The following is a 112,221-nucleotide window of genomic DNA, read 5'->3' as shown; positions in this document are numbered from 1 at the left end:
TCGGCCTGGACGTCAGACGCCTGCTGGTTCTTGCCGCCGGCTGGGTGCTCGTGACCCCGGCGCTCGCTTTCCTGTTGCGGCCGTGGCTGCTCACCGCGATGCCTCGGCTGCAGCTGGGCCACAACCCGGAGTGGGGGGACCTGTCCACCCCCGCCGTGCTGTTGGGGGACCTTTTTTTCACCGGCTATTACCCGGTGCTGCAGTGGATCACCTACCTGCTGATCGGACTCGCGATCGGCCGCCTGGCGCTGACCACGGCGTTGGTCCCGGTCCTGCTGCTGGCAGCCGGAACCCTGGTGGCGGTCGCAGCCAAGTGGCTCGGCGTGGTGCTAATGGAGGACTGGGGCGGCCGGGCGGCGCTGCAGGCGTCCCTGCTGAATCCGTCCTATCCGCTGGAGAGCCTCCTGCAGGTCAACCTGGCCGGCGTGGACCAAACCGGCTCCGCCTGGTGGCTCGCCTCCAGCGCACCCCATTCGGGCAGCACCCTGGATCTGCTGCACACCTCGGGGGTGGCGGCCGCAGTCGTTGGAGTCTGCCTGTTGCTTGGCCGGCTGGTCGTGCGCACCGGGGTGGATCTGCTGCTTGCGTTGCGGGGTGCCGGTGCCATGACACTGAGTCTCTACACGGCCCACCTGTGCGTGATGGCCGCGTTGTACGGCCAGACCCTACCGGCGGGGTGGACGGTCGAGGGCGTGTACTGGGCGCAGGCCGGGGCAGCCCTGGTTGTTGGCGGAATCGTCGCGGCCCTGGCCTGGCGGGGTCCGCTGGAGTGGGTGGCTCATGCCGCCAACCAGCTCGGCCGCTTCCAGCCGGCCCGCCTCCGCTGACCGGGTTTCAGGCCCTGCCGTTGCCGTTGCCGTTGCCGTTGCCGTTGCCGTTGCCGTTGCCGCCACGATACAGCCGGAGTGCGTCGCGCATCGAGGAGCGCGCCCGTTTCCGGTCTCCCGCGGCGTCATAGGCGCAACTGAGCCGGAACCAGGAGCGCCAGTCTGCCGGCGCAGCCTCCGTTTCGGCGCGGTACTTTTCGAATTCACGGTCCGCCGCATCGCGGATGATCCGCCCCGCCGGGGTGCGCGGCAGGTTGTCTTCCGGCAGGCCGCCCTCGGCCTCGAGGATTTTCGCCAACCGTTCGGTCCGGGCGCCGAAGAGCAGCTCCCGGGCAAGGGCCCAGGCTCCGATAACCGGCAGGACCAGGTAGGCGGCCCCAATCGCCTTGGCCATCGGGTTGGCGTCCGTCATCAGCAACACCGAGCGCTGGAAGGACACCACCAGGTAGAAGACCAGCAGGAGCGTCACGGCACCCACCCAGATCTTGGTGCGGTTGGCTTTGACGAGCGTGAGGACATTGGCCATAGCGCTCAGAGCCCCAGGTCCAGGTAGCCGTCGAGGCCCACGGTGAGGCCCGGATTCGCGGCCACGCTGCGCACACCCAGCAGCACACCGGGCATAAAAGAGGACCGGTCGAAGGAATCGTGCCGGAAGGTCAGCTGCTCACCCGGCCCGCCAAGCAGGACTTCCTGATGTGCCACGAGGCCCCGGAGCCGGACACTGTGGACGCGGACTCCGTCGACGTCGCAGCCGCGCGCGCCGGACAGGCCGGTGGTGGTGGCGTCGGGGCTGGCGGGCAGGCCTGCGTCTGCACGCTCGGCGGAGATCAGCTGCGCGGTGCGCACGGCGGTTCCGGACGGGGCATCCACCTTGTCCGGGTGGTGCAGTTCGACGATTTCGACGGATTCGAAGTAGCGCGAGGCCTTGGCCGCAAACGCGGAGGCGAGGACCGAGCCGAGCGCGAAGTTCGGTGCGATCAGGACCCCGACACCGGACCGGCCGGCGAGGAGCTGCTCGAGCCGGGCCAGTCGCGCCGCGTCCCAGCCTGTTGTCCCCACCACAGCGTGGATGCCGTGTTCAACGGCGTAGGTGACGTTCGCTTCCGTGCTTGCGGGGACCGTCAGGTCCACCACGATCCGGGCTCCGGCGCCGCTGAGGGTCTCCAGGGGATCGTTCCGGCCCAGCGCGGCCACAAGCTTCAGGTCCGCGGCGGCCTCGATGGCCCGCACCGCCTCGGCGCCCATGCGCCCGTTCGCGCCCAGCACGGCGACTGCGAGTTGTTCGGTCATGCCATCAACCCTACCGCCGGGCAGCGGGCCTACTCCCCTGCGCCGACCCACTCGACCGTGCCGTCGGCAAAGAACTGTTCCTTCCAGATCGGGACCTGGGCCTTGATCCGGTCCACAAGTTCCGAGCAGACGGCGAAAGCCTGGCCGCGGTGCGCCGCAGCGACGGCACAGACCAGCGCGGGGTCGCCGATCTCCAACATCCCGATCCGGTGTGCCGCCCAGATCCGGACAGGATGGGCAGGCACGTCCGCGGAACTGCCGGGATGTCCGGCGGCTGACTGTTCGGCGACAAGTTGCGCGACGACGTCGGCCATCACCTGGTGCGCTGTCGGGTGGGCGCTGTAGCTCAGGCGCTGGACGGGTTTGCCGCCGTCGTGGTTCCTAACCACGCCGCTGAAGCTGACCACAGCACCTGCGGTGTCTGACTCGACGGCGGCGATGGCCTGGTCCACCGAGATGGCGTCGGCGCTAAGCACCGCGTTGATGACTTCGAAGCGTGGCTCAGTGCCCATGGCTGCCCTCCAGCTGGTCGCAAAGGTGTCCCAGGATCGGATCGAGCACGCTGAGGCCGTCCATCACGCCTTTGGGGGAACCGGGGAGATTAATAATGAAGGTCTGGCCGGCCGCGCCTGCGTGGCCCCGGCTGAGCATCGCCGTCGGGGTCTTGGCGGATCCGGCGCTGCGGATGCCTTCCATGATGCCCGGGATCTCCCGGTCCAACAGTGGCAGGGTCTGTTCCGGGGTAGCATCGGTGGGGCTCAGCCCGGTGCCGCCGCTGGTGATGATAACGGCCGGAGCCTGGCTCAGCAGCGCGCGCAGGGCACCGCCCACCGCGTCTCCGTCCGGGACCACGAGGGCCGGGTAGGGTTCAAAGCCGTGTTCGGTTAGCCAATCGATGATGACGGGCCCGGTCAGGTCCTTATAGACCCCGGCCGCGGCCCGGGTCGAAGCAATAACAACGCCGGCCTTACGCCCGCTCGCTTCACCGTGGCGGTGTGGTTCAGGCATGCTCACAGTCTCCAGTCCCCGCTCTTGCCGCCGCTTTTGGCCAGCACCTTGATCTCCGTCAACACCGCGTGTTTGTCCACTGCCTTGATCATGTCGTACACACTGAGGCCGGCCACCGCCGCCGCTGTCAGCGCTTCCATCTCGACGCCGGTGACCCCGCGGGTCTTAACCGTGGCAAACACCGTGACCGAGTCGGCGCCGAGTTCAAAGTCGACGGTGACCTTGGCGATCGGCAGCGGGTGGCAGAGCGGGATCAGCTCCGGGGTTTTCTTGGCGGCCAAGATGCCGGCTACCCGGGCGACGGCGAGGGCATCGCCTTTGGGCAGTTCGCCCGCGCCCAGAAGCGCCAGGACCTCGGCCGTGCTGCGGACGGTGGCGGTGGCAGTGGCCTCGCGGGTGGTCTCGGCCTTGTGCGAAACATCCACCATCTGTGCCGTCCCGTCCGGCCGGAGGTGGGTCAGGATTGGATTTTCAGTTACGGGCTCTTCTGCGTTCACAGCATCCATACTTCCACCTCGGCACCCTCGGCGAGCGCACCGGTTCCTTCCGGGACCTGGATCAGGGCGTTGGAGTGCGCCAGCGCACTGACCAGGTGCGAACCGGACCCGCCTTCAAGCCTGACGGTGCCGTCGGGAAGGACCGTGCCGCGCCGCACCTGGTGTTTGCCTGCCGGTGACGTGAGCGCCCCGGCCAGGCGGGCCTTGACTGCCGGCCGCGGGGCGGGCGAACCGAAGAGGTCCCCGAGCGCCGGCCGCAGGAACATTTCGAAGGACACGAGGCAGCTCACCGGGTTCCCCGGGAAGCCCAGCACTGGCACTCCTTCGAAGGTTCCGATTCCCTGCGGGCCGCCGGGCTGCATCGCGACGCCGAAGAAGTCGACGCGATGACCCTCCATCGCCTGCCGGACCACTTCATACGCGCCTTTGCTGACGCCGCCGGTAGTAACAATCAGGTCAATGTCCGCCAGGTGCAGGCCCAGCAGGGCGGCGAGCTCCTCCGGACGGTCGGTCGAAACCCCGGTCCGGGTGACGTCGAGGCCGGCCTGGCGCATGGATGCCTCGAGCAAGGTGGCGTTGGAGTCGTAGATCTTGCCGGCGCCCAGCGGCCGTCCCGGCTCCACAACCTCGTCCCCGGTGGTGACCAGGAGGACCCGCAGGGCTTGGTAGACGGCTACCTCGGTGTATCCCAGCGCGGCCAGCAGCCCCAGCTGACCGGGTCCGAGGCACGTTCCAGCGGTGAGAGCCAGCTCACCGGTGCGGATGTCGCTGCCGGCGTCGCGGACGAAGTTTCGTGCCGGGGCGGCGGGAAGGCGGACCGTGGCCGGCTCTCCCGGGAACGGGAAAGCCGCGGGGTCCGCCTGCTCGATCGGGACGACGGCGTCGGCGCCGGCTGGCAGCATGGCTCCGGTCATGATCGGCGCGGCAGTCCCGGCAGCCAGTTCAGGGGGCGCCGCGCCGGCCGCGACGGGGGCCACAACGGTCAGTTCGGTGCCGCCGTCGGGTACGTCAGCACTCCGGATGGCAAAGCCGTCCATCTGCGAATTCGCAAATGGCGGCAGGTCCAGCGGAGCCACGACGTCCGCAGCGAGTCCGCGGCCCAGTGCCGCCAGGAGCGGGAGCATCTCGATCCGGTCCGGGGTGCGGAGCGGGGCCAACAGCCGGCGGACCGATTCGCGGTGCGCTGCCACGGTGACGTGCCGTGCCTGGGTGCTGTGCATTCGTTCGTGACCCCTCGTCGTGGGCCATTGACCTGAGTCGCCGGCCCGGCTCCGTGGCCCTGGCGTGTTTGGCCCGGCCCGTTAGGACTTCACATCAACTCTAACCGTGTGAAAGCCGGTAGCACCGCTGGGCGCCACGGGCGCGCGCTCTTCCACCTGCGCGACGCCGTTGAGGTCCGTGGCGCGGACCTGGACCTCGTACTGGCCGGGGCTCAGCTGCAGTTCGAGTTTCCACTGGTACCACGTGTCGCGGGAGATCCCGGAGGCCAGCTGCGCCGGCTGCCAGGTGCCGCGGTTGACCCGGAGCTCGACCCGGCCAATCCCGGTGTGCTGGGCCCACGCGACGCCGCCGAAGGCCACCGTCCCGGCCTGGACCGACCGGGCCTGCCGCGGCACGTCGATCCGGGAGGAGGTTTTGACCGGCCCTCGCTCGCTCCAGCCGCGGGGCGTCCAGTATCCGGCGTCATCCGCGAAGCGCGTCACCTTAAGCTCTGTGACCCACTTGGTCGCCGAAACGTAGCCGTAAAGGCCCGGGACGATCATTCGGACCGGGAAGCCGTGCTCCAGCGGCAGCGGGTCGCCGTTCATACCAACCGCCAGGAGTGCGTCACGGTCATCCGTCAGCGCCTCCAGTGGGGTGCCGGCCGTCCAGCCGTCCGCGCTGCGGGACAGCACCATGTCCGCGCCGTCCTTCGGGCGGGCCAGGGCCAGTAGTTCCCTGACCGGCCAGCCGAGCCAGCGGGCGTTGCCAATCAGGTCCCCGCCCACCTCATTGGAGACACAGGCGATGGTGATATGCCGTTCGGTCAGTGGTTTAGCCAGCAGGGCGGCAAAGTCCAGGGAGATCTCCTGCTCCACCAGGCCGGTGACTTTGAGGGTCCACTGCTCCGGGTTCACCACCGGGACGCGCAACGCGGTGTCAATCCGGTAAAAGTCCTTGTTCGGCGTCACCAGCGGCACCGCGCCCTCCAGCCCGAGTTCGGCGCCGGCCGGGACCGGCGGGGCCGGTGCCGATGGTCCGGGAAGCACCAGCTTGCTGCGCAGTTCACTCACGGCTGCGGCTGCCCCGCGGATTGTTGAAGCCAGCACCCCCGCGATGAGGGCGGCAGCGGCCGTTCCGCCGAGCGCCTGGAAGAATCGACGCCGGGCCGGAGCAGGCGCCGGGGCGGGGGCGGCGGTGCCCGGAGCAGCCGCCGGGGCGGTGGTGCCCGGGGCGGAATCCGCGGGCGCCCGTAGGTCACGGCTGTGCCATTCGCCCAGCCGCCGGACCAGCCACCGCAGCGCAATCATCCCCACGATGGCGGCGAGCAACGGGACCGGGACCGCGTTCAACGTCAGTTCGGCCCGGCCAAGTACTGCCACCAGCCCCACTGCGCCGAAGACGGCAATCAGGGCAACCCCGGCGAAGCGCCGGCGCGCTTCGACGACTCCGGACAGGGCTGCCAGTCCGGCGATCAGCAGCGCCATGCCACCGAGCAGGGCTACCTTGTCCGCCGTCCCGAAGAGCGAAACAGCCCAGTCCTTGACTCCCGGCGGGACAGCATCGATCACGGCCCCGCCCACAGCTGTCACCGGGGAAAGGGAAGGACTCACGAATCCGGCAGTGAGCTCCCCCAGGGCAAGGCCCGTCCCGACGGCCGTGATTCCGGCCGCTGCAGCCCAGCCGCCCGTGTGCCGAGCCGGACTTCGCGGCCTGGGGACAGCCGGCACCTCGGTGCGCCCGCCGGGGCCCGGGGTGGGCGCAGGCGCCGCTGGTTGACGGTTAGGGGTCGTGTTCACCCCTCCATCATAGGTTTTGTGCCGCCCGACAGCGCCGGGTGGACGACGGTACGGACCACGGAACGGGCGGCGGAACGCCGGCAGCGGAATCCGGACCGGACCGGAGTGTTGCCGGCGTCGGGTTGGCGTAGCCTGATCCTATGAGTGTTCAGCTAGGCATGCCCCAGCCCCGCGCGGATGACGCATCCGGCGAGGGAATTTCTGCGACGCAGCCCACCGCACGCCCGGCCGGAATGCCCGCGGGCCTCCTCGACCGCTACGGCCGACGTGCCACCGATATGCGGCTCTCCCTGACGGACAAGTGCAATCTGCGCTGCACCTACTGCATGCCGGCCGAGGGCCTTCAGTGGCTCTCCAAGCAGGCAGTGATGTCCGCGGCGGAGATTGTCCGGATCGTCAGGATCGGCGTCGACATGCTGGGGGTGCGTGAACTGCGGCTCACCGGCGGCGAACCGCTGGTCCGGGCGGACCTGCTGGATATCATTTCAGCCCTCCGGCAGGCACACCCGGACCTTCCCATCTCGATGACCACAAACGCCGTCGGGCTGGACAAAAAAGCCGCCGGGTTGAAGGCGGCGGGGCTGTCCCGGATCAACGTCTCACTGGATTCGCTGCATGAGGAAACGTTTACCCAACTGACCCGGCGCCCCGTCCTGAACAAGGTCCTGGCCGGCGTGGACGCCGCCTGGGCCGCTGGCTTGGGTCCCGTAAAACTCAATGCAGTGCTGATGCGCGGCATCAACGACGCCGAGTCCCCCGCGCTGCTGGCATGGGCCCTCGACCGCGGCTACGAACTGCGTTTCATCGAGCAAATGCCGCTCGACGCGGACCACGGCTGGACCCGCAGGAACATGATCACGGCCGCGGAAATCCGCGATTTGCTCTCCGTTGATTACGTCCTGAGCGCCGATCCGCGGGACCGCGACGGCGCCCCCGCGGAACGCTTCGAAGTCCGGGCGCGGGTTCCCGGCACCGCCGAGGCGACCGGCCCCGTACTTGGAACCGTCGGGATCATCGCCTCCGTGACCGAGCCGTTTTGCGCGGACTGCCGCCGCACCCGCATCACAGCGGAGGGCAAGATTATGAGCTGCCTGTTTTCCCGTGAGGAAGTGGATCTGCTGGACCTGCTTCGCCAGGGCGCCAGCGACGAACAACTCGCCGAGCGCTGGCAGGATGCCATGTGGATCAAGCCCAAGGCCCACGGTATGGACCACGTCGGGCTGGACGCCCCGGACTTCGTCCAGCCGGACCGCAGCATGAGCGCCATCGGAGGCTGAACCACCTGTGAATGTACGTTACTTCGCTGCCGCGCGCGCTGCCGCCGGCGTCGACAGTGAACTCTTCGACCTGCCCGCGGACGCCACGCTCGCCGCGTTGCTGGATGCGATCCTCGCCGTCGAACGCCCGGAACCCCCGGCCGGGACCCCGCCGCTGGCGCGTTTACTGTCACGAAGCAGCTTCCTGCGCAACGAGGTGGCGGTGCGGAACCGTGCGGTGGTGCTGCAGCCGGACGACGTCGTTGATGTGTTGCCGCCCTTCGCCGGCGGCTAAGGAGCCGCCAGCGCCGAACGCACGGTGTCCGCGACGGCGGCTGCGCCGGCCCCGCCCATAATAATCGTGTAGTGGTTAACGTCGGGGACTTCGCGGACGGACAGGGAAGGCAGCTTGTCCGCCCAGGTATTCAGGTAGCCGGGCGCGTAAAGGCCGCCGGCTTCATTGAGCAACCCCCGCGGGGCCCGCAACGCAATGGTTTCGACCGCGAGCTCAGCCAGGGCCTTTAGCAGTGAAGCGCCCCGGTGCAGTTCGGCGGTGTCGTCCGCCATCGCCTGGTACCGGGTGGCCGGCCGGAGCTGCGGTGCCTCGCCGGTGAGGTCGTAATCGACGTATTCCTCCACGAGCGGGTTCCAGTCCGCACTGAAGGCCGGATGCTGCCGCCAAAAGCCGCGATAGGCCTCCTTGCTGGGGAAGGCTGCGTTCAAGCGCTCGGCCGCCGGACCCAGCACCGCAGCGACGATTTCTTCGTCGCTGAGCTGCGCCGGCACCTGGAGCGGCAGCCCGCCGTCGACCAGCACCAGGGACCGCACCAGCGCCGGAAACAGGTTCGCCATCACCACGGCGGCGAAACCTCCCATCGAATGGCCAACAACCACCACGGGCCCGGTGCTGAGTGCGGTCAGCACGGCCGCGAGGTCCCCTGCGTGGGACGGCATCCCGTAGGGAGCAGGCAGCCCGTTGCTCCGGCCCCGGCCCCGCAGGTCCGGGGCAATGATCCTGACGTCCGGCAGCGCCCGGGACAACGCCAGCCAGGCCTTGTGGGACGCCGTAACACCGTGCACCGCAAGGATGGTCGGGGCAGCAGCGTCCGCGGGTCCCCAGAGGGCGGTGTGCAGGGTTCCGCCACGGACCTCAACCTCGATGGTCCGGTAGCCGGGGTCAGCAGTGGCCTCGTTCATGGGACTGTCCTTTCCGGAGCCTGTATCGGTTTGGTGGCGGGGCCGGGAGTTGGACCCGGCGTCGGTGCGAGGGCACGTTCGATGAACTGCATCATTTGCTCAAAGACTTCCTCCGGGACATCAGGCCGGGCACCGTGCGCCGGCTCGGTGCCTTCCTCGTCCCACAGCACCCAGCGCATGCCGATAAGTTCGCCGATGCCCATGAGGGCCCACGCCGCGACCGTGGGGTCCATGTCCCGGACTTCGCCGCTGAGCTGCGCGGCTTTAAGCCCTTCGATGTAGCCATTGACGATCCGGGTGTAGTGCAGGCGCAGCGCCCCGGGCGAGACGAACTCGGCCTGCCGAATGATGCGGTACAGCGCGGGATGTTCTGCGGTGAATTTGAAGAAGGCCCGGAACCCGGCGCGTTCGGCTGCGAGACGGGTGCCGGCGGATCCGGCGGCCTCCGCCATGGCGTGCCGTACCCGCCGGTTCAGGTCCTCAACGACCTCATCGAAAATGGCTTGTTTGCCCTCGAAGTAGAGGTAGAACGTGCCGAGTCCGACGCCTGCCTCCTCGGTGATTTTTACAATAGAGGCCTCGTGGTAGCCCACCGAAGCGAAGACCGTTTCGGCAGCCTGCAGCAGTTTGGCCCGGGTGCGGGTACCCCTCGCGGTGCGCGGCGCGGCGCTCATCGTTGACTCCCGTCCGCGGGCAGGAAGGCGCCCCTGTTGTCCGGTTGTGCCGCCGGCCCGTCCCCGCCCAGCTGCTGCCGCAGCCGGCCGCGCAGCACCTTGTTCAAGGCAGTGCGGGGCAATACGGCAACAGTGACGATCCGTGCCGGAACTTTGAAGTGGGCCAGCCGGGCAGCGCAGTGCTCAAGGAGGTCCTGATCATCGGTGGCAAGGCCGGGGCGGATCACTACAAAAGCCACACCGGTTTCGCCCCAGCGCTCGTCGTCGACGCCAACGACGGCGGCCTGCGCCACTGCCGGATGGTCCAGCAGTACCGCCTCGACCTCAGCCGGGGCCACGTTTTCGCCCCCTGAAATGTAGATGTCCTTGAGCCGGTCCACGACTTTGATGTATCCCTCGGCGTCGCGCTCCACGAGGTCACCGGTGCGAAGCCAGCCGCCGGCCAGGACGGCCGCAGTAGCGGCCGGGTCGCGGAAGTAGCCGGCAAAGACCCCGGGGCCGCCCACCAGGAGTTCGCCGGTGGCGGCGCCGTCCAGGATGTCCCCCGTCACCGGGTCGGCCACGGCGACGGCGACATGCGGGTACGGTTTGCCCGATGACCCCACCATCCGGGCGGCGTCCTCGTTGGCAAGGCAAAGGACATTCGGTGACGCTTCCGTGAGTCCGTAGCCCTGGCTCAGGGCCACTCCCCTGCGGTGCCAGATCCGCAGCAGCGGTGCCGGCATGGGTGCCCCGCCCACCACGGCGTGCCGGAGGCTGGCCAACCCGGCGGACGCGAAGTCCGGATGCTCGGCGAGCATCAGGTACTGGGTAGGGACACCCATGAGCATGGTCACGCGCCGCTCCGTGATCAGCTGCAGGACCCTGCCAGGTTCGAAGCCGCGTTCGAGAACCACGGTTGCCCCCGTCCACCAGGCCAGCAGGGGCTGGATGTTCCAGCCCCCCACGTGGAACTGCGGCAGCACGGCCAGCACGACGTCGGTGCTGCCAAGATCCAGCGTTCGGGACAGGGACAGATTGGTCCAGAAGCAGTTGGCGTGGGTCAGCACGGCGGCCTTGCTGGCGCCCTCGGTTCCGGACGTGAAGACCATCAGGAGGGGATCGTCGTCGCGCACTTCCCGGTTGATCCCGGGCCCGCCGGCGCCCGGACCGGACACAATCAGCGGCCGGGACGGTGGTGGCACCGACTTTTCAATGCCGCCGGGGCCCAGCGCGGCGGTCCGCGGCCGGTGCGCCAACAAGGTGCAGGCCCCCGCGGCGAGGGAGTCCAGTTCGTCCGCGACAAGCAGCAGCTGCGGCTCGGCGAGCTCCAGCTGCGCGGCGAGCTCCCTGGCTGAGAGCCGCCAGGACAGCGGGACGAGGACCAGGCCCGCCTTGGCGCAGGCGAAAAACACCACAACGTGGTCTGAGCTATTGCCCGTCAGGGTCGCGGCCCGGTCCCCGGTGACGTAGCCGGCGACCTTCAAGGCAGCGGCGAGTCCGGCAGCCCGACGCTCCAGTTCGCCGTAGCTCAGCGTGCAGCCGCGGTCGTCAACGGCGATCCGCAGGGGGGTGGAAAGGCTGCGGTCAGTGGTCCAGCGGCCCAGGGTGTGCAGCCCGTCGACGGGTATCATTCGGATTCCTCCAGGATCTCGCGGGACGCCGCCCTCTGTTGGCGGCCCGTGCCGGGGGGCCCGGCACCTTCATTTCCCTTGCCGGGCCCCCTGCTTGGGTTGCGGCGGCCGGCCAGCCGCTGTGCGGTGCCCGTCAAGCCGCCTGGCAGGAACAGCACCACGAGGATAAACAAGGTGCCCAGGATGAACAGGGGTTCCGACAGCGGTACCCGAAGGATGTCCGGCAAGGCATTGATTGCATCGGAGTTTGCCAGCGTCGTGAGGCGCTGGTCCAGGATGGTGTAGAAGACTCCACCGATCACGGCACCCCAGCGTGAACCGACGCCGCCCAGGACCACCATCACCAACAACGTGATGGTCAGGTCCGCGGACATGGCCCGCGGCACGGCGCCGCTCTGGAGCAGCAGGAACACCATACCGATGATGCTGACCAGGACGGCGGAGACCACAAAGATGAGCAGCTTGACGAGGTACGGCTGCAGGCCCAGGACGCGGACGCGCAGCTCGTTCTCGCGCACTGCGGCGGCGACGTGCCCGGCGCGGGAGGACTGTACCCAGGTCACCACGACGAAGACAGCCACCAGCACCACCAGGGCCAGCCAGTAGAGGTTGCGTGTATTGACCACTCCGACAAGGAAGTCCGGCAGGTTGTCGGTGCGCAGCGTCAGGCCTTCATCTCCGCCGGTGGTGCCGTCCGGGTTGCGTCCTACTATGACCGAGCCGGCCTGGGCGAACGCGAGCGTGACCATGGCGAAGGGGATGCCGTTGACCCGCAAGCTGATGCTGCCCACCACATGGGCCAACACAATGACAATCAGCAGGGTCAGTCCCATTGCAGGCACCAGCGGGATGTCCAGGTTTTGCAGGATGATCGCCAGGCCGTAGACGCCGGCCCCGAAATACAACGCATGGCCAAAGGACAACAGTCCGGCGACACCGAGCAGCAAATGGTAGGTCAGGGCTGCGGCAGCCATCAACATACACATCGCGAGCAACTGCAGGGAACCGGGCGTGTACGTCGGCCCGGGCAACACTCCCGGCAGGGACAGATTGAGCAGCGGCAGCAGGAACAGGAACACGATCCCGGCGGCCCCGGCGGCCAGGCCGGCGATCCTTCGGCGGGTTGGGAGTCCCCGGCCGCCGCCGGGGGTTGCCCGGAGGGCGCCGCCAGCGTGCTCGCGGGTGCTGTTGCCAGTGCTCTGGATGTTTCCGGCGTTGGTGCCGGCGGCGTCAGTATCAGTGGTCATGAGGTTCTCCCGAGCAGGCCGGTGGGACGGAACAGCAGGACCAACGCCAAGGCGAGCACCACGACAAAGTCGCCGGTGCCGCCCAGGTAGAAGTTGGCGAACTGCTGCAGGACGGCAACGGCGACGGCGGCTATGGCCGCTCCGGTCAGCGAGCCCAGCCCGCCGATCACGGTGACGATGAAGGCGAAGATCAGCAGCGAGCCGCCCAACATCGGGGAGACGTAGCCAAAGTAGTGCGAAGCCAGGACCCCGCCCAGCCCAGCGGCGGCACCGCCGATGGTAAAGACGAGGGTAAAGGCCTTCCGGACGTCGATGCCGAGGGCCGTCACCATGGAGCGGTTTTCCACGCCGGCCCGGATGATCATGCCGTACCGGGTGTTCTTCAGGAAGAACACGAGGGCCAGCAGCACCAGCACCGCGGCGATGATACAGACGAACCGGTCGTTGGGGACGCGGGCGCCCAGGATCTCGGTGGTGTCCTTGAACCAGGCAGGTCCCTGAATGAACACCGGATCCGTGCCCCAGATGCCGTCAAAGAGGGCAACTGCGGCGAGGGAGAGGCCCACCGTGATGAGAACCTGCTCGATGTGCCGCTGGTAGAGCCTGCGGATCAGGACAAACTCGGTGAAAGCGGCGAAGGCGGCAGCGGCAGCCGCGCCGGCCAGGAGCGAAAGCAGGAATGTTCCCCAGCTATCGGAGCCGGTCCGCCGGGCGATTTCCCAGCCGGCGAAGGCTCCAAGGGTAAGGAAGGCCCCGTGCGCGAAGTTGAGCACTCCCATCAGCCCGTAAATCAGAGACAGTCCGGCGGCCACGAGGAAGTACAGGGCACCCAGGCCCAGGCCGGTGAAGAGCAAGAGGACAACGGTACTCACAGGGCGGTCCCCCTCACGGTATGGTCCCGCGCGGGGCCCTCAGCGGAGACCCCCAGGAGGCGCTGGGTTAGCTCGGCGTCGTCGAGGAATGCCAGGGCGCTGCCGGTGTGGACCACCCGGCCGCCGGAGAGGACCACTGCGCCGCCGGCGAGCTGGCGGACGACGTGCAGGTTCTGCTCGACCAGAAGGATGGGGACGGTCCGGGCGGCCTCAGCGAGGGTCTCGGCGACCTCGGCGACGATTTTTGGGGCCAGGCCCTTGGTGGGTTCATCGACCAGCAGGATCTTGTTGGTGTTGAGCAGCGCACGCGCCAGGGAGACCATCTGCTGCTGGCCGCCGGAGAGGGTTCCTGCCATTTGCGCGGACCGGGCCAACAGGTCCGGGAAGAGCTCCTCGACGAGCTGGCGCCGGGGTGCGGCGTCCCGCTCGGCAAGTCTGAGGTTTTCTGCCACGGTGAGTTTGGCGAAGACTTCGCGGTCCTCGGGAACGTAGCCCACCCCGCTGCGGACAATCTTGAACGTTGGTTCCTTCTCGATCCGTACACCGTCGAGCTCAACGGCCCCGGTTCTGTCGATCAGGCCAATGATGGCCTTGATGGTGCTGGTTTTCCCCACCCCGTTGCGCCCCAGCAGGGCGGTGATGCCGGTGGCCGGGACGATGAACGAGACGTCCTCCACGACCTGCTGCCCGGCGATGTGGGCGTTGAGCCCTGAAATTCTGAGGATCGGCCGGTTGTCCGCGGCGGTGCTCATACGGGTTCTCCAAGGTAGGCACTCTGTACTGTCGGGTCTGACATCACGGCCTCGGGGCTGTCCAGGGCGAGCAGGCTGCCGTGATGCATCACGGCCACCCGGTCCACGAGACCCAGAACCACGTCCATGTGGTGCTCCACCATCATCACGGTGCAGCCACGGTCCCGGTGCAGTCCCGCGATGATCGCGGTGAGGGACGGAACGTCCCCCGACGCCACCCCGGCCATCGGCTCATCCAGGAGCACGACGGCGGGGTCCGTCGCCAGCAGGACGGCGATCTCCACCTTGCGCTTTTCGCCGTGCGAGAGGTCCCCGGCCGCCGTCGTCAGCTGGCTGTTAAGCCCGACTTCCGCGATGGTGCCGCGGGCAATCCGGGTGGCGTCATCCGAGGCGGACGGGAAGCGCAGCAGGCTGAAACTGCCGCCAATTTTGGCCTGGGCGGCGAGCCGGACGTTTTCCAGCACGCTGAGCCGGGGAAAGAGGTTCGAGGTCTGGAAGGTCCGGCCCAGCCCTGCCTTGGCCCGGCGGTGGATGGGCGCGGCCGTGATCTCCCTGCCGTTCAGCGTGATGCTGCCCGCCGTGGGCCGCATGACACCGGAAATCAGGTTGAACAACGTGGTCTTGCCGGCACCGTTGGGGCCGATCACGCCGACCATTTCGCCGGCGCCGATGGCGAAGCCCACATCCTGGAGGATGCGCGCACCGCCGATCTGCAGACCGAGGCCGTCGACCGCCAAGGCGGGCAGGGCTGGGGAATTCATTCGGATCCTTCGTCTTTGGCCGGGCTACGGAAGCGGTGGGCGGGTTATTTCTTCTCCGGCGGGGCGACCGTCCCGCCCGGCACCACTTTGATGAGCTCCGGCGCCCACGTGCCGCCGGTCTGGACGAGCTTGGCCTGGTACATGTCCTGGACCAGGGCGTGGTCCGAGGCGCGGACTGTCTCTTTGCCCTTGGGCCCGTCGAAGCTGTAGCCCTCCAGGGCCTTGACCATCGCGTCGGCGTCCGAGCCGCCCTCCTTGATGGCCCGGGCAATCATCTGGCCGGCAACAAAGCCGTCGGGGGTGAAAAGGTCCGCCTTCCCGCCCGCCTTCTCGACGGCGGCGATCATCTTCTTCTCCACCTCGGTGCCGGCGGCTCCCGGGAAGTAATGGTTCAGGAAACTGATTTTGGCGGTGGCTTCGCCGTAGGCGCTGAAGGTGGCGGCATCGCCGAGACCGGTGACGATCGGCGCGGCGTCGAAGGCGCCCTGCTGGCTGAGGGTCTGCCACATGGTGCCGGATGTTGCCCCGGCCCAGGCGACGAAGACCATGTCCGGCTTCGCATCGATGAGTTGCCGGGCGAAGGGGGTGAGTTCCTGGCCGTCCGGGACCAGGACGGCCTCGACCGTGGCGCCCTTGGCTCCGAGCACGGCCTTGACGGCCGCCACGTTGCCCTGGCCGAACGCGTTGTCCTGTGCGAAGACGACGACCTTCTTGCCTTTGGTGTCGATGAAGGTACCGGCAGTTGCCACGTCCTGCAGGCTCTGGCGGCCCGAGCGGAAGGTGTACTTGTTGATGCCCTGGATGGCGTCGGTGGCGGCCGGCCCGGAGATGTAGAGCACCTTGTTTTGTGCCGCCTGCTCGGACAGCTTGAGCGCAATGCCTGAGACGACCGTGCCGCCAATGATCTTGTAGCCCTTGCCGATCAGGTCCTTGGCGGCTGTGACAGCCTTGTCCGGGTCGCCGCCGTCGTCGGCGTACGTGAGGTTGATCTTGGCGCCGTTGATTTCCCCGGTCCCGCCAGTCGCGTAGTCGATGCCGGCTTGGAGGCCCTCATAGTAGGTGGCGCCATAGGCTGCGAGGGGTCCGGTTTTGGAATAAATGATGCCGACGTTGACCGGCTCGGCAGCCTTGGTGCCGCCCGATTCCGCCGGCGCCGCACTGCCGGCGGTGGGCGCGCAGGCGCTGAGGGCCAGTCCGGTGGCCATGACGGCGGCCATCAGGAACTTCTTTGTATCCTTCACGGGATGCCTTTCGGTGAGAATCCACGAAATCCGACAGGAGATCTGAGTAGAACCTGAAAGGTGATTCAGATTACAGTCAATCTAGGGCGCACGTCGCCCCGTGTCAACGGTTTGAAGGGTCGCGTGCTGGCTCCTGGCCGATGGATCACGGTTGGTGCGCAAAAGCGCAGCAGCGCACCACGCAGGGCAGGAAAACTGCCGTCAAGGAGGTGGCCCGGGGCTGCGGTCAGGCAGGACCAGCCGCCGGGTTCGCGACCCGGCGGCACAGGGTGGTCATGAAAGGAATGAATCCGCTGGCATGGCCCAGCCGTAAACCTGCAGCGTGCGTGAACAGGCCGTCGGTTACGGTCAGGGTGTGGCGGGCGGTGCCGCGGTCGCTGCGCCGTTCAATGGTCAGGGTTCCGCCCTGCCAGCTTGCCCTGGCGGGCGCCTCCGGCGGCAGTCCCATGCTGTTGACGTGGTACCACAGGGTGTCGGGGCAGCCCGGGTCCATCGTAAAGACGCCGATACCGTCGGTCCGGGAGCCATCGGACTCGGTGTGGCGGTAGCTCATGGTCACAGCGAGGCCGGCGGCGGCGCGGGCAAACACGACCTCGGCCGCAGCGGTCCTGGCCGGCCCCCACGCCGTGGCTTCCCACTGGGTGGTTCCGCTCCACTGCCCGAGGAACGCCTCAAGCGCCTCGGGTGCGCTCCACTGCCCGAGGAACGCCTCAAGCGCCTCGGGTGCGCTGCCTGGCAGTTCCCGCTCCATGCGTCCTTCCGAGTGGCTCCCGTGCCCCTGCCCTAATCATTCCGCCGGGCCGGGCGGAATGTAAAGGCAGCGGGACGGCGGCGGGACGGACGGTTGGTAAACCGCTGGCGCCCGGCGGCAGCCGGTCAGAGCCCGAACGTCTCGGTTTCCTCGAAGGGGCCAACGACCGTGAGGGTCCGTGGCGCAGCCGCGAGTTCGCGGGCGAGCACCTGGACCTCGTCAGCGGTCACCGCCTTGATCTGGCGAAGGGTCTCGTCGATGTCCTGGTATTCGCCGGAGACCAGTTCGGCACGGCCGAGCCGGGACATCCGTGAGCCGGTGTCTTCCAGTGCCAGCACGATTCCGCCACAGAGCTGCCCCACGGCCTTGCGGAGTTCCTCCTCGGAGATCCCGCCTTCTGCGAGCTTGTCCAGTTCGGCGCCGAGCAGCTCAACGACCTGCCGGACCTTGGACGGGGTGCAGCCGGCGTACATTCCGAAGTACCCGGCGTCGGCGTAGGAGGAGGCGAAGGAGTAGGTCGAGTACACCAAGCCGCGTTTCTCCCGGATTTCCTGGAACAGCCTGGAGGACATCCCGCCGCCCAGGACGGCGTTGAGCACGCTCATCACAAAGCGGCGGTCGTCGGTGGCGACGATGCTGGGGCAGCCCATGATGATGTTGGCCTGTTCCACCGGACGCTTGACCACGTGCAGTCCGGCGGTGCCGGTGATCGCGGCCCGGTCGGTGGAGCGTCGCTGCACCGGCGCGGCGTCAGGCTCAAGGCTCCAGCCGGCGGAGTGCAGGGCATCCACAACGAGTCCGCAGACGACGTTGTGGTCCAGTCCCCCGGCGGCGGTGATAACAAGCTCATCCGGGCGGTAATAGCGGCGGTAGTGGTCCCAGACGGAATCCCGGGCGACGGCACGGATGGCGTCGGGGGTACCGCCGATTGGGCGGCCCAACGCGTGGGTACCCAGCACGGCCGCGACAAAGTGTTCGTGGGCGACGTCGGTCGGGTCGTCGCTGTCCATCGCGATTTCTTCGAGGATAACGTCGCGTTCCTGCTCCATCTCCTGCGGGTCCAGCACGGCACCGGTGATCATGTCCGCGATGACGTCGATCGCCATCGGCAGGTCGGTGTCCAGCACGCGGGCAAAATAGCAGGTGCTTTCCTTGGCCGTGGCTGCGTTGGACTCCCCGCCGACCTCATCGAAGGCCGAGGCGATCTCCAGGGCGGTGCGCCGCTGGGTGCCCTTGAAAAGGAGGTGTTCGAGGAAATGGGTGGAGCCGTGCTGCCCGGGCGCCTCGTCGCGGGATCCCACGCCAACCCAGAATCCGATGGTGGCAGAACGCTGTCCGGGCATCGCCTCGGTCAGCACACGGACACCGCCGGGAAGGACCGACCGCCGCACTTCGGATCCGCCGTCGGCTCCGTGGATCAGGCTGTCAGCATGCTGGTTCTGCTCAAGCGGCAGGGGTACGACAGTCATCAAAGCCTTTCAGTAAAAACATCCCAAATCTGCCTGCCATCGTACCAGCGGGAAATCGCCCGGACGGTACGGCGGCGACGGCGATGTTCTACGCCGCCGTTAACGGCAGCGGGGCCGGTGGATAATCCACCGGCCCCGCCACTTGGGTCTGGAAAGACTACTCTGCGGCCTCGAGGGAGACCTCAGCGTCGTCAGCGTTTCCGGCACCGGCCTCGTCAGCCACAACGGGCGAGAGCGAAAGCTTTCCACGGTCGTCGATCTTGGTGATTTCCACCTGGATCTTCTGGCCGACGGAGACGACGTCATCAACGTTGTCCACGCGCTTGCCGCCGGCGATCTTGCGCAGCTCGGAGATGTGCAGCAGACCGTCCTTGCCCGGGGTCAGGGAAACGAAAGCACCGAAGGTGGTGGTCTTGACGACCGTGCCCAGGTAGCGCTCGCCGATTTCCGGGATCTGCGGGTTGGCAATGGCATTGATCGCGGACCGTGCTGCGTCGGCAGACGGGCCGTTCGTGGCGCCAATGTAGACAGTTCCGTCGTCCTCGATCGAGATGTCGGCGCCGGTGTCTTCCTGGATCTGGTTGATCATCTTGCCCTTCGGGCCGATGACCTCGCCGATCTTGTCTACCGGGATCTTGACCGCGATGACGCGCGGCGCGAACTCGGAGAGCTCATCCGGGGTGTCGATTGCGGAGTTCAGCACGTCCAGGATGTGCAGGCGGGCTTCGCGGGCCTGCTTCAGGGCGGCGGCCAGCACCGAGGCCGGGATGCCGTCGAGCTTGGTGTCCAGCTGGATGGCCGTAACGAACTCGGAAGTACCGGCAACCTTGAAGTCCATGTCACCGAAGGCATCTTCGGCGCCGAGGATGTCGGTAAGGGCGGCGTAGCGGGTCTGGCCGTCAACCTGGTCGGAAACCAGGCCCATGGCGATACCGGCAACAGCAGCCTTCAGCGGCACGCCTGCGTTGAGCAGGGACAGCGTCGAGGCGCAGACGGAACCCATCGACGTCGAACCGTTGGAGCTGAGGGCTTCAGAGACCTGGCGGATGGCGTAGGGGAATTCCTCGCGGGACGGCAGCACCGGCATAATGGCGCGCTCTGCGAGGGCGCCGTGGCCGATTTCGCGGCGCTTCGGGGAACCGACCCGGCCGGTCTCGCCGGTGGAGTACGGCGGGAAGTTGTAGTTGTGCATGTAGCGCTTGCGCGTTACGGGCGAAAGCGAGTCGATCTGCTGTTCCATCTTGAGCATGTTCAGCGTGGTGACGCCCATGATCTGGGTTTCACCGCGCTCGAAGATGGCCGAGCCGTGGACGCGGGGAAGAACCTCAACCTCGGCGGTGAGCTGGCGGATGTCCGTCAGGCCACGGCCGTCGATGCGGATCTGGTCCGTGAGGATACGCTGGCGCACAACGTGCTTGGTGACGGAGCGGAAGGCTGCGGACAGCTCCTTTTCGCGGCCTTCGAACTGGCCGGCCAGGGATGAGGTGACCTCGTTCTTGAGCTCGTCGGAAGCGGTGTCGCGTTCCTGCTTGTCGGCGATCTGGAAAACAGCGGCCAGCTTCTCGGCGGCAGCTGACTCCACGGCGGCGTAGACGTCGTCCTGGTAGTCCAGGAAGACCGGGAACTCGACGGTCGGCTTGGCGGCGCGTGCTGCCAGGTCGGACTGGGCGTCGCAAAGGGCCTTGATGAACGGCTTGGCGGCCTCCAGGCCCTCCGAAACGACCTCTTCGGTCGGGGCGGCGGCGCCCTGTTCCTTGATGAGGTTCCAGGAGTTGTCCGTGGCTTCGGCTTCAACCATCATGATGGCGACGTCGTCGCCCTTGACGCGGCCGGCAACGACCATGTTGAAGACGGCGTTCTCGAGCTGGGAGTGCTTCGGGAAGGCGACCCACTGCGAACCGTGTTCGTCGGCGATCAGGGCAACGCGGACGCCGCCGATCGGGCCGGAGAACGGCAGGCCGGAGAGCTGGGTGGACATCGACGAAGCGTTGATCGCTACGACGTCGTAGAGCTCGTCCGGGTTGATGGACAGCACGGTGACCACGATCTGGACCTCGTTGCGCAGGCCCTTGACGAAGGCGGGACGCAGCGGGCGGTCCATCAGGCGGCAAGCGAGGATCGCTTCAGTGGACGGGCGGCCTTCGCGGCGGAAGAACGAGCCCGGGATGCGGCCGGCGGCGTACATACGCTCTTCGACGTCGACGGTCAGCGGGAAGAAGTCGAAACCTTCACGCGGGTGCTTGCCGGCAGTGGTGGCGGACAGCAGCGCGGTTTCTTCGTCGAGGTAGACCATCGCTGCGCCGGCTGCCTGCTTGGCAAGTCGGCCGGTTTCAAAGCGGATTACACGCTTGCCGAAGCGGCCATTGTCAATGACTGCTTCTGAGAACTGGATTTCGGGACCCTCCATAGAGAGTCACCTCCGTTTCATGGTTCACGGAGTCCAGCCGCATCAACCCAGCCCGGCATCTGCCGGCCTGCACTACACCCGGTCATCGATCGAGACCCACGGGCCGGGCTTCATATCCTGGAAGCCGTTCCCGGAGATCACTACCGAAGACCGCGAATGCGTGATGCGGTTGATCCTCCTGTTGAGTTGTGTGTGAAAAAGGCGGCCCATTCCGTCACGGAAGGGGCCGCCCCTTTAAAGCTGACTAGCGGCGCAGGCCGAGACGCCCAATGAGCGCACGGTAGCGGGTGATGTCAGTGTTTTTGAGGTAGGTGAGCATACGCTTGCGACGACCAACCATGGCCAGCAGACCGCGCTGGGTGTGGTAATCGTGCTTGTGCACCTTCATGTGCTCAGTGAGATCCTTGATCCGCTGAGTCAGGACTGCAACCTGGACCTCCGGCGAACCGGTGTCGCCCTCGGACGTTGCGAAATCCTTGATGATGGACTGCTTTACAGCGGCTTCAAGTGCCACAATAACTCCTAGATATGTGCCGTGAGGCCCGAATCAGTAACTCACCGCCGGGGGGTGCCGTGCCGGTTCTTCTGCTTTGATGCCAGCTGTCCCGTACACAACAGGACCCAGCCGCCACGGACTGCAGCCGGATCCAACGCTTAGTTTACCGGCACGCCGCTAATCTTGTCGAAACGACCCCTCCAGTGGCTGCCCGGAATGGCCCGCGTCCAGCCGTTCGCGGATCGCAGCCACCCCGCGGTGCACCTCGGTAAAGGACGTACTCAGCGGGGACAGCCCGATCCGCAGGCCCTGCGGTGCCCGGAAATCCGGGATGACGTCGGCCGCCCACAGTGCGGCGGTCATCTCCCGGAACGCCGGGTGGTCCACCGTGATGTGGCTGCCGCGCAGCTCCGGCTCCCGCGGCGTCGCGAGTTCCACGCCGGCCGGGGCGAGCCAGGCATCGTGGAGCTCGACGGCGAACGCGGTCAGCAGGCGTGATTTCTCCCGAACCGCGGCCATGCCGACCTCCTCGAGCAAGTCCAGGGTGCCACGCATGGCAAGCATCCCGAAGACCGCCGGGGTGCCGCTGAGGAACCCGCGGATGCCGTCTGCCGCTTCATACCCGGGCCCCATCTCGAATGCGTCTTTCCGGCCCATCCAGCCCCAGATCGGCTGCTGCAAACCCGGCAGGTGCCGGGCATTAACATAGGCGAACGCCGGCGAGCCGGGCCCCCCGTTGAGGTATTTGTAGGTGCAGCCGGCGGCGAAGTCGACCTCGGCGGCGTCCAGGGCAATCTCCACCGAACCGGCGGAATGGCAAAGGTCCCAGACCACCAGCGCACCCGCGGCGTGAACGGCAGCGGTGATCCCGGGCAGATCGGCAAGGAACCCGGAGCGGTAGGCAATCTGGCTCAGGACCACAACGGCGGTGGCCGGCCCCGTTGCCGCCCGCACCTGCTCGACAGTTACCCCGGCGGAAGGATCGGTGTGGATCCAGCGCAGCATCAGCCCTTCTTCGCGGGCGATGCCCTCGACAAGGTAGCGGTCAGTGGGGAAGTTCTCCGTATCCAGCACTATTTCGGTCCGGGCCGGGTCGGCGATCGCGGCCACTGCGGCCCGGATCAGCTTGTAGAGCACCACAGTGGTGGAATCGGCGATGATGGTCTGCCCGGCGGCCGCGCCGAGGACTGCCCGGCCGAGCTGGTCGCCGATGGCCTGCGGGAGCTCCAGCCAGTGCTCGTCCCAGCCGCGGATCAGACGCCCGCCCCAGCTGTCCTGGATGAAGCTGCTGATGTCCGTGACGGTGCGCTTGAGCGGCCGGCCCAGGGAGTTGCCGTCCAGGTAGGCAAGGTCCGTGTCGGCACCGATGAAGTGGTCGCGGCAGGCAGCCAGCGGATCGGCGGCGTCCAGTTCCCGGGCGCGCTGCAACAAGGCATCTCGGTTCTGCGCCGCTGCCGCCGCCGGAGTCAGTGCGCTCACTGGCCGATCTCCGTCCGGACGGCGAAGAGCTCGGGGAAGAACGTCAGTTCCAGCGCCTTCTGCAGGAAGGCAGCACCGCTGGAGCCGCCGGTGCCGGACTTCATGCCGATGGTGCGCTGGACCGTTCGCAGATGCCGGAAGCGCCACAGCTGGAAGTTGTCCTCAAGGTCCACGAGTTCCTCACAGGCCTCGTAGGCGCCCCAGTTGTCCGCGGCGTTCTCGTAGATGTACTTAAAGACGGGGACCAGCTCGGCACAGAACTCGTGCGCCTTGGTGACGTCCCGCTCCAGCAGCGCGGCGGGGACGTCGAAGCCCTGCCGCTTGAGGTAGGCGAGGAAATCGTCATAGATGCTCGGCGATTCGAGGATCTCCAGCAGCATCGCGTGGGCTTCGGGGTCGGATTCGAACACCGGGAGCATCTTGCGGTTCTTGTTGCCCAGCAGGAATTCGACGGCGCGGTACTGGCTGGACTGAAATCCCGAGGAGTTACCCAGGAAGCCGCGGAACTGCGAATACTCCGTGGGCGTGAGGGTGGCCAGCACGGACCACTGCTCGGTCAGGGTCTTCTGGATGTGCTTGACCCGGGCAATCGCCTTCAGCGCCGAGCCGAGGTCGTCGGAGCGGAGCCAGGCGGCGGCGCTGCGGAGCTCGTGCAGGACCAGCTTGAGCCACAGTTCTGTGGTCTGGTGCTGGATGATGAACAGCAACTCATCATGGTGCTCCGGTGTGCTGACCGGGTTCTGGGCGCTCAGCAGCGTCGGGAGCTGCAAGTAGGAGGCGTAGCTCATTCGGGAGCTGAAGTCGCGGACAATATCCTTGTCCAGTTCCCTGGTATTTTTCTCAATCGTCACGTTTTGTGCCTTCCTTGCCCACGGGCTCTTCTTCGTTTTCCCGTCCGGCGGCCCGGGGAAACCTGGCACAGGCCGAGCCGGGCATCCGGCCGACGGATTCACCTCTCCGGCGGCCCGGCGCAGCGGATGGTCGGGTTAGGGCACAAATAGAATATTGTGCGCTTGGACAACGTCCAGCCGCATCTGGTCCACCAGTGCTTCAGGGCCACGGTACGTCACCATGCCCCGCAGCCGGGCGACGAATTCCACAACTACTGTCTGGCCGTACAGATCGAAGTCTTCCACGGCCTCTTTCGGCCGGTCGATCACGTGCGCCTCAACCTGACGGCTGACGCCGTCGAAGGTGGGGTTGGACCCGACGGAGATGGCGGCAGGCCAGCGCGTGCCGGCCTGGTCCACAAGCCACCCGGCGTAGATGCCATCAGCCGGGACGTAGCCGCTCGCGTCAGCGGCCAGATTTGCGGTCGGGAAGCCGAGGTCACGGCCGCGAGCGGCGCCGTGGACCACCTCGCCGCGCATCCGGTGCGGCCGTCCGAGTACGGCGGCCGCAGTGGCGACGTCGCCCTCCCGCAGTGCCTCGCGCACCCAGGTGGAGGAGCAGCGGCGGTCGGTGCCGTCGTGGGCGGTGCGGTCTTGTCCCGCACCGGGTGCGTCGCCGTGGATCGGAAAGCCTTCCGAGCCGAACTCGCTGATAACCAGCACCTCGAAGCCGAGCTTCCGGCCGAGGTCCTGCATGGTCTCCAGGTCCCCGGAGTTGTTCCGGCCGAACCGTGCATCGTGGCCGATCACCACGTGGCTCGCCCTGAGGCTGCCGACCAGGACTGTGGCGACGAATTCTTCGGGGGTGAGGCTGGCCAGCTCGAGGGAGTACTTCATGACCAGAACGGCGTCGAGGCCCAGTTCGCTGAGGGCGGCAAGCTTGTCTTCCAGACCCATGATCAGTTCCGGGGCGGATTCGGGACGGTGGACCTGCGCCGGATGCGGGTCGAAGGTGATGGCGACGGCGCGTGCGTGGTTGAGACGGGCAACCCGGATGAGCTGTGAGAGCACTTGTTGGTGGCCGCGGTGTACCCCGTCGAAATTGCCGAACGTAACGACGGAAGGACCAAAGTCCGCCGGGACTTCGGACGGATCGTTCCAGATGTGGACCATCAACCTCGCCTTTTTGCTTCCTGCCATGTGCTCCTCCGGATAAACCTGCCGGCTCCGGAACTCTCCTAGATTACCTGCAAACGTCGGCTGCTTCCGACGGCACTGCGGGTCCGCGGCGACGCTCCGCCGCGTTCGGCACGCCAGCACCACGAGGCACAGGCAACAGTCCGGCGGGTGTCTGCGCGGGTGCGGTTTCCACCGAGGCCCGCACCCAGGTGTGGCTGAAGGAGACCCCGGGTCAGAGCTCCACGGTCTCCTGAGGCAGATCCCGGTAGTCCAGATTGCCGGCATGCTCGGCACGGACCGGCAGACGGTGGAGGCCGCGGTGCAGGCCACGGTGGAGGCCGCGGTGGAGGCCGCGGTGCCCATGCTGCTGGCCGGCATGCACAAGAACGCACAAGGCTACGAGGGCGCTGCCAGGCTCGAGCTTGCGATCAGCCGGGAGATCAACGACGCCGGGCAGCCCAGCAGGATTACGGATGTTCCCTACACCGTGGTTCCCGATCCGTCCTGGCCGGCGGACTCCGTGATCATCATTAACACTGCGGCCAACAAGGTGATCGAGCACTTCCGCGTCGACCTCAACGGCAACCCGCTGCGCTGGCGGCCTCGACTGCGCCGGCCACCGTGCGGGGACTGAGCCGCCCGGCTGAACTGCCCGGTTGAGCTACCCGGCTGAACTGCCCGGTTGAGCTACCGGCTGTCCGGCAGTTCCGCCAGTGCAGCAGCACGGCGGCGAGGATCAGTGGAACGTGGATGACCGGAAGGTTCCTCGCGAACCATTCCCGGCAGGTAGATGTCGGGTGACCGAGCCTGCCTCATCCCCCAGGTCCTTGGCCACTGCGGTAAGCGGGCAGTGGAAGCGGTTCGCGGAAAACCAGCGTCTCGGCAGCCAGAACTGCGGCGGCGAGGCCCGCCCGCCGGTCCGTGCGGCCGCGGACACCGGCGTACAGGACGGATACCATGCAGGCTTCGATCGTGAACCAGGCAAAGGTATGGAATGCCTTCACGGCCCTCAGGAGGGACTTACGTTCTGCCTTCCGCAACGCTTGTGGAGCCTTGAGTCCAGCCATGCCTCCAGCGTAGCCGCGGGTGTCTGTTCAGGGGCTTTCTGCCCGGTCAGAGGTCCCGGTCAGCTGCGCCAGCCAAGCGTCGAGTTCCCGGGGACGGCGGAACATGACTATAGCCGGCATCCGGGGGTCCGCTTCCAGCCCCCGCATCACCTGCCGCTTCCGAGTGAAGGACCGGAAATGCCACCGGAGGATCGAGCCCTGGGTGAAGAGCCGGGCAATAGTTTCCTCATTGCCGTTGCAGACAGGCTCCCGGGTCAACGCCCGCCGCAGCGTGCGGCGAATCAGCCGGGCCAGCGAAAGCCAGCGTGGATAGTCGAGGCAGACAATGAGCTCCGCGCGCGGCAGCACAACGTCCCGCCAGGCACCATAGGCGCTGTCCAGCACCCAGCGGTCCTGGGCTGCAAGCGAGGCTGCGATACCACGCTGCTCCTCGACGGTGCGCTGCTGCCAGCCGGGCAGCCAGCCGGTGTCGTCATCTGCCGAAAACCCGGGCAACCCCCTGGACTGGGCGTAGGCGCGGGCGGCGGTCGACTTCCCGCTGCCGGTCACTCCATAGAAGAGGACGCGGGAGGGCGCCGGCGGGGTTGGTCCACGGCCGGCGGGAGGCTCGATGGCCCAAGGCGGTCCGAGCTGTTTATGGTGGAGCGCAGCAGTTTCCGTGGCAACGCTCCGGTTGCCGTCAGGGTCGGTAAATTCATAGGAGCATGTTTCCGTGGCACCGGTGGGCCGGTAGCCAAGGCCTTTGTAGAGCTTCCGTCCCGCAGTGTTGCCAGGTTCGACGCCGAGGACGATCGCACTGTGTCCGGCCAGCCTGGCTTGCTCTTCCAGCCAGCGGCACAGCGCACTGCCGATCCCTGCTCCCCTGCTGCCGGGATACACAAAGAGATGCTTGAGTTCGGGGACTGGCCCGGCACGGAAATCCAGCACCGCCCCGCCGTGCGGGGTGCCCCCGGTCCACGCCGTGGCATAGAGGAGCTCCCCCGCCGTCTGGCGCACCAGGAAGCCCTCGGCGATTTTTGCACCCGGGGGCTCGTGCAGGCACAGGGCGGGAAGATCGTCCGCCGTGCACTTTCGGATGTTCACGGATATGTTCATGGTTTATCCCCTGGACGTGGCCAACGCAAGGGCCCGGGCGCCTGTTACGCATCGGCGCTACGCTAGCACCTCCCGCCCGTGGCCGGGGGACGGCTGCGTGCGGCACTGTTCCGATGCCAGCGTCCGCAGTCCTTGCCGGAAGCCCGTAACCCGACTCCGTGGTGCTGGCGCTGGCTCTGGCGCTGGTGCTGGTGGGACTGGCCAGCGCGGCCTCCGGCGCCGCGACCATCTGCTCCGTCCAGGACATCCTGGTGGATCCGGCGTTCCGGAAAGCGTGCTTTTTGTGAAGGCCTCGGCTTCACCGAGGGCCCGGATATTCGTCCCGAACCGGCACAGGTCTTTGCGCAGTTCAGATAATCCCTGATTTGCCCGCAGAGCGCGCACTGTCCCTTGGGTTTACTCAAGGCGAAAATAGCTGTTCCGTCGTGGCACCTGGCGTGGGTCCAGGTGCGCCGGGGGGATGAACCACGGGATGCCGGCGCGGACCTGAATGGTCCATTCTTCCTTGTGGATGACGTGGTGGTGGTGTGAGCAGAGCAAAGCGCCTTGCTCCGTTCCGGTCGTTCCGCCGCGGGACCAGTACTCGATGTGGTGGGCCTCGCACCACGGCGCGGGGATGGTGCACTGGGGGAACGCGCAGCCCTGGTCCCGTGCGGTGAGGGCTTTGCGGATGTGGGGCGGGAAGACCCGTGACGCCCGGCCGATGTCCAGGATGCGGCCGTTGCCGCCGAGCACGATTGGAGTGATGTCGCCATCGCAGGCGATCTTGCGCGCGGTCTCGGCCGTGACCGGGCCGGTGAACATCAGGGTTCCCGCGCCGGATCCCGGCCCGTGTGACTGCGGGTTGGCGCCGCCGAGCCGTTCGAGGAGGTCCCGGTAGTCGATGGTGACCATAACCTGCGGGCGCAGTCCACCGGAAGCGGGCAGTTCTCCGGCCGCGAGGGCCACCTTACAGGCGCCGACCAGGCCATCGAGCAGCCGTTGCGGACGGGTGCGCTGATCCAGCCGCCCGGCAGCGGCCGCCTCCCCAGCAGCCGGGTGGTCCACGGCACCGCGGGCGTCGGCATTGGCGCCGGCATTGGCGCCGGCGTCGGCCCGGGCGTCGGCCCGGGCGTCGGGACCGGCACTTTCGGCCGTGCCGGCGGTGGGGTCGGTGCGGTTGGTGGCAGAGCATGTCCGTGGGTTGGTGGCTGTGTTCATGACCGTGAGCAGGTGCTCGAATTGGTCGGCGGTGGCGAAGATTTCCAGGTGCTGCAGTCCACGGTGGGACCGGCGGATGAACGCGCCTTGGCGCTGGCGCAGTTCCTGCTCGCTGGGTTCGGCACCGTCCTGGTCCAGGGCGTCCGTCCAGCGCTTCGCGATCCGGGTCAGGAAATCCTGGTCGTTCTCCACAGCCGTGCGGGTCAGGGCATGCTCCATCCGGACAACGTCACCGGGCGCGGCCACGTGCCCGACCCGGTGGAGGGACAGGCTAACCAGGGTCGCCGCCCGCGAGGCGATGTCCCCGGCTGTGAGGACAGCCGCGAGTTCCTCCCACGCGGCGGGCAGGGGCTGCCCTGACAAGCCGGTACGCGGCAGAACATCCGATGCCAGGGCAAGCCGGCGCCGCGCCTCCGCCGCGGTGATCCGAAGCCTGGCCCGCAGGAACTCGGTGGTGTTCCGGTACCCGTCATCGACGCAGCCCTGTTCACGGCCCGCGCCAAGCTGCACGTTCCAACCGGAATCGGGCCCGGCGACCCTGGCCGCCGGCACCGTCACAGTCGTGGTCGTGGTCGTGGTCGTGGTCGTAGTCGCGTCGGCGTGCCAGCCGGTCAACCAGCTGGCAGGGGCACCGGAACCAAACTTCGCAGCCGCGTTGCTGGCTGCCGCCGCCTGGTTTCGGGTCCGGTCAACCGCCGCTGCGGCCACAAGTTGCAGATAGTCGACCATGCGGGATAATTCCTCGACCCGACCGGCAAAGTCCGAGGCTTCTGTCACTCCGAACATCGCTGCAACAGACAGTGCCGTCCCGTTTGAAGAACGCAGCAGTGCAAGCGCCCCATCCAGAGCACAGTCCACGTCATCGGCTGCGTGTGGTCCAGCCGGCAGCCGGGGAATTCCCAGGAGTATTCCGGAGCCAGGCCGTGTGGCCTGTAGCGGAATGAAATCTTCACTGGCTTTCATAGCCAAATTCTTCCTCGATGCTGTGACATTCTGGGCCGCGACTTTTTTGGATCTCCTAAAGAAAATTCGAGTGTGGAGAAGCTGTAGTCACCAGGTCCCAGTGAGCGATCCGCTGCTCCGGCCGCCCGGGGGCCTACCTCCAATGATTCCCGATTCCAGCTCTGGTGGCGCTCGTTGTTCCCCCTATGTGGATAACTGAAGTGTTGGGCCCCGGAGTTTCCGTCGGCGAACCCTCGTGGGAGGCAACAGGCCCGGCGTCTGGTTGCTTCAGAGGGTTGGGCGGCCCGTTCACTGGTGCCGTTTGGCCGTCAACGGCAAGCTGTCGCGACGAAGATTGGAAACCGACCGCTGCTGACCGATGGATCCCGCCGTACCCCGGCGTGCAGCCCGTCTGATCTGTCTTCCCGCCGTGCCCCGGCGTGCAGCCCGTCTGATCTGTCATCCCGCCGTGCCCCCCGGCGTGCAGCCTGCCTGATCTGTCTTCCCGCGGGGTCACACTTCGGCGGGTACGGGCACGGTCCGTGGGAAACTGAGGGCATGGACAGCCCTGTCGCCTCGACATCGAGCCCGGCCAGCCCCCAAACCGGGCGGCCCGGCGAAGCACACTCCACTGAGCTCCCCTTCGACCTGCGTCGGCCCCTCGGGCCCCGCGATCCGGGTGACGCGTGGGTTGAAGGCGACAGCGGACGGTTCTGGGGGCTATTTGGCTCGGCCGGGCTGCTGGTCCACGACCCCGGCAAGGGCGTCCTGCTCCAGCACCGCGCTTTGTGGAGCGACAAGGGCGGCACCTGGGGCCTCCCCGGCGGGGCCTTGCACCAGGGCGAAGAAGCAGTCCAAGGCGCACTGCGGGAGGCCCAAGAGGAAGCCGCCGTTCCGCCGCAAAACGTGCGGGTGCTGTTCACTTCGGTGTTCGACGTCGGCTATTGGAGCTACACGACAGTCGCCGTCGAAGTTGTGGAAGCGTTCGAACCGGTGATTAGTGATCCCGAAAGCCTGGAGCTGCAGTGGGTGCCGCTCGAGCGCGTCGGCGAGAAGGAATTGCATCCTGGCTTCGGCGCCGCGTGGCCGGCCCTGTGCAGCCGGCTGGTGGGCCAGGACCCCGGCCCCGGAATGCCCAGCTAGGACGCTCGGGCCGGCTTCGGCGCCGGACGGCGGCGGTACAGCCAGATCAGGCCAAGGATCGGCAACAACAACGGGATAAACGCATAGCCGCGGCCAAACAGCGACCAGACGGTCTCATGCGGGAAATTGACCGAGTCGAACACGCTGAGGGCCCCGACCACAATCACACCCAACAGTTCCACGAGCACCGCCGCCACGGAAACCTTGAACCAGGTGCGGCCGGCTTTTGCGAGTGACACGGTTGCTACGAGATAAACGACTGCGGCGAATGCGGACAGCAGGTAGGCCAGCGGAGCTTCGGAAAACTTGGTGAGGATCTGGTATCCCGCCCGGGCCGTCGCCGAAATGGCAAACACCGCGTAGACAGCGATCAGCAGCCGGCCGGGCCCGGTATTGCGGGTATCCCGTGCGCTGCCGGACGCCGAGGGGTCCGGCGTCGTTCCGATGTCCTGCTGCGATCGTTTCGCCGTCACGTTATTTGCCTCTTCCACGTCAGTACCAAATCTGATTCATACGGGCCGCCATCACCAGGGCCGTGACTCCGACGGCGGCCAGCACAAAGTTGCTCCAGCGGGTCCGTTCCAGGATGGCCCAGTAGACGGCGCCGACCGGCAGCAAGAGCGCTGTCAACAAATAGCCCCAAAATTCCCAGGGCTCCCCCGCGATCTGTTCCCCGCCCGCGACCCGGATTATCGACCCGACCAGATAGACCACCAAGGACAGTTCGACGGCGGCCACCGAGAGGATCGTCGTATCGTTCGGCGCCTTTTTGAGGATGCCGGCGATCAGGCAGATGACGCTGGAGACCAGCCCAACCACCAAAATGATGTAGAAAAACGCGTCCACTATTGCCCGTCCTGCTGGACCGGCGAAGGCTGCTTCGGCGGATGCTTTTCATTGTCCGGTGCAAAGACCAGCACCGGCTTGGCGTAGCTTCCCTTGTCCGCCAGCAGGGCCACGAGAGTGCCGTCCGGGCCGAACGCCGCGGCAGGGTTCTCCGGTGTGGCCGCCTCGGACGTGCCGGCCTTCACACCTGAGGCGATGCGGCGACCGAAGGATAGCTCGGTGGTTTCCTCGTCGCTGAGCTCTCGGTTGGGCATCAGGGCCCGCGCGGCCTGGGACATTTCGAGCACGTCCAACTGCTCGGCAAGCTGTTCGAGGGTGCGTGCCTGGTCCAGCGTGTAGGGGCCCACCTGGGTCCGGCGCAGCGCCGTCAGGTGCCCGCCGACCTTAAGAGCCTCCCCAAGGTCACGGGCCAGCGCCCGGATATAAGTGCCTGATGAGCATTCCACAGTCACGTCAACGTCCAGCGCCTCGCCGTCTGACTCCACCGCTGACTCCCCCGTGCGAACCCGACGGATCCCGTGGACCTCGAAGCGGTGGATGGTGACCGGCCGGGCGGCCAGGTTGACCTCTTCGCCGGAGCGGACCCGTGCATACGCACGCTCGCCGTTGACTTTGATGGCGCTGACGCTGCTGGGAACCTGATTGATCTCACCGGTTAATGCGGCGATGCCGGCCCGTACTGCTTCCTCGGTCACCGCGGCGGCACTGCGGGTGGCCGTCACTTCGCCCTCGGCGTCATCGGTGAGGGTGGATTCACCGAGGCGGATGGTCGCCGTATAGGTCTTCGACGTGCCCACGATGTACGTGAGCAGCCGGGTCGCCTTGTTGATGCCGACCACCAGGACACCCGTGGCCATGGGATCCAGGGTCCCGGCGTGGCCCACCTTTCGGGTACCGGCGAGCCGCCGCATCCGGCCAACCACATCGTGGCTGGTCCAGCCTTGCGGTTTGTCCACTATTACCAGTCCAGAAAGCACGCTTCCCAGTATATCTGCGCTGGCGCTGCCACCGGCGCAGGAAGCTGCGGCGGCTAGGATGGCAGACATGCCCGAGCTAGCCGCCCACGTCCGCGACGTCCCCATTAACCAGATCCGCGAAATCACCGAAGCCGCCTGGGCGACTCCCGGCGCCATTGTGCTGAGCATCGGCGAACCTGGTTTTGCCGTCCCCCGCCATATCCTTGAGGCCGGGATGGCCTGCCTGGACCGCGACGAAACCAACTACACGCCCAACGCCGGCATCCCGGCCCTGCGTGAGGCGTTCGCTGCCCGGTTCCGGGAGCACAACGCGACACCGCTCGGGCCGGACCGCGTTTACGTCGTCGACGGCGCCCAGCAAGGCCTGCACTTCGCGATGAGCCTGCTGCTCTCGCCGGGCGATGAAATCCTGATCCCCAATCCCGGCTACCCAACCTTCGCGATGACGGCCAGCCTGCTGCACGCCGTCCCGGTGCATTACCCGCTGTATCCCGGCCACGACTTCCAGCCCCGGATCGCGGACATCGAGGAGCTTATTACACCGCGGACCAAGGTGCTGATCCTCAATTCACCCTCCAACCCGCTGGGCGCCGTCCTGGGCGAAGAACTCACCCGGGACCTGGTGGCCTTGGCCGTCCGGCATGATCTCTGGATCATCTCCGACGAATGCTACGAAGCCTTCACGTATGACGTCCCGCATGTAAGCCCGGCCCGGTTCGACAGCGACGTCCCCGGGCAAGCCCGCGTGTTCACTTCGCTCACGCTCTCCAAGACCTATGGCCTGACCGGGCTCCGGATAGGAGCGTTGATCTGCCCGCCGGGCCTGGAACAGAAAATGAACAACGTGATGGAGGCGATTGTTTCCTGCGTGGCCGCTCCCTCGCAGTACGCCGCCCTGGCGGCGCTCACCGGCCCGCAGGAGTACGTAAGCCACGCCCGTGCGCACTACCGGGCCAACCGGGATGCTGCCGGCACGGTGTTGGAGTCCAAGGGCATTCCGTTCCTCACGGCGCAAGGCGCGTTCTACCTTTGGGCCGATGTGTCCCATGTCAGTGGTGGCGATGTCCGGGGCTGGGTCCGGAGCTTCCTGGCCGATTCCGGTGTGGCCTTCGCCCCCGGCACCGCGTTCGGTTCGATCGGCGAGGGTTGGATCCGGATTGCGCTTTGCAGCAGCCAGGCCGAGCTGGTGGAAGGCCTCAACCGGCTCCCGACCCGGGCCAGCTGACATTCGGTTGCCGGCACCGTAGGTTGTAGGGTCGCTGTGCCCTACCGCGGCTGTGCCGCAGCGCCTAGCCTGAACGCAACGCGGGCATTTCGCGCCGGTCCCGGGACGTGCGGTCCCGGATGACGGTTCGGTCAAGGAGTAAACATGTGGTGGCAGGACCTGCTATGGGGTATTTGGAACGGGGTCACGGCATGGGTAGTGCTGATCGTCCATGTCTTTGGGCAGTGGAGCGAATTCCCCTTCTACAACACGGCTCGCGCCGGTAACTGGTACGACGTCGGCTTCCTCCTGGGCATGGGCTCGCCCCTCCTGGGTGGCTTGGGAGCCCGCGGCCGGCGCCGTTGAAGGGGCGCCACCGAGCCGGCGCCACCGAACGGGCATCACTGAACGCACATCACTGAACGGGCACTGGCAGGTACCGCCTTCGGCTAGGGGTGACCCGCCGCCATCGCGTTGTCGAGCCATTGGCGCAGGGCTGCTGCGGGCGGCGCCCCGGTCTGGCGGGCCACTACTTTCCCGTCCCTGATCAGCAGCATGGTGGGGATCGACTGGATCTCGAAGCGCCGCGAGAGTGCCGGCGCCGAGTCGACGTCAACCTTAACGAGTTTGACCCCGCCGGCCCGTTCCTGGGCCAGCTTGTCCAGCACGGGGCTGACCATACGGCACGGTCCGCACCATGCTGCCCAGAAGTCGATGAGGGCCGGCGTCGAGGACTGCTCGGCGATGAGCGCGAAGTCCGCGTCCCCTGCGGCGACAATCCAGGGCAGGTCCTTGCGGCAATTTCCGCAGCGCGGGTGCCCGGCGGCCGATGCCGGAATCCTGTTGGTCTTCCCGCAGTGGGGACACGGGATCAGGCTGGAACCCACGGCCCACCTCTTTCTTCAGTCCCCGCAGTCATGGTTCCATCGGACGCCACCGCCGGCAGCGGGCCTAGAGTCCAAAGTCCTCCCGGCCATGGCAAAAGCTCAAAAGGATGGCCGGCCCCAACCGGGGCCGGCCATTCTTCTGCAGCGCTGCATTGTTGCTGAACTACTTACCGCTGTCCTCGTCGACGTCGCCTTCGGCGATGAGGTCAAGTTCCTCTTCGTCGAAGTCGTCCTCGTCGAGCTCGATATCCTGCGGAGTATCACTCTTGTACGGGTCGGCGTCGCCGGCGTGCTTCGCGCTGGCGGCGAGAGCCGCCACCTCGGCATCACGCTTTTTTGCCGCCCGCAGCAGTTCCTCCAGGTTGGAAGCATTGACCGGAATCTGGTCCGCCACGAATTCGAGCGTCGGGGTCAACCGGACAGTGACGTTCCGGCCGACTTCCTGCCGCAGCACGCCCTTGGCCTTCTCAAGGCCCTTGGCAGCCTCGGCCTGGACCAGCTCGTCGCCGAATACGGTGTAGTAGATCGTTGCATGCTGAAGATCGTTGGTCACCCGCGCATCGGTGACAGTGACGCCTTCCAGCCTGGGATCCTTCACCCTCCGGCCCAGTGCCTCGGCAACAACAACCTTAATCCGCTGCGCCAACTTGGCAGCCCGTGCGGGATCAGCCATTTCCACTCCTAAAAATTTGGATGTACGACGGCGCGTTAGCGGCTGAAGTACACAGGTTCGGTTTGTTGCCACGCGCCTAAGGCGAGTCTACGACGGACTCCCGTTGGATTCTTCCGGCGGCCTGGGTGGCATCCAAGGTGGCAGCCGGGGGACCCGATGCGAACTTGCGAGCATTGGGAAGGCTGACGCCGCTGCCGGAGCTGGGCGGCCGACGTCGTCAGACGTTGGCCGCCCAGCGCAGGGGCGGGGCCGCCGGAAGAATCCAACGGCCCCGCACCTTTACTGCACCTGTAACGCTAAGACATCTTAGACGCGCGGCTTTTCGCGCATCTCGAAGGTCTCGATGATGTCACCTTCGGTGATGTCGTTGAACGAGCCAAGACCGATACCACACTCGAAGTCCGTGCGGACCTCGGTGGCGTCGTCCTTGAAGCGCTTGAGCGTCTCAACGGCAAGGTTGTTGCCGATGATCTTTCCGTCGCGCGTGACCCGGGCCTTGGCGTTGCGTCGGATAACACCCGAGCGAACGATCGAGCCTGCAATGTTGCCGAACTTGGAGGAACGGAACACTTCGCGGACCTCGGCGGTACCAAGCTGGACCTCTTCGTACTCCGGCTTGAGCATGCCCTTGAGGGCTGCCTCAATGTCATCAATTGCTGCGTAGATGACGGAGTAGAAGCGCATGTCCACGCCTTCGCGGTCTGCCAGTTCGGCAACACGCTCGGCGGGCTTGACGTTGAAGCCGATGATAACGGCGCTGTCGACGGTAGCCAGGTTGACGTCGTTCTGCGTGATCGCACCGACACCGCGGTGGATAACGCGCAGCTGGACACCCTCGCCGACGTCGATCTTGAGCAGCGCGTCTTCGAGGGCTTCCACGGCACCTGACACATCACCCTTGAGGATGAGGTTGAGGGTGTCGATCTTGCCGTCGGCGACGGCCTGGTCGAAGTCTTCCAGGCTGATGCGCTTGCGGCGCTTGGCCAGGGCCGCGTTGCGGTCCGCAGCTTCACGCTTCTCGGCGATCTGGCGGGCGGTGCGCTCGTCAGCGGTCACAAAGAAGGTGTCACCGGCGCGCGGGACGTTGGACAGACCCAGCACCTGCACGGGGCGGGACGGGCCGGCCTCGGTCAGTGCACTGCCATCATCGTCGAACATCGCACGGACGCGGCCGTGGGCCGTGCCTGCCACGATGGTGTCGCCGATGTGCAGGGTACCGGACTGAACCAGGACGGTAGCAACCGCGCCGCGGCCCTTGTCCAGGTTGGCTTCAATCGCAATACCGCGGGCGTCCTTGTTCGGGTTGGCGCGCATGTCCAAGGCTGCGTCTGCGGTCAGCAGGACAGCCTCGAGCAGTTCGTCGATATTCAGGTTCTGACGCGCAGAGACCTCCACGAACATGGTGTCGCCACCGTACTCTTCCGGAACCAGCCCGTACTCGGTCAGCTGGCCGCGGACCTTTTCCGGGTTGGCGCCTTCCTTGTCGATCTTGTTCACGGCCACAACGATCGGCACGTTGGCCGCCTGGGCGTGGTTGAGGGCCTCAACGGTCTGCGGCATCACGCCGTCGTCCGCTGCTACAACCAGGATCGCGATGTCGGTCACCTTCGCACCACGGGCACGCATGGCGGTGAACGCCTCGTGGCCCGGAGTATCGATGAAGGTGATCTTGCGATCGGTACCCTCATGCTCGTGGGTGACCTGGTAGGCACCGATGTGCTGCGTGATACCGCCGTGCTCGCCCGCCATAACGTCGGACTTGCGGATGGCATCGAGCAGGCGGGTCTTACCGTGGTCAACGTGACCCATGACGGTGACAACCGGAGGACGTGCCTCGAGTTCCTCGTCGCCTTCGGCTTCCAGCTCGGCATCGAAGTCGATGTCGAAGCCGGAGAGCAGGTCGCGCTCCTCGTCCTCCGGGGACACAACCTGGAGCTTGTAGCCAAGCTCCTCGCCCAGCAGGGCGAAGGTCTCTTCATCCAGCGACTGCGTGGCCGTAGCCATTTCGCCGAGGTGGAAGAGGACGGTCACCAGCGCTGCGGGGTTCGCCTCGATCTTGTCGGCGAAGTCCGTGATGGACGAGCCACGGCGAAGCCGGACTACCGTGTTGCCGTCGCCGCGGGGCACACTAACGCCACCCAGCGACGGAGCACTCATCTGCTCGAGTTCCTGGCGCTTGGCACGCTTCGACTTGCGCTGCTTGCCACGGCCTGCACCGCCCTTACCGAAAGCACCCTGCGTACCGCCGCGACCGCGGCCACCCTTGCCGAAGCCACCGCCGGCCGGAGCGCCGCCACCGGCACCGGGAGCACCGGTGCCGGGAGCCCCGCCCGGACGGCCCGGGCCGCGGGCTCCGCCGCCAGGACGTCCTGCGCCAGCGGGTGCGGGACGTTCGGTGCGGTTAGGCATCATGCCCGGAGTGGGTCGGTTTCCGCCGGCCCCGCCCGGACGTCCGGCGCCTGCTGCGCCGGCCGGACGAGGAGCGCCCGGGCGTGCACCCGGGGCGCCGCCGGTGCGGGGAGCACCCGGACGGGGACCACCAGCGCCTGCTGCGGGACGGGGGCCGCCGGGGCGCTCGCCCTCGGTGCGGTTCCCGCCCGGACGCGGCATGCCCTGGGAAGGAGCGAACGGGTTGTTACCCGGACGCGAGGGACGTTCGTTGTCTCCGCCGCGGCCCCGGGGCATGCCCTGGGAGGTAGCAAAGGGGTTGTTGCCGGGACGGGGGCCGCCCGGGCGAGGTGCCGAGCCGCCCTGGCGTGCCGGAGCTGCCGGGGTTTCAGCCTTGGGTGCCGGACGCGCGCCGGGCTTGGCGCCCGTGCTGGGCGCAGCCGGCGCACTCGGAGCCTGAGCAGCCGGTGCCGCTGGAGCCGCCGGTGCAGCGGCCGGAGCCGCCTGGGGGGCACTGGGTGCCGGAGCAGCTGCGGCCGGAGCCGGAGCTTCAGTCTTTGTGGTGTCCGCAGCCTTCGGGGCAGCCGGGCCCGGCGCAGGCGCCGGAACGGTTGCGGCGGGGCTGGCGGGCGCCTTGGGTGTGGACGCGGGTGCTTCGGACTTGGCTGCCGATGCTGCGTCGGGGAACGCGTTGCGGAGTTTCCTCACAACGGGGGCCTCAATGGTGGAAGAGGCCGAGCGAACGAATTCGCCCAGTTCCTGCAGTTTGGTTACTGCATCTTTGGAAGTAATACCGAGCTCTTTAGCAAGCTCATGTACGCGGACCTTGGCCACATTTCTCCTGTCTCGGTCCGCACCGAGCCAGGCACGAACCGTCTACTTCTTACTGCGGACCTCCGCCGCGAGTGCAGCTGAAAGGTCCATTCCAGAGCGCAACAAAGATGTCATCGTTGCGCACTCATCGCTGGGAACTCATCGGGTTTCCATCAGTTTTCTGACCCGCTTTCAGGTTGGACGGTTGTTGCTGCGGCCACCGGGGTGTCCACGGCTTGCGTGCCTGCCATGATCCGGCGTTCAACGTCGGCTGTTCCGGCAGCACCGTTGAGGGCGCGTCCGAACGCTCGACGTTTGACCGCCAGTGCCAGGCACTTTTCGCTGGGGTGCAGCCATGCACCCCGGCCAGCCATCCGGCGGCGTTCATCGACTAGGACGGCGGATGAACCGCTGCCATCGATGACGAGCCGGAGAAGCTCTGACCGGGCGCCCGTCTTCCGGCATCCGATGCAGGTACGCTGCGGCTGATGCTCGAGGTGTTGCACTTGTGCCACTTACGAGAATCTTCCTGCCAGTACATATCTGCCGTCCAGGGACCGGGCCAGCATGGCCAAGGGCCCGTAAGGACACCTTCGCCGGAACCAAGCCCGGACGCGTCAAGGACACGCGGATACCGGCCGTAAGGCGCGGTCATGTCTATTCTAGCCCCTCCAGCGCCCGGGCCCCGAACTGAAGGGGCCACGAACGCCGGCGGGTGGGCCCGATCCGGGCCGAACTTCCAGCGCCGGCGGACGGTGACCGCGGGGTCAGCCCTATTTGTCGCGGTTGACCGCAGCATCGGAGACGATGTCGATCCGCCAGCCGGTGAGCTTGGCGGCGAGGCGGGCATTCTGGCCCTCCTTGCCGATGGCGAGGGAGAGCTGGTAGTCCGGCACCACTACGCGCGCCGAGCGGGTTGCCTCGTCAGTGATCGTGACGGAATTCACCCGGGACGGGGACAGTGCGCTGGCAATGAACGTGGCCGGGTCGTCACTGTAGTCAACAATGTCGATCTTTTCGTCGTTGAGTTCGTTCATGACCGCACGAACGCGCGAACCCATTTCACCGATGCAGGCACCCTTGGCATTGATCCCGGGCATGTTGGCTTTGACGGCCATTTTGGTCCGGTGCCCGGCTTCGCGGGCCAAGGCGACGATTTCCACCGAGTGGTCCGCGATTTCCGGAACTTCCATTTCGAAGAGCTTCCGAACGAGGCCCGGGTGCGAGCGGGACAGCGTGATCGACGGGCCCTTGGTACCGCGGTGCACGTCGATCACGAACGCGCGGAGCCGGTTGCCGTGGGTGTATTTCTCCCCCGGCACCTGCTCCGGCGGCGGCAGGAGTGCCTCCACAGTGCCCAGGTTGACCTGGATCATGTGCGGGTTGTTGCCCTGCTGGATGGTGCCGGCAACCAGCTCGCCCTCGCGGCCCTTGAACTGGCCCAGCACGTTGTCGTCTTCGGCGTCGCGCAGGCGCTGCAGGATGATTTGTCGTGCGGTACTGGCGGCAATGCGGCCAAAGCCCGCCGGGGTGTCCTCGAATTCACCGATCGGCGCGCCGTCGTCGTCAATCTCGGTGGCCCAGATGGTCACGTGTCCGCTTTTGCGGTCCAGCTCGGCGCGCGCCGTCTCAAAGGCACCCGCTGTTTTGTGGTATGCCACCAGCAGGGCCTGCTCGATTGTCGGAATCAGGAGATCCAGCGGGATTTCACGCTCACGCTCCAGGAGTCTCAGTGCGCTCATGTCAATATCCATTAGGCCTCCTCGGAAGGTCCATTGTGTGCGTTCTCCAGACCGGCCTCTTCGAGGTGGCTGAACTCTATCTCGACTTTTCCACTGCGGATCCTGTCGAAAGGAAGTTTCATGGGCTCGCCCTGCTTGGGCTTCATCCCTTTTTTGACCGTGATCTCCGGGACCAGCGTGACGCCTGCGTCATCGACTGACCGGACCCGGCCTGTGACGTTCTCACCCTGCAGGACATTAACCTTGACCATCCGGCCGCGGGCCCGGTGCCAGTGCCGCTCTTCGGTCAGGGGGCGTCCGACGCCGGGCGAGGAGACCTCAAGCTCGTACGGGCGTGCGTCGGTGCTGGGATCGTTGTCCAGGATGTCGGAGAGGGACTTGGAAATCTCGGCGATGACGTCCAGGCCGACGCCGCCGGTCTCGTCCTGTGGCAGGTCCACCACCACGTGGACCACCCGGTTGGCGCCGGCGACGTGAATCGAGACGTCCTCCAGGTACAGCCGGTTCGCCAGGACTTCGGGCTCCAGGAGGGCATGCAGCCGCTCGGCCTCGAAGTTGTGAGCGGGTGCGGCGTCAGCCTTACCCGTTCCGGTCCGGTCTGTCGAAGTCGTGGCTTCTGCATTTGTCATGATGCCGGCCGCCTCCCGCTAGATGATGTTGTGTGTACTAGCCTAGCGATTTTCCGGGCACCGTGGTGCACTTCAGGTCCCGGCCGGCATGCCAACCATGACAAAATGGTCTGTTGTGAAAGAGGACAGCAGGCAAAAGCGGTGGCGGGGGCTCGTTCCGCGCGTCGCACTTCTCGCCTGCCTCGCCCTCGTGGTCGCCAGCCTGGGGCTGGCCTGGCGCCCCGCACACCCCATGGACCCCGCAGAACCGCCGTTTTCCGAACAAGCGCGGTCCGCTGCGCTGGCCGAAACGCTGAGACTGCGCACCGCCGGAGCAGCACTGGAGCGGGCAGCCGCGGGCGCCCCCCAACCGGCTGTGGCGCGGACTGTGAGTTTGCTGACAAGCCAGTCCCGGGCCCTCCTGCTGCCCGGGGCGGAGGGTGCCGACACCGCTCCCCCGGCGGGCACTGCAGCCCAATCGGCTACCCCCACCGAAGCACCTCCTGCTGTTCCGCTGCCCGCGTCGGCCGCAGAATTAGCCGCCGCGCTGGTCGCCAGTGCCTCGCAACGGCTCGCCGACGCCAACGTGGCCGACGGCGGAATGGCCCGGCTGCTTGCCGCCGTCGGGACCGCCCAGCTGCTTCAGGCTTCCTCCCTTGCAGCGGCCGCCGGGGCGCCCGCCCCTGCGGTCGCCGACCCCGCAGCACCGCAGCTCTCCGGCGCGTGCCAGGGCGTTCCGGCATCGCCGTCGTCCGCTGCTGGGCCTTCGGCAGGCACTCCCGCCGCAACCTTGCCGGCGGCGCTGGCAGCAGCGGTGGCGAGCGAACGGGAAACCGTATACGGCTATCAGGTGGCCCTCACCCGGCTCGGGGGTTCAGCAGCCGGCCCGGCCTCAGCGCAGCTCGCCCGGCACGAGACCCTCGCCGCCGGCGCGGAGGCGCTGAGCCGGATGCACTGCGTTGCCGTTCCAGCGCGGGAAGCCGGCTACACAAGCGCACCTGCGTTCCTGGCCGCACCCGCCGCCGGGCTCGGCGCGCTGGAGGCATCGGCGCTTGCGGTGTACGGCGACCTGGTGGCTTTGAGCGAGGGGCAGACACGCCAATGGGCGGTGGCCGGCCTGGTCGGCGCCGCTCGCAGCGCCGCCCGCTGGGGAACCGACGCCGGAGCTCTTCCCGGCCTCACCGCAGATCAGGACGCGTTCCCCGAGCTGCCGGCTCCCGCTCTGGCCCCCGCGCCCTAGCCGGCGCGGCGGGGAAGCGGCGGCTTACTTAGGCTTGTAATACTGGTGGTTCGGTGGCGCCGGTGCTTTGCTGTAGGCATGGACAGTCAAGCGGCCCCCACCCAGCACAAGAACGAGCCCCACCACAGCGACATCGCGCACCGCCTGAACTGGCTTCGCGCCGGTGTGCTGGGCGCCAACGACGGTATCGTCTCCGTCGCTGCGATTGTGGTCGGCGTCGCCGGCGTCACCACGGACTCCGGTCCCATCCTCGTCGCCGGTGCCGCCGGCGTCGTCGGTGGCGCCATCTCCATGGCGCTTGGCGAATACGTCTCCGTGAGCAGCCAGAAGGACAGCCAGCAGGCGCTGATCGAAAAGGAACGCCGCGAGCTGGCCGAACAGCCCGAAGAGGAGCTCGAGGAACTCGCCGCCATCTATCAGGGCAAGGGCCTCAGCGCCGACACCGCCCGCACTGTGGCCAAGGAACTCACAGCGCACGACGCGCTTGGCGCGCACCTGTCTGCTGAACTCCACATCGACGAGACCGACATTGTCAGCCCGTGGCACGCTGCCTTCGCCTCCGCAGCTGCCTTCCTGATCGGTGCGATCCTGCCCATGCTCGCCATCCTGCTGCCGCCGGAGAACATCCGGGTCCCGCTGACCTTCGTGGCAGTGTTGGTGGCGCTGGCCTTGACCGGAGCCATCGGCGCCTGGATCGGCGGCGGTTCGAAGTCGAAGGCGGCCTTCCGTGTGGTGATCGGCGGTGCGGCGGCCCTCATCGCGACCTTCCTGATCGGCAGCTGGCTCGGCGCCAGCGGCATCACCGCCTGATACCCGCCACTACGCTGGACCGATGAGCCAGCCTGCAGACGTCCCGATTCCGACCGACCTCAGCCGCCGCTACGGCGGAAGCGCCGGCGGCCGCGACTGGCTGGCCTCGCTCCCCCGGCTGATCAGGGAATGCCTGGGCCGGTGGCAGCTCGAACTTGACCTTGCTCCCGGCGCCCTGCCCTGGAACGGCCACGGCGCCATTGTGGTCCCGGTGCGCGCTGAAGCCGGCACCGGACGGGCCGGCGCCGGGGAAGCTGCCGTCCTGAAGATCGCTTTTCCGCATGAGGATGCGCTGGCGGAACCGCATGCCCTCGCCCTCTGGAAGGGCGAGGGTGCGGTCCGGCTGCTGGCCAATGATGCCGGTGCGGGGGCGCTGCTGCTGGAGCGCCTGGACGCCGTCCGGTCCCTCCAGGACCAGCCCATGGACGTGGCGGTCCCGGTGTGGGGTGCCCTGGTTCGCCGGCTGAGCCTGGTGCCCGGCGTCGGGCCGCAATGGCGGGAGTTCAGCCATGTGGCAGCACGGGCCGAACAGTGGAGTGACGAGCTGCCGCAGAACTGGGAACGGCTGGGCCGGCCGTTCCCGCGCTGGCTGCTGGAAGCGGCGCTGGAGGTTTGCCAGACCCGCGGGGCCGTCGGCCGCCGCGCGGGGCGGGATGTGCTGGTCCACACCGATCTGCACTACCTCAACGTCCTGGCCCGGCCACACGGGGAAGCCGCCGGGGAAGCCGGCCAGGAGGAGGCCCGCAGCTGGGCCGCAATCGATCCCCAGCCCATGCTCGGCGAGGCGGAATTCGCGGTGGCACCCCTGCTGTGGAACCGGATCCGTGAGTTGCCGCGGGCGCATCCGGAAGAGGGCCTGCGGCAGCGGTGCCGGGACCTCAGCCTTGCCGCCGACCTCGACGCCGACGTCGCCCGGCAATGGAGCGTGGCCCGCGAGGTTGACAACGCCCTCTGTTACGCCTCCAAACGCCGCCACAAAGGGGACCTCGCACGTTCGCTCTGGGTGGCCAGCACCCTGGCCGGCAAGCCGCTGCCGGAGCTCCCCGCGGCACACGACCTGCCGGCGCCGGGCGAAGCAGGCAGCTAGCGGTTCGGCCCGCGGACCTCGGCCAGGGCGTCCCTGACGACGTCGACGGCGACTGCCACGTCGGCGTCGTCCGTGCTCCAGTTGCTGACGGAGATGCGCAGGATGTCGCGGTCGCGCCAGCGCGAACCGGACATCCAGACCCGGCCGTCGGCGATGATCCTGGCGGTCACCGCGCGGGTAGTGGCGTCGTCGCCGAAGGCCAGCGAGACCTGGGTGTAGTTGACGTCGTTGAGCACTTCGATCCCGTCGAGCGCGGCGAGCCGCTCCGCCAATTCCTTGGCGTGCAGCACCAGCCCCCGGACCTGGCCGGCGACGCCGTCCCGCCCGAGCGACTTCAGCGCCGCCCAGACCGGCACCCCGCGGGCCCGGCGGGACAGCTCCGGGACCGTTTCGAAGGGGTCGGCCGCGCCGTCGGCGTCCTGCATCAGGTAGCTGGTGTGCACGCCCATGGCCGAGCGAAGCGCCTGCGCATCCCGGACCACGGCTATCCCGCAGTCGTAGGGCACGTTGAGGGTCTTGTGCGCATCGGTGCCCCAGGAATCGGCACCCCGCAGTCCGGCGGTCAGGGCGGACAGTTCCGGCACCGCGGCGGCCCAGAGTCCGAAGGCCCCGTCCACATGGACCCAGGCGCCGTGCGCTTTTGCCACCGCGATTGCCTCCGCAAAAGGATCAAAGGCGCCGGAGTGCAGGTTTCCCGCCTGCAGGCAGACCAGCAGCGGGGCGCGGGCTGACCCGGAGGCAGCGTCGCTGGCGCGGTCCAGCGCGCGGTCCAGTTCGGCCGGGTCAATGCGGCCCTGCCGGTCCGCAGGTATGGCAGTGGGCCTGCCCAGCCCGAGATACCGGAGGCCCAGGTCGATGGTGTCGTGCCGTTCCTGGCCCACGAAGCACTGTATCCGGGGGGCGCCGGAGAGCCCGTCGACGTCGAGGTCCCAGCCGGCGTCCGCCAGCAGGCGCCACCGGGCCGCTGCCAGGCCGGTGAAGTTCGCCATCGTGGCGCCGGTGGCAAAGCCGACGTCGGACTCGCCGGGAAGGTCCAGCAATTCGAGCAGCCATTTGCCGGCGGCTTCCTCGATGGCCGCCGTCGCTGGAGTGGCTAAGCGCAGCCCGGCGTTTTGGTCCCACGCACTGACCAGCCAATCCGCGGCGAGTGCGGCCGGCAAGGTGCCGCCGATGACCCAGCCGAAGAAGCGTCCGGACGGCATCGCCATCAGCCCGGGTTCGGCTTTGGCTGCCAGGTAGTCGATTACCTCCACCGCCGGGGTTCCCCTCAGCGGCAGCGGGCCGCCGAAATCTGCGGCCAGGTCCGCCGCGGTCATCCGCGGGCCAACATGCCGGGTGTCCTGGCTTTGCAGCCATTGGCGGGTGTGCCGGGCCGCAGCTTCGAGGGCACCGCTGTAGCGTTCTTCAGGTGCTGACATAGCTGCATGCTACGCCGGCGGGCACGCCAGCGGGAGTCCCCGGCGAGGCTTGGGGCGACGCTTGGGGCGGACGCGCAGGCTACCTGACGCTGTCCTGCCAGATGTCCGTTCCGAGCTTAATGATGAGCGCTCCGACGACCGCCAGGAACACGATGCGGATGAATTTGCTCCCCTGTTTAACGGCCGTCCGGGCTCCGAGGTAGCCGCCGGCCATGTTCGCCAGGCCCAGGACCAGTCCGAGTCCCCAGAGCACCGCCCCGTGCGGGACAAAAAACAGCAGGGCGCCGGCGTTGGTGGCCATGTTCACGATTTTGGCCTTGGCACTTGCTTCGAGGAAGGCGTACCCCATCGCCGAAACAAGCGCGATGATCAGGAACGAGCCGGTGCCGGGCCCGATCAGGCCGTCGTAGAAGCCGATCACACCGCCGATCAGGCACGCCAGCACATAGTGCCGGTGACCGCTGTGCCGCAGCTGGGTCAGTTCCCCGACGTTGGGCCGCAGCGCAGTAAAAAGTGCGACGGCGACAAGCGCGGCCACGATGATGGGTTTGAAGACGCTCGCAGGGAGGTTCGCGGCGAGCACCGCCCCGCCGAAGCTGCCGGCCATCGCGATCACCGCCATCGGCACGGCGGTGCGAAGATCCGGCCGGACCCGGCGGTAATACGTGACGGCACTGGTGCCGGTGCCGAAAATCGACCCCATCTTGTTTGTCGCCAGGGCCTGCACCGGACTGATGCCCGGGACCAGCAGCATGGCCGGCAGCTGGATCAATCCCCCGCCGCCGACCACGGCATCGACCCAGCCCGCGCCGAAGCCGGCGACCACAATCAGGATCAGCGTGCTGAGCTCTACCGATTCAAGCCCGGACACCACGCCTGCCGCTGCCGCGCGTTAGCTGTTACGGACGGCGTCGACACAATAGTCGACTGCCTTCGCAACGGGGACGTTTTCGGCATGGCCGCTGCGGCGGTCCTTGATCTCGACGACTCCGTCCACCAGTCCACGCCCCACGGCGAGGATTGTCGGCACACCGACGAGCTCGGCGTCGCCGAACTTCACACCCGGGGACACCTTGGGGCGGTCATCGTAAATCACCTCGAGGCCCGCGGCTTCCAGCTCAAGGGCCAGCTTCTCCGCGGCCGCGAAGATCTCCTCGCCGCGGCCAACGGCCACCACGTGGACATCTGCCGGTGCGACGGCGCGCGGCCAGATCAGGCCCTTGTCGTCGTGGTTGGATTCGGCCAGCGCCGCGACGGCGCGGGTGACGCCGACGCCATACGAACCCATCGTAACAACCACCTGCTTGCCGTTCTGGTCAAGGACTTTCAGTTCGAGCGCTTCGGCGTACTTGCGCCCGAGCTGGAAGATGTGGCCCATTTCAATGCCCCGGGCGGTTTCCAGCGGTCCGGAGCCATCGGGGGCCTCATCGCCGGCCCGTACCTCGGTGCATTCGATGACGCCGTCCCAGCCGAAGTCGCGGCCTGCTACCAGCCCAAAGACGTGCTTGCCAGCCTGGTTGGCGCCGGTAACCCAGGCGGAGCCGCGCACAATCCGGGGATCCACGAGGTAGAGCAGCTTGGCGGAGCCCTCGGCGCCCAGCAGGGCCGCATCAAGGGTCAAGCCCGGGCCAATGTAGCCCTTGACGATAAGGGGTTGCTTCTGGAGGTCCTCTTCGTTGGCGGCCTCAAGCATGATTTCGCCGCCGATGGGCAGGAAGGAACCGATGTTCGCTTCCACCCGCTTGAGGTCGACTCCGCGGTCGCCCGGCACGCCGATCACTACGATTTGGCGTTCGCCGGTCGGCAGGGTGACGGCAAGGACAACATTCTTCAGCGTGTCAGCTGCGGTCCAGGCGCCGCCGTCGGCCGGAGCGCGGGGCACCAGGGTGTTCGCGGCGTCGACGAGCGTATCAATGGTGGGGGTGCCCGGAGTGTCCCGCACCTGCGCGGCGGGGGCGTTGCTGAAGTCGATATCCGGCGGGACGACTGTGGTGACGGCCTCGACGTTGGCCGCGTAGCCGCCGGCGGAACGGACGAAGGTGTCCTCGCCGATCTCCGTGGGGTGCAGGAATTCCTCGCTCTTGGACCCGCCCATGGCCCCCGCCGTGGCTGCGACCGGGACCACTTCGAGGCCGAGGCGCTCGAAGATCTTCAGGTACGCGCTGCGGTGTGCGGCGTAGCTGGCGTCCAGGCCGGCGTCGTCAACGTCGAAGGAGTAGGAGTCCTTCATGATGAACTCGCGGCCGCGCAGCAGGCCGGCCCGGGGCCGCGCCTCATCGCGGTACTTGTTCTGGATCTGGTAGATGCTCAGCGGAAGGTCCTTGTACGAGGAGTACAGGTCCTTGACCAGCAGGGTGAACATTTCCTCGTGTGTGGGCGCCAGCAGGTAGTCGTTACCCTTGCGGTCCTGGAGCCGGAAGATCCCCTCGCCGTACTCGGTCCAGCGGTTGGTCACTTCGTAGGGTTCCTTGGGCAGCAGTGCCGGGAAGTGCACTTCCTGAGCGCCGATCGCGGACATTTCCTCGCGGATGACGGCCTCCACCTTGCGCAGTACGCTCAACCCCAGCGGAAGCCAGGTGTAGATGCCCGGGGCGGCCCGGCGGATGTACCCGGCGCGGACCAGGAGCCGGTGGCTGGCCACTTCGGCATCGGCGGGATCTTCACGCAGGGTGCGCAGGAACAGCTTGGAGAGTCGAAGGACCACGAGGTATCTATCCGTTTCTGGGAAGGTGCAGGGCAAAGCAGCAATGCTGTGAATCAGCAGTACCGGCACAGCCGGCACAAGAGTCTACGTACTAATCTACCGTCAGCCCGGATGCAGGAGAGCCACGCCATAACTGACGGAAGCCCCTGGCCGTTTCCGGCTGGTCATCCTGTCATGGCGTGGCCCTGCGGACCCCCGATTCCGCCAAACCTTCGGCTGCGGGTTCCCGGTGTTGCCCTCTGGGCATCTGCATCCCGGCACTTGCACCCGCGGAAACGCGTGCCGATGCGGCACGGTAGTCCGAAGATATGTGACCCGGGGCACAAAAACAAGAGCCCGCACTCAGAAAAGCACTGTGGCGAACGTGCCTGCCTGCCGGAAGCCCACCCTCTCGTAGCTGGCGCGGGCCCGGGTGTTGAAGTTGTTGACGTAAAGGCTGGTCACCGGGGCAAGGGACTGGGCCAGCACCACAGCTGCCGCCATGTAGCCTGCGCTGAGGCGCTGGCCGCGAAACTCCGGGTTCATCCAGACTCCCTGGACCTGCGTCACCTCCGAAGTGACCGCGCCGAGCTCGGCTTTAAAAACCACCTCGCGCGCCTGGTTCAGGTGAACCATGGAATGACCCTCACGGATCAGGCCCTTGACCCTCCGGCCGTAATACTCGCGGCCGCCGAGATAGGGTGAATAGCCCACTTCCTCCTCGAACATGGCCGCGCAGGCGGGCAGGATCCGGTCGAAGTCGGCGAGCTGGCTAAAACCAAGCTGCGGGTTCGGGGTCACGGCGGGCGGGCCGGCAATTGTCATCAGCGGCTGGTTCGCGCGGATCTCGTGGGCCGTCTGGCCGAAGACTTCCAGCCCGGCGTACAGGGCAAGCACCGTGTCGGCAGGACCGAAAATCGAGGCGTACCGGCGCCCCGAGCTGTGGGCGGCGGCTGCCACCGCGCCCGCAAAATCGGGGTCCAGCTGCACCGGCACCAGGTTGGCCCCGGCCCAACAGGCTCCGAGCAGGGTGCCGCCGTCGAACACGCCAAAGATGCTGGCGCCTCCCGTGGTGGGAGCAGCCGAACCGGCGGTTGCCAGGTGCGAGAGGATAAAAACGTTGGCGACGACGTCCTGCCGGGCCAGGGCCAGGAGCTGGGAAGTATCCGAACCCCCCAGGCTCCGGACCGTGACGCCGGCCGCGGCGCCGTCCTTACGAGACGCTAACCACGGGGCTACCCTTGACAGCATCTTCGCCATCGGCCTCCCCCATCTCTTCGGCGATGCGCATGGCTTCCTCGATCAGTGTCTCAACGATCTGGTCCTCCGGGACAGTCTTGATAACCTCTCCGCGCACGAAAATCTGGCCCTTGCCGTTGCCGGATGCTACCCCAAGGTCCGCTTCGCGGGCTTCACCGGGGCCGTTGACCACGCAGCCCATAACGGCCACGCGCAGCGGAATTTCCATCCCCTCCAGTCCTGCCGTGACCTGCTCAGCCAGCGTGTACACGTCCACCTGGGCGCGGCCACAGGAAGGGCAGGAGACGATCTCGAGCTTGCGCGGACGCAGGTTGAGCGACTGCAGAATCTGGTTGCCCACCTTGATTTCCTCCACCGGAGGGGCCGAAAGGGAGACCCGGATGGTGTCACCGATGCCACGGGAGAGGAGGGCTCCAAAGGCCGTGGCAGATTTGATGGTGCCCTGGAATGCGGGGCCGGCCTCGGTAACGCCGAGGTGCAGCGGCCAGTCGCCCTGTTCGGCGAGCATCTCGTAGGCGGCGACCATAATCACCGGGTCATTGTGCTTGACCGAGATTTTGAAGTCGTTGAAGCCGTGCTCCTCGAACAGCGAGGCCTCCCAGACGGCGGATTCCACGAGGGCTTCCGGGGTGGCCTTGCCGTACTTCTTCAGGATTCCGGGCTCCAGCGATCCGGCGTTGATGCCGATCCGGATCGAGGTGCCGTGGTCCTTGGCGGCCCGGGCGATCTCCTTGACCTGGTCATCGAACTTGCGGATGTTCCCGGGGTTCACCCGCACCGCCGCACACCCCGCCTCGATCGCGGCAAAAACGTACTTCGGCTGGAAGTGGATGTCCGCGATTACGGGGATCTGGGACTTCCTGGCGATGATCGGCAGGGCCGCAGCGTCGTCCGCGGACGGGCAGGCGACGCGCACAATGTCACAGCCGGAGGCCGTGAGCTCGGCGATCTGCTGCAGTGTGGCGTTGATGTCCGTGGTGGGCGTTGTGGTCATAGACTGCACGCTGATGGGCGAATCGGAGCCGACGCCGACCGAACCCACCTTGATCTGGCGGGTCTTGCGCCGCGGCGCAAGGACGGGGGGCGGTGCTGACGGCATTCCCAAGCTGACCGAGGTCACATGGACTCCTTGTATCGAAGTAGGTCTGGCGGGGGCTAGGCGGCGTGGGCGGCCAGGAGTCCGGAGACGGGCGCCCAGGCCGTGGTGCGGGTGCCGGAGATGGCCCCGGCTGCGGCGAAGGGATCCTGCCTGAGGATCTCGTTGAGCGCATGCTCGTCGGCGGCCTTTAAGATCAGCAAGGCTCCGGCGCCGTCACCGTAGGGGCCGCTGGCGAGCAGGGTCCCTTCCTGGGCCAGCCCGGCGGTCCAGTCCCGGTGTGCCGGGCGGGTAGCGTCACGGACTTCGGTGGATTCGGCGTCGTATACGTACTCAACAGCAAAAACAGTCATACGGATAGACTATCGCCCCGCCGGCCAGGTACCGATCCGGGACAGCGTTAACCGAGGAGGAGAACCTTGGCCAGGGCCGCCACACCGGCCGCCCAGAGCAGGGACGTCAGGGTGCCGATGATAAACCGCTCGGCAGCAACCGGTGTCTCCTTGAGCTCGGCAAAGCGGCCCAGGCCCTTGATCGCTACCACGTACGCGATGGCGACCGGCTCACCGGCGAGGATTGCAAGGCAGACCGCCAGGCGTTCCAGCACTCCGATGATCGCACCACCGCGCAGGATCCGTACGCTGCTCACCGGGGCGGCTGCGGTGCCGGCGGGTGCCGCGATGCCGGCGGGTGCTGTTGGTACGAGCGGGACTGAGGGTGCAACGGTGACGTCCGCGGCGGGGTCGTTCGCCGGATCGCCCGCTCCGCCGCCTGTTTCCTGCCGGTCATCGATGGTCCGGGCGAGCCGGAAGACCAACGCCGTGACGGGCCAGCCGGCGAACCCTGCGATGAGCAGCGCGAGGGTGATCCAGAGGGCGTTCACCGGTCTCCTTCCAAACGGTCGGCGGTCCGGTAAGCCGCGGCACGGACCGGCTCGCTGGCGCCGGTAGTGGACTCCATGGTGGCCTCGTTGGTGCCTGCGATCACTCCTTGCGCGAAGGCCAGCAGCATTTCGGCCGCGGGCCTCGCCGCCCATTCTTCCTGCCAGCCGGAGCGCAGCAGCGCACGGCTGACCGATTGCTCGGTGATTCCCAGTTGCCGGGCAGCGATCTTTTGCGTTCCATGCGTTCCCGCATGGCCGTCCTGCACGGTGCGCAGCACATCCACGACTTTCCATTGTGCCGCCGTCCGGTCCTGGACCAGCCGCCCGATCAGGCGCAGCACCGCCTCGGCGTTGGCGCAGGAACTGGCGCCGGCGGATCCCGCCGGCGAGGGTGCTGCCTCGCCCCGGCGCAATCCTCCCGAGGCGACGGCGAGGGGCACATGGGCGGAACCGGATTTGGCCTTCTCCACGGCCACCCGAGCCGCTACGAACGCCGGACCGGAACCTTCCCGCGGGCTTGCCGGCAGCGGCAGATCCACCGCCCCCACCCCGATTCCCACGTACCAGCGGCCGCTGCGCAGGGCGTGCAGTGCGATCTCCACTACTTCGCCCGGCCGCTCCAGGACCCCCTGGACTTCGTCGCCCACGGAACGCTCGAAGTGTCCGGCCGTGGAGAGCCCGGCCAGTTCCGCCAGCAGGGCCGGGACACGGTCGACGTCGGCAGTGCTTCCGCGCTGGTCGATTGTCATTACGTACATGGCCCTACCCTAAAGGGGTGATGTTCTAGAATCAATCAATTTCAACTGATTACCAAAAATAAGCCGAAATGAGCTGATAAAGAAAAAACAGCGTCATCCGGTTAGCCTGCCTGAGCCACGCTCCCCGAGTCCCGCGAGCAGACAGCCCGGCTGTAGGTGGGTCCGCTCCTGCTCGGCGCCTGGGCGGTCTTTGGCAGCTACCTTGGATCTCTCGCGCCGGGTGGAATGGCGCTCGCCGCCCAGGCTGGGACTGTTAATCCCCTAAGTGGCCTAGTATTTCCGGGCACAGATGATCCTGTGGTGGCCGCTTTGGGACCTCCAGCGCGTCGCCTGGTCCGTCTTCCTGGTCCTCTTTTGTGTCAACACGGCCCCTAACCTCACGGGAGATTTCCGCCGGCCGGAAGGCGGCGGGGTCAGCCGAAGAGATTGACGGGCTTAACGATGTCCGCGTAGATCAGCAAGGCGCCCATCCCCATCAGCAGCACCGCGACAACATAGGTCACCGGGAGAAGTTTGGCGATGTCGAACGCATCCGGAACCGGGCGGCCGAAGAGCTTGGCGATCCTGCGGCGCGCGCCCTCGTACAGCGCGCCGGCCACGTGGCCGCCGTCCAGCGGCAGCAGCGGAATGAGGTTGAAGACGGCCAGGGCGAAGTTGAGACCGGCCAGCAGGCCCACCAGGGCGGCCACCCTGGACTGCATCGGCACCTGCTCCATCGCGGCCACCTCGCCGGCCACCCGGCCCACCCCGACCACGCTGATGGGTCCGTTGGGGTCGCGGGGCTCATCGCTGAAGGCTGCCTTTGCGACGCCGGCCACACGCGCCGGGAGGTTCACAACAACGCCGGCGATCTGCTTGATGTTTTCTCCGGCCATGGGCAGGACCGCCGATGCCGGCTGCCGGACAAGGGCAGTCTGGGCGCCGACACCCAGGAAGCCGACGTCCTGGTACTGGAGCGTGCCGTCGGCACCCTTGGCCTGCCGGCCGTCGACCCCAACGACCGGGCGGGCAGAGAGCACGGGGGTGACAGTGGTGCTGACCGGAACGCTGTCGCGCTCCACGGTGATGGCAACCTTTTTGTCCGCGGACGCGCGGATCCAGCCGGTGAGCTCGTCCCAGCTGGAGACGGACTTGCCGTCGAAGGAGGTGATGACGTCATTGGGCAACAGGCCTGCGGCGGCTGCTGGCGTGAGCTTGCAGTCAGCGGAGTTCGGGTCCACGGTCTCGCCGGCCTTGACCTGGCACTTGGAGACATCAGCAATCGTGGTGGTCTGGGTGGCGATGCCAAAACCCATCAGCAGCACGGCCGTCAGCGCGAGCCCGATCAGCATGTTCATGGCCGGGCCGCCAAGCATAATGATGATCTTCTTCCAGGCCGGCAGCTTGTAGAAGACGCGGTTGCCGTCGTCGGGTCCGACTTCCTCATGCGCGAGCGACCGGGCGTCCGAAGCCAGGGACTGGAACATACCGGTGCTGGAGGGACGTACCGTGCCATCCTCCTTGTTCGGCGGGTACATCCCGATCATGGAGACAAACCCGCCCAGCGGGAGTGCCTTGAAGCCGTACTCGGTCTCGCCCTTCTTCCTGGACCAAACCGTGGGGCCGAAGCCGATCATGTACTTCGTGACGCGGACCTTAAACAGCTTGGCAGGCAGCAGGTGCCCCACTTCGTGCAGGGCAATGGACACGGCAATGCCGATCGCCACAAAGACGACACCGAGGATAAAAAGAAGGACGGGGCTCATGGGCGTAATTTGCTGCTTCCTAGACGCTGCTGATGGCTAAACGTTCGTGGGTGCGGGCTCGTGCCCATCGTTCAGCATCCAACACGGACTCCAAGGTCAGCTTGGAGGATCCTGTGTGTTCGCTGAGGACTGCTTCGATCGTATCGACGATATCGGTGAACCGGATCCGGCCTGCGTGGAAGGCCATCACGGCTTCCTCGTTCGCTGCGTTGAAGACAGCCGGGAAGGTGCTCCCCTGTTTTGCGGCATGCTTCGCCAGCCCGACGGCGGGAAACGCCGCGGTGTCCAGCGGTTCGAAGGTCCAGCTGGTGGCCTTGCTCCAATCACAGGCCTGCGCGGCCTTCGGCACCCGGTCCGGCCAGCCGATGCCCAGGGCGATCGGAAGGCGCATGTCCGGCGGGGAAGCCTGGGCGATGGTGGAGCCATCGATGAACTGGACCATGGAGTGGACGACGGACTGCGGGTGGACCACCACGTCGATCTTCTCCAGCGGGATGTCAAAGAGCAGGTGCGCCTCGATCACTTCCAGGCCCTTATTCACCAGGCTGGCGGAGTTGGTGGTGACCATCAGGCCCATATCCCAAGTGGGGTGGGCGAGGGCGTCCTGCGGGGACACAGTGCGCAGCTCGTGCCGGCTCATACCGCGGAAGGGGCCGCCGGAAGCGGTGAGGACCAGCCGATCCACCTCGGCCGCGGTCCCGGCGCGCAGGCACTGGGCGATAGCCGAGTGCTCGGAATCAACAGGGACGATTTGGCCCTCTCGGGCGGCGGCCTTGACCAGGGCGCCGCCGACAATCAAGGACTCCTTGTTCGCCAGCGCCAGGGTCGCGCCCGATTTGAGCGCCGCCAGGGTGGGCGCCAGGCCGATGGAACCGGTAATGCCGTTAAGCACCACGTCGGCTTTGATCCCGGCAATCCGGGTGGCGGCGTCCGGCCCGGTGATGATCTCGGGACGGTAGCCTTTCACCCCTTGGGCGCGGGCGGCGTCGTCGATCAGCGTCTGGAGGGCCGTCGCGTCGCCGGACGCGGTGCCGACGGCTTGGGCCCGGGTGTGGACGGCTTGCCGGGCGAGGAGTTCGAGGTTGCCACCGCCCGCGCTCAGCGCAATGACCTCAAAAAGGTGCGGGGCGCCGTCGACGACCTCAATCGCCTGCGTGCCAATGGAACCTGTGGACCCGAGGAGGACGATCTTGCGCGGCTGCATGTCTTAAGTATCCCGCACGGGGTTGAGTGCTTGTGGTGCCTGCCGGGCTGGCATTTCGCAACTAGGGTGAGCACGAACCGCCGGGGCGCGGGACAGCGTTCACGGTCGCCCTGGGCACCTTGTTTCCCATGGGGGTCCGTTTTTCCTGGTGAAGGGCCGACGTTGGGAATCTTCGGTGGCCCGGCGCAGGAGCCGCAAGCCCGGAAACTAGTGCCCGGCGCGGCGGAGCGTTGACTCGGCGTGCTTAAGGATGGGGCCGTCGACCATCTTGCCGTTGAACTGGAACACCCCGGAGCCAGCCGAGGCAGCCGCTTCGAGGAGTTCCCTGGCCGCCGCGACCTCGGATTCGGAGGGCGCATAGGCGTCGCGGACCACCGCGACCTGGTGCGGATGGATGCAGGCCTTGGACCCAAAGCCCGAGGCGACGCCGTCACGGGATTCGGCGGCGAGCCCTTCAAGATCGGGAATGTTGACGTACACCGAGTCAACCGCTTCCTTGCCGAACGCCCGGGCGGCCAGCAGCACCGTGGAGCGGGCGTGCAGCGCCACCGCGCGGTAGGCGCCGTCGTCGGTCCGGCTGGAGGTGCCGCCAAGCGAGGCGAGCAGGTCCTCTGCACCCCACATCAGGCCCACCACATTGGGTTCCGCGGCGATGGCGGCGGCGTTGACGATCCCCAGTGCCGTCTCACAGAGCGCAATGACACTGTACCCCTCGAGTTCCTTGAGCTGCCCGGCGCTTTCAGCCTTGGCGAGCATCACGTGCCGGTACGGAGTGTGCTTGAGGCAGTGCAGGTCTTTTTCGAACTCTGCGGTGCCGGCCGGGTTGATCCGGATGATCGTCCGGCTCGGATCGAGCTCGGGGACGTCCCCGGTGGCCCCGAGCTGGGCAAGGATGGCGCCGCGGGCACGCTGTTTATCCGCCGGGGCCACCGCGTCCTCCAGGTCCACGATGACGGCGTCGGAGCGCTCGGCAGCCTTCTGGTAGCGCTCGGGGCGGTCGGCAGGGCAAAACAGCAGGGCAGGACCCATCAGGAAGCTCATGTGTCTATTCTCCGCTCTTGCGCGCATTCTGCGCCTCTGCATGTGCTTCGCGCACCCACATCAGGCAGCTGCGGGTGGCGAGCGCAACAACGTCGCCGTCCTGGTTCCGGCCGGTGTGCTTCAGGGTCACAATCCCTTGCCCCGGGCGGGAGGAGGATAACCGTTTCCCCGTCACCACAGTCTCGGTGTAGAGGGTATCGCCGTGGTACATCGGGTGCGGGAAGGACACGTCAGTCATCCCCAGCTGGGCGATGATCGTGCCCTGGGTCAGCTGCGGCACTGACTGCCCCACGACGGTGGCCAGGGTGAACATCGAGTTCATCAGGCGCTGGCCAAACGGCTGGTCCGCGCTCCAGGCGGCATCGAGGTGCAGCGCCTGGGTGTTCATGGTCATGGTGGTGAAGAGGACGTTGTCCGTCTCGGTGACGGTCCGGCCGGGCCGGTGCGCGTAGACCACGTCCTCCTCGAGCTCGTCGAAATAGAGGCCGCGCTGTTCGACGATCCGGGGCTCACGCGCCCGCAATGGTTCAGTCCTCATACCGTCAGTTCCTGGTCTTCCTCGAAGAGTTCGGCGCCGGTGGCCGCGGCCACGTCTTCCACGGACACATTGGGGGCAAGTTCGCGGAGCACCAGCCGGGACTTCCCGCCCTCGGTCACGACGTCGATCACGGCGAGGTCGGTGATGATGCGGTCCACGCAGCCCTTTCCGGTCAGGGGCAGTGTGCAGTGTTCCACGATTTTGGGCCTGCCGTTGCGGTCCACGTGCTCCATCATCACGATCACCTTCTTGGCGCCGAAGACGAGGTCCATGGCGCCGCCCATGCCCTTGACCATTTTGCCGGGGATCATCCAGTTGGCCAGGTCCCCGTTCTGGGCGACCTCCATGGCGCCGAGCACGGCCACATCCACGTGCCCGCCCCGGATCATGCCGAAGGAGGCGGCTGAATCGAAGAAGGCGGCGCCCTTGTTGACCGTGACGGTTTCCTTGCCGGCGTTGATCAGGTCCGGATCGACCTGGCCCTCCCCCGGGTAGGGCCCGACGCCGAGGATTCCGTTCTCCGAGTGCAGCACCACCTCAACGCCGGCCGGAATGTAGTTGGGGATCAGCGTGGGCATCCCGATGCCGAGGTTGACGTACTGGCCGTTGTGCAGCTCCTGCGCCACCCGGGCGGCGAGTTCGTGGCGGGTCCAACCCTTCGTGTCAGGGCTCACACCGGCGGGATGTACGACGGCGGATCGCCGGTATTCGTGCCGGACCGCCTCCGGACGCGGCGGCTCCCCCTGCGCATTGTTCGTCTTCACAGTCATGCTCCTGCCTGGTCGGTGCTGCCGGACACGGGGCCGGAGGCCGGCACCGCGACGGTCCGCTTCTCGATCCGCTTCTCGACGCCGGGCGCCAGCACCACGCGCTGGACAAAGATGCCCGGGACGTGGACGTGTTCCGGATCCAGCTCCCCTGGCTCCACCAGTTCCTCGACCTCGGCGATGGTGATTTTCGCTGCCATGGCACACAGCGGGTTGAAGTTCATCGCCGTGGCGTGGAACACGAGGTTTCCGTGCCGGTCGCCCTTCCAGGCGTGCACGAGGCCGAAGTCGGGGGTCAGCGACTCCTCCAGCACGAAGTCGGCGCCGTTGAAGTTGCGCACCTCCTTTGCCGCGGAGGCGATCGCGACGTTCCCGTCGGCGTCGTACTTTTGCGGCAGGCCGCCCTCGGAGACCTGGGTGCCGACGCCGGCCGGGGTGTAGAACGCGGGAATACCGGCACCGCCGGCACGCAGCTTCTCGGCGAGTGTGCCTTGTGGGGTGAGGACCACCTCGAGTTCACCGGCAAGGTACTGCCGGGCGAATTCCTTGTTCTCCCCCACGTAGGAGCTGATGGTGCGGCGGATCCGGCCTTCCTTGAGCAGGATCCCGAGTCCCCAGTCGTCGACCCCGCAGTTGTTGCTGACGGTCTCCAGATTCGTGGCGCCGCCCCGGTGCAGGGCCTCGATCAGGGCCACCGGGATCCCGCACAGCCCGAATCCGCCGACGGCGAGCGAGGCTCCGTTAGGGATGTCCGCGACGGCCTCGGCCGCGCTGGCAACAACTTTATTGATCATCGGTGACCCTTCCCTCGACAGTTGCGGCCGGCGGCCGGTCAGAGCCCCAGTTCGCGGGCGATCAGCATCAACTGGACTTCGGTGGTGCCCTCACCGACTTCAAGGATCTTGGAGTCGCGGTAGTGGCGTGCCACGGTGAATTCGTTGATGAAGCCGTAGCCGCCGAACACCTGGGTGGCGTCCCGCGCGTTGTCCATGGCTGCCTCGCCTGCGACCATCTTAGCGATGGCCGCCTGCGTCTTGAACGGCTTGCCGGCGAGCATCCTGGCGGCCGCGTCGTAGTAGGCCAGGCGTGCGGTGTGTGCCCGGGCTTCCATCCGGGCGATCTTGAACGCGATGGCCTGGTACTTGCCGATGTTCTGCCCGAAAGCGCTGCGTTCCTTGGCGTATTTCACCGACTGGTCCACGCAGCCCTGGGCCGCGCCGACGGCCAGCGCCGCGATCGCGATCCTGCCCTCGTCCAGGATGGAGAGGAAGTTCGCGTAGCCCCGGCCCCGGGTGCCGAGCAGGTTTTCTTCCGGCACATGGACGTTGTCCAGGGTCAGCGGGTGTGTGTCCGAGGCGTTCCAGCCGACCTTGTTGTAGGCCTTCTCCGCCGTGAAGCCGGGGGTGTTGGCGGGCACCAGAATGGTGGAGATTTCCTTTTTGATACTCCCGTCCGGGCGCTCCGCCTGGCCGGTGACAGCGGTGACGGTGACAAGGCGGGTGATGTCGGTACCGGAGTTGGTGATGAACTCCTTGTTGCCGTTGATGACCCAATTTTTTGCGTCTCCGACGCCCTCGAGCCGGGCGGTGGTCTTGGTGCCGCCGGCGTCGGAGCCGGCTTCCGGTTCGGTCAGGCCGAAGCCGGCGAGGGCCTTGCCGGAGGCCAGCAGCGGCAGCCATTCCTGCTTCTGCGCCTCGTTGCCAAAGCGGTGGATTGGCATGGCGCCGAGCGAGACGCCCGCTTCCAGGGTGATGGCAACGGACTGGTCCACCCGGCCGAGCTGTTCAAGGGCCAGGGCGAGGGCGAAGTAGTCCCCGCCCATACCGCCGAACTCCTCCGGGAAGGGCAGGCCGAACAGGCCCATGTCCGCCATCTGGTCGACGACTTCGTAGGGGAAGCTGTGTTCCTCGTCGTGCTTGGCGGAGACCGGGGCCACCACCTGGTCGGCGAATTCGCGGACGGTGTCGCTGAGGTCCTGGTATTCCTCGCTGAGTTCAAAATCTGGCATGGTGACTCCTTCGTCGGGTCTGTGGGGCTGTTTGCTGGGGAATGGTGCTGGAGGTGTGCGGCGCTAGTCTGCGGCGCCCATGGGAATGACGGCTTCCTCGACCGTGTCCTCGGCGGCGTCCTCCGGCGGAACCGGGGCGTGCGGGTGGATGGTCGCGAGGACCTGGTCTGCCTTGACGAGGTCGCCCGAGGTAGCGCTGATGTGCACGGTGCCAGCCAAGGGCGCGACGAGCTGGTGTTCCATCTTCATGGCCTCCACCGCGAGCAGCACCTGGCCGGCTGTCACGGCGTCGCCGTTTTCGACCGAGACGGACACCACTGTGCCGGGCATCGGCGAGCGCACCGCGGGGTCGGCGGCGCCTTCCTCGCGGTCGACGGCGGCGAGCACCCGGGCCAGCCGGGCCTCGCGGCTGAGCACCTCGAGGCGGCAGGACCAGCCGTCGTTGCCGAGGAATATCTCCGTGGGCGCCGGGCTGTCCGGCCCCGGGCGGTAGGGACCCGTGGACGCCTGTGCGAGTGAGAACCGCCGGGATTCGCCACCGAGGGTGGCCTCCGCCTGGTTGCGCCGGCCGAAACCCAACGACGCCGTACGCTGCGGGCCGCCATTGACACTCACCGTCCCCGTCCCCTGCCCTACCGAGCCGAACACCTCCACCGTGGCGATACCGCCGTCGGGTGTGCCCAGGCTGATCCGGCGGGGGGCGCGGGCGCCGAGCCTCCACCCGCCGGCGCGATCCCACGGGCCCTTCCCCGCGTCTTGCGCATCGTGCTCCCGCATCGCCGCGGCGAAGACGGCGGCAGCGGCCAGCTCGAAGTCGCCCGCATGCCGGAAGCTGAACTCGGGCATCTTCCGTTCGATCAGGCCGGTGTCGAGCCGGCCGGCGCGGACGTCGGCGTCGTTGATCAGCAGGCGCAGGTACTCGACGTTGGTGTCGATGCCCAGGGCGGTGTACCCGGCGAGCGCCTCATCCAGGGTGTCCAGGGCCAAGGTGCGGTCCTCCCCCCACGCAATGACCTTGGAGATCATCGGGTCATAGCTCGAGGAGATCTCCAGGCCTCCCAGCAAAGCGGAGTCAACGCGGACGCGGCCCGCCGCGGCGTCCGGCAGTTCGTCCAGCAGCACGACCCGGCCGGTGGACGGCAGGAAGTTCTTCTCCGGCACCTCGGCGTACACCCGGGCCTCCACCGAGTGCCCGGTGAGGACGACGTCGTCCTGCCGGATGGTGAGTTCCTCGCCGGCGGCGATCCGGACCTGCCATTCGACCAAGTCGATTCCGGTGACCATCTCGGTGACCGGGTGCTCGACCTGCAGGCGGGTGTTCATCTCCATAAAAAAGAATTCGTCCGGGGCGCTGTCCGAGACGAGGAATTCCACGGTGCCGGCGCCGGAGTAGTTGACGCTCCGCGCGGCCTGGCAGGCGGCCTCGCCGATCCGGGCCCGGATTTCCGCGCCGTTGAGCAGGGACTCCAGCAGCGGGGACGGTGCCTCCTCAATGACTTTCTGGTGCCGGCGCTGCAGCGAGCACTCGCGCTCGCCCAGGTGGATGACGTTGCCGTGGTTGTCCGCCAGAACCTGCACCTCGATGTGCCGCGGGGTGGTGACGAGCCGTTCCAGGAAGAGGGTGTCGTCGCCGAAGGCGCTCGCCGCGACCCGGCGGGCCGTGGCCAGGGTGGCTTCCAGTTCCCCGGGCCCTTCAACGATGTGCATGCCCTTGCCCCCGCCGCCGGCGGAAGGCTTGATCAGCAGCGGGTAGCCGACGCCGTCGGCTGCCTCGATGAGCCGGGCGTCGCTCATCCCGGGTTCGGCGATGCCCGGGACCACGGGGACGCCGTAGCCGGTGACGTGGTTCTTGGAGCGGATCTTGTCACCCATGACGTTGAGGGATTCGACGCCGGGGCCAATGAACGTGATCCCGGCTGTTTCCAGGGCGCGGGCGAAGTCGACGTTCTCGCTCAGGAAACCGTAGCCGGGGTGCACGGCCTCGGCGCCGGTGTCGCGGCAGGCCTGGACGATGGCGCCGATCTTCAGGTAGCTCTCGGCGGCGGCCGCCGGGCCGATCCGGACGGCGACGTCGGCTTCCCGCACGTGCCGTGCACCGGCGTCGGCGTCGGAATAGACCGCCACCGAACGGATGCCCAGGGCGCGCAGGGTCCGGATCACACGGCAGGCGATCTCGCCGCGGTTGGCGACCAGCACGGTGCCAAAGAGCGGCTTAGCGGGTGTTGCAGGAGTCGTAGTCACTGTTGGCTCACATCCGGAACAGGCCGAAGGAGGTCTCCGGCAGCGGGGTGCGGGAGACGACGTCGAGCGCCAGTCCCAGGACGGTGCGGGTGTCCGCGGGGTCGATCACGCCGTCGTCCCAAAGGCGGGCGGTGGAATAATACGGGCTGCCCTGGTCCTCGTACTGGGCCTTAATCGGCGCTTTGAACGCTTCCTCGTCCGCGGCCGACCACTCTTCGCCGCGGGCCTCGAATTGGTCCCGCTTGACCGTGGCGAGCACACCGGAGGCCTGGTTGCCGCCCATCACGGAGATCCGGGACGCCGGCCACATCCACAGGAAGCGCGGCGAGTAGGCCCGGCCGCACATCGAATAGTTTCCGGCGCCGAAGGACCCGCCGATCACCACGGTCAGTTTGGGCACCCGGGCGGTGGCGACGGCGGTGACCATCTTGGCACCGTTCTTGGCGATGCCGCCCTGCTCGTAGTCCTTGCCGACCATAAAACCGGAGAGATTCTGCAGGAAGACCAACGGGATGCCGCGCTGGTCGCAGAGTTCGATGAAGTGCGCGCCTTTAAGTGATGACTCACTGAACAGCACACCATTATTCGCCACGATCCCCACCGGATGGCCGTGCAGCCTCGCGAAACCGGTCACCAAGGTGGTGCCATAGTTCTTTTTGAATTCGTGGAAGCGGCTGGCGTCCACCAGCCGCGCAATGACTTCGCGGACGTCGTACTGGGCATTCACATCCGTGGGGACGGCGCCATACAACTCCGCCGGGTCCGCTACCGGCTCGACGGCGGTATCCACGTCCCAGACGGGCTCCGCCGGCTTCGGCAGGGTGGAGACGATGTCCCGGACGATCTGCAGCGCATGCTCATCGTTTTCGGCCAGGTGGTCCGTCACACCGGAGATCTTCGAATGCACCTCCCCGCCGCCGAGTTCCTCGGCCGTGACGATCTCGCCGATCGCGGCCTTCACCAAGGGCGGGCCGCCCAGGAAAATGGTTCCCTGGTTACGGACAATCACTGTCTCATCACTCATCGCGGGAACATACGCCCCGCCCGCTGTGCACGAGCCCATCACCGAGGCGATCTGCGGGATCCTGGCCGCAGACATCCTGGCCTGGTTGAAAAAGATGCGGCCAAAGTGCTCCTTGTCCGGGAAAACCTCGTCCTGCTTGGGCAGGAACGCCCCGCCCGAATCCACAAGGTATATACACGGCAGCCGGTTCTCCATGGCGATTTCCTGCGCCCGGAGGTGCTTTTTCACCGTCAACGGGTAGTACGTCCCACCCTTGACCGTGGCGTCGTTGGAAATCACCAGGACCTGGCGGCCATGGACCAGCCCGATCCCGGCAATCACGCCGGCGCCGGGAGAATCGCCGTTGTACATGCCCTCGGCAGCCAGCGGTGCGATCTCCAGGAACGGGCTCCCATCATCGAGCAGCCGATCGATCCGTTCGCGCGGGAGCAGCTTGCCGCGCGCCACGTGCCGCTCCCGCGACTTTTCCGGCCCGCCCAGCGCGGCGGCAGCGAGGCGTTCCTTCAGCTCCCGGGCCAGCACCAGCTGGGCCTCGCGGTTCGCGGCGAAGGCAGCACCCGCGGCGTCCACCTGACTGGCGATTGTCTCCATTGACTGCTTCCGTTCCTGGCCCGCGTGCTGGGGGCGGCCGATGATCGCCGGCGAATTCCGGCCATACGGTTAGTGACGTATAACTGAGATTTAGGTTAGTCTCTATTAACTGTGATGTCCAACACAGGCATCAGTGAAAATGAGGGGATGTGCCGGTGACCGGCCCCAGCCAGACCAGCCAGCGCAGCCAGGCGAAGCAATTCCGGCGCCAGGCCCTACTGACCGCAGCCGCTGCGCTGTTCGCTGCAGAGGGCTACCACCGTGTGTCGCTCGAGGATCTCGGGGCTGCGGCGGGCGTCAGTGGTCCGGCAGTCTACCGGCACTTCGCCGGCAAGCAGGCCGTCCTCGGCGCGCTTTTGTTGAGCGTCAGCCAGGACCTGCTGTCCGGCGGCCGCAGCGTCGTGGCATCATCCGCGGACGCCGCAACCGCGCTGGAGCGACTGGTGGCTTTCCACGTTGACTTCGCCCTGAGCCGCCCCGACGTCATCCGGGTCCAGGACCAGGATTTCAGCAACCTGGCCACCGCGGACCAGTCGGAGGTCCGTATGCTCCAGCGCAGCTACGTGGAACTGTGGGTGGAAGTTCTCGCCGCGCTGCATGCCGGCACGGAATCGGCAGAATTGCGCCTGCGCGCCCACGCCACCTTCGGACTGATCAACTCCACCCCCCACTCGGTCCGGGGCCACGGACTCCCGATGGCCGCAAAGCGGGCCCGTCCGTTGCTGGAAAGCATGGCGCTCGCGGCGCTCCTGGCGCCGGCGGTCGGGGCGGTTACGGATCAGGGTTAGCGCGGCACCGTCGCCCGCGCCCAGGTACGTGCGGATCCGGCGCCCAGGGTGGGCCTTCCGCACAGCGATTGCATGTGATTCACAATGCGTTTTAACGGTTCAGAGTGCAGTGATTTCAGGTTCATTCCGAAAGTGATTTGTGGTGCCTAACCCTTTGACTTAGCAAGTGATTATTGCTGTTTAACAAGTAGTGGTTCTCCGATTTATACGTACCGGATGCGCACCATCCGTGCACTCGACGGCAGGAATCGGGTAGCGGCCACTCGGGCCGGAGCGGCTCCCCGGGCGTAAATTTCCAAGCATCGGAAGCTCAGCCCACCAACAGGAGTCGCTGAATAATGGGTGCAGTCCAGAATTCGAAGCCGCTGGAAAGCCTGGTAATTCACCTGTGCAGCCAGCCACGAACGCGCCGCAGCCCGGCGGACAACAGCGTCCGTGGCGGGCGGCGATGACCACGCCGGGGACACCCGACGGCGCGCAGAAAGCCTACCGGGAAGCGGTAAGCATGGAGGTTCCTGCGCTGGTGCAGGCGCTCTCTGACTTGATTGGGTTGCGCCTTGTGGCCCAGATCGGCGCAGTCAAGGAAACCCGCGCCGTGCGTCAGTGGATAGCCCACGAGCGGTCCCCCTCGGCACCCACTGTGAAACGGCTGCGGGACACGTACCAGATTGCCCGTTCCCTGACTGAGTCGTGCAGCCCGGAGGTAATTCAGGCCTGGTTCGACGCGATGAACCCGCTATTGGGCGATTCGTCGCCCGCACGGCTGCTGCGCGACAGCGAACGCGACGACACCGCCGTGCGGGTGCTCACCGCCGCCCGCAGTTTCGCTTCCGGTTCCGGGTAGTGACCGGATCCGGGCCTGCTCCCCGCCAACACTGCCTGCCCGGCCCGCCCCCCGACTACCTGAAAGGCTGATCCTTATGGAACCTGGTGAGCGCTTCACGGCCGGGCACCTGCACCGGATGTCCCCCGGGGACGCGGAACAGTCGGCAGCCGGCGTGCCCGGGCGGATACCGCCGGCTGCTCCGCTGCGGCATGCCGACGGTGCTGCCAACGAATTGTCGGCCGCACTGTGGGAAGAACGCCGGCATCTGGCTGCTGTGCTCGCTGCCCTGCACCAGGCGGATTCCCTGCCGCCGGGTGGAACACCGGAGCGCAGCGCGCTGTTGCTGGAACTCAGAACGGCCGGGCTGGCCCGGGACATTGCCGCCCGGGTATTGGCCAGCGCGTGGGGCATGCCGGACGACACCCCGCTCCCCGAACTGATCCTGGGCGCTCCGGACGGTCCATGGCCATTTATCTTCGGCTCCCATCTGGACGCTATCCGGGACCTGGTCAGCCGGATCGACGGCGTTCAGCAGCACCTGTCAACCGATCCGCAAGGCCCCGACGGCGCGCGGCCGCTTTCCCGCGAAAATTCGGCCCCGGTTCCGCGCCAGCTGCTGCGTTTCCTGGGCGGCCCCTGCGACCCGGCTCCGTCCCCGGACCAGCGCTAGACCATCGCCAGTACCATCGCCGGATCCGTGAGTATAGTCCCGAGATCCTGCAGGAAACGCGAACCCTGCTCGCCGTCGACCAGCCGGTGGTCGAAAGAGAGACTCAGTGTCATCACTTGGCGCAGCGCGACGTCGTCCCGGTACTCCCAGGGCATCTTCCGCACCGCACCCAGCGCGAGAATTGCTGCCTCTCCCGGGTTCAGGATGGGAGTACCTGAGTCGATGCCAAAGACACCAATATTCGTGATGGACATCGTCCCCCCGGACAGGTTGGCCGGACTCGTTTTGCCGGACCGCGCCGTGTCCGTCAGCTCCGTCAACGCGGCGGAAAGCTCCAGCAGGGACATTCGGTCGGCATCCTTGATGTTCGGCACTGTCAGTCCGCGCGGGGTAGCTGCCGCGATGCCCAGGTTCACGTAGTTGTACTGGACGATCTCCTGGTTCGCTTCGTCCCAGCGGGTGTTGAGCGTCGGGTGGTTCTTCAGTGCGATGAGCACGGCCTTGGACACCAGGGTCAGCGGAGTGAGCTTGTAGCCGGCAAACGCCCGGCTGGCCTTGAGCTTCGCCAGCAGTTCCATGGTCGGGGTGACGTCGATGGTCAGGAACTCCGTGACGTGCGGCGCGGTGAACGCGCTGGAGACCATCGCGGCGGCAGTGAACTTGCGCACGCCCTTGATCGGCGTCCGGGTTTCCCGCTCACCCCGGCCCGGGACCACGTCCTGCTCGGACGCCCCGGCCAGGCCACGGCCCGCCACCGGCAAGTCCCCGCCGCCGGCGAAGTTGCGGACGTCATCGCGGGTGATCAGCCCAAACTCCCCGGTGCCGGTGACCGCAGCGAGATCAACGCCGAGATCCCTGGCCAGCTTGCGCACCGGCGGTGTGGACCGTGGGCGTTCGGCGGAGTCCGAAGCGGCAGGCCGCGTCTCGACGGGTTGGTCCACCGGCAGCACCGGCGCGGCCGGGACCGGTTCGAGGACCGGGGCGGACCGGGCGTGCTGGACGGCGGCTGAGGCAGCCGGGGCGGCGAAGTTGCGGGCGCGGCGCGCCGGCCGGCCCGAGGCTTCCAGGACGGCGCCGTAACCGACGAGATTCGGTTCGCGCGCGGCAGGTGCGGCCGCCCCGTCGGCGGCTGCCTCGCCGGCGTCGGCCTCCACTTCGAAGGAAACGATCGCTTTGCCCACCTCGACGACGGTGCCGGGCTGTTCGTGCAGCACGGTGATAACGCCGGCGAACGGCGAGGGGAGCTCGACGACGGCCTTGGCAGTTTCCACTTCCGCGATGATCTGGTTGAGCGCGACGGTATCCCCCACCGCGACTCTCCACGCGACGATTTCCGATTCGGTCAGACCTTCACCGAGGTCCGGGAGCCTGAATTCCTTGATCATGGTGGCGCTCATCCTTCCAGTCCGCTCAGGGAGTTGTGGCGGCCCAGGGCACGGTCGACGCCGTCCAGGATGCGGTCCAGTCCCGGGAGATGGTGCATTTCAAGCTTTGAGGACGGGTAGGGGACGTCGAAGCCTGTTACCCGGACCGGGGCGGCCTCGAGATGGTAGAAACAGCGTTCGGTGATGCCCGCGGCGACTTCGGCGCCGATTCCGCCGGTCTGGGACGCTTCGTGGGTGATAACGAGCCGGCCGGTCTTCCGGACCGAGGCCTCCAGGGTTGCGAAGTCCAGCGGGGCCAGTGAGCGCAGGTCGATGACCTCGATCGAAATACCCTCGTCCGCCGCGGCGAGGGCGGCGTCTTTGGCAGTCTTGACCAGCGGGCCGTAGGCCACGAGGGTAACGTCCGTGCCCACGGTGACCACCCGGGCCTTCTCCATCGGCAACGCGGCAGCGGGCTCCAGGTTTTCGTCCACCTCGCCCTTGTCGTGGTAACGCCGCTTGGGCTCGAAGTACAACACCGGATCATCCGAGGCGATGGCCTGCTGGATCATCGTGTAGGCATCCTGCGGGTTGGAAACGGAGATCACACGCAGGCCCGAGGTGTGCGTGAAATAGGCCTCGGGTGATTCGGAATGGTGTTCCGGGGACCCGATGCCGCCGCCGAAGGGCACCCGGATGGTAATGGGCATCTTCACCGCCCCCTGGGTGCGGTAGTGCATCTTGGCGACCTGGCTGACGATCTGGTCGAACGCCGGGTAGATAAAACCGTCGAACTGGATTTCCACCACCGGGCGGTACCCGCGGTAGGCCAGGCCTACGGCTGTGCCCATAATGCCGGACTCGGCCAGCGGGGTGTCCACAACGCGGTGCGTGCCGAAATCCTTCTGCAGCCCGTCGGTGACGCGGAAGACACCGCCTAGGGCGCCGATGTCCTCGCCCATGAGGATCACCTTCGGATCATTCTCGAGGGACTTGCGCAGGCCCGAATTGATGGCTCGGGCAAAGGTCATCTGCGTCATCAGCGTGCACCTTCTTCAGAAGCGGCCTCTGCGGGATCGCCGAAGGAAGCCAGGTAACGGGAATAGTGGTCCTGCTGGCGGTCCAGCGGGGAATGCGGGGTGCTGTAGACGTGTTTGAAAATATCCATCGGCGCCGGCTCCGGCATGTTGATGGTGCCGGACCGCAGCGCTTTGGCCACCGCATCCGCCTTGGCGGCGACGGCGGTTTCACGTTCCGCGGTGAGCAGTCCCTTGCGGTCAAGCAGTGACTTCAACCGGGCGATCGGGTCCTTCGCGGCCCAGTCCTCGAGTTCGTTGGCGTCCCGGTACTTGGTGGGGTCATCGGCCGTGGTGTGCGGACCCATCCGGTAGGTGACGGCCTCGATGAAGGTGGGACCGCCGCCGCGGCGCGCCCGGTCGGTGGCGATCCGGGTTGCCGCCATCACGGCCAGGACGTCGTTGCCGTCTACCCGCATGCTGGGGATGCCGAACCCTGCAGCACGGTCCGCGATCTGGATGTGGGACTGCAGCCGGACGGGCTCGGAAATGGCCCAGTGGTTGTTCTGGCAGAAGAAGACCACCGGGGACTGGAAGCTGGCGGCAAACACCAGGGCCTCGTTGACGTCACCCTCGCTCGTGGCACCGTCACCGAAGTACGCCACGGCGACTGAATCGGCGCCGTCGTTCTGGATTCCCATCGCGTAGCCGGTGGCGTGCAGGGTCTGGGCGCCGATGATGATCTGCTGGGTTGCGACGTTGACTGTGTAGGGGTCCCAGCCCGCTAGCGCGTTGCCCCGCCAGGCCTTGACAATGTCCTCCGGGTTGACGCCCCGGCAATAGGCGACGCCGTTGTCGCGATAGCTGGGGAAGACGAAGTCGTCGTCGCGGAGGGCACGGGCAGAGCCGATCTGGGACGCTTCCTGGCCCAGTAGCGGGGGCCACAGGGCCAGCTCGCCCTGGCGCTGCAGGGCGGTTGCCTCGGTGTCGATCCGGCGGATAACCACCATGTCCTCGTAGAGCGACCCGAGCTGGTCGTCACTGACGTCCTGGACCCAGGGGTCGAACTCCGGATGGCTGACGCGTTCACCCCCGGGGGTGATGAGCTGGAGGAGGTCCCCGCCCGAGCGCCTGTTTGATTCTGCACTGTTTCCGGGGCCACCGGCGGAAATGCCGCCCTTGCCCGCGTCGTCGGTAAACACAGTTTTCCGCACCTTCTGACGTCGTCTGACCGGGACTTTCGGGACTCGTGATCCCGGTCTGTGCCAGCCGCCCGGGCGCCGTTGCCCCGGATAGTTGTGACCCTACTCACAACTCTCATTGGGTACAACCGGCTGCACGTTAATTGAGCATTCTGCACTGCCGGACCGCAGCGGACCGTGCTAATCTTGCGCACTATGCACCCCCTGGATGGCACCGACACCCGCCTGCTTTCTGCTCTGGCGCGGGACCCCCGCAGGACCGTGGTTGCGCTGGCACAGAAGCTGGGTCTCTCACGGAATACCGTGCAGGCCCGGATGGCCCAGCTGGAGAAAAAACACGTATTCCTCTCCTTTGAGCGCCGCATCAATCCGGCCTCGCTGGGCTACCCCCTGATGGCTTTCATTTCGGTGCACGTACAGCAGCAGAAGCTCGGCCAGCTGGCGGTGGAATTGGCTGACATCCCGGAGATCCTGGAGGGTTTCGGCCTCACCGGATCGGCCGACCTGCTGCTGCGCGTCGTGGCCCTCGATGCCGAGGATCTGTTCCGGATCAACGGAAAGATCCTGGCTTGCGGCGGTGTGGACCGGACGGACACCGCGCTGGCCATGAGCGAGATGATCCCGTTCCGGATCCAGCCGCTGCTGGATCGCGGCTCAGCCGACGGCTGACGTTTCCGACGCCGGGTTCCCGCCCGGAACGCCGCCGGCTTGGCACGATCACACAGGAAGAGCCCCCGTGCTGATGGCACGGGGGCTCTTGGCCTTGCCGGCCGGCGACGTTCCGCCGGCTGTTGATGACTAGTGGTCGGTGGCCTTTTCGGCGCCCACCCCGGTGAGGGAGCGGACTTCCATTTCGGCCTGCTTGGTGCTGTCTTCCAGATTCTTGTCCAGCACCGAACCGAGCCAGCCCAGGATAAACGCGAGCGGGATGGAGATGATGCCTGGGTTGCTGAGCGGGAAGATCGCGAAGTTGGCGCCCGGGATCATGGACGTCTTGGCACCCGAGACCACCGGGGACAGCGCGATCAGGATGATCGCCGAGCCCAGGCCGCCGTACATGCTCCAGATGGCGCCTTGGGTGGTGAACTTGCGCCAGAACAGCGAGTACACGATGGTGGGCAAGTTGGCCGAGGCAGCCACCGCGAAGGCGAGGGCCACAAGGAATGCGACATTCTGGCCGTTGGCGAAAATGCCGCCGGCGATGGCCAGCAGGCCGATGACCACCACGGTGCGGCGGGCGACCTTGACTTCGGTGTCGGCGTCGGCTTTGCCCTTGGCAATGACGCTGGCGTAGATATCGTGCGCGAACGATGCCGCCGCGGTGATTGTCAGCCCGGCGACGACGGCCAGGATGGTGGCGAAGGCCACCGCGGAGATAAAGCCGAGCAGCAGCGGTCCACCCAGGTGGAATGCCAGCAGCGGTGCTGCCGAGTTGACGCCGCCGGGGGCGGACTTGATCGTTTCGGCGCCCACGAGCGCAGCGGCGCCGTAGCCCAGGACGAGGGTGAACAGGTAGAACACGCCGATCAGCCCGATGGACCAGACCACTGACTTGCGGGCTTCCTTGGCGGTGGGAACCGTGTAGAAGCGCATCAGCACGTGGGGCAGGGCCGCGGTACCAAGTACCAGGGCCAGGCCCAAGGACATAAAGTCGAGTTTGGAGGTCTCGGACTTGCCGTACTGCAGGCCCGGGTTGAGCATGTTCGGGTTGCCCGAGGTTTCCACTGCTCCACCGAGCAGGTCGGAGAGGTTGAAACCGTAGATGGCGAGGACCCAGAAGGTCATCACGGCGGCTCCCGCGATCAGGAGCATGGCCTTGATGATCTGGACCCAGGTGGTGCCCTTCATACCGCCGATCAGTACGTACATGATCATCAGGGCGCCGACGACGATGATCACCAGGGCCTGTCCGCCCCAGTCGCTGATGCCCAGCAGCAGGGAAATCAGGCTGCCCGCTCCGGCCATTTGTGCGAGCAGGTAGAAGAAGCAGACGGCGAGTGTGGAGATGGCTGCCGCAATCCGCACCGGGCGCTGCTTGAGCCGGAAGGAGAGCACATCGGCCATGGTGAACTTGCCGGTGTTGCGCAGCAGCTCAGCGACGAGCAGCAGTGCGACGAGCCACGCGACGAGGAAACCGATGGAGTACATAAAACCGTCATAGCCGTTGATGGCAATGGCCCCGGTGATGCCCAGGAAGGAAGCCGCCGAGAGGTAGTCGCCGGCGATGGCGGTGCCGTTCTGCGGGCCGGTGAAGGACCGGCCGGCCGCGTAGTAGTCTGCGGCCGTTTTGTTGTTGCGGCTGGCCTTGATCACGATCACCATGGTGATCGCCACAAACACCGCGAAGATGCCCATGTTGAGCAGGGTGGTGTCCTTGAGATCCGCAACGTTGACTGCGGGAACCATAAGCGTCATTTTGTTACCCCGGTGATCTGGTTGCCGTTTTTATCGAATTCGTGGCCTTCGATTTCGTGGCGGATTTCTGCGGCGATCGGGTCGAGCCGGCGGTTTGAGTAACTGACGTACCAGCCGGTGATAGCGAAGGTGGTCACGAACTGCGCCAGCCCCATGACCAGGCCAACGTTGATGTTGCCCCACAGCTTGATGGACATAAACCCTGCCGCGTAGTCGGCCAGCAGGACGTAGGCGAAGTACCAGAGCAGGAAAGCAATGGCCATCGGAAAGACAAAGCTGCGGTGACGTTTGCGCAGTTCCTGGAACCGCTCGGTCGACTGGACTTCCTTGAAGTCCACGGCCGCCGCGGCGTCCGTATTTTGGGCTTCGTGACCCATCGTTCCTCCTCATTGAGAGATTTGAGTCCACACCGGCTGCCCTGGCCTGCTCCGAACAGCCCGCCGGCCAATGTGACTGCAATCACTGTCTCCCGTGACGTGCCTAACATGCCAGAACCGCAGTACCGTGCGTCGCTCAACGGTCGGGATGCTGCGCTCAGCGGTGCCGGCAGGACCGTCGGGAGCCTCACCTGCCCCTGCCCGTCCTGCGCCGCGATACGCTGGGCGCATGCCCGACTCTCCGCTGTTCATCACCGCCGCCATCGCAGTGATCGCGGCGGCGATCGCCGTCGTCGTCGCCGTCGGTTTAAAGGTGCTCCGCTCCTTCCGGGAGCTTGGCACCGACGCGGAGCGGGCCACCTACAAGACGCTGCATACGGCGTCGCGCGCCGGCCAGCACCTTCGCACGGGGCTTAACCCTGCCGGTGCCGCGAAGGCGAGCCGGCAGCTGCGCAACCTGCTGGGCTGTGACGCGCTGGCGATCACCGACGCTGCCGGCGTGCTCGCGTGGGACGGTGCCGGCGAGGAGCTTGAGCCGCTGCTGATGGAGCTGGCGTCCGGGGTGCTCGCCGGCGGCCACACCGCGGTGATCCCGGCGGGTGAACTGCAGGAACTGGCACAAAACAAGGGCTCCGTGAGCACCCGGCCGGAGGTGGAACGCGCCGCGGTGATTGCCCCGATCAAGGCCGGGGCCCGGGTAGTGGGCGTCGTGGCCGCTTTTGCCCCGGCGGCCGGCGCAGGGCTGGTACGGGCCACCAGCGAAGTAGCCGACTGGGTGGCCGCGCAGGTGGAGCTGGCCGAACTCGACGCGTCCCGCACGCTCCTGATGGAGGCAGAGGTGCGGGCACTCCGGGCCCAGATCAGCCCGCACTTCATCTACAACTCGCTGAACGCGATCGCATCGTTCATCAATACCGACCCGGTCCGGGCCCGTGAACTGGTGGTGGAGTTTGCAGATTTCACCCGCTACTCCTTCCGCCGGCATGGTGACTTCACCACCCTCGCCGAGGAACTGCGCTGCATCGACCGTTACCTGCTGCTGGAGCGGGCCCGGTTCGGCGACCGCGTCCAGGTGAGCCTCCGGATCGCCCCCGAAGTGCTCAGCACCGTCATCCCCTTCCTGAGCCTGCAGCCGCTGGTGGAAAACGCCGTCCGGCACGGTCTCGAAGCCAAGGAGGGCCCCGGCCACATCGCCATCACGGCGCACGACTCCGGCGCCTTCGCCGAGGTGACCATCGAGGACGACGGCGTGGGCATGGATCCGGACCAGCTGCGGACGATGCTCGCCGGGCACGGCGAGGGAGACCATGTTGGGCTGCGCAACGTTGACGCCCGGCTGCGGCAGGTCTACGGCGACGACTACGGGCTGGTCATCGACACGGCGCCCGGGGAAGGCACCCTGATCACGATGCGCGTGCCCAAATCCCAGCCTCGCCACGACGCCTGACCGGGACCCAAATGCCGTCGGCAGTAGTCTTGAGCCATGATTAACGTCCTCGTCGCCGACGACGAGTTGCCCGCCGTTGAGGAACTTGCCTTCCTGCTGGGCCGGGATGACCGAATCGGCGCTATCTTCCGGGCTTCCTCCGGCGCCCAGGCTCTGCGCGCCCTCGAGGCCGAGGAGGTCGACGCCGTCTTCCTCGACATCCACATGCCCGCGGTCTCCGGCCTGGATATCGCCCGCGTCATCGCCCGCAGCAGCAAGCCTCCCGCGATCGTTTTTGTCACGGCCGACGAGGACTGCGCGCTGGAAGCGTTCGAGTTGGCCGCCGTCGACTATCTGCTCAAACCCGTCCGGGCCGAGCGGCTGGCGAAGTCGATAGGCAGGATCAGCGAGTTGCTCAAGGACGGCGCGCCGCGACCGGAAATGATCACCGTTGACCTCGGCGGCACCACCAAGATGATCCGCCGCGAGGACGTCACCTATGTCCAGGCCCAGGGAGACTACGCCAGGCTGCATACCACCGACGCAAGTTACCTCATCCGGGTACCGCTGGCCGACCTGGAACAGCAATGGGCCGAAGCCGGGTACCTGCGCATCCACCGTTCCTACCTCATCGCACTCAAGCATGTCAGCCAGATGAAGCTCGCGGCCGCCCGGCCGAGTGTCACCGTAGCGGGGGCCGAACTGCCCATCAGCAGGCGGCATCTGCCCGCGGTGCGGGAAAAACTCGAGGCGACCCGAATCCGTCCCCAGTCATGACCCGGGTCCGAGTCACAGCGCCCCGCAACACCACACCCGGCGCCGGCTTACCGCCGGCTGCACTGCCGGGCGCCGATTCGCGCGACGCCGCGGAGGAATCCGATGCCGGGCAGGTTTTTGTCCGTTCGCTGATCCGCTCGCAGTTGCGGCTTGCGGTGGTGGTGGCCGCAGGCTTCCTGCTGATCCTGGTTGCATTCCCGCTGATGCTGGGTCTGGTCCCCGGCCTCGCTGACTCAACGATCCTGGGACTGCCCTTCGACTGGGTGCTGCTCGGCGCCGGGATTTATCCGGTCATCGGACTCAGCGCCTGGCTCTATGTCCGGACGGCGGCCAGGAACGAGGCCCGCTACCGGGATCTCGTTGGAGACAAGTGAGGCGCCCGTGAACCCCGTCGTCGGCATAGCGGCCTTTGCCGCCGTCTCGCTGGCCACTGCCGCCATCGGCTTCTATGGGCTGCGGATCTCTCGCACCACCGGGGATTTTTATGTTGCCTCCCGTACTGTCCGGCCCTGGTGGAACGCCTCGGCGATCGGCGGTGAATATCTTTCGGCGGCGAGCTTCCTCGGCGTCGCCGGACTCATCCTGCTCTCCGGCACTGACGCGCTGTGGTTCCCGGTGGGGTACACGGCCGGCTACCTGATGCTGCTCCTTTTTGTCGCCGGCCCGCTTCGCCGCTCCGGTGCGTACACCATTCCCGATTTCACCGAAGCGCGGCTCGACTCCCGGGTGGTCCGCAGCGTCACGAGCGTCGTCGTTGTGGTGGTCGGCTGGCTGTACATCGTTCCGCAACTCCACGGCGCGGCGCTGGCCATCCGAATCACCACCGGGCTGCCCTCTTGGGTAGGGATGGTGGCGGTGGTCGCCGTCGTCTGCGTCACAGTGGTGTCCGGTGGAATGCGATCCATTACCTTTGTCCAGGCGTTCCAGTACTGGCTGAAACTTACGGCACTTGCAGTGCCCATCCTCTTTGTCGTTTTTGTGCTGGCGGACTCCGGGACACCGGCTGTGGCCCCGGCACCCGCGAACCCGACGGGCGCGGCGCCGGCGGGGGTATACCAGAACGTCTCGCTGCTGGTCGCGCTGCTGTTCGGGACCCTCGGGCTGCCCCACGTGCTGGTGCGCTTTTACACCAACCCCGACGGGCAGTCCGCCCGCCGCACTACCCTGATAGTTCTGGGTTTACTCTCGGTCTTCTATCTCTTCCCGACGGCGTACGGGCTGATCGGCCGGATGTTCGCGCCGGAGTTGGCGCAGAGCGGCCAGGCCGATGCCCTGGTGCTGCTGCTTCCCCGGGAGCTTGTGGGCGGCATGGCCGGTGATCTGTTGTCCGCCTTAGTGGTCTCCGGGGCCTTTGCCGCGTTCCTGTCCACGACGTCCGGACTGGTGGTTTCGCTCGCAGGCGTGATCAGCCAGGACCTCTTCGGCGGCAGTGTCAAAGGCTTCCGGCGGGCGGCAGTGCTGTCGGCAGTGGTCCCGCTGGGAATCGCATCGATGACGGGTTCCCTTGCCCTGGCCGGCAGCGTAGGGCTGGTTTTTGCCTTTACCGCATCCACACTGTGCCCGGTGCTTCTGCTGGGCATTTGGTGGCGCGGGCTGACCGACGCGGGGGCAATCGCCGGTATGGCCGCAGGGTCGGTGTTGTGCGGCGGGGCGATGGTGGCGGGGTCCATGCTGGGCGCCCGGGGTACCCCCGATTGGCTGGCGCAGCCGGCGGCCTGGACGGTGCCGGCCGCGTTTGCCGTGATAATCCTGGTTTCCCGGGCCACCCGGAACCGAGTGCCGCGGACCGTCACCCGGCTTATGACGCGCCTGCACACCCCTGAGCGGCCGCTGGTCACGGAGCGCTGACAACGCTCAGTCGATTGCGGCCATCAGCTCTACGACCCGGTCCAGGAAAGCGTCCACCTGGTTTTCCTCGTAGCCATCCTTGCCAACGGCGGGGCGGAAGACAGCGCGGCGGACATTGTCCACACTCAGCGGCTTGTCTTTTTCCAGGTAGCCGATCAGCGAGTGGCACAGGTCATCCACGTCGCTGGTGTTGTAGCTGCGGGCTTTGACCTTCGCGGGGCGCCGGAAGCGCTGGCCGTCGGGGCGGTGCAGCCGGCCACGGAGCATTCCGGCGAGCCGGCCGATCTCGCGGAGCCAGGCGTCCTCGCCGCGTTCGAGGACAAGCTCGTCGCGTTCCCGCACGGCGAGGGCGTCCTCAAGCCGGTCCAGGGCCGCGTCCACGGCTGCTGCAGCATAGCCGGCCTTAACGGGGTCGAAGGAGACGGCACGGACATCGGCGCTCTTGACCGGCCGCCCGGCGGACCGGGGGGATTCGAAGGAAACCCGGGCGCGCTGCATAAACTGGTCCACTTGCTTGGCATTGTAGCCGTACTGGTTCCGCTCCACGCGGTCAAAAGACGCAGGAATCTGACGTTGAATGTCCACTGTAACTGTTGTTCCTTCAATGCCGTTCGGCTGGTTTGCCCGGCCCCATTCTAGGGGCCGGAGGGTGGAAGATTGACAGCCTCACGCGCCGGCAAAGAGTGAGTAAAGGATAAACGCCGCCGGGGAAGCGAAGACGATCGAGTCCAGCCGGTCCATAACCCCGCCGTGCCCGGGCAGGATACTGCTCATGTCCTTGATCCCCAGTTCGCGTTTGACCATGGACTCGGAGAGGTCCCCGGCTGTTGCTGCGGCCACCATGCCCGCAGCCAGCGCCGCACCGAACCACCAGGGCTTGTCCAGTACGTAGACGGCGGCGAGCACCCCCACAAGCGTGGCACCGGCGATGGACCCGGCGAAGCCCTCCCAGCTTTTTTTGGGACTGATTTTCGGTGCCATCGGGTGCTTGCCGATCGAAGCGCCGACGAGGTATCCGAAGGTGTCATTCGCGACCACCAGCAACAGCAGGGTGGCAATCTGCCAGGCGCCGGGGGGAATGAGGCCGTCCGGCCAGAGCCCCACCGGCGTTTCGCCCGCCACGGTATGCAGCGGCAACACGGCGAAGCTGATCATAAACGGGATCCAGGCCAGGGTGAAGACTCCGGCGAAGATGCTGCGCGCGGAACCGGCGGCACCGTCCAGCGACCGCCACAACAGCGCCGCTACGCTGCTGAGCATCATGGCGAACAGTAGGCTCTCGACGCCGCCAAAGTAGGAGGATACGGGCATCGCCGCGGTGCCGATCATCACCGGGATGATCGGCACCCTGGTACCCGAGGCTTCCAGCGCCCGAAAGACTTCCCAGACGCCGAAAACGCCAAAGGCCGTGACGATCAGGACAAAACCCAGCGGCAGGAACAGCAGCCCGCCCAGGACAAAAAAGAGCATCCCAAGACCCACCACTATCGCGGCGGGTAGATTCCTGCCGGCTTTCGGCGTCGGGTTTGTCCGCTGCTTCCGCCGAACCCGGATGTCAGCTCCGGGTTCCCCCTGTTCCTGCGTCATTAGACCTCGAGCAGCTCGGCTTCCTTGCGCTTGAGCAGATCATCGATACCGTCGACGTGGGCCTTGGTCATGGCGTCGAGTTCTTTTTCGCCGCGGTTGCCCTCGTCCTCGCCGGCTTCGCCGTCCTTGACCAGCTTGTCCAGCGTTTCCTTGGCTTTGCGGCGGATGTTGCGGATGGACACCTTGGCATCCTCGCCCTTGGTCTTGACGATCTTGACGTATTCCTTGCGGCGTTCCTGGGTGAGATCGGGGATGGTGATCCGGATGACGCTGCCGTCATTGGAGGGATTGGCGCCCACCTCGGAGTCGCTGAGGGCACGCTCGATCTCGCGCAGTGCGCTCTTGTCGAACGGCGTGATCAGGATGGTGCGGGCATCCGGGATGGCAAAGGACGCCAGCTGCTGCAACGGCGTAGGCGAACCGTAGTAGTCCACCAGGACTTTGTTGTAGAGGCCCGGGTTGGCGCGGCCAGTGCGGATCGAGGCGAAGTCTTCCTTGGCTACCTCAATCGCCTTGTCCATCTTTTCCCCGGCTTCGAGCAAGGTTTCTTCGATCACGATCTCTCCTCAGAAATTGGTACACCCGCCACTGGCGGGGTGCTGTTGTGTTCCGGCTGCTTTCCCGCACTGCGGGGGCAGAACTGTCCTCGAAACATCCTAGCCGCTGCTAGGGACTGACTACGGTGCCCAGGTCCTCGCCCAGAATGGCGCGGGTGACGTTGCCATCACCTTCCATCCCGAACACCACCATGGTGAGGTTGTTATCCTTGCACATGGTCATGGCCGTCTGGTCCATCACACGGATGTCCCGGCGGAGGGCTTCGTCGTAGCTGAGGTGGTGCAGCTTCTCGGCCGTGGGGTCTTTCTTCGGGTCCGCCGTGTAGACGCCGTCGACGCCGCTTTTGGCCATCAGGACGACGTCGGCGTGAACCTCCAGGGCGCGCTGGGCGGCCACTGTGTCGGTGGAGAAGTACGGCAGGCCCGCACCGGCGCCGAAGATGACAACACGGCCCTTTTCCATGTGGCGGATGGCACGGCGCGGAATGTACGCCTCAGCGACCTGGCCCATGGTGATGGCGCTTTGGACCCGGGTCTCGACGCCGGCCTGCTCCAGGAAGTCCTGGAGGGCCAGGCAGTTCATCACCGTGCCAAGCATGCCCATATAGTCGGCCCGGGACCTGTCCATGCCGCTCTGCGAGAGTTCGGCTCCGCGGAAAAAGTTTCCGCCGCCGACGACGATGGCAACCTCGACGTCCGGCACTGCAGCTGCGATCTGCTTGGCCACGCCGCGGACGGTATCCGGGTCAACGCCGAGCTTGCCGCCCCCGAAGACCTCGCCGGAGAGCTTCAACAGGACGCGGCGCCTGCTCTTCTTTGGCTGGGCTGAAGTGGTGACGGTTTCCATGGTGCCTTCCCGTTGGTGAGCTCTGAGCTAGGTTATCGTGCCCGGGGCCAAAGGCGTGACTCGCCCCGGGCCAGGATGCGCCCGGGGTCACCCGGGCGCGTGCAGGGTGCATAACACTGGGCCTGCATACAAAAAGGGCGGCCACCGCAGTGGCCACCCCTTTTGCGTGTCTGACGAGGGTCAGACGGGTGTCTGGCTAGGAACCGACGCGGAAGCGCGTGAACGCGGTGCCCTTGACGCCGGCCTCGGTGAGGACCTGCGCAACAGACTTCTTGGCGTCCTTGGCGAACGACTGGTCAAGGAGGACCTCGCCCTTGTAGAAACCGGTAACCCGGCCTTCCACAATCTTGGTCATTGCTGCCTCGGGCTTGCCTTCAGCCTTAGCCGTCTCTTCGGCGATGCGCCGCTCCGACTCAACGAGCTCGGCCGGCACATCCTCGCGGGAGAGGTAGTTCGGGGACATCGCGGCGATGTGAACGGCGACGTCGTGGGCTGCGGTGTCTGCCGTCTCGCCTTCGCCGTCAACTGCGAACAGGACGCCGACCTGGGCCGGGAGATCCTTGGAGGTCTTGTGCAGGTAAGCGTCGACTGTGGCACCCTCAACGCGGGAAATCCGGCGGACAACAACCTTCTCGCCCAGCACGGCGCCCTCTTCGATAACAACCTCGGAGAGCGGCTTGCCGTCAACTTCGGTGGCCAGCAGGGTCTCGAGGTCGGCGGCGCCGGACTCGACTGCAACGGCCAGAACCTTATCGGCCAGCTGGATGAACTTGTCAGCCTTCGCGACGAAGTCGGTCTCGCAGTTGACTTCAATCATTACGCCGACGCCGCCGTCGACCTTGGCAGCAACCAAGCCCTCAGCGGTGGAACGGCCTTCGCGCTTGGTAGCGCCCTTGAGGCCCTTGATGCGGATGATTTCGATTGCCTTCTCGGCATCGCCGTTGGCCTCGTCAAGAGCCTTCTTGACATCCATCATGCCGGCGCCAGTGCGCTCGCGCAGAGCCTTGATATCAGCGGCAGTGTAGTTCGCCATGTGAACCCCTCTGTCTAGAAATTATGGGTGGTGTACGGACCGACAGGACGGCAGCTCACCAGGTGAGCCACCATCCTGTCAGTTCCCCTGCGCTGCGGAGAGCGGGCGGGGAGATCCGAATTTATTTGTCTGACTACTTGGCTTCGTCGGCCGCAGCAGCTTCGGCAACCGGTGCCTCTTCAGCAGCAGCAGCTTCGGCAACCGGTGCCTCTTCAGCAGCAGCAGCAGCTTCGGCCTTGTTGCCTTCGAGGAGCTCGCGCTCCCACTCGGCGAGCGGCTCTTCCGGAGCTTCCGTGGTGCCGGTGGCGCGCTGGTTGCGGGCGATGAGGCCTTCAGCAACGGCGTCGGCAACAACGCGGGTCAGCAGGTTCACGGAGCGGATGGCGTCGTCGTTACCCGGGATCGGGAAGTCGACTTCGTCGGGATCGCAGTTGGTGTCCAGGATCGCAACAACCGGGATGTTCAGCTTCTTGGCCTCGTCGACAGCAAGGTGTTCCTTCTTAGTGTCAACGATCCACAGCGCGGAGGGCGCCTTGGTCAGGTTGCGGATACCACCGAGGTTGGTGTTCAGCTTGGTGAGTTCGCGGCGAAGGAGCAGCAGTTCCTTCTTGGTGTAAGCGGAACCGGCGACGTCGTCGAAGTCGATCTCTTCCAGTTCCTTCATGCGCTGGATGCGCTTGGAGACGGTCTGGAAGTTGGTCAGCATACCGCCAAGCCAACGCTGGTTCACGTACGGCTGGCCCACGCGGGTGGCCTGCTCGGCGATGGATTCCTGCGCCTGCTTCTTGGTGCCGACGAAGAGAACGGTGCCGCCGTGTGCAACGGTGGCCTTCACGAACTCAAAGGCACGGTCGATGTAGGACAGCGACTGCTGCAGGTCAATGATGTAGATGCCGTTGCGCTCCGTGAAGATGAAACGCTTCATCTTCGGGTTCCAACGGCGGGTCTGGTGTCCAAAGTGGACGCCGCTGTCAAGCAGCTGGCGCATAGTTACGACGGGCATGCCGGCGCTCCTTCCGGCAGGTCATTCATGAGAGAGCCCATGGGATCTCTTACCCTGCCACTAGTTGACGGTTGATTAGCAACACCCAGGCGGGCAGTGCTCCTGGCATCCACTGCGCTTCTTCTCCGAACCACTGGCCCGGACCGAAAGAGGCGCAGTCCAGCTCATCTGAAGGGTTTAAGCTTCCAATAAGCCGGGCTGGATACGCGTAGTCAGCGCTGCTTCCCCGCACCCCTGAATGAGGCGTGCCGGCTTGGACAAGTACCTTGTTCAAGCGTGAGGGCACAGCAAACTGCTCCACCAAGTGTACTACAGGGACGGTGTAGAACCGGACGGCTTCCCCGCACCTGAAGGGGCTGCGTGCGAGCCCGAAACCTACCGCCCGGGCCCTACGCCTGGTGGCCGGCGGCTTGCGGATTTGAGGTCGCCGCGGCCGTGGAGCCGCCGTACGGGAGCCCCGGCTGCGCTATCCACATAACACCCGGCAGCGCTTCCTTCGGTCCGGGTGCGGTTGCAGGCTTGGAACATGAAACGTCGGATGCATCGTGCGGCCCTGTTCGCCGTTGTGTTGGCCATCTCCCCCGCGGCGGCCGCCGCCGTCCCGGGTCCCGCCGGCGGTCCTGCCGGTGGCAGTCCTGCCGGCGGCGGCCCAAGCGGCGGCGGCCCCGGGGTGGCCGCCGGGTGGAGCTGGCCGCTGCACCCCGCCCCTGCCGTCCTGCGCGGCTTTGATCCGCCGGCGAAGCCGTGGCTGGGCGGCCACCGCGGGGTGGATCTCCAGGCTACGGACGCGGGCGCCCCGGTCACCTCGCCAGCCGCCGGCCGGGTGAGCTTTGTCGGCATCGTTGTGGATCGTCCGGTGATCACCGTGGATCACGGCAACGGGATCAGAAGCAGCTTCGAGGCGGTGCGCAGCGATTTGAAGGATGGTGCCGCCGTCGCGGAGGGGGCTGTCCTGGGCTGGATCCAGCCAGGCCACTGCACACCGGGACCGTGCATTCATTGGGGAGTCCGACGCGCCGATAGCTATCTTAATCCACTGGCCTTCGTGACCGACCTGCGGCCTTCAGTCCTACTCCCCCCGTTGGACCCCACCCCCGGATAAGGGTCAAGCCTGCAACCGCCGGACCAGGGCCCCGCCGGACGGGATGCGGCCGCCGGACGGGATGCGGCCGCCGGAAGGGGATGCGGCCGCCGGGGCAGCACGCCTGCATCGACGAGCTTGGCGCAGGTGGCTTCGCGCGCTGGCTAGACGATCGCGGAGATGCCCGTGATCGCTCGGCCGGTGACGAGGGTGTTGATCTCGTGGGTGCCCTCGTAGGAATAGATGGCCTCGGCATCGGAGAAGACCTTGGCCATCTCATAGTCGGTCACAATCCCGTTGCCGCCGAGAATGCCTCGGCCCAACGCCACACTCTCACGCATGCGTGCGGTGGTGAATGCCTTGGCCAGGGCAGACTGCTCGTCCTTGGCCTGGCCCAGGTCCTCCAGCTGGGAGAGGCGGACCATCATACCCATCGAGCTGACGGCGTTGCCGAGAATCTGCACAAGCTGGTGCTGCACCAGCTGGAAGGAAGCGATCGGACGCCCGAACTGGCTGCGTTCCACAGCGTAACGGCGCGCCACGTCGAAGGCCGCAAGCTGCTGGCCCACTGCCTGCCAGGCAACGGCAAGGCGGGTGACCTTGAGGACCTTGTTCGTGTCGCGGAAGCTGTTGGCGTTCGCGAGCTTGAAGAATTCCGGCACCACTACGTTCTCAAGTGTGATGTCGGCGTTCTGGACAGTGCGCAGCGAGATCTTGTTCTCGATCTTGGTGGCGCGGTAGCCCTCAGTTTTAGTGTCCACCAGGAAACCTTTCACCTGGTTGTCGGCAAGGTCCCGGGCGTAGATGACCACCCAGTCCGAGAACGTGGCGTTGCCGATCCAACGCTTTGCTCCGTTTAGTATCCAGCTGTCTCCCTCCCGGCGTGCAGTCGTTCTTGTGCCGCCGGCAACATCGGATCCGCCGAGGGGCTCGGTGAGGCCAAAAGCGCCGATCTTTTTGAGCGAGTAGATGTCCGGTAGCCACGCGTCCTGCTGCTCCTGTGAGGCCAGCGCCTCAATGGAGCCGGTAAAGAGTCCGTCATGGACGCCCATAAACGTGGCAATGGAGGTGTCAGCGCGGGTTGCCTCGGCGTGCATAATTCCCGCGAAGAGGTTGGAGTACCCCTGCCGCCGGACCGGGCTGACCAGATCAATCTCGGCAAGCTTGGGAATCAGGTCCATCGGGAATTCCCCGCGGTTCCAGCAGTCAACGGCGATCGGTTTGACTTCGCGGGCCAGGAACTCCCGGACCTCCGCGAGCCGGTCCCGCTCCTTGCCGCTGAGCAGCTGCTCGAACGCAAAGAAGTCGCCGTCGGCGTAGGGGAGGTTGTTGATGTCGATGTCAGCTTTGGACATGGTGTTCCTTCACGTGGGATCAGCAGCGGCCAGGATGACGCGGGCGTTGCGCGGCAGGATGTTACTCACGAGTAACTTACCGCACCACTCGGGAGCACCGCAAGTGACGCAGGCCATAGCCCAGTGCAGGAAAGGCCATATTTTCATCCCGTAACAAGCTGCCGGCGACGGCGCCAGGCAAAAAGAAGCCGCGCGGAAGCGGGCAATCCCCGGGGGCCGGCCAAAAAACAGTAGCCGGGCAAAAACGGGAGCCGTGGCTGGCGCTGTCACGCCGGCCACGGCTTCCGTGGATGCGGGCCCGGCAGGGTCCCGCTTAAAGGTAGGGCTACTCGGACTTGAACCGAGGACCTTAGGATTATGAGTCCCGCGCTCTAACCAGCTGAGCTATAGCCCCGTGGGCCAGGAAAACGTTTCCGGCCTGAGGGCCGTTCGCTTTCCGGGCAAAATCACTCTAGCAATAGTAGTGTCCCGGGTCAGACAACGAGGTCGTCGTAGCTCGCGCCGCGGTAAAGGTCCTCGAAGCACCGGAGGGTGCGTTCGAGGCTGTGGCTTTCCACCATTCCCCGGCTCGCCTTGCCCATCGCCGCCAGCTCGTCCGCGGGCAGCGACAATACCCGGACCATCTTGGCTGCCAGGTCGTCACTGTCATTGGGTGTAAACAGGTAGCCGTTCTCGCCGTCGTGCACCAGGTGCGGCAACGCCATGGCGTCGGCCAGCAGGACCGGGGTGGAGGCCGACATCGCTTCCAGCGTCACGAGGGACTGCAGTTCGGCGGTGCCGGGCATACAGAACAGATCGGCGGCCTGGTAGGCCTTGCGGAGATCGGCGTCACTGGCCAGCCCGAGGAACTTCACCCGGTCCTGCAGGCCCAACCGCGCAACCTGTGCCTCGAGGGCCGGGCGCACTTCGCCGCCGCCGACAATCTCGAGGTGAACGTCAAGCTCCTTGGGTGTCTTCGCAACAGCATCGATGAGGACGTCTATGTGCTTTTCCTCGGCCAGCCGGCCCACGAACAGTGCTGTGGGGCTGGCGTGGCGCACCAGCTCCTCGCCGGGTTTGAGTTCGTAGGCGGCGGAGTCGATGCCGTTGGAAAGCGGCAGCACCTTGCGCAGGAAGGCGTGCTCGTGCATTGCCTGGGCGGCCAACGGGGTCGGGGTGGTGACGACGTCGGCCTGGCCCATGACCTTCCCCATGTCCTTCCAGGAAATGCGCCCCACAATGTTCTTGAACCACTGCGGGAACGGCAGGAACGGGTTCAGGTTCTCGGGCATAAAGTGGTTGGTCGCCACAACCCGGATGCCGCGCTTGAGTGCCTCGTAGAGCACATGTTCGCCGATCATGTAGTGGCTTTGGATGTGCACCACATCCGGCTTGATCCGGTCGAACAACAGGCTGATTTCCTTTTTGATTTCCCAGGGGAACGTGATCCGGAAGTATTCGTGCGTGGGCACTGAGTGCGAGCGGATCCGGTGGACCGTACCCTCCTCGCAGAATTCGGTGTAACTCCCGCCTGTGTCCGGGCGGCAGGCGAGGACGTGAACGTCGTGACCGCGCGCCTTCATGCCCTTGGCCAGGCGGTAGCCGAACATGGCAGCGCCATTGACGTGGGGCGGATAGGTGTCCGCGGCAATCAGGATGGTCAGCGGGTGCTGGTTGTCAGGCATGGTCACGTGGAGAGCTCCTGGTGGTCACGGTGAGGGCAGCTGGGTTGGTGGTGGCCGGCTGGCCAACGGCAGAGGCGTACCTGGCCTGCTGCTGAGTTCTGGTTGATGTCCTAGGACACGCGCCCTTCGGCCTTCCGCGCTTCCCTCTTGCGCTTGGTGACTTCGGGATGGTGCCTGGACAAGGCGATCACTCCCACGATAGCAAGCGAACCGGCCACGCCCATCGCCATCGCAGTCACGGCATGCACGTCGGCGCGCAGCTCACCCAGAATCGTGATCCCGATCGCGATGCCAACGATCGGGTCTATCACAGTCAGCCCGGCAATCACGAGGTCCGGCGGACCGCCGGAGTACGCGTTCTGGACGAACCAGGAGCCCAGTCCGCCGGCGGCCGCGATGGCGACCACCGAGTACCACGGCACGTTCAGCAGAACGAGCCCGTTCGGGTCCAGGAGGTGCCTGCCGATGATGCGGGTCAAGACGGCAACAAAGCCAAACAGGATACCGGCGCCGAGGATGTAGACGAAGGCGCTCATCCGGTGTTTAAACATCACGGTCAGTGTCCCGAACACACCAACCCCCAAGGCGAGCAGGAGCACAATGGTTAGCTCATCGGAGGAACTGACCTGGTGGTTCTCCTGGGTCACGTTGACGGCCAGGAGCACAAACATTGCCGAGCCCGTGACGCAGGCGGAGATGGCCACCACAGTGGCCCGGTTGATGCTCAACCCCTGGTCCTTGGCGTTGACGATGGTGGTGATGACCAGGGCAATCGCCCCGATCGGCTGGACCACGGTCAGCGGCGCCATGACCAGTGCGACGGCGTTCATCGCCATGCCCACGGTCAGCAGCAGCAGGCCAAACACCCAGCGCCGGCTGCGGAGCAGCCTGAGCAGGCCATGACTGCTCAGGGCCAGTCCCCCGGTGTCCGCCTTGACGGCGCTGCCCTGGCGCTGGGCGCCGATGGCGAGGCAAAACGCACCGAGAACGGCCAGCAGGACAGCGAACCACACCATTAGGGGGTGCCGCCGTCGACGTCGGGTGTGTGGTCCTTGACTGCGGTCCCCTTGCGGATGATGGCCCAGAAATAGTTGTAGGCGGCGATCCAGTGACCCACGAGGCCCAGCCCGAGGCAGATCCAGGCTGCGACGAGGTAGATGCCGGCGCCCGGAACAGGGAGCTTCGCGAGCACAAGCAGCGGTGTTCCAAGCAGCAGCAGGGCAGTCCGGACCTTGCCGATCCGGCTGACGGGCAGGTCAGGGTGGCTGTGGAAGTAGTACAGCGACAAGGTCAGCAGGACGCCGTCCGGGATAAGGAGGGCCGCGAGGTACCACCATTGCACAACGCCGGCGATCACGAGCGTCACGGCAACGGCAATCAGCGCCAGCCGGTCCGCGATGGGATCCATAACCCGCCCCAGATGGGACATCTGGTCGTAGCGGCGGGCAACGTAGCCGTCCACCCAGTCGGTGCTGCCCATGACCGCCAGGACGAGGGCAGCAAAGCCATACTCCTGCGCCCCGAGGACGAGCCAGATGAACAGCGGGACGCCAAGGAACCGTACCACTGTCAACACGTTGGGGATGGTGAAGACCCTGTCGTGGTGAGTCTGGGGCTGACCAGGCCGGGCTCCAGCGCCGATGAACCTCATCGGATCCCCCTTTCCCTGGCCGGCAACGTGCGGACGTTGCAGTTCAGCGTTCTGCCTAACCTTTGAGTAGTTTGCGCAGCAGGAATACCATCGCAGCGGCCGAGGCGGCCAACGCGACGAGCGGTTTCCACCGCTGTCCCAAGTCGGCTGCCATACCCGCCGCTCCGGTCGGGCTGCCATCCGGCACCGCACTGCGTGCCGGAATGTGCCCGACGGCGGAGCGGAACCCTGCGACCTTGCCGCCGAGCTGTTCCTTGCCGTTCTGCAGCTTCGCCTGCGCTGCGGTCAGCAGGGCCTGCGCCTGGGGCTTGACGTCGAGTTCAGCATTGAGTTCATCACGGACCCCGGTGAGATGGGCCCGGCGCTGGTCCAGCCGGCGTCGCAGTTCCGATTCCGTGGGCGGCGGACCGAAGTCGGGCTCGGCGGCTTTCTTCGCTTCCTTCTCAGCTTTGGCCTTGGCTGCGGCCTCAGCCTTCGCGGCCTTCGCGGCCTTGAACTGAGCGGACGAAGGATCCAGCAGGGCAGCATCGAAAGCGGAGCCCTCCTTGGCGATGCCAAGGTCGTACTTGAGGCCGCGGATGGTGTCGGCCGGGACCAGCGGCATGGCCTTTTTGAATTTGTTGACACCTACCAGGCCGGCTATCGCGGCAATCAGCAGGAAGACGGCGCAAACCAGCAGGGCGGCGAGCCAGGCCGGCATAATCGTGGCGAGACCCATGATGGCGGCGACAATAAGGCCAATGACGAGGAAGGCGACGAATATAAGGGCGACGGCGAGAACGGCGGCGGCAACGCCGACTTGGATGCCTTTGCGCTTGATCTCGACTTTAGCCAGGGCAATCTCGTCGTTGAGCTGCCGCGGAGCCAGCTTGAAGATTAGTTTCAAGGTCTTGGGCAGCGCTGAAATGCGCGGCGCCCCGGTTGTCCCGCCGCTGTGACGTCCGCTCATCGGTCCTGCCTCACTCGTTACGTCTGTGATTCCGCTTCCGCGGGCTTGTCGGGTCTGCGCAACCTGACGCAGACCCCGGTGTCAAAACTACCATTCAGTCTTCCCGGCGCGGCGCCGGCGCGGGCTGTGGCGCGCCCGTTCAAGGCACCTTGCGGTGAGAGCGAGCCCTAGGATTGGTCTCTGTGACTACACCCACGAATCCCGGTGATTCCCTGAGCCGCCGTCGGAAGCTCCTCTACATTCTGATGCTCGGCGCGCTGACCGCGTTGGGGCCGTTCACTGTGGACCTTTATCTTCCGGCGTTCCCGGCCCTGGAAGAGAGCCTGAAGGTCTCGGAGGCGGCTGTCCAGCTGACGCTGACCGGCACCACCATCGGCTTTGCGTTGGGCCAGTTGGTGGTCGGTCCGCTCAGCGACAAGTTCGGCCGGCGGCTACCGCTGATCCTCGCGACCGGAGTGCACATCACGGCCTCCCTGGGGGCGGCACTGTCAACTGATATCTCCACGCTGGGCTTCTTCCGGGTGCTGATGGGGATCGGTGCCGCGGGCGGGGGCGTGGTGGCCATGGCCATGGTCCGGGACCTGTTCAGTGGCTACGCCATGGTGCGCATGTTCTCCCGGATGGCCCTGGTAAATGGCCTGGCGCCCATCCTTGCTCCGGTAATCGGCTCGCAACTGCTGCTTTTTATGCCGTGGCCCGGGATCTTTTTGTTCTTGGCCGGCTACGGGGCCTGCGTCCTGACCGCAGCGGTGTTCGTCGTCCGCGAGACGCTGCCCCGGGAAATGCGCGGAAAAACCGGCATGACTGCCCGCCAGCGCTACGCCGTGCTGTTCGCCGACCGGATTTTTGTGGGGCTGCTGCTGGTCGGGGGTATGAACTTTGCCGGGCTGTTCACCTACCTTTCCGCGTCACCTTTCCTGTTCCAGAATGTGTACTCCTTCAGCCCGCAGCAATACGGGCTGCTCTTCGGCGTGAATTCGCTGGGTATTGTCGCCGGTGTGCAGACCAGCTCGCGGCTTATCCGCAGGGTCCCGCCGCAGTGGATTCTGGCCTGCTCCACGGCGTGGATGTTCCTGATGGCAGTGTTGATCGTAGTTTTCGACCAGCTGGGCCTTGGGCTGTGGGGCGTGATGGTGCCGCTGTGGTTCTACATCCTCGGCGCGGGATTCACGTTTCCCTGCGTCCAGGTGCTGGCTTTGGCCAAGCACGGAGCGCAGGCCGGGACCGCTGCTTCCCTGCTGGGTGCCGCCACCTTTCTGCTGGCGGGCCTCATCTCGCCGGTGGTCGGCTGGCTCGGAGTCACCTCAGCCACGCCGATGGGCGCCGTCCAGGCCGCGTGCATCTTCCTGTCCGCCGCGTCTTTGTGGCTGATAGTCCGGCCCCGCACGGTACCGGCGATCCAGTAGCAAGCCACCCGCGGGACATGCCCACCCTCCGCGGGACAAGCCCCCCTCCGCGGGACATGCCCACCCTTGGCACCCAGGACCGGGCACATAGCCACTATGTCCGCCGGGGAACCCGAACACAGAGCATGTCCACCTGGTGCGGGCGTGGTCCCGCCGTCCGGCCCTGTTGCGGCCCCACACCGGGCGATAAAGTGGAAGACGTGCCCCACTGGCAGGATCCTCCGCCCTTACCGGCCACGTGGCAGCGGTCCGACACCGGAATCCTGCCTCTGTGGTGGGATCGCCTGTGCACCCAAATGAGCCAACAGTCGGCCGCGCTCTTCGCCGCAGGGCTGTTCGCCGAGGACCGCCGGCGCCCGATCGCGCAGTGGTACAACCCGGCCCACAATTCCGCGCTCCTGGTCGCCCCGGAGACCTCCCCGGAGTGGCCCGTGCAACGCTTCGCCATCTTCTACGCTCCGCCAGGTGGCGGCTTCACCCAGGTCCACTCGGCGCCGCACGAATGGCACCCGCGAGAACCACGCACGTCCCCCACCGAACGCGAAGCCTTCCAGGCCGCCGTGGCCGAGGCTGAACGCTTCCTGCAGGTGGAGATGTACTTCGTCTGAGCACGCGGGAGGGTGCCCGGCACAAGCACAAAAAAGGTCCCGCAGCCGGATACTCACCGACTGCGGGACCTGTCCGCTCCTCCTGCTGGACTTGAACCAGCAACCCTTCGATTAACAGTCGAATGCTCTGCCAATTGAGCTAAGGAGGAATGAAGCAGGTATGACATTAGCAAAGGTTTTGCCGCTTAGGAAATCGGCCTGCTGCAACTCCCGGCTACCCCCCTCGATACCCCCGCCGGGTATAAAAAGTCCCCGCCCCGGTTGCCCGGGACGGGGACTGCGCGCTCCTCCTGCTGGACTTGAACCAGCAACCCTTCGATTAACAGTCGAATGCTCTGCCAATTGAGCTAAGGAGGAATGAAGCGGATACAAGCCTAGCAAACACCGGGCCGGGAAGCGAAATTGAATCCCCCTGCCGGCCTGTCAGGCCTCCGAGCGCAGCGACCGCCTCTGCATTTCCAACTCCATCAGCTCGCGGTTCAGCCGTTGGAAGTCCTCCGGGTCGGCGGAGGCGTCCAGGCGCTGAAGCTGTCCCATCTTCTCGGCCTTGACCCTAGTGATCTGCAGTTCGAACAGCCGAGCCAAGATATCCCGGCAGTAGCGCAGCACGCCGTCGGACGTGCTGGCGGGCAGCGGCACCACGGCCAGCTCGGACACAAGCGGGCGCAGCGGTTCGGGCACCTCCTGCAGCAACTGCTCCACCCACCGTGCCGGATCGCCAGCGAACGCCAGGCCGGTGGCCCGGATGGCCTCGTGGATGGCCAGGTACGCCGGTGTGGAAAACCTCGCCTCGGAGAAACGCAGCCAGGTCTCACCTTCCAGCATCGCGGACTGCTGCAGGGCAACCTCCAGCGCCTGCCGTTCCATCGCCGCCACGGGGTCGCGCGGGTCGGGCCGGTTAAAGGCCGGCAACCCGGCCGCCGCCGGCACGGGTGCCACCCCGGGCGCGGAGCGGCCACCGGCGACTGGCGAGGGACCTTGACCCTGCCCCCGGCTCTGGCCTTGGTAGTGGCCGCCGCCCGACGGCGGCTGGGCGGAACGCTTGGCGGCTGCGAGCACGGCACGGCTGACTTCCTCTACCGGCATGCCCAGCCAGCCGGATAATTCCCGGGCATAGGCGGGACGGATGCCGGCGTCGCGGATCTGCGCGACGACCGGTGCCGATTCCCGCAAGGCTGCGATCCGGCCCTCGACGGTGTCCAGATTGTGCCTCTTCAGGCTGGCCCGGATCGCGAATTCAAACAGCGGGCGGCGGGTGCCGATAAGGTCACGGACGGCAGCGTCACCCTTGGTCTGTCGCAGCTCGCACGGGTCGGCCCCGCCTGGCTCGACGGCCACGTACGTCTGGGCGACGAACCGCTGGTCCTCTTCGAAGGCGCGCAGCGCCGCCTTCTGTCCGGCAGCGTCGCCGTCGAAGGTAAAAATGACTTCGCCGCCGCTGCCGTCGTCGGACAGCAGGCGGCGGGCAATCTTGATGTGCTCGGTACCGAACGCCGTACCGCAGGTGGCCACGGCGGTCGTGATCCCGGCGAGGTGGCAGGCCATCACGTCGGTGTAGCCTTCCACCACAACGATCTGGCGGTCCTTGGCGATGTTGCGCTTGGCGAGGTCGATCCCGTAGAGGACCTGCGATTTCTTATAGAGCGCTGTTTCGGGTGTGTTGAGATATTTCGGGCCCTGGTCGTCTTCGTAAAGCTTGCGGGCTCCGAAGCCGATTGTGTCCCCCGCGATGTCGCGGATAGGCCAGATCAGCCGCCCCCGGAACCGGTCGTATATCCCCCGGCCGCCTTCGGAGAACAAACCGGTGAGTTTGAGTTCGGGATCGGTGTAGCCCCGGCCGCGAAGGTGCTTAAGCAGGGAATCCCAGCCCTGCGGGGCGTAGCCGACGCCGAACAGTTCGGCGGCGGCACGATCGAAACCTCGGCCGTGCAGGAAGTTGCGGCCCTCCGTAGCCCCGGCGGTCAGCAACTGGGCGCGGAAGAACTCATCCGCGACCTTGTGGGCGTCGAGCAGGCGCTGCCGCCGGCCGACGTCTTCGCGGTTCGGGCCGGAGCCGCCGTCCTCGTACCGGAGTTCGAAGCCGATCCGGGCCGCGAGTTTTTCCACGGCTTCCTGGAACGAGGTGTGGTCCAGTTTCTGCACAAAGGAGATGACGTCGCCGTCTTCGCCGCAGCCGAAGCAGTGGTACCGGCCGACCTGGGGCCGGACGGTGAACGAGGGCGACCGCTCGTCATGGAACGGGCACAGGCCTTTGTAGGAGCCCAGCCCGGCGCCCTTGAGGGTCACATAGCCGTCGACGACTTCCTTGATGTCCGTGCGCTGGCGTACTTCATCGATATCTTCACGTTTGATCAGGCCAGCCACAGTGCCATCCTAGTACCGCGGACCTCGGGCGGCCGCCCACTGGCAGGACACTGCGGGCAAGTCACCGGAGACGTCACCACAGCGATGGCAGGCTGCCCACGAGCCGCTCATACATCGCCAGCGCAGACCCATCGGTCAACGACGCAACCTGGTCGATCACCACACGCAGCCGAGCACCGTCGTCGGCGGCGTCGCGCCAGTCCGCTGCGAACATGGGCTCCAGGTGTCGGTCCCCGGTCGCACTCAAAGCGGTCACCAGGGCGTGCAGGACCTCGCGCTGGCGTTCGTAAATGGGCTGCCTGTGTTCGGTGGTCATCACGAAGGTGGTGGCCAGGCCTTTCATCACGGCGATTTCCATCACGGTCTCGTCCGGGACAATCAGCTCCGCGTTGTACCGGGTCAGATTCTCCGGTCCGTAGACCGCCCGGGTGGACGCCAGCGCACTCTGGCAGAACCGGCCAATGAGCTGGCTTGTCATGTCCTTGAGCGCTGCCATGGACTTGCGGCTCCCATCGGCCTCGCGCACCCAGACGCTGGTGGCCTCCAGCCGGGCGAGGGCGGCATCTATCTCGGCGGCGTCGTAATGCGGGAGGTACCACTGCTTCGCGTAGCCGACCACCCGGGCCCGGTGGTCGGGATTGTCCATCCAGCGGAGCTGGAAGTGCCCGGCGACGATCGCATCCTCGACGTCGTGCACTGAGTAGGAGATGTCATCGGCGAGGTCCATAACCTGCGCTTCGAGGCAGGAGCGGCGTTCGGGCGCATCCTCGCGGATCCAGTCGAAGATCGGCAGGTCGTCCTCGTAGGCGCCGAACTTGCTGGTCCGTTCGCCGCGGATGACGGGTGCATTCGCGGCTGACCACGGGTACTTCGCCGCGGCGTCGAGGCTCGCCCGAGTGAGGTTCAGCCCGGCAGGCCGGCCGTCCGGCGCCAGGACCTTGGGCTCCAGCCGGGTCAGCAGCCGCAGCGTCTGGGCGTTTCCTTCGAAGCCGCCGATCGCGTGGGCTACCTCGTTCAGGGCAGATTCACCGTTGTGGCCGAAGGGCGGATGGCCAAGGTCGTGGCTGAGGCAGGCGGTGTCCACAACATCGGGGTCGCAGCCCAGGGCGCGGCCCAGTTCCCGGCCCACCTGCGCCACTTCGAGGCTGTGGGTGAGGCGGGTGCGGACGAAGTCGTCAGTATCCGGGGCCACTACCTGGGTTTTTGCCCCGAGCCGGCGCAGGGCGGAGGAGTGCAGGACCCTGGCGCGGTCCCGTTCGAAGTCAGAGCGGTAGGTGGACTTGGCCGGTTCCTCCACCCAGCGGGCACAGTCGCGGCCCAGGTAGCCGTCCAGCACGGGCGCGGTTGTCCTGGTTTCAGCCACCGGAAACGTCCAGTTCCGCGTGGCTGATCTCACGCGACTGCTCGGCGTCCATGTTGCGGTCCAGCAGCCAGTCCTTGGGCAGGGCGGGCTTCTTGGGCGAGCCGGCGCGTCCGCGGGGGCCCTCGGCGTCACTGCCGGGGTACGGCGAATCAAGGTCCAACTGGTCCAGCGTTTCGCGCAGGACCTCAAGACTAGTCACCATGGCGAGTTTGGTCCGCAGTTCACTGCCGACCACGTAGCCCTTGAAGTACCAGGCCATGTGCTTGCGGATTTCACGCAGCGCCTTGCCTTCATCGTTGCCAAAGGTTTCGACCATCAGCTCGGCGTGCCGGTAGACACCCTCGGCCACTTGCCGCAGGTCCGGCTTGTGCCGCTCGTCGCTGCCTTCGAAGGCAGCCATAAGATCACCGAACAGCCACGGGCGGCCTTGGCAGCCGCGGCCCACGACGACACCGTCCACGCCGGTCTCCCGGACCATCCGGATGGCATCCTCGGCCGACCAAATGTCACCGTTGCCGAGCACAGGGATGTCCGGAAGGGCTTCGCGCAGCCGGGCAATCGCGGACCAATCGGCCTGGCCCGAATAGAACTGCGCGGCGGTGCGGCCGTGGAGCGCCACGGCGGCAACGCCGGAATCGCGGGCAATCCGTCCGGCGTCAAGGTAGGTGAGGTGGTCCTCGTCGATGCCTTTGCGCATTTTGATGGTCAGCGGGATGTTGCCCTTGGACGCTTCCTTCACGGCGGTCCGGACAATCGAGGTGAACAGATCGATCTTCCAGGGCAGGGCGGAGCCGCCGCCCCGCCGGGTTACCTTGGGTACCGGGCAGCCGAAGTTGAGGTCGATGTGGTCCGCCCGGTCCTCCTCCACGAGCATCCGGACTGCCTGGCCGACCGTGACCGGGTCCACGCCGTAGAGCTGCACGGACCTGACCTTCTCGTCCTCGTCATGCGAAATGATGCGCAGCGATTCCGGCGTGCGTTCGACGAGGGCACGGGAGGTGACCATCTCCGCGACGTACAGGCCGCCTCCGTATTCTCGGCAGAGCCTGCGGAAGGCTGAGTTGGTAATGCCGGCCATGGGAGCAAGGATCACGGGAGTATCCACCGTAAGCGGGCCCAGCTTCAGGGGCGGGAGTTCCAGCTTGGGGGCGGGAGGGGTAGCTACAACAGTCACTTGTCCATTGTCTCAAATCCGGGCAAATCGGTCGGAACCCCCGCCCGCTATGTGGAAATCCGGTGTCAGTCCCGGTCGGCGGCCCGGCGTCCGCGCCGCCCCGCCGGCCCAGTTTCAAAGGCGCCGGCGGCAGCGGCACCGTCGAAGTCCGGACGCGGACCGGCAGCTGCACCGGCACCGGCAGCGGCTCCTTCGCGCAGGGCGGCATCGATGACTGCGGCACCGGCGGGGCCCGCGTCGGCCCCCTTGTGCAGGGTGTCCTCGGTGGCTGCCCTGCCCGCAGCTGGCCTCATCCCGGTCGCTTTAACGACCAACACGGCGATCAGCGTCGTCACCGGGATGGCCAGGACAAGCCCGACGGAACCGACGAGGGTGCGGATCACTTCCTCGGAGAGCTCGGCGCTGGTCAAGGCGTCCCCGAGCGGCCTTTCGTAAAGCATCACCAGGATCAGCACCGGCAGGGCCGCGCCGGCGTAGGCGAAGGCGATGGTGTAGACGGTGGAGGCGATGTGGTCGCGTCCGATCCGCATGGCGGAGGTGAACAGCTGGCGGGCGGACGTTTCCGGCGCCAGTTCCCACAGCTCCCACACCGCCGAGGACTGTGTGATGGTGACGTCGTTCAGGACGCCCAGGCCCGAGATGATAAGGCCGCACAGGATGATGCCGGAGATCGAGATGTTGTCCGAGATGTTCGCCAGGGTGGCGGAGTCGTGGCTGCCCACCCCGGCGAGGTTGGCGGCGTCGGTGGCCCAGGCCGCCAGCAGCGCGGTGATGGCGAGCCCGAACATGGTCCCGAGCAGCGCCGTCGAGGTCCGGGCGGAGAAGCCGTGGGCGAAGTAGAGGACCCCGATCATGATCACCGTGGACCCCACCAGTGCCAGCAGGAGCGGCGGTTTGCCTTCCACGAGGCCGGGCAGCATAAAGCTGACCAGCACCGCATAAGCCCCGACGAGTCCGATCAGGGCGCGCAGCCCGCGCCAGCGGGCCACGGCGATGACAACGACGGCGTAGAGCACCGCGAGGAAAATGATCGGCATGGTCCGGACGAAGTCGACGAAGACGTAGGCCGGCGCGCCATGGGTGTCCGCCCCCTGGGCCTTGGAGAGGTTCAGGTAGCGGATGTTGTCGCCGGGCTTTACGCCGTGGGACTTCGCGACGTCCGGGTTGATGACCACCTTGACGGGGTTTCCGCCCCTGTCCGGGTTTGTGAACGCAAAGGTGCACTCCGATCCCTGCTGCGGTCCCGCGTCCGCCACGGGCTGCCCTTGCTGGAGCGCATCCATGCAGCTGCCAGTGACAACGCGCTGGATCTTGCCCGTGTCGAAAGTGACGCCGGGCGCGGCCGCATAGGGGCTGGCCAGCGTGATGCCCTCTTTGCTGCCCGAGGGCCACAGCAACGCCATCGCCACGAGTGTCAGCAGCGTCAGCGGGATCAGGACAGCGGCCAGAATGACGTTGGCTTTCTTCCGGGCGGCGAGCGCAGCCGGCGTCAAATCCGCCTGCCCGTGCGGGGTGTGTGAATGTCCGGCGCCCATCAGCGGTTCAACCTCATGGGAAAAACTCTACGGCGCTCCGCGGCGCCGTCCGGACCAGCGACGCCGCGACACTGTATCCCGCCTGGTTAGGCCGGCGCGATATTCTGGTTCATGCGGAAGAGGTTCTGCGGATCGTATTTGGCCTTATCCGCCCTCAACCGCTGATAGTTCGGCCCGTAATTTTCCGCGACCGGCCCAGATCGTCGCCGTCCATGAAGTTGATGTAGCCCGCAGTCTCTGAATAGGGCAGCAGGGCCGCTGCATAGTCCCGCACCCAGGCGATGTTCGCCTCGGTGTCCCGGGAGTCCTCCCAACGGCACACTATGACCGGCGAGAACCTGGCGTCCCGGTTCGGAAACGCTTATTCCTTCACCCAGAACCCGTCAAGAGGATGCGGCCGATACGCCCGCAGGGCACGCGTCCCAGCTCTAAAGCCCATCTTTCCCGGGCACTGCTCCGAATGTCCTGTGGGCCGTCCCCGGGAACCGCGGGACCTGACGCGCCCTGCGGCTCGGAGCCCCACTGCGGGCGCTGCGCCCTATGGTTGGAAACGACGGTTAAAAACGACGGTTGAAAACGACGGACACGATGTGGAGGTACGGCATGGCCATACGCAAGATAGACGACCGCGAACCTGAGCGCCCGGGCCCCGCCGCCAAGGCCGTATTGAGCATTGCCGCGGCAGCCGGGGAAACCCGGGGAGTTGCCCTGGTCCTGCACGGCGGACGGTCCGACAGCTTCGAATCCGTCCGCGCCCGGCACCTGAGTCCGGCCCGGATGCTGCCCTTCGCCCGCGCCCTCCGCAACGCCGGCACTGACGATGGCCTGGCAGTCTGGACTCTTCGGAACCGGTACCGGGGCTGGAACGGCGCGGCGATGTCCCCGGTCCAGGATGCCCGGTGGGCACTGAACCACATCAGCCGTGAACATCCTGGGGTTCCGATCTATCTTCTGGGCCACTCGATGGGGGGCTTGACCGCACTCTGCGTCGCGGACCACCCGCAGGTGGAAGCCGTCGTCGCCCTTGCGCCCTGGCTTAACGCCGAAACCCCGGTGGAGCGAGTGGCCGGCCGCCGGATCCTGATCGTCCATGGCACCGAGGACCGCTGGACCAGCCCCGGGAACTCGCTCGCGTATGCCCGCCGGGCCGACGGCGTCGCCGAGTCCGTGGACTACGTCTCCCTCAAGGGAGCAGGGCACTTTATGTTCCGCCGGCTGCACCTGTGGAACTTGCTCGCCAACGGTTTTATCCTCGATGCGTTCGCGGGCGGTTCAAGGCCGGACCCACACGGCGGCGCCGGCTCGTTCCGCAGCCTCCTTCCCGCCGCCGCCAGCCTCCCGGTGGTGCTGTAATGGCGGACTTTCCGCTCACCGGCTTCCTGGCCAGCCTGCCGTGGGTGGCGGCGGGCCTTGTGGTGCTGCTGGCCATCACCTTCAGCATCGCCGTCCGGCAGAACCGCCACTCCGTCATCGACACCGTCTGGGGCCTGGGCTTTGTAGTGGCGGCCGTCATCTCCTGGTTCCTTTCCGCCGGAGCCGGCGACGGCGGCCGGCGGCTGCTGCTGCTGGCGCTGGTGGCGGTCTGGGGCATCCGCCTCGCCGTCCACATCGGGCTTCGGGCCCGCGGCGGCCACGAGGATCCCCGCTACGTCGACATGCTCTCCTCAGCTCCGGGGTCCCGCAACAGCTACGCGGTGCGCAAGGTCTACCTGCCGCAGGGTGTGATCCTGTTCTTCGTCTCCCTGACCGTCCAGGTCGGGATGTTCGGCACCGGAAACCTTGGCTGGCTGGCATGGCTTGGTGTGCTGCTGTGGACTGTCGGTTTTGTTTTCGAGGCGGTTGGCGACTGGCAGCTGGCGCAGTTCAAGGATGATCCGTCCCGGCGCGGGACCGTGCTCAACACAGGGCTTTGGCGTTATACCCGGCACCCGAACTACTTCGGCGACGCCGCTGTTTGGACCGGAATCTTCCTGGTGGCCGCCGATTCCTGGCCGGGGGTATTGACGGTCCTCTCCCCTGCACTGATGATCTGGCTGCTAGCGGGCAAATCCGGCAAGCCGTTGACCGAGAAGGCCATGTCCGCCCGCCCGGGCTATAAGGAATATGTGGAGTCCACGTCGGGCTTCCTGCCCCTGCCGCCCCGCCGGATTCAGGGCGGTCGCTGACATGCCCTGGCGCCCCAGGCCCAATGACGGCTTCTACCGCGTGATCGTCAGCACCGGGCGAATGCTGCGCCGGCTCTTCCGGATCCGGGTCATCGTGACCGGGCAGGAACACCTCCCGGCGCCGGAGTCCCGCGGCGGGGGCCGGGAGGGTCGGTCCCGCCGGGTGGTCCCGGGCCGTGGCGCCGTCGTCGCGATCACCCACTTCGGGTACCTCGACTTCGCCTTCGCCGAAGTGCTGCTCTGGTCGCGCGCCAAGGCCCAGATGCGCTTCCTCATCACCCAGGGGGCGGCCGACCACTGGTTCGCGGGCCCGGCCATCAGCGCAGCCGGGCACATCGTCGTCGGCTATGGAACCGGCGCCCATGCCTACGACGCCGCCGTGGAAAAGCTCCGCGCGGGCGAGATCATCGCGATCCTGCCGGAGGCCGGCGTCAGCCGCAGCTTCCGCGTGCGCGAGTGCAAGACCGGCGCGGTGCGGATGGCGGCCGAGGCCGGGGTGCCCATCATCCCTGTGTCCGTCTGGGGCGCCCACCGGCTGATGACAAGGAACCACGGCTTTTCCCCTGCCCGCGCCTGGCGCGCGCCAGTCCGGATCCACGTCGGGGAACCGGTCTGCGTCGACCCGTCCCAGGACGCCCGGGCGGCCACCGACTCGCTGCGACGGTCCCTGCAGGCTGGCATCGATACCTGTATCGCGGACTTCCCCCTGGACCCGGCCCCGGGTGCGTGGTGGATGCCCGCGGCCCTCGGCGGCGGAGCACCTACCGAGGACGAACGCAGGCGGCTGGACAAGGCCGAAGGTCCGCGGCGCGCAGGCGGCCGGCGCCGATAAGCCTGGATACCGCCATCGTTTGGCTACACTCCTACGGGTACAAATGAGCACTCAATGGAGAGGTACACCCCTGTGGCAAACACAGTCCTGAGCAAAAGCGAAAGCGGCGAAGAACGCGGTCTCGCCCGGATAGCCCAACGGTTGGCCGCGTGGACCGAGAAGTGGTTTCCGGACGCCTACGTCTTCGCCCTGGCCGGCGTCATCATCATCGCTGTGGCCGCCTTGGCCATCGGAGCTTCGCCCCAGTCCATCGCCGATTCATTCGGCAACGGATTCTGGGACCTGACGGCCTTTACCCTGCAGATGGCGATGGTGGTGCTGACCGGCTACGTTGTGGCGACCTCACCGCCCGTAGCCAAGCTGATCAGCCGGCTGGCCCTCGTCCCGGCCACCGCCCAAACCGCGGTCAGCTTTGTCGCGCTGATGTCAATGTCGGTGTCCTTCCTGAACTGGGGCCTGAGCCTCATCTTCGGCGGCCTGCTGGCCCGTGCCATCGCCCGCCGCAAAGACTTGACGGTAGATTACCGCGCGCTTGGCGCCGCAGCCTTTATGGGCCTCGGCGCCGTCTGGGCGCTCGGGCTGTCCTCCTCCGCAGCACAGCTGCAGGCCACCGCCGCCTCACTGCCGCCGGCACTGCTGAAGATCACCGGCATCCTGGACTTCGGCACCACCATCTTCACGTGGCAGTCGCTGCTCACCCTGGCAATCCTGATGGCGCTGACCACAGTCATCGCGCACTTCTCGGCGCCCCGGGGCGGCGCCATCCGCACCGCCGCGGACCTCGGCGTCGACCTTGACGACGCGCCGGGCGAACCGGCACCGCGTTCGCGCCCGGGCGAGTGGCTCGAATACAGCATCATCCTGCCGGTGCTGGCCGGCATCCTGACACTCGGCTGGCTTATCTCGCAGTTCCTTACCAAGCCCTTCCTCACCGTGGTGAGCAGCCTCAACGGCTACCTGCTGGTCTTCCTCATCCTGGGCCTGGTGCTGCACGGGACCCCGCGGAACTTCCTGCAGGCCGTCACCAAGGCTGTTCCGGCGACCGCCGGAATCCTGGTCCAGTTCCCGCTCTATGCGGCGATGGCCGCGATCCTCACCAAGGCCACCGGCAACGGCGGGATGACCATCTCCGCGCACCTGGCCGAGTTCTTCTCGGGCATCGGCAGCGGCGGCGGGTTCGCCGTCGTTATTGCGCTGTACACCGCCCTGCTCGGCCTGCTTGTCCCCTCCGGTGGCGGCAAGTGGCTCGTCGAGGCGCCGTACGTGATGCAGTCGGCCACCGACGTCCAGATGAACCTCGGCTGGACCGTGCAGATCTATAACATCGCCGAGGCCCTGCCGAACCTGATCAACCCGTTTTTTATGCTTCCGTTGCTCGCCGTGCTGAAGTTGCGGGCCCGGGACCTGGTGGGCTTTACCTTCCTGCAGTTTGTGTTCCACCTGCCGGTGGTGCTGCTGCTCGTCTGGCTCCTGGGCATGACGTTCGACTTCGTTCCCCCGGTGATGCCGCCGGGTAAATAGGCCTGCACGCAAACTGACCCGCAGCTGTGGCCGTTATCACGCTTCATAACGGCCGCAACTGCGGGTCAGTTGGGTTAATGGCTAGGCCGGGTCCGAGACCACCAGCGTATTGGCACCCTGCAGACGGGCTTTGCCGCTTTCGAGCAGCGGCTCGACGACGGCGCTCAGCGCCGACATCGAGTCGTCCAGTTCCAGCAGCACCGGGTGCTGGAACGCAATCAGCGCCAGCAAGTCCCGAACCGCTGCCTGGGCTTCGTCCGCGGAGAGGTTCGGCTCGTGGCCCAGGAATACGTCGGTGGGCTGGCCGGACGGGGCTTCGCCCGCCGTTCCGTCGACGGGTACGAGCTCGGCGTAGCTGATGGCAAAAGCCTCGAGCCTGCCCTTCCTGCTGGCCGGCACCCCCGCACCGAAGGCACTGGCCTTCGGTGCGCGCAGCACAATCGCGCCGTGCGCTCCGCTGAGCTCGTCCAGGAACAAGCGCTGGACCTTGGCAATACTGAGCTCACCCGGGCTGTCCCAGCCGTGCACGGACGTGTAGTAGCGTCCCACCACATCGCTGAGCTCCACCGAACCGGTGGCCAGGTCCTCCACCTGCTCGGAGGCAGCAGCCTCGGAACCGTCGCCGAAAACGGGCAGCTTAAGCGCGCCGGGGTCGACGACGACGAGCCGGGAACGCTGGATCGGCACCATCCCTGCCGCCTCGACGAAGGCCGCGCCGGGGGTGCCCGGCTCCACCTTGGTCCGCAGCCGGCTGACACCGGACGGCGACTGGGCCGCCTCGTGCCGCAGCATGGTCAGCAGCGTCGAGCCGACGCCCGTGCGGCGGTGGTGCCGGTCAACCTCGATGTAGGCCCAGAGCCGTTCCGGGTGCAACGAGGCCTCGTGCACAACGCCGGCCGCGACCGGGATGGCCACACCGTCGACGACGTCCTCGGCCACGATGCAGCGCCGCCACGGCGCCCCGCCCGAGGGGGCCAGGGTACCGCGGAACTGCCGGGCCTGCTCGGTCTCGGGCCCGCCCCAGATTTCGAGCAGTGCCAGGTCGTCGCCGTCGCGCCATTGACGGTATGCGATCGCCACGATCAGGCGCCGATCAGCCGTGCGGCCAGGTAACCCTCCACCTTGTCCAGGGAAACGCGCTCCTGGCTCATGGTGTCGCGTTCGCGGATGGTGACGGCCTGGTCGTCCAGGGTCTCGAAGTCCACTGTGATGCAGAACGGCGTGCCGATTTCGTCCTGACGGCGGTAGCGGCGGCCGATGGCGCCGGCGTCGTCGAACTCGATGTTCCAGCTTTTGCGCAACTGGGCAGCGAGGTCCTTGGCCTTCGGGGACAGATCCTCGTTCCGGCTGAGCGGAAGCACTGCCGCCTTGACCGGGGCCAGGCGCGGATCAAGCTTGAGTACTGTGCGGACGTCGACGCCGCCCTTGGAGTTGGGTGCCTCGTCCTCGGTGTACGCGTCGATCATAAACGCCATAAACGAACGGGTCAGCCCGGCGGCCGGTTCAATCACGTACGGGGTGTAGCGCTCGTTGGTGGCCTGGTTAAAGTAGCTCAGGTCCTGGCCGGAGGCCTTGGCGTGGGTGGAGAGGTCGAAGTCGGTGCGGTTGGCGACGCCCTCAAGCTCACCCCACTCCGAGCCGTGGAAGCCGAAGCGGTACTCGATGTCGGTGGTGCCCTTGGAGTAGTGGCTGAGTTTCTCCAGCGGGTGCTCGAAGAAGCGCAGGTTCTCTTCCCGGATGCCGAGGCCCGTGTACCAGGACATCCGCTCCTTCATCCAGTACTGGTGCCACTGCTCGTCGGTGCCCGGTTCGACGAAGAATTCCATTTCCATCTGCTCGAACTCACGGGTGCGGAAGATGAAGTTGCCCGGTGTGATCTCGTTGCGGAAGGACTTGCCGATCTGGCCGATGCCAAAGGGCGGCTTCTTGCGGGACGTGGTGAGCACGTTGGAGAAGTTCACAAAGATGCCCTGGGCCGTTTCCGGACGCAGGTAGTGCAATCCCTCTTCGTTGGCCACCGGGCCGAGGTAGGTCTTGAGCAGGCCGGAGAATTCCTGCGGCTCGGTCCATTCTCCGCGGGTGCCGCAATTTGCGCAGGCGATGTCCTTAAGGCCGTTCTCGGGGGGACGGCCCTTCTTCTCCTCGAATTCTTCCTCGAGGTGATCGGCGCGGTAACGCTTGTGGCAGGAGAGGCATTCGACCAGCGGGTCGGAGAACACGTCAACGTGCCCGGATGCCTCCCAGACCTGGCGGGGCAGGATGACCGAGGAATCCAGGCCAACGACGTCGTCGCGGCCACGGACCACTGACTGCCACCACTGGCGCTTGATGTTTTCCTTCAGCTCGGCACCCAGGGGCCCATAGTCCCAGGCCGAACGGGAACCCCCATAGATTTCACCGGCCTGGAATACGAAACCCCGGCGCTTGGCGAGGGAGATGATCTGGTCGAGGACGGATTTTGCTGCCATGGGAACTCCACTTTCTACAGGGCCGCTGGGTGCGGTCCGCGGTCTCAGCCCCGGAACCCCGGCTGGTTGCCGGTCGGGGCACTACAAAAACGCAAAACTAAAACACAAACACCGGCACGCGCCAACCAGCCGGTCCCGGAGGAGTGCTTAATGGTGGCGGTGCAGGAAGCTGCGCCTCCTAGCCTACCGGGCAGCCGGTCCCCGGCCCCGCCCCAGGACACCCCGGGGCCACGGCAGGCTCGCGAGCACAATGGCGGCCAGGGTCAGCAGTGTTCCCAGCACGGTGGGCAGCTCCACCACCGTGCCGGGTGACGGGAACGCCAGGTCCAGTCCCAGCGAACCCAGCAGCTGGCCCGCGATCATGCCCAGTCCGGTCACCAGCACGCCCAGGCTGCGCACCAGCAGGGCCCCGACGCCGATAAAGACGCAGCCCATGGGCCCGCCCAGGTAGTACCACCACTCCCCCGGCAGCGCATTGCCTGGACCCGCGACGGCGGCCTTGACCAGCCACGCGGCCCAGAGCAGGACCGAGCCGGCGATGAAGTTCATCAGGGTAGCGGCGATCGGTGTGCCGTAGTGCACAGCAGCGGTGCCGTTCATGGCCTGCTGGAAGCTCATCAGGAAGCCGGCCAGGACGGGGACCAGGACCGGAACCAGCAGATCGGACATTCCCGCTTCAGCACCGGAGAAGCGCGGAGATACGGCCCAGGCGACGGCGGCAACGGTCAGGACGCTGCCCAGCACCCTGATTCCGGTGATGGATCTCCGGCCGGCCGGGCCAATCCCGATCCGGTCGACAAGCAGCCCGCTGAGGGTCTGGCCGGTCACGGCAGCGACCGTGAACAGGGCTACCCCCAGCACGCCGATCGTGAACGACTGCGCGAAGACGAAGAAAGCGCCGATGCAGCCGGCCAGGACGAAGTAGGGCGGGAACCGGCGCTCCCGGACGGCCGGCAGGATCTGCGCCAGCCCGGCCCGTCCGCGCGGCAGGACGAGCGAAATCACGATCATCACCACCAGCCCGGTCGAGAAACTCACCACAGCGGCGCCGATTCCGTCCGCGAGCGCCGTCCCCAGGGCGCCGTTGATCCTGCCCTGCACGGGCATCATCAGCCCCGCCGCCACGGCGAGGGGCAGCCCCGCGAGGAACGGAAGCCGGGGTGTGTGGGTCATTGCTGGCCCCTTTCGTCAGGCATCATTACTTCTATGAGCAAACCGGAAATTGCAGAGGTCCCCATCCGCGACGACATGATCCGGCTCGGCCAGCTCTTGAAGCTGGCCAGCCTGGTTGAGGACGGGGTGGAAGCGGCGGAGCTGATCAAGGGCGGACTCGTGAAGGTCAACGGCGATATTGACGAACGCCGCGGCCGCCAGCTCCACCACGGGGACACCGTAACCGTCAACGGCAGGACAGTGCGGATCAGTACCCCTGCCGGAGCGTAACCCGGACACTGGCGCCGGGCACAGTCCGCCCCGGCGCCGCCGGTTCAGCTCCTCAGCACCTCATGGGTCAGGAACTCGCCGACGTGCCCGATTTCCTGCTGGTTGATGCCGTGCCACATTCCGGTGTACAGGACCTTGGTGAGCTTAACGTGTTGACGGGCCCAGCCCAGGGTGAAGTCGACCTTCTCGGCCGGGATCACGGGATCCTGCTGGTCGCGGCCCCAGAACATCGGCACCGTCCCGTCCAGCTCCGCGTCACGGAAACCGCTGTCAGCACCGGCGTCGACCGCAAAACCGGAGAGTCCGACGACGGCGGCGTAGTCCGCGGGCCGCCGGCGCAACAGCGCGGTGGCGAGCGCCATCCCCATTGAAAAGCCCAAAAGCGTCACGGACGGGTGGTTCGGACGAACCGAGTCGAGCCAGTTCTCGACGTACCCGGCGGCATCCTTGACGGCGTCCAGGGAGTAGCCGATCGACGCCGACAACGGGAACCAGGTGAAGCCTGCACCGGAGACCATCGGGGCGCGCACCGACGCGACGGCGAATTCCGGCGGCAGCAGCTCGGCCAGGCTCATAAGGTCCGCTTCGTTGGCCCCATAGCCGTGCAGCAGGACCAGCAGCGGCCTGCCGGCCCGCTCTGGCTCCGGTTGGGACCACAGGACAACAGGGGCGGGGAAGGCAACAGCGTGTGTCATGGCTCCATTCTTACAGTTACCTGGAAGTAACAATTTCCGGTGGCGCGGCTTTACCGGAAGAGTGCACCATATGAAGGTGAACGAAACTGAAGCCCTCGCGACCTCCCCGGACAACGTCATTGCCCATCCCTGGTCCCGCTACGTGGCCATGGGTGACTCCTTTACCGAGGGCATCGGCGACCCCGAACAGGCGAGTCCGGGTGGACACCGGGGCTGGGCGGACCGCGTGGCCGAGGAACTGAGCCGCGGCCACGACGGCTTCGCCTATGCCAACCTGGCCGTCAGGGGCCGTCTCCTGCAGCAGATAGTGGACCAGCAACTGGCGCATTGCCTGTCCCTGCGGCCCGACCTTGTGACCTTGTCCGCCGGCGGAAACGACCTGATCCGCCCCGGCGGAGACCCGGATGCCCTAGCCGAGAAACTGGATTCGGTGGTGCAGATCCTCGCCCTGGCCGGCGCCACAGTGGTCCTCTTCAACGGTCCCGACACCGGTTCCTCCGTGCTGGGCCGGGTACGGAGCAAGGTGGCCATCTATAACGAGAACCTCCGCACCATCGCGGCCCGCCACGACGCCATCATCGCGGACATGTGGTCCCTGCGGCAGCTGAACGACCCGCAGATGTGGGATGCGGACCGGCTGCACTTCTCGCCGCTGGGCCATCACACCATCGCGGCCATGGTCCTGGAATCCCTCAACGTCGAGCACACCCTGGAGCCCCTCTCCCCCAAGCCGCTGCCGCCGCAAAGCTGGCGGCAGGCCCGGTCCGGTGATCTGGTGTGGGCCCGTGAATACTTTGTGCCGTGGGTCGTCCGGCGGATCCGGCACCGTTCCTCCGGCGACGGCGTCACAGCCAAGCGCCCGCTCCCGGGGCCCGTCTTCGGACCCGGCATGCCGCTGGGGTCGGGCGAAGGCCCTCCCGGCACCGGCGAGCCCGTACGGTCCTGACCGGCGCCCGGTCCCGGGCACCCCGGAACCGGTCTGCGCGTTAGGCTGGAAGGACACTTCCTGAAAGGCGTGCCGTGAACAGTCTGTTCTTTTGGATCATCGTTTTGTCATTCCTGGTCCCGATGGCTATGCGCTACTACAAGAAGTCGGTGCGCGGCCGAAACCGGAACCAGGGTATGCCCGGCGGACTGCCGGACCGGTTCGGCAACTTCCCCGGCGCCGGTCCCGGCCCCGGCCAGCACCCCGGCCAGCAGGGAAACCCGCCGCGGGACGGCTTCACCCAGCGGGACTACTACGGCGGATTCGGACAGCTCGGCGCACCGCAGCCTCCCGCGAAGCAGGACTACCGCGCCCCGTATGAGGACAGCCCGGAGTACCTGAATCACCCGCCGCAGGCCGCGCCGCAGCAGCAATGGCAGCCGCCGGCGCCGATTCCGACCCCGGTTCCGACCCCGGAGCCGTCGCCTCAACCGCCGGCGGCCCCGCAGGGCTTCCGGGCGCGCAAGCTCGCCGACCTGGACCAGCGGTACAGCGACGGCGAGCTCTCCATGGAGGACTACATGGCCCAGCGGGCCGAGATCATGAAGGGCTAGCGAAGTCCACGTCGGCAGCGTTCACGGTTCCTGCGGTGCGCCCCGGAGCCCGGTGGTACCGCCAATAGAGATTCGTGTGGGCCACCACAAGTTCCGGCGGCGGCGCACCAAATTCACTAAGGTCCTCGGTGGTGTGGGCGTCCGCCACCAAGGTGACGTCATATCCGCGGGTGATGGCACCGTGGAGGGTCGAGCGAATGCACTCGTCGGTCTGCGCTCCGGCCAGGAACAAACGGCCGATGCCGCGGCCGGCCAGCACTGACTCCAGGTCGGTCGCTTCGAAGGCGTCGCTGTACTCCTTGGGCACCAGAGGCTCCGCCTCGCCCCGGACGAGCTCGGGAACATAGCGCCAGCCTGCGCTGCCGCTCGGGAGTTCCGCCCCGCTGTGCTGCACCCAGACGACCGCCGCCCCGGCGTCGCGCGCCTTGTCCACGAGGGTGGCGATGGCCGCGATGACGTCGTCGCGGCGGTAGGCCGCCGCGACGACGTCGAGCTGCATGTCCACGACGACCAGGGCCGTGTTGGGCCGGTTCTCAAGCGTGCTCATAAGCCGACTTTAGTCGACCTGCGGGAACCCCAGGTCGATCACCGAGGTGGCGGGATCCGGCCAGCGGGTGGTGACGACCTTGCCCCGGGTGTAGAAGCGGATGCTCTCCGGACCGTACATGTGGGTGTCGCCGAAGAGCGAGTTCTTCCAGCCGCCGAAGGAGAAGGTACCCACCGGCACCGGGATCGGCACGTTCACGCCGACCATGCCGGCCTCGACGTCGAACTCGAACTGCCGGGCTGCGCCGCCGTCGCGGGTGAAGATCGCCACGCCGTTGCCGAACTCGTTGTCATTGACAAGCTGCACGGCGTCGGCGTAGCTCTCGACCCGGACTACGGACAGGACGGGGCCGAAAATCTCATCGTCGTAGACCTTCATGCCGGGCTTAACGTGGTCCACCAGGCTGACGCCGATGAAAAAGCCGTTGGAGTCAAAGGCCTGCTCCCGGCCGTCCACCACGACTGTGGCGCCTTCCTCGGCCGCGCCGGCGACATAGGAGGCCACCTTGTCACGGTGCGCTGCGGTGATCAGCGGGCCCATCTGCGAGGCGGGGTCGGTACCGGGCCCGATCTTGAGCGTGGCCATTCGGGTGCTGATCGCCGCTACGAGTTCGTCGGCAATGTTCCCGACGGCGACCAGGACGCTGACGGCCATACAACGTTCCCCGGCGGAACCGTAGGCGGCCGAGACGGCGGCGTCGGCGGCCATTGCCAGGTCCGCGTCGGGGAGGACCACCATGTGGTTCTTGGCGCCGCCCAGGGCCTGCACACGCTTGCCGTGGTCGGCGGCACGCCTGTAGATGGACTGGGCGATCGGCGTCGAACCGACAAAGCTGATGGCCTTGACGTCCGGGTGTTCGAGCAGGACGTCGACGGCTTCCTTGTCGCCGTGCACAACGTTCAACACACCGGCGGGCAGGCCGGCCTCGGCGAAGACCTGGGCGATGAAGACCGCGGATGACGGATCCTTTTCGCTGGGCTTAAGCAGCACAGTGTTTCCGCAGGCCAGGGCGCTGCCGATCATCCACAGCGGCACCATGGCCGGGAAGTTGAACGGCGTGATGCAGGCGACGACGCCGACCGGCTGGCGCACCGAGTGAACGTCGACGCCGCCGGCGACCTGTTCGGAACGTTCGCCCTTGAGCGCGTGGGAGAGCCCGGTGGCGAATTCGATGTTCTCCAGGCCGCGGGTGATTTCGCCCTCGGCATCGGAGAGGACCTTGCCGTGTTCACTGGTCAGCAGGGCAGCCAGTTCAGGCCGGCGGGCCAACAGCAGTTCGCGGACCTTAAAGAAGATGGTGGTGCGCTTGGCGAGGCTTGTGGCGCGCCAGCCCGGCAGCGCGGCGCGGGCGGCTTCAACGGCTTCCTGGACGCGGCCGGCAGAGGCCAGGGCGACCTCCTTTTCCTGCTCGCCGGTGGCCGGGTTAAAGACGGGGCCGTAGCGCTCGGCATCGGAGATCAGGGCGCCGTTGATGAAGTGCGGAATGCGTTCCATGGGGAGGATCTCTTTCTAAAAGGTTTAGGGCTGCTTGGCGGACTCGAACGAGCCATCAACCAGCTTGACGATTGCGGAGCAGTCCGTGCCGGACTGGCCGCCGTCGATGAGCCGCTGGAAAAGCTGCTGGACGTGCTCGCCGATCTCCAGCGGCGTGCCGGTGTCGCGGGCAGCGCTGATGGCCAGGCCGATGTCCTTGTTGGCGAGCTCGGCGGTGAACGTCGGCGCAAAGTCGTTGTTCGAGGCGGCGGTGGGCACAACGCCGGCCACCGGGTACCAGGTCCGCAGCGCCCAGCTGTCGCCGGAGGAGACGGAGGCGATGTCCCAGAAGACCTGCTTGTCCAGGCCCAGACGGTCCGCGAGCACCGCGCCCTCGGCCGTGGAGGCGAGGTTGATAAAGAGCATCAGGTTGTTGCAGATTTTGGCGGCCTGGCCGGTGGTGGCGCCGCCGGTGGGGATGATGTTCGCCGCCATCGGCTTGATGTATTCGGTGGCGTCGGCCACCGCGCCGGCCTCCCCGCCGATCATAAACGTCAACGTGGCGGCCTTCGCGCCGCTCATGCCGCCGGAGACGGGCGCGTCGACAAAGCGGAAGCCAGCCGCAGCGGCGGCGTCGTGCAGGGCCTGGGCCGAGGCGATGTCGATCGTGGAGGAGTCCACCAGCAGGGTCTTGGTGTCGGCGTGGGCCAGCACGCCGTCTTCGCCCAGGTACACGGCGCGGGCATGTTCGCCCTTGGGAAGCATGGTGAACACAACGTCGGCGCCGTCAACCGCCTCGGCGACGGTTCCGGCGGGCTTGACACCGCCTGCGGCGGCGGTGGCAACGGCCTCAGGGTTGAGGTCGAAACCGCGGACGTTGTGGCCGGCCGCGGCGAGGTTCACGGACATGGACCCGCCCATGTTCCCCAGTCCGATCCAGGCGATAACTGCCATGGCATAAGCTCCTTTGCTTTGGGTCATCCCGTGCGCGCCGTCAAACGCAGCGCCCGGGTTCCGGCAGTGGCCGGATGCTCAGTGTTAAGCATCACACCCCTGCTACAGTGCAATCAAGGGAAAAAACCACAGATGCTATGTGCACGGATGCACATGCTTAGTTGCGAGGGAGACCCATGGATGTGCGGCGGCTGCCGAGCCCGGACGATCTGCTGATCCTGCTGACGGTGGCCCGGCTGGGCCGGTTCAACGCGGTGGCAGAGACCCTCGGCACAACCCACACAACCATCTCCCGCCGCATCCTGGCGCTGGACAAACAGCTGGGCGGGCGCACCCTGGAGCGGAGTCCGCACGGCTGGGAACTGACGGACCTTGGCAACGAGGCCGTGGCCGCCGCCGAAGCGATCGAGGGCACCCTCGGTGCGCTCACAAACCGCATCGCGCAGTCCGAAGACGTACTCTCGGGCCTGGTCCGGGTCAGCACACCCGACGGCTTCGGGGCAGAATTCGTTGCACCGGCGCTTGTCCGGATGCAACGTCAGCATCCGCTGCTGAACGTTGAAATGCTCAGCGCCACGCGCAAGGTCAGCCGGAACCGCTCCGGCGTGGACCTGGAGGTGGTGGTCGGCAACCTCGACGTCAGCAATGCGCAGCCCATTTTCCTGGCCAACTACTTTCTCCGGCTGTACGCCAGCCCGCAGTACGCCCGGGACCGCGGACTTCCGGTGACGCTCGACGACGTCCGGCAGCATGGTTTTGTGTCCTACGTCGAATCGGCGCTGCAGGTCGCCGAACTTGGCCACCGTTCCACCCAGCTTCCCGTCCCGCGGTCCAGCTTCCAGGCCACCAGCATCTTTGCCCAGCTGGAGGCGGTCCGCCGGGGTGCGGGCATCGGGCTGTTGCCGAACTTCCTGGCGGTCGGCGACCCCGGCTTTGTGCCGGTCCTGCCGGCGGACTTCCAGCGCCAACTTCCGATCTGGGCGGTGGCCCGCGCGGAATCGTTGCGCTCCGCGCCGGTGCAGGCCGTCCTGGCGGCCGTCCGGACCGAGATCTCCGAGCGCCAGGATGTCCTGCTGGGCTGAGCCCGGCGGCCAACAACAACGGCCCTTGTCCCCGCACCGCGGGGACAAGGGCCATTGTTGTTGCTGCTATTTCGTTGCAGGTATTTTGTTGCAGGTACTTCTTGCAGTTACTTCCTGCCTGTTAGTTCTTGCCCGCGGCGAGGAGGTCGGCGGTGCCCCGGGCGTCGGCGGCGTCGACGTCGTGGAGCGAGATGCCGCGGGTTTCCTTGAGGAAGTACACCGCCACCATCGTGACCAGGCAGGCACCGAGCAGGTAGATGGCCACCGGGGTGGAGGACTTGAACGTGCTCAGCAGCGAGGCGGCGATGATCGGAGCCATCGATCCGGCCACGATCGAGGTGACCTGGTAGCCGAGCGAGACACCCGAGTAGCGCATCCGGGTCGGGAACATCTCGGCCATAATTGCCGGCTGGCCGGCATACATCAGTGCGTGGAAGAGCAAGCCGATGGTGATGGCAGCAAGGATGATGATGTCGTTTTTGGTGTCCATCATCGGGAAGGCGAAGAAGCCCCAGGTGCCGCCCAGGACGGCGCCGGCCATGTAGACCGGTTTGCGGCCGAGGCGGTCCGACAGGCGGCCGACCATCGGAACCACGGCGAAGTGGACAGCGTGTGCGACGAGCAGCAGCAGCAGGATCCGTGAGGTGTCAGTCTGGACAACCACCTTCAGGTACGTGATCGAGAAGGTGACGACCAGGTAGTAGAGGATATTCTCCGCGAAGCGCAGGCCCATGGCGGTGAACACACCGCGCGGGTACCGGCGGAAGACTTCGCCCACGCCGTAGCCCTTCTTCTCGACGGTGACTTCCTTCTGGGCCTCCAGGAAGATGGGGGCGTCGGTGACCTTGGTCCGGATGTAGTAGCCGATCAGCACAATCACCGCGGAGAGCCAGAAGGCCACGCGCCAGCCCCAGCTGAGGAAGTCCGCGGAGGACAGCGTCGAGGAGAGGATGAACAGCACCGCAGTGGCCAGCAGGTTGCCCAGCGGAACTGCGGACTGCGGCCAGCTGGCCCAGAAGCCGCGGGATTTGTTCGGGCTGTGCTCCGCGACGAGGAGGACTGCGCCGCCCCATTCACCGCCGACGGCGAAGCCCTGGGCGAACCGCAGGAACACCAGGAGGGCCGGAGCCCAGTAGCCGATCTGCTGGAAGGTCGGCAGGCAGCCCATCAGGAAGGTGGCAACTCCGACCAGGATGATGCTGAGCTGGAGCAGCTGCTTGCGGCCGAACTTGTCGCCGAAGTGCCCAAACACGATGCCGCCGATGGGGCGGGCAACGAAGCCAACTGCATAGGTGAGGAAAGCCGCGATGATACCGTCCAGCTCCGAGCCGGAGTTGGGGAAGAAGGTCTTGCCGAAGACGAGGGTCGCCGCGGAGGCGTAGAGGAAAAACTCGTACCACTCGACGACAGTGCCGGCCATGGAGGCCGCGACTACTTTTTTGAGGCCGGACGTCTTGACGTCGGGCTCTTCTGCGCGCCGTGCGGCCGCGTTTTCCGTGCTCATTTCGACTCCTTTGGCATCGTCTTCGACGCCTCGTGGACCATTGGGAGGAGAGCGCCTGTGAGGTGAGACACGCGGCGCCATTCCCCACGAGTATGTCCGGTTCCGGCCCGGGCCTCAACGGCCATTAGTGCAGAGCGCATCTGCAAAAGTGCACACCCGCGGCGGCTTTTGGCTGCTGGACTACCCGAAGAAGTGCTGTCGGAGCTGGGTGTTGAGCTGCCCAATCTCAGTCAGGAAGCCGTCGTGGCCGATGGGCGCCTCGATGGTGTGCACCGCAACGTTGCCCGG

General features: G+C 66.6%; 111 protein-coding genes and 3 tRNA genes (2 of these 114 only partly in view). 30 read left to right on the top strand and 84 right to left on the bottom strand.

What is annotated here, in order from left to right; translation table 11 throughout:
• On the top strand, positions 1 to 827 hold the 3' portion of the coding sequence (locus tag QK287_RS04140; protein ID WP_226774378.1) for a heparan-alpha-glucosaminide N-acetyltransferase domain-containing protein. 424 nt of this gene lie to the left of the window's left edge; only the last 827 of its 1,251 coding nucleotides appear in the window; its start codon lies off the left edge, out of view; the stop codon is at positions 825 to 827.
• A gap of 7 nt (positions 828 to 834) precedes the next feature.
• Here QK287_RS04140 and QK287_RS04135 read toward each other — a convergent pair whose 3' ends face one another.
• The 7 genes from QK287_RS04135 to QK287_RS04105 form a co-directional block, all read right to left on the bottom strand.
• The gene (locus QK287_RS04135) at positions 835 to 1,353 is read right to left on the bottom strand and encodes a hypothetical protein (protein WP_282359381.1); all 519 of its coding nucleotides are present in this window, start codon (positions 1,351 to 1,353) and stop codon (positions 835 to 837) included.
• A 5-nt stretch (positions 1,354 to 1,358) separates the two neighbouring features.
• Complete coding sequence (gene dapB, locus QK287_RS04130) at positions 1,359 to 2,117, bottom strand: 4-hydroxy-tetrahydrodipicolinate reductase (RefSeq protein WP_282359380.1); 759 nt, start codon at positions 2,115 to 2,117, stop codon at positions 1,359 to 1,361.
• A 29-nt stretch (positions 2,118 to 2,146) separates the two neighbouring features.
• Positions 2,147 to 2,629 carry a molybdenum cofactor biosynthesis protein MoaE gene (locus QK287_RS04125; protein WP_282359379.1) on the bottom strand — a complete coding sequence of 161 codons (483 nt, stop codon included), beginning with the start codon at positions 2,627 to 2,629 and terminating at the stop codon, positions 2,147 to 2,149.
• A complete protein-coding gene (locus QK287_RS04120; protein WP_282359378.1) occupies positions 2,619 to 3,125 on the bottom strand; it encodes a MogA/MoaB family molybdenum cofactor biosynthesis protein in 507 nt (168 codons plus the stop codon). Before QK287_RS04120 ends, QK287_RS04125 begins: the two co-directional genes overlap by 11 nt.
• A gap of 2 nt (positions 3,126 to 3,127) precedes the next feature.
• Positions 3,128 to 3,631, bottom strand: coding sequence for a cyclic pyranopterin monophosphate synthase MoaC (gene moaC / locus QK287_RS04115; protein ID WP_282359377.1), 504 nt, complete (start codon positions 3,629 to 3,631; stop codon positions 3,128 to 3,130).
• Positions 3,619 to 4,842 carry a gephyrin-like molybdotransferase Glp gene (gene glp / locus QK287_RS04110; protein WP_282359376.1) on the bottom strand — a complete coding sequence of 408 codons (1,224 nt, stop codon included), beginning with the start codon at positions 4,840 to 4,842 and terminating at the stop codon, positions 3,619 to 3,621. Before glp ends, moaC begins: the two co-directional genes overlap by 13 nt.
• A gap of 81 nt (positions 4,843 to 4,923) precedes the next feature.
• Complete coding sequence (locus QK287_RS04105) at positions 4,924 to 6,552, bottom strand: molybdopterin-dependent oxidoreductase (protein WP_282359426.1); 1,629 nt, start codon at positions 6,550 to 6,552, stop codon at positions 4,924 to 4,926.
• 209 nt (positions 6,553 to 6,761) lie between these two features.
• On the opposite strand from QK287_RS04105, the gene moaA reads away from it, so the two are divergent.
• Complete coding sequence (gene moaA / locus QK287_RS04100; RefSeq protein WP_226774198.1) at positions 6,762 to 7,898, top strand: GTP 3',8-cyclase MoaA; 1,137 nt, start codon at positions 6,762 to 6,764, stop codon at positions 7,896 to 7,898.
• Positions 7,899 to 7,905: 7 nt separating this feature from the next.
• The gene (locus QK287_RS04095; protein WP_226774199.1) at positions 7,906 to 8,172 is read left to right on the top strand and encodes a MoaD/ThiS family protein; all 267 of its coding nucleotides are present in this window, start codon (positions 7,906 to 7,908) and stop codon (positions 8,170 to 8,172) included.
• Here the strand turns inward: QK287_RS04095 and QK287_RS04090 are convergent.
• The 15 genes from QK287_RS04090 to QK287_RS04020 form a co-directional block, all read right to left on the bottom strand.
• Positions 8,169 to 9,074 (bottom strand): alpha/beta hydrolase, encoded by a 906-nt coding sequence (locus tag QK287_RS04090; RefSeq protein ID WP_226774200.1) that lies wholly within the window; start codon positions 9,072 to 9,074, stop codon positions 8,169 to 8,171. The two genes, QK287_RS04095 and QK287_RS04090, sit on opposite strands and share 4 nt — an antisense overlap.
• Complete coding sequence (locus QK287_RS04085; RefSeq protein ID WP_226774201.1) at positions 9,071 to 9,748, bottom strand: TetR/AcrR family transcriptional regulator; 678 nt, start codon at positions 9,746 to 9,748, stop codon at positions 9,071 to 9,073. Before QK287_RS04085 ends, QK287_RS04090 begins: the two co-directional genes overlap by 4 nt.
• Positions 9,745 to 11,361: an AMP-binding protein gene (locus tag QK287_RS04080; RefSeq protein WP_282359375.1), complete on the bottom strand. Its 1,617-nt coding sequence runs from the start codon at positions 11,359 to 11,361 to the stop codon at positions 9,745 to 9,747. Before QK287_RS04080 ends, QK287_RS04085 begins: the two co-directional genes overlap by 4 nt.
• On the bottom strand, positions 11,358 to 12,608 hold the full coding sequence (locus QK287_RS04075) for a branched-chain amino acid ABC transporter permease (RefSeq protein WP_226774203.1): 1,251 nt from the start codon (positions 12,606 to 12,608) through the stop codon (positions 11,358 to 11,360). The genes QK287_RS04080 and QK287_RS04075 overlap by 4 nt, the downstream gene beginning before the upstream one ends.
• Positions 12,605 to 13,480 carry a branched-chain amino acid ABC transporter permease gene (locus tag QK287_RS04070; RefSeq protein ID WP_282359374.1) on the bottom strand — a complete coding sequence of 292 codons (876 nt, stop codon included), beginning with the start codon at positions 13,478 to 13,480 and terminating at the stop codon, positions 12,605 to 12,607. Before QK287_RS04070 ends, QK287_RS04075 begins: the two co-directional genes overlap by 4 nt.
• Positions 13,477 to 14,232, bottom strand: a complete 756-nt coding sequence (locus tag QK287_RS04065) for an ABC transporter ATP-binding protein (protein ID WP_282359373.1) — start codon at positions 14,230 to 14,232, stop codon at positions 13,477 to 13,479. Before QK287_RS04065 ends, QK287_RS04070 begins: the two co-directional genes overlap by 4 nt.
• Positions 14,229 to 14,993, bottom strand: coding sequence for an ABC transporter ATP-binding protein (locus tag QK287_RS04060; RefSeq protein ID WP_282359371.1), 765 nt, complete (start codon positions 14,991 to 14,993; stop codon positions 14,229 to 14,231). Before QK287_RS04060 ends, QK287_RS04065 begins: the two co-directional genes overlap by 4 nt.
• Positions 14,994 to 15,037: 44 nt before the next feature.
• Positions 15,038 to 16,234: a substrate-binding domain-containing protein gene (locus QK287_RS04055; RefSeq protein ID WP_282359370.1), complete on the bottom strand. Its 1,197-nt coding sequence runs from the start codon at positions 16,232 to 16,234 to the stop codon at positions 15,038 to 15,040.
• 226 nt (positions 16,235 to 16,460) lie between these two features.
• Positions 16,461 to 16,985, bottom strand: a complete 525-nt coding sequence (locus tag QK287_RS04050) for a DUF1579 domain-containing protein (protein ID WP_282359369.1) — start codon at positions 16,983 to 16,985, stop codon at positions 16,461 to 16,463.
• A gap of 125 nt (positions 16,986 to 17,110) precedes the next feature.
• The gene (locus tag QK287_RS04045; protein ID WP_282359368.1) at positions 17,111 to 18,454 is read right to left on the bottom strand and encodes a pitrilysin family protein; all 1,344 of its coding nucleotides are present in this window, start codon (positions 18,452 to 18,454) and stop codon (positions 17,111 to 17,113) included.
• Between the two features lie 157 nt (positions 18,455 to 18,611).
• Positions 18,612 to 20,861: a polyribonucleotide nucleotidyltransferase gene (locus QK287_RS04040; RefSeq protein WP_253033235.1), complete on the bottom strand. Its 2,250-nt coding sequence runs from the start codon at positions 20,859 to 20,861 to the stop codon at positions 18,612 to 18,614.
• A 244-nt stretch (positions 20,862 to 21,105) separates the two neighbouring features.
• Entirely contained in the window at positions 21,106 to 21,375 is a 270-nt protein-coding gene (gene rpsO / locus QK287_RS04035) for a 30S ribosomal protein S15 (RefSeq protein ID WP_226774209.1), read from the bottom strand.
• A 159-nt stretch (positions 21,376 to 21,534) separates the two neighbouring features.
• Positions 21,535 to 22,827: a kynureninase gene (kynU, locus tag QK287_RS04030; RefSeq protein ID WP_282359425.1), complete on the bottom strand. Its 1,293-nt coding sequence runs from the start codon at positions 22,825 to 22,827 to the stop codon at positions 21,535 to 21,537.
• A gap of 5 nt (positions 22,828 to 22,832) precedes the next feature.
• Complete coding sequence (gene kynA / locus QK287_RS04025; RefSeq protein ID WP_226774210.1) at positions 22,833 to 23,687, bottom strand: tryptophan 2,3-dioxygenase; 855 nt, start codon at positions 23,685 to 23,687, stop codon at positions 22,833 to 22,835.
• A 135-nt stretch (positions 23,688 to 23,822) separates the two neighbouring features.
• Positions 23,823 to 24,839, bottom strand: a complete 1,017-nt coding sequence (locus QK287_RS04020) for a bifunctional riboflavin kinase/FAD synthetase (RefSeq protein ID WP_282359424.1) — start codon at positions 24,837 to 24,839, stop codon at positions 23,823 to 23,825.
• Between the two features lie 217 nt (positions 24,840 to 25,056).
• Here QK287_RS04020 and QK287_RS04015 point away from each other — a divergent pair, with 217 nt between their 5' ends.
• Complete coding sequence (locus QK287_RS04015; RefSeq protein WP_282359366.1) at positions 25,057 to 25,479, top strand: DUF937 domain-containing protein; 423 nt, start codon at positions 25,057 to 25,059, stop codon at positions 25,477 to 25,479.
• Positions 25,480 to 25,657: 178 nt separating this feature from the next.
• Here the strand turns inward: QK287_RS04015 and QK287_RS04010 are convergent, their stop codons facing one another.
• Positions 25,658 to 25,912, bottom strand: a complete 255-nt coding sequence (locus tag QK287_RS04010; RefSeq protein ID WP_226774212.1) for a hypothetical protein — start codon at positions 25,910 to 25,912, stop codon at positions 25,658 to 25,660.
• A 27-nt stretch (positions 25,913 to 25,939) separates the two neighbouring features.
• Entirely contained in the window at positions 25,940 to 27,007 is a 1,068-nt protein-coding gene (locus tag QK287_RS04005; protein ID WP_282359362.1) for a GNAT family N-acetyltransferase, read from the bottom strand.
• A gap of 158 nt (positions 27,008 to 27,165) precedes the next feature.
• On the opposite strand from QK287_RS04005, the gene QK287_RS04000 reads away from it, so the two are divergent.
• The gene (locus QK287_RS04000) at positions 27,166 to 27,294 is read left to right on the top strand and encodes a hypothetical protein (protein WP_256446691.1); all 129 of its coding nucleotides are present in this window, start codon (positions 27,166 to 27,168) and stop codon (positions 27,292 to 27,294) included.
• Positions 27,295 to 27,403: 109 nt separating this feature from the next.
• On the opposite strand, the gene QK287_RS03995 is transcribed toward QK287_RS04000, so the two are convergent.
• Positions 27,404 to 28,936, bottom strand: a complete 1,533-nt coding sequence (locus QK287_RS03995) for an HNH endonuclease signature motif containing protein (protein ID WP_226774214.1) — start codon at positions 28,934 to 28,936, stop codon at positions 27,404 to 27,406.
• Between the two features lie 771 nt (positions 28,937 to 29,707).
• Between QK287_RS03995 and QK287_RS03990 the strand changes: the two genes are divergently transcribed.
• Positions 29,708 to 30,292: an NUDIX domain-containing protein gene (locus tag QK287_RS03990; protein WP_226774215.1), complete on the top strand. Its 585-nt coding sequence runs from the start codon at positions 29,708 to 29,710 to the stop codon at positions 30,290 to 30,292.
• Here the strand turns inward: QK287_RS03990 and QK287_RS03985 are convergent.
• The 3 genes from QK287_RS03985 to truB are packed head-to-tail and all read right to left on the bottom strand — an operon-like array spanning position 30,289 to position 32,115.
• Positions 30,289 to 30,738: a hypothetical protein gene (locus tag QK287_RS03985; protein ID WP_226774277.1), complete on the bottom strand. Its 450-nt coding sequence runs from the start codon at positions 30,736 to 30,738 to the stop codon at positions 30,289 to 30,291. The genes QK287_RS03990 and QK287_RS03985 overlap by 4 nt on opposite strands.
• Before the next feature lie 46 nt (positions 30,739 to 30,784).
• Complete coding sequence (locus tag QK287_RS03980; protein ID WP_226774216.1) at positions 30,785 to 31,138, bottom strand: hypothetical protein; 354 nt, start codon at positions 31,136 to 31,138, stop codon at positions 30,785 to 30,787.
• Positions 31,138 to 32,115, bottom strand: coding sequence for a tRNA pseudouridine(55) synthase TruB (gene truB, locus QK287_RS03975; RefSeq protein ID WP_226774217.1), 978 nt, complete (start codon positions 32,113 to 32,115; stop codon positions 31,138 to 31,140). Before truB ends, QK287_RS03980 begins: the two co-directional genes overlap by 1 nt.
• Positions 32,116 to 32,182: 67 nt before the next feature.
• Between truB and QK287_RS03970 the strand changes: the two genes are divergently transcribed.
• Together QK287_RS03970 and QK287_RS03965 are read left to right on the top strand one after the other, a co-directional pair.
• Entirely contained in the window at positions 32,183 to 33,340 is a 1,158-nt protein-coding gene (locus QK287_RS03970; protein ID WP_226774218.1) for a pyridoxal phosphate-dependent aminotransferase, read from the top strand.
• A 144-nt stretch (positions 33,341 to 33,484) separates the two neighbouring features.
• Positions 33,485 to 33,685, top strand: a complete 201-nt coding sequence (locus tag QK287_RS03965; RefSeq protein ID WP_226774219.1) for a hypothetical protein — start codon at positions 33,485 to 33,487, stop codon at positions 33,683 to 33,685.
• Positions 33,686 to 33,768: 83 nt separating this feature from the next.
• Here the strand turns inward: QK287_RS03965 and trxA are convergent, their stop codons facing one another.
• From trxA to rimP, 6 genes are all read right to left on the bottom strand, one after another.
• Positions 33,769 to 34,206 carry a thioredoxin gene (gene trxA, locus QK287_RS03960; protein ID WP_226774220.1) on the bottom strand — a complete coding sequence of 146 codons (438 nt, stop codon included), beginning with the start codon at positions 34,204 to 34,206 and terminating at the stop codon, positions 33,769 to 33,771.
• Positions 34,207 to 34,369: 163 nt separating this feature from the next.
• Complete coding sequence (rbfA, locus tag QK287_RS03955) at positions 34,370 to 34,879, bottom strand: 30S ribosome-binding factor RbfA (RefSeq protein ID WP_226774221.1); 510 nt, start codon at positions 34,877 to 34,879, stop codon at positions 34,370 to 34,372.
• A 306-nt stretch (positions 34,880 to 35,185) separates the two neighbouring features.
• Positions 35,186 to 38,101 (bottom strand): translation initiation factor IF-2, encoded by a 2,916-nt coding sequence (gene infB / locus QK287_RS03950; RefSeq protein WP_282359354.1) that lies wholly within the window; start codon positions 38,099 to 38,101, stop codon positions 35,186 to 35,188.
• Positions 38,102 to 38,253: 152 nt separating this feature from the next.
• Positions 38,254 to 38,586, bottom strand: a complete 333-nt coding sequence (locus QK287_RS03945) for a YlxR family protein (protein WP_283479999.1) — start codon at positions 38,584 to 38,586, stop codon at positions 38,254 to 38,256.
• Positions 38,587 to 38,853: 267 nt separating this feature from the next.
• Positions 38,854 to 39,834 carry a transcription termination factor NusA gene (gene nusA / locus QK287_RS03940; RefSeq protein ID WP_226774224.1) on the bottom strand — a complete coding sequence of 327 codons (981 nt, stop codon included), beginning with the start codon at positions 39,832 to 39,834 and terminating at the stop codon, positions 38,854 to 38,856.
• Entirely contained in the window at positions 39,834 to 40,451 is a 618-nt protein-coding gene (gene rimP, locus QK287_RS03935; RefSeq protein WP_226774225.1) for a ribosome maturation factor RimP, read from the bottom strand. The genes nusA and rimP overlap by 1 nt, the downstream gene beginning before the upstream one ends.
• A 97-nt stretch (positions 40,452 to 40,548) precedes the next feature.
• Between rimP and QK287_RS03930 the strand changes: the two genes are divergently transcribed.
• From QK287_RS03930 to QK287_RS03920, 3 genes are all read left to right on the top strand, one after another.
• Positions 40,549 to 41,670, top strand: a complete 1,122-nt coding sequence (locus tag QK287_RS03930; protein ID WP_282359348.1) for a DUF4439 domain-containing protein — start codon at positions 40,549 to 40,551, stop codon at positions 41,668 to 41,670.
• A 78-nt stretch (positions 41,671 to 41,748) separates the two neighbouring features.
• Positions 41,749 to 42,480, top strand: a complete 732-nt coding sequence (locus tag QK287_RS03925) for a VIT family protein (RefSeq protein ID WP_226774227.1) — start codon at positions 41,749 to 41,751, stop codon at positions 42,478 to 42,480.
• Positions 42,481 to 42,502: 22 nt separating this feature from the next.
• On the top strand, positions 42,503 to 43,567 hold the full coding sequence (locus QK287_RS03920) for an aminoglycoside phosphotransferase family protein (protein WP_282359346.1): 1,065 nt from the start codon (positions 42,503 to 42,505) through the stop codon (positions 43,565 to 43,567).
• Here QK287_RS03920 and QK287_RS03915 read toward each other — a convergent pair.
• The 17 genes from QK287_RS03915 to QK287_RS03835 form a co-directional block, all read right to left on the bottom strand.
• Positions 43,564 to 44,985, bottom strand: a complete 1,422-nt coding sequence (locus tag QK287_RS03915; protein ID WP_226774229.1) for a pyridoxal-dependent decarboxylase — start codon at positions 44,983 to 44,985, stop codon at positions 43,564 to 43,566. The two genes, QK287_RS03920 and QK287_RS03915, sit on opposite strands and share 4 nt — an antisense overlap.
• Positions 44,986 to 45,064: 79 nt before the next feature.
• On the bottom strand, positions 45,065 to 45,859 hold the full coding sequence (locus QK287_RS03910; protein WP_226774230.1) for a TSUP family transporter: 795 nt from the start codon (positions 45,857 to 45,859) through the stop codon (positions 45,065 to 45,067).
• A gap of 18 nt (positions 45,860 to 45,877) precedes the next feature.
• On the bottom strand, positions 45,878 to 47,689 hold the full coding sequence (locus QK287_RS03905; RefSeq protein WP_282359343.1) for a proline--tRNA ligase: 1,812 nt from the start codon (positions 47,687 to 47,689) through the stop codon (positions 45,878 to 45,880).
• A 342-nt stretch (positions 47,690 to 48,031) separates the two neighbouring features.
• Positions 48,032 to 48,919 (bottom strand): GNAT family N-acetyltransferase, encoded by an 888-nt coding sequence (locus QK287_RS03900; RefSeq protein WP_282359423.1) that lies wholly within the window; start codon positions 48,917 to 48,919, stop codon positions 48,032 to 48,034.
• Entirely contained in the window at positions 48,882 to 50,048 is a 1,167-nt protein-coding gene (ispG, locus tag QK287_RS03895) for a flavodoxin-dependent (E)-4-hydroxy-3-methylbut-2-enyl-diphosphate synthase (protein ID WP_226774232.1), read from the bottom strand. Before ispG ends, QK287_RS03900 begins: the two co-directional genes overlap by 38 nt.
• Positions 50,049 to 50,083: 35 nt before the next feature.
• Entirely contained in the window at positions 50,084 to 50,377 is a 294-nt protein-coding gene (locus tag QK287_RS03890; RefSeq protein WP_226774233.1) for a YciI family protein, read from the bottom strand.
• 47 nt (positions 50,378 to 50,424) lie between these two features.
• Positions 50,425 to 50,907, bottom strand: a complete 483-nt coding sequence (locus QK287_RS03885; RefSeq protein ID WP_226774234.1) for a hypothetical protein — start codon at positions 50,905 to 50,907, stop codon at positions 50,425 to 50,427.
• The gene (locus QK287_RS03880) at positions 50,904 to 51,665 is read right to left on the bottom strand and encodes a MarR family transcriptional regulator (RefSeq protein ID WP_226774235.1); all 762 of its coding nucleotides are present in this window, start codon (positions 51,663 to 51,665) and stop codon (positions 50,904 to 50,906) included. Before QK287_RS03880 ends, QK287_RS03885 begins: the two co-directional genes overlap by 4 nt.
• Before the next feature lie 413 nt (positions 51,666 to 52,078).
• Positions 52,079 to 53,410 carry a site-2 protease family protein gene (locus QK287_RS03875; RefSeq protein ID WP_282359340.1) on the bottom strand — a complete coding sequence of 444 codons (1,332 nt, stop codon included), beginning with the start codon at positions 53,408 to 53,410 and terminating at the stop codon, positions 52,079 to 52,081.
• A 19-nt stretch (positions 53,411 to 53,429) separates the two neighbouring features.
• On the bottom strand, positions 53,430 to 54,614 hold the full coding sequence (dxr, locus tag QK287_RS03870; protein ID WP_282359338.1) for a 1-deoxy-D-xylulose-5-phosphate reductoisomerase: 1,185 nt from the start codon (positions 54,612 to 54,614) through the stop codon (positions 53,430 to 53,432).
• A gap of 207 nt (positions 54,615 to 54,821) precedes the next feature.
• Positions 54,822 to 55,655, bottom strand: coding sequence for a CoA ester lyase (locus QK287_RS03865; RefSeq protein ID WP_226774238.1), 834 nt, complete (start codon positions 55,653 to 55,655; stop codon positions 54,822 to 54,824).
• A 4-nt stretch (positions 55,656 to 55,659) separates the two neighbouring features.
• Positions 55,660 to 56,193 (bottom strand): MaoC family dehydratase, encoded by a 534-nt coding sequence (locus tag QK287_RS03860; protein WP_226774239.1) that lies wholly within the window; start codon positions 56,191 to 56,193, stop codon positions 55,660 to 55,662.
• Complete coding sequence (locus QK287_RS03855) at positions 56,190 to 56,963, bottom strand: CoA transferase subunit B (RefSeq protein ID WP_226774240.1); 774 nt, start codon at positions 56,961 to 56,963, stop codon at positions 56,190 to 56,192. The genes QK287_RS03860 and QK287_RS03855 overlap by 4 nt, the downstream gene beginning before the upstream one ends.
• Entirely contained in the window at positions 56,960 to 57,754 is a 795-nt protein-coding gene (locus QK287_RS03850) for a CoA transferase subunit A (RefSeq protein WP_226774241.1), read from the bottom strand. Before QK287_RS03850 ends, QK287_RS03855 begins: the two co-directional genes overlap by 4 nt.
• A gap of 38 nt (positions 57,755 to 57,792) precedes the next feature.
• A complete protein-coding gene (locus tag QK287_RS03845; protein WP_282359327.1) occupies positions 57,793 to 58,968 on the bottom strand; it encodes an acyl-CoA dehydrogenase family protein in 1,176 nt (391 codons plus the stop codon).
• Positions 58,969 to 59,031: 63 nt separating this feature from the next.
• Complete coding sequence (locus QK287_RS03840) at positions 59,032 to 61,209, bottom strand: biotin carboxylase N-terminal domain-containing protein (protein WP_282359326.1); 2,178 nt, start codon at positions 61,207 to 61,209, stop codon at positions 59,032 to 59,034.
• A gap of 7 nt (positions 61,210 to 61,216) precedes the next feature.
• On the bottom strand, positions 61,217 to 62,824 hold the full coding sequence (locus QK287_RS03835; RefSeq protein ID WP_226774244.1) for a carboxyl transferase domain-containing protein: 1,608 nt from the start codon (positions 62,822 to 62,824) through the stop codon (positions 61,217 to 61,219).
• Positions 62,825 to 62,979: 155 nt separating this feature from the next.
• Here QK287_RS03835 and QK287_RS03830 point away from each other — a divergent pair, with 155 nt between their 5' ends.
• The 3 genes from QK287_RS03830 (at position 62,980) to QK287_RS03820 (ending at position 65,108) form a co-directional block, all read left to right on the top strand.
• The gene (locus tag QK287_RS03830; protein ID WP_282359325.1) at positions 62,980 to 63,612 is read left to right on the top strand and encodes a TetR/AcrR family transcriptional regulator; all 633 of its coding nucleotides are present in this window, start codon (positions 62,980 to 62,982) and stop codon (positions 63,610 to 63,612) included.
• A gap of 388 nt (positions 63,613 to 64,000) precedes the next feature.
• Complete coding sequence (locus QK287_RS03825; protein ID WP_253033262.1) at positions 64,001 to 64,456, top strand: hypothetical protein; 456 nt, start codon at positions 64,001 to 64,003, stop codon at positions 64,454 to 64,456.
• A gap of 76 nt (positions 64,457 to 64,532) precedes the next feature.
• The gene (locus QK287_RS03820) at positions 64,533 to 65,108 is read left to right on the top strand and encodes a hypothetical protein (RefSeq protein ID WP_226774247.1); all 576 of its coding nucleotides are present in this window, start codon (positions 64,533 to 64,535) and stop codon (positions 65,106 to 65,108) included.
• On the opposite strand, the gene QK287_RS03815 is transcribed toward QK287_RS03820, so the two are convergent.
• From QK287_RS03815 to pdhA, 3 genes are read right to left on the bottom strand one after another with little or no spacing between them, the layout of a single operon-like run.
• Complete coding sequence (locus QK287_RS03815) at positions 65,105 to 66,505, bottom strand: dihydrolipoamide acetyltransferase family protein (RefSeq protein WP_282359322.1); 1,401 nt, start codon at positions 66,503 to 66,505, stop codon at positions 65,105 to 65,107. The two genes, QK287_RS03820 and QK287_RS03815, sit on opposite strands and share 4 nt — an antisense overlap.
• A complete protein-coding gene (locus QK287_RS03810; RefSeq protein WP_226774249.1) occupies positions 66,502 to 67,512 on the bottom strand; it encodes an alpha-ketoacid dehydrogenase subunit beta in 1,011 nt (336 codons plus the stop codon). The genes QK287_RS03815 and QK287_RS03810 overlap by 4 nt, the downstream gene beginning before the upstream one ends.
• Positions 67,512 to 68,690: a pyruvate dehydrogenase (acetyl-transferring) E1 component subunit alpha gene (gene pdhA, locus QK287_RS03805; protein WP_226774250.1), complete on the bottom strand. Its 1,179-nt coding sequence runs from the start codon at positions 68,688 to 68,690 to the stop codon at positions 67,512 to 67,514. The genes QK287_RS03810 and pdhA overlap by 1 nt, the downstream gene beginning before the upstream one ends.
• A gap of 195 nt (positions 68,691 to 68,885) precedes the next feature.
• On the opposite strand from pdhA, the gene QK287_RS03800 reads away from it, so the two are divergent.
• Positions 68,886 to 69,359 carry an Lrp/AsnC family transcriptional regulator gene (locus tag QK287_RS03800; RefSeq protein WP_282359319.1) on the top strand — a complete coding sequence of 158 codons (474 nt, stop codon included), beginning with the start codon at positions 68,886 to 68,888 and terminating at the stop codon, positions 69,357 to 69,359.
• Positions 69,360 to 69,488: 129 nt separating this feature from the next.
• Here the strand turns inward: QK287_RS03800 and QK287_RS03795 are convergent, their stop codons facing one another.
• Together QK287_RS03795 and QK287_RS03790 are read right to left on the bottom strand one after the other, a co-directional pair.
• Complete coding sequence (locus QK287_RS03795; protein WP_282359317.1) at positions 69,489 to 71,105, bottom strand: cation acetate symporter; 1,617 nt, start codon at positions 71,103 to 71,105, stop codon at positions 69,489 to 69,491.
• Positions 71,102 to 71,482 (bottom strand): DUF485 domain-containing protein, encoded by a 381-nt coding sequence (locus QK287_RS03790; RefSeq protein ID WP_226774253.1) that lies wholly within the window; start codon positions 71,480 to 71,482, stop codon positions 71,102 to 71,104. The genes QK287_RS03795 and QK287_RS03790 overlap by 4 nt, the downstream gene beginning before the upstream one ends.
• Before the next feature lie 229 nt (positions 71,483 to 71,711).
• Here QK287_RS03790 and QK287_RS03785 point away from each other — a divergent pair, with 229 nt between their 5' ends.
• The 4 genes from QK287_RS03785 to QK287_RS03770 are packed head-to-tail and all read left to right on the top strand — an operon-like array spanning position 71,712 to position 75,533.
• Positions 71,712 to 72,929, top strand: coding sequence for a histidine kinase (locus QK287_RS03785; RefSeq protein WP_226774254.1), 1,218 nt, complete (start codon positions 71,712 to 71,714; stop codon positions 72,927 to 72,929).
• 36 nt (positions 72,930 to 72,965) lie between these two features.
• Complete coding sequence (locus tag QK287_RS03780) at positions 72,966 to 73,685, top strand: LytTR family DNA-binding domain-containing protein (protein WP_226774255.1); 720 nt, start codon at positions 72,966 to 72,968, stop codon at positions 73,683 to 73,685.
• Entirely contained in the window at positions 73,682 to 74,059 is a 378-nt protein-coding gene (locus QK287_RS03775; protein ID WP_226774256.1) for a hypothetical protein, read from the top strand. The genes QK287_RS03780 and QK287_RS03775 overlap by 4 nt, the downstream gene beginning before the upstream one ends.
• A 7-nt stretch (positions 74,060 to 74,066) precedes the next feature.
• Positions 74,067 to 75,533 (top strand): cation acetate symporter, encoded by a 1,467-nt coding sequence (locus QK287_RS03770; protein WP_282359313.1) that lies wholly within the window; start codon positions 74,067 to 74,069, stop codon positions 75,531 to 75,533.
• Between the two features lie 6 nt (positions 75,534 to 75,539).
• Here QK287_RS03770 and QK287_RS03765 read toward each other — a convergent pair whose 3' ends face one another.
• The 6 genes from QK287_RS03765 to rpsB form a co-directional block, all read right to left on the bottom strand.
• Positions 75,540 to 76,118 (bottom strand): DivIVA domain-containing protein, encoded by a 579-nt coding sequence (locus QK287_RS03765; RefSeq protein ID WP_226774258.1) that lies wholly within the window; start codon positions 76,116 to 76,118, stop codon positions 75,540 to 75,542.
• An 81-nt stretch (positions 76,119 to 76,199) separates the two neighbouring features.
• Positions 76,200 to 77,120, bottom strand: a complete 921-nt coding sequence (locus QK287_RS03760; RefSeq protein ID WP_282359312.1) for a phosphatidate cytidylyltransferase — start codon at positions 77,118 to 77,120, stop codon at positions 76,200 to 76,202.
• Positions 77,120 to 77,677 (bottom strand): ribosome recycling factor, encoded by a 558-nt coding sequence (gene frr / locus QK287_RS03755; RefSeq protein WP_226774260.1) that lies wholly within the window; start codon positions 77,675 to 77,677, stop codon positions 77,120 to 77,122. The genes QK287_RS03760 and frr overlap by 1 nt, the downstream gene beginning before the upstream one ends.
• Before the next feature lie 109 nt (positions 77,678 to 77,786).
• A complete protein-coding gene (gene pyrH, locus QK287_RS03750; protein ID WP_226774261.1) occupies positions 77,787 to 78,524 on the bottom strand; it encodes a UMP kinase in 738 nt (245 codons plus the stop codon).
• 196 nt (positions 78,525 to 78,720) lie between these two features.
• Positions 78,721 to 79,557, bottom strand: a complete 837-nt coding sequence (tsf, locus tag QK287_RS03745) for a translation elongation factor Ts (RefSeq protein WP_226774262.1) — start codon at positions 79,555 to 79,557, stop codon at positions 78,721 to 78,723.
• A 133-nt stretch (positions 79,558 to 79,690) separates the two neighbouring features.
• Positions 79,691 to 80,560, bottom strand: coding sequence for a 30S ribosomal protein S2 (gene rpsB, locus QK287_RS03740; protein WP_282359309.1), 870 nt, complete (start codon positions 80,558 to 80,560; stop codon positions 79,691 to 79,693).
• Positions 80,561 to 81,086: 526 nt separating this feature from the next.
• Between rpsB and QK287_RS03735 the strand changes: the two genes are divergently transcribed.
• Entirely contained in the window at positions 81,087 to 81,662 is a 576-nt protein-coding gene (locus tag QK287_RS03735) for a peptidoglycan DD-metalloendopeptidase family protein (protein WP_282359307.1), read from the top strand.
• 143 nt (positions 81,663 to 81,805) lie between these two features.
• Here the strand turns inward: QK287_RS03735 and QK287_RS03730 are convergent, their stop codons facing one another.
• From QK287_RS03730 to QK287_RS03705, 6 genes are all read right to left on the bottom strand, one after another.
• Positions 81,806 to 82,996, bottom strand: coding sequence for an acyl-CoA dehydrogenase family protein (locus QK287_RS03730; RefSeq protein WP_253033274.1), 1,191 nt, complete (start codon positions 82,994 to 82,996; stop codon positions 81,806 to 81,808).
• A 320-nt stretch (positions 82,997 to 83,316) separates the two neighbouring features.
• A tRNA-Ile gene (locus QK287_RS03725) sits at positions 83,317 to 83,390 on the bottom strand.
• 79 nt (positions 83,391 to 83,469) lie between these two features.
• Positions 83,470 to 84,666 (bottom strand): glycosyltransferase, encoded by a 1,197-nt coding sequence (locus tag QK287_RS03720; RefSeq protein WP_282359304.1) that lies wholly within the window; start codon positions 84,664 to 84,666, stop codon positions 83,470 to 83,472.
• Positions 84,667 to 84,770: 104 nt separating this feature from the next.
• Positions 84,771 to 85,676: a DMT family transporter gene (locus QK287_RS03715; protein ID WP_226774267.1), complete on the bottom strand. Its 906-nt coding sequence runs from the start codon at positions 85,674 to 85,676 to the stop codon at positions 84,771 to 84,773.
• The gene (locus tag QK287_RS03710) at positions 85,676 to 86,311 is read right to left on the bottom strand and encodes a CDP-alcohol phosphatidyltransferase family protein (protein WP_226774268.1); all 636 of its coding nucleotides are present in this window, start codon (positions 86,309 to 86,311) and stop codon (positions 85,676 to 85,678) included. The genes QK287_RS03715 and QK287_RS03710 overlap by 1 nt, the downstream gene beginning before the upstream one ends.
• Positions 86,312 to 86,366: 55 nt before the next feature.
• Positions 86,367 to 87,260, bottom strand: a complete 894-nt coding sequence (locus tag QK287_RS03705; RefSeq protein WP_282359302.1) for a phage holin family protein — start codon at positions 87,258 to 87,260, stop codon at positions 86,367 to 86,369.
• A gap of 182 nt (positions 87,261 to 87,442) precedes the next feature.
• Here QK287_RS03705 and QK287_RS03700 point away from each other — a divergent pair, with 182 nt between their 5' ends.
• Positions 87,443 to 88,666: a multidrug effflux MFS transporter gene (locus QK287_RS03700; RefSeq protein ID WP_226774270.1), complete on the top strand. Its 1,224-nt coding sequence runs from the start codon at positions 87,443 to 87,445 to the stop codon at positions 88,664 to 88,666.
• Between the two features lie 200 nt (positions 88,667 to 88,866).
• Positions 88,867 to 89,274: a hypothetical protein gene (locus tag QK287_RS03695; protein WP_309485681.1), complete on the top strand. Its 408-nt coding sequence runs from the start codon at positions 88,867 to 88,869 to the stop codon at positions 89,272 to 89,274.
• A gap of 76 nt (positions 89,275 to 89,350) precedes the next feature.
• Here the strand turns inward: QK287_RS03695 and QK287_RS03690 are convergent.
• The 7 genes from QK287_RS03690 to QK287_RS03660 form a co-directional block, all read right to left on the bottom strand.
• Positions 89,351 to 89,423, bottom strand: a tRNA-Asn gene (locus QK287_RS03690).
• A 135-nt stretch (positions 89,424 to 89,558) separates the two neighbouring features.
• Positions 89,559 to 89,631 (bottom strand) — tRNA-Asn (locus QK287_RS03685).
• 66 nt (positions 89,632 to 89,697) lie between these two features.
• Positions 89,698 to 91,638, bottom strand: a complete 1,941-nt coding sequence (gene dnaG / locus QK287_RS03680) for a DNA primase (RefSeq protein WP_282359300.1) — start codon at positions 91,636 to 91,638, stop codon at positions 89,698 to 89,700.
• A 73-nt stretch (positions 91,639 to 91,711) separates the two neighbouring features.
• Positions 91,712 to 93,001, bottom strand: coding sequence for a deoxyguanosinetriphosphate triphosphohydrolase (locus QK287_RS03675; RefSeq protein ID WP_226774273.1), 1,290 nt, complete (start codon positions 92,999 to 93,001; stop codon positions 91,712 to 91,714).
• Positions 92,994 to 94,175: a tRNA dihydrouridine synthase DusB gene (dusB, locus tag QK287_RS03670; protein ID WP_282359299.1), complete on the bottom strand. Its 1,182-nt coding sequence runs from the start codon at positions 94,173 to 94,175 to the stop codon at positions 92,994 to 92,996. Before dusB ends, QK287_RS03675 begins: the two co-directional genes overlap by 8 nt.
• A gap of 65 nt (positions 94,176 to 94,240) precedes the next feature.
• Complete coding sequence (locus tag QK287_RS03665; protein ID WP_282359298.1) at positions 94,241 to 95,710, bottom strand: YibE/F family protein; 1,470 nt, start codon at positions 95,708 to 95,710, stop codon at positions 94,241 to 94,243.
• Between the two features lie 86 nt (positions 95,711 to 95,796).
• Positions 95,797 to 96,030, bottom strand: coding sequence for a BBE domain-containing protein (locus QK287_RS03660; protein WP_282359297.1), 234 nt, complete (start codon positions 96,028 to 96,030; stop codon positions 95,797 to 95,799).
• Positions 96,031 to 96,313: 283 nt separating this feature from the next.
• On the opposite strand from QK287_RS03660, the gene QK287_RS03655 reads away from it, so the two are divergent.
• From QK287_RS03655 to QK287_RS03640, 4 genes are all read left to right on the top strand, one after another.
• On the top strand, positions 96,314 to 97,063 hold the full coding sequence (locus tag QK287_RS03655) for an alpha/beta fold hydrolase (RefSeq protein WP_282359296.1): 750 nt from the start codon (positions 96,314 to 96,316) through the stop codon (positions 97,061 to 97,063).
• A complete protein-coding gene (locus QK287_RS03650) occupies positions 97,063 to 97,875 on the top strand; it encodes a DUF1295 domain-containing protein (protein ID WP_226774977.1) in 813 nt (270 codons plus the stop codon). Before QK287_RS03655 ends, QK287_RS03650 begins: the two co-directional genes overlap by 1 nt.
• Before the next feature lies 1 nt (position 97,876).
• A complete protein-coding gene (locus QK287_RS03645; RefSeq protein WP_282359293.1) occupies positions 97,877 to 98,707 on the top strand; it encodes a lysophospholipid acyltransferase family protein in 831 nt (276 codons plus the stop codon).
• 72 nt (positions 98,708 to 98,779) lie between these two features.
• Entirely contained in the window at positions 98,780 to 100,228 is a 1,449-nt protein-coding gene (locus QK287_RS03640) for a TIGR00366 family protein (RefSeq protein WP_226774975.1), read from the top strand.
• A gap of 81 nt (positions 100,229 to 100,309) precedes the next feature.
• On the opposite strand, the gene QK287_RS03635 is transcribed toward QK287_RS03640, so the two are convergent.
• The 3 genes from QK287_RS03635 to QK287_RS03625 form a co-directional block, all read right to left on the bottom strand.
• Positions 100,310 to 101,308: a GNAT family N-acetyltransferase gene (locus tag QK287_RS03635; protein ID WP_226774974.1), complete on the bottom strand. Its 999-nt coding sequence runs from the start codon at positions 101,306 to 101,308 to the stop codon at positions 100,310 to 100,312.
• 2 nt (positions 101,309 to 101,310) lie between these two features.
• Positions 101,311 to 102,696, bottom strand: coding sequence for a glycine--tRNA ligase (locus QK287_RS03630; protein ID WP_226774973.1), 1,386 nt, complete (start codon positions 102,694 to 102,696; stop codon positions 101,311 to 101,313).
• Positions 102,697 to 102,879: 183 nt separating this feature from the next.
• Positions 102,880 to 103,869, bottom strand: coding sequence for a DMT family transporter (locus tag QK287_RS03625; protein ID WP_226774972.1), 990 nt, complete (start codon positions 103,867 to 103,869; stop codon positions 102,880 to 102,882).
• Between the two features lie 33 nt (positions 103,870 to 103,902).
• Between QK287_RS03625 and QK287_RS03620 the strand changes: the two genes are divergently transcribed.
• Positions 103,903 to 104,139: an RNA-binding S4 domain-containing protein gene (locus tag QK287_RS03620; protein WP_226774971.1), complete on the top strand. Its 237-nt coding sequence runs from the start codon at positions 103,903 to 103,905 to the stop codon at positions 104,137 to 104,139.
• Positions 104,140 to 104,183: 44 nt separating this feature from the next.
• Here QK287_RS03620 and QK287_RS03615 read toward each other — a convergent pair whose 3' ends face one another.
• The gene (locus QK287_RS03615) at positions 104,184 to 104,834 is read right to left on the bottom strand and encodes a phospholipase (RefSeq protein ID WP_226774970.1); all 651 of its coding nucleotides are present in this window, start codon (positions 104,832 to 104,834) and stop codon (positions 104,184 to 104,186) included.
• 148 nt (positions 104,835 to 104,982) lie between these two features.
• On the opposite strand from QK287_RS03615, the gene QK287_RS03610 reads away from it, so the two are divergent.
• Together QK287_RS03610 and QK287_RS03605 are read left to right on the top strand one after the other, a co-directional pair.
• On the top strand, positions 104,983 to 105,780 hold the full coding sequence (locus QK287_RS03610) for an SGNH/GDSL hydrolase family protein (RefSeq protein ID WP_226774981.1): 798 nt from the start codon (positions 104,983 to 104,985) through the stop codon (positions 105,778 to 105,780).
• A 74-nt stretch (positions 105,781 to 105,854) separates the two neighbouring features.
• Positions 105,855 to 106,373 carry a hypothetical protein gene (locus QK287_RS03605; RefSeq protein WP_282359291.1) on the top strand — a complete coding sequence of 173 codons (519 nt, stop codon included), beginning with the start codon at positions 105,855 to 105,857 and terminating at the stop codon, positions 106,371 to 106,373.
• Here the strand turns inward: QK287_RS03605 and QK287_RS03600 are convergent.
• Genes QK287_RS03600 through mmsB form a run of 3 tightly spaced genes read right to left on the bottom strand, consistent with a single transcriptional unit; the run spans position 106,360 to position 109,347 of the window.
• Positions 106,360 to 106,920, bottom strand: coding sequence for an isochorismatase family protein (locus QK287_RS03600; protein ID WP_226772947.1), 561 nt, complete (start codon positions 106,918 to 106,920; stop codon positions 106,360 to 106,362). The genes QK287_RS03605 and QK287_RS03600 overlap by 14 nt on opposite strands.
• Positions 106,921 to 106,929: 9 nt before the next feature.
• Positions 106,930 to 108,414, bottom strand: a complete 1,485-nt coding sequence (locus tag QK287_RS03595) for a CoA-acylating methylmalonate-semialdehyde dehydrogenase (protein ID WP_282359288.1) — start codon at positions 108,412 to 108,414, stop codon at positions 106,930 to 106,932.
• A 24-nt stretch (positions 108,415 to 108,438) separates the two neighbouring features.
• Positions 108,439 to 109,347, bottom strand: coding sequence for a 3-hydroxyisobutyrate dehydrogenase (gene mmsB, locus QK287_RS03590; protein ID WP_282359287.1), 909 nt, complete (start codon positions 109,345 to 109,347; stop codon positions 108,439 to 108,441).
• 176 nt (positions 109,348 to 109,523) lie between these two features.
• Between mmsB and QK287_RS03585 the strand changes: the two genes are divergently transcribed.
• Positions 109,524 to 110,429: a LysR family transcriptional regulator gene (locus tag QK287_RS03585; RefSeq protein WP_226772950.1), complete on the top strand. Its 906-nt coding sequence runs from the start codon at positions 109,524 to 109,526 to the stop codon at positions 110,427 to 110,429.
• Positions 110,430 to 110,550: 121 nt separating this feature from the next.
• Here QK287_RS03585 and QK287_RS03580 read toward each other — a convergent pair whose 3' ends face one another.
• Positions 110,551 to 111,933 carry an MFS transporter gene (locus QK287_RS03580; RefSeq protein WP_282359282.1) on the bottom strand — a complete coding sequence of 461 codons (1,383 nt, stop codon included), beginning with the start codon at positions 111,931 to 111,933 and terminating at the stop codon, positions 110,551 to 110,553.
• A gap of 180 nt (positions 111,934 to 112,113) precedes the next feature.
• Positions 112,114 to 112,221 carry the final stretch of a homoserine O-acetyltransferase gene (locus tag QK287_RS03575; RefSeq protein ID WP_282359281.1) on the bottom strand. The gene runs 1,077 nt beyond the window's last position, so 108 of the gene's 1,185 nt are visible here — the last part of the coding sequence; its start codon lies off the right edge, out of view; the stop codon is at positions 112,114 to 112,116.

The organism is Arthrobacter sp. AL05, assembly GCF_029960715.1.
Taxonomy (GTDB): domain Bacteria; phylum Actinomycetota; class Actinomycetes; order Actinomycetales; family Micrococcaceae; genus Arthrobacter.
This window is presented reverse-complemented; position numbering and strand designations above follow the sequence as displayed.

Bases quoted from the DNA above. Each gene is read 5' to 3' on its own strand.
- QK287_RS03650 (WP_226774977.1), top strand. From the start codon at position 97,063: ATGGCGGACTTTCCGCTCACCGGCTTCCTGGCCAGCCTGCCGTGGGTG.
- moaA (WP_226774198.1), top strand. From the start codon at position 6,762: ATGAGTGTTCAGCTAGGCATGCCCCAGCCCCGCGCGGATGACGCATCC.
- QK287_RS03595 (WP_282359288.1), bottom strand. From the start codon at position 108,414: ATGGAACGCATTCCGCACTTCATCAACGGCGCCCTGATCTCCGATGCC.
- QK287_RS03835 (WP_226774244.1), bottom strand. From the start codon at position 62,824: ATGGAGACAATCGCCAGTCAGGTGGACGCCGCGGGTGCTGCCTTCGCC.
- QK287_RS04125 (WP_282359379.1), bottom strand. From the start codon at position 2,629: ATGGGCACTGAGCCACGCTTCGAAGTCATCAACGCGGTGCTTAGCGCC.
- QK287_RS03800 (WP_282359319.1), top strand. From the start codon at position 68,886: ATGCACCCCCTGGATGGCACCGACACCCGCCTGCTTTCTGCTCTGGCG.
- dapB (WP_282359380.1), bottom strand. From the start codon at position 2,117: ATGACCGAACAACTCGCAGTCGCCGTGCTGGGCGCGAACGGGCGCATG.
- pyrH (WP_226774261.1), bottom strand. From the start codon at position 78,524: ATGGAAACCGTCACCACTTCAGCCCAGCCAAAGAAGAGCAGGCGCCGC.
- QK287_RS03620 (WP_226774971.1), top strand. From the start codon at position 103,903: ATGAGCAAACCGGAAATTGCAGAGGTCCCCATCCGCGACGACATGATC.
- QK287_RS03655 (WP_282359296.1), top strand. From the start codon at position 96,314: ATGGCCATACGCAAGATAGACGACCGCGAACCTGAGCGCCCGGGCCCC.
- QK287_RS03715 (WP_226774267.1), bottom strand. From the start codon at position 85,676: ATGGTGTGGTTCGCTGTCCTGCTGGCCGTTCTCGGTGCGTTTTGCCTC.
- QK287_RS03580 (WP_282359282.1), bottom strand. From the start codon at position 111,933: ATGAGCACGGAAAACGCGGCCGCACGGCGCGCAGAAGAGCCCGACGTC.
- rbfA (WP_226774221.1), bottom strand. From the start codon at position 34,879: ATGGCTGATCCCGCACGGGCTGCCAAGTTGGCGCAGCGGATTAAGGTT.
- QK287_RS03850 (WP_226774241.1), bottom strand. From the start codon at position 57,754: ATGATCAATAAAGTTGTTGCCAGCGCGGCCGAGGCCGTCGCGGACATC.
- QK287_RS04065 (WP_282359373.1), bottom strand. From the start codon at position 14,232: ATGAGCACCGCCGCGGACAACCGGCCGATCCTCAGAATTTCAGGGCTC.
- QK287_RS04090 (WP_226774200.1), bottom strand. From the start codon at position 9,074: ATGAACGAGGCCACTGCTGACCCCGGCTACCGGACCATCGAGGTTGAG.
- dxr (WP_282359338.1), bottom strand. From the start codon at position 54,614: ATGCAGCCGCGCAAGATCGTCCTCCTCGGGTCCACAGGTTCCATTGGC.
- QK287_RS04045 (WP_282359368.1), bottom strand. From the start codon at position 18,454: ATGACTGTCGTACCCCTGCCGCTTGAGCAGAACCAGCATGCTGACAGC.
- QK287_RS03990 (WP_226774215.1), top strand. From the start codon at position 29,708: ATGGACAGCCCTGTCGCCTCGACATCGAGCCCGGCCAGCCCCCAAACC.
- QK287_RS03965 (WP_226774219.1), top strand. From the start codon at position 33,485: ATGTGGTGGCAGGACCTGCTATGGGGTATTTGGAACGGGGTCACGGCA.
- QK287_RS03860 (WP_226774239.1), bottom strand. From the start codon at position 56,193: ATGAGGACTGAACCATTGCGGGCGCGTGAGCCCCGGATCGTCGAACAG.
- QK287_RS04050 (WP_282359369.1), bottom strand. From the start codon at position 16,985: ATGGAGCGGGAACTGCCAGGCAGCGCACCCGAGGCGCTTGAGGCGTTC.
- QK287_RS04060 (WP_282359371.1), bottom strand. From the start codon at position 14,993: ATGAATTCCCCAGCCCTGCCCGCCTTGGCGGTCGACGGCCTCGGTCTG.
- QK287_RS03630 (WP_226774973.1), bottom strand. From the start codon at position 102,696: ATGGCAGCAAAATCCGTCCTCGACCAGATCATCTCCCTCGCCAAGCGC.
- QK287_RS04120 (WP_282359378.1), bottom strand. From the start codon at position 3,125: ATGCCTGAACCACACCGCCACGGTGAAGCGAGCGGGCGTAAGGCCGGC.
- QK287_RS03710 (WP_226774268.1), bottom strand. From the start codon at position 86,311: ATGAGGTTCATCGGCGCTGGAGCCCGGCCTGGTCAGCCCCAGACTCAC.
- QK287_RS04005 (WP_282359362.1), bottom strand. From the start codon at position 27,007: ATGAACATATCCGTGAACATCCGAAAGTGCACGGCGGACGATCTTCCC.
- QK287_RS03890 (WP_226774233.1), bottom strand. From the start codon at position 50,377: ATGACTGTTTTTGCTGTTGAGTACGTATACGACGCCGAATCCACCGAA.
- QK287_RS03705 (WP_282359302.1), bottom strand. From the start codon at position 87,260: ATGAGCGGACGTCACAGCGGCGGGACAACCGGGGCGCCGCGCATTTCA.
- QK287_RS03760 (WP_282359312.1), bottom strand. From the start codon at position 77,120: ATGACGCAGGAACAGGGGGAACCCGGAGCTGACATCCGGGTTCGGCGG.
- QK287_RS03730 (WP_253033274.1), bottom strand. From the start codon at position 82,996: ATGTCCAAAGCTGACATCGACATCAACAACCTCCCCTACGCCGACGGC.
- QK287_RS03645 (WP_282359293.1), top strand. From the start codon at position 97,877: ATGCCCTGGCGCCCCAGGCCCAATGACGGCTTCTACCGCGTGATCGTC.
- QK287_RS03995 (WP_226774214.1), bottom strand. From the start codon at position 28,936: ATGGTCGACTATCTGCAACTTGTGGCCGCAGCGGCGGTTGACCGGACC.
- QK287_RS03845 (WP_282359327.1), bottom strand. From the start codon at position 58,968: ATGCCAGATTTTGAACTCAGCGAGGAATACCAGGACCTCAGCGACACC.
- QK287_RS04010 (WP_226774212.1), bottom strand. From the start codon at position 25,912: ATGGCTGGACTCAAGGCTCCACAAGCGTTGCGGAAGGCAGAACGTAAG.
- QK287_RS03610 (WP_226774981.1), top strand. From the start codon at position 104,983: ATGGGTGACTCCTTTACCGAGGGCATCGGCGACCCCGAACAGGCGAGT.
- QK287_RS03600 (WP_226772947.1), bottom strand. From the start codon at position 106,920: ATGAGCACGCTTGAGAACCGGCCCAACACGGCCCTGGTCGTCGTGGAC.
- QK287_RS03785 (WP_226774254.1), top strand. From the start codon at position 71,712: ATGCCCGACTCTCCGCTGTTCATCACCGCCGCCATCGCAGTGATCGCG.
- QK287_RS03615 (WP_226774970.1), bottom strand. From the start codon at position 104,834: ATGACACACGCTGTTGCCTTCCCCGCCCCTGTTGTCCTGTGGTCCCAA.
- rpsB (WP_282359309.1), bottom strand. From the start codon at position 80,560: ATGCCCGTCGTAACTATGCGCCAGCTGCTTGACAGCGGCGTCCACTTT.
- QK287_RS03625 (WP_226774972.1), bottom strand. From the start codon at position 103,869: ATGACCCACACACCCCGGCTTCCGTTCCTCGCGGGGCTGCCCCTCGCC.
- QK287_RS04075 (WP_226774203.1), bottom strand. From the start codon at position 12,608: ATGACCACTGATACTGACGCCGCCGGCACCAACGCCGGAAACATCCAG.
- QK287_RS03820 (WP_226774247.1), top strand. From the start codon at position 64,533: ATGGAACCTGGTGAGCGCTTCACGGCCGGGCACCTGCACCGGATGTCC.
- QK287_RS03665 (WP_282359298.1), bottom strand. From the start codon at position 95,710: ATGGGCGCCGGACATTCACACACCCCGCACGGGCAGGCGGATTTGACG.
- moaC (WP_282359377.1), bottom strand. From the start codon at position 3,631: ATGGATGCTGTGAACGCAGAAGAGCCCGTAACTGAAAATCCAATCCTG.
- QK287_RS03900 (WP_282359423.1), bottom strand. From the start codon at position 48,919: ATGCTGTCAAGGGTAGCCCCGTGGTTAGCGTCTCGTAAGGACGGCGCC.
- QK287_RS03915 (WP_226774229.1), bottom strand. From the start codon at position 44,985: ATGTCAGCACCTGAAGAACGCTACAGCGGTGCCCTCGAAGCTGCGGCC.
- QK287_RS03790 (WP_226774253.1), bottom strand. From the start codon at position 71,482: ATGGGTCACGAAGCCCAAAATACGGACGCCGCGGCGGCCGTGGACTTC.
- rimP (WP_226774225.1), bottom strand. From the start codon at position 40,451: ATGACAAATGCAGAAGCCACGACTTCGACAGACCGGACCGGAACGGGT.
- QK287_RS04085 (WP_226774201.1), bottom strand. From the start codon at position 9,748: ATGAGCGCCGCGCCGCGCACCGCGAGGGGTACCCGCACCCGGGCCAAA.
- QK287_RS03815 (WP_282359322.1), bottom strand. From the start codon at position 66,505: ATGAGCGCCACCATGATCAAGGAATTCAGGCTCCCGGACCTCGGTGAA.
- glp (WP_282359376.1), bottom strand. From the start codon at position 4,842: ATGCACAGCACCCAGGCACGGCACGTCACCGTGGCAGCGCACCGCGAA.
- QK287_RS03920 (WP_282359346.1), top strand. From the start codon at position 42,503: ATGAGCCAGCCTGCAGACGTCCCGATTCCGACCGACCTCAGCCGCCGC.
- QK287_RS04080 (WP_282359375.1), bottom strand. From the start codon at position 11,361: ATGATACCCGTCGACGGGCTGCACACCCTGGGCCGCTGGACCACTGAC.
- QK287_RS03585 (WP_226772950.1), top strand. From the start codon at position 109,524: ATGGATGTGCGGCGGCTGCCGAGCCCGGACGATCTGCTGATCCTGCTG.
- QK287_RS03780 (WP_226774255.1), top strand. From the start codon at position 72,966: ATGATTAACGTCCTCGTCGCCGACGACGAGTTGCCCGCCGTTGAGGAA.
- QK287_RS04040 (WP_253033235.1), bottom strand. From the start codon at position 20,861: ATGGAGGGTCCCGAAATCCAGTTCTCAGAAGCAGTCATTGACAATGGC.
- QK287_RS03970 (WP_226774218.1), top strand. From the start codon at position 32,183: ATGCCCGAGCTAGCCGCCCACGTCCGCGACGTCCCCATTAACCAGATC.
- nusA (WP_226774224.1), bottom strand. From the start codon at position 39,834: ATGGATATTGACATGAGCGCACTGAGACTCCTGGAGCGTGAGCGTGAA.
- QK287_RS03855 (WP_226774240.1), bottom strand. From the start codon at position 56,963: ATGACTGTGAAGACGAACAATGCGCAGGGGGAGCCGCCGCGTCCGGAG.
- QK287_RS03930 (WP_282359348.1), top strand. From the start codon at position 40,549: ATGACAAAATGGTCTGTTGTGAAAGAGGACAGCAGGCAAAAGCGGTGG.
- QK287_RS03795 (WP_282359317.1), bottom strand. From the start codon at position 71,105: ATGACGCTTATGGTTCCCGCAGTCAACGTTGCGGATCTCAAGGACACC.
- QK287_RS03810 (WP_226774249.1), bottom strand. From the start codon at position 67,512: ATGACGCAGATGACCTTTGCCCGAGCCATCAATTCGGGCCTGCGCAAG.
- QK287_RS03775 (WP_226774256.1), top strand. From the start codon at position 73,682: ATGACCCGGGTCCGAGTCACAGCGCCCCGCAACACCACACCCGGCGCC.
- mmsB (WP_282359287.1), bottom strand. From the start codon at position 109,347: ATGGCAGTTATCGCCTGGATCGGACTGGGGAACATGGGCGGGTCCATG.
- QK287_RS03735 (WP_282359307.1), top strand. From the start codon at position 81,087: ATGAAACGTCGGATGCATCGTGCGGCCCTGTTCGCCGTTGTGTTGGCC.
- QK287_RS03880 (WP_226774235.1), bottom strand. From the start codon at position 51,665: ATGTACGTAATGACAATCGACCAGCGCGGAAGCACTGCCGACGTCGAC.
- tsf (WP_226774262.1), bottom strand. From the start codon at position 79,557: ATGGCGAACTACACTGCCGCTGATATCAAGGCTCTGCGCGAGCGCACT.
- QK287_RS03865 (WP_226774238.1), bottom strand. From the start codon at position 55,655: ATGAGCTTCCTGATGGGTCCTGCCCTGCTGTTTTGCCCTGCCGACCGC.
- QK287_RS04135 (WP_282359381.1), bottom strand. From the start codon at position 1,353: ATGGCCAATGTCCTCACGCTCGTCAAAGCCAACCGCACCAAGATCTGG.
- QK287_RS03925 (WP_226774227.1), top strand. From the start codon at position 41,749: ATGGACAGTCAAGCGGCCCCCACCCAGCACAAGAACGAGCCCCACCAC.
- QK287_RS03875 (WP_282359340.1), bottom strand. From the start codon at position 53,410: ATGAGCCCCGTCCTTCTTTTTATCCTCGGTGTCGTCTTTGTGGCGATC.
- QK287_RS04020 (WP_282359424.1), bottom strand. From the start codon at position 24,839: ATGGTCCACATCTGGAACGATCCGTCCGAAGTCCCGGCGGACTTTGGT.